The organism is Pimelobacter sp. 30-1 (assembly GCF_018831735.1).
Taxonomy (GTDB): domain Bacteria; phylum Actinomycetota; class Actinomycetes; order Propionibacteriales; family Nocardioidaceae; genus Nocardioides.
Genome location: NZ_NHTS01000013.1, coordinates 1 through 112788 on the forward strand (window position 1 = coordinate 1; position 112788 = coordinate 112788).

Genomic DNA, 112788 nt, shown 5'->3' on the forward strand with positions numbered 1-112788 from the left:
AAGCCCCAGGCCCTCGACCGCGACGAACCCCGCCGCGTCGCCGAATCCGTCCAGACCATGGGACTCAAGTACGCCACCATCACCGGCGTCGCCCGCGACGACCTCCCCGACGGCGGCGCCTGGCTCTACGCCGCGACCGTCCGCGCGATCCACGACCTCAACCCCGACACCGGCGTCGAGAACCTCATCCCGGACTTCAACGGCCGACCCGAGCTGCTGACCGAGGTCTTCGAGTCGCGCCCCGAGGTCCTGGCCCACAACGTGGAGACGGTGCCGCGGATCTTCAAGCGCATCCGGCCCGCGTTCCGCTACGAGCGCTCGCTCGACGTGCTGACCCAGGCCCGGGCCTTCGGACTCGTCACCAAGTCCAACCTGATTCTGGGCATGGGCGAGACCCGCGAGGAGGTCTCCCAGGCGCTGCGCGACCTGCACGAGGCGGGTTGTGAGCTGGTCACGATCACGCAGTACCTGCGGCCCAGCCCGCGTCACCACCCCGTGGAGCGGTGGGTCAAGCCCGAGGAGTTCGTCGAGCTCGCCACCGAGGCCGACGAGATCGGCTTCAGCGGCGTCCTCTCCGGCCCCCTCGTGCGCTCCTCCTACCGCGCCGGACGGTTGTACCGTCGAGCCATGGAACGCAGAAGCCGGTGATCACGTGGCGCTGAGCGTCTTCGACCTCTACTCGATCGGCATCGGGCCGTCGTCGTCGCACACGGTCGGACCGATGCGCGCGGCCCGGATCTTCGCCGAGGGTCTCGCCGACGACGGCGAGATCGGCACCGTCGCCCGGGTCCGGGCCGAGCTCTTCGGCTCGCTCGGCGCGACCGGGCACGGGCACGGCTCGGTCAAGGCCGTCATCCTCGGGCTCGAGGGGGACGATCCCGCGACCACCGACACCACGACGTACGACGCCCGGGTGGCCGCGATCCTCGACCGCCAGGAGCTGCGGCTGGCCGGCAGCCACCCCGTCCGCTTCGAGGCCGACGACGTCGTCATGCACCGGCGCAAGTCGCTGCCCGCGCACCCCAACGGCATGATCTTCACCGCGTACGACGCCGCGGGCGCCGAGCTGCGTGCCCGCACCTACTACTCGGTGGGCGGCGGCTTCGTGGTCGACGAGAACCAGGCCGGTGCCGACCGGGTGGTCGCCGACGAGACCGTGCTGCCGTACCCCTTCAGCACCGGTGCCGAGCTGCTCGCCGTCTGCGCGCGCGAGGACATGAGCATCTCGGACGTCATGCTCGCCAACGAGCTCACCTGGCGCTCCGAGGCCGACGTCCGGGCCGGGCTGCTGGAGATCTGGCGCGTGATGGCGGCGTGCGTCGACGAGGGCTGTCACCGCGAGGGCGTGCTGCCGGGTGGGCTCAAGGTCCCGCGGCGCGCGCCCGAGCTGTACACGAGCCTCTGCGCGCGCGGCGGCACCGATCCGTTCGACGTCATGGACTGGGTCAACCTCTACGCCCTCGCCGTCAACGAGCAGAACGCCTCGGGCGGCCGGGTCGTCACCGCGCCGACCAACGGCGCGGCCGGCATCGTCCCCGCGGTGCTGCACTACTGGGTGCGCTTCGTGGCCGCCGGGCGCCCGCAGGACGAGGTCGACGACGGCATCGCGCGCTTCCTGCTGACCGGCGCGGCGATCGGCATCCTGGCCAAGATGAACGCCTCGATCTCCGGCGCCGAGGTGGGCTGCCAGGGCGAGGTCGGCTCGGCGTGCGCGATGGCGGCCGGGGCGCTGTGCGAGGTGATCGGCGGTACGCCGGCCCAGGTCGAGAACGCCGCCGAGATCGGCATCGAGCACAACCTCGGCCTGACCTGCGACCCCGTCGGCGGACTGGTCCAGATCCCGTGCATCGAGCGCAACGCGATCGCCTCGGTCAAGGCGATCAACGCGGCCCGGATGGCCAGCCACGGCGACGGCTCGCACAAGGTCAGCCTCGACAAGGCGCTCAAGACCATGCGCGAGACCGGCCGGGACATGATGACGAAGTACAAGGAGACCTCGCGCGGCGGCCTCGCCGTCAACGTCATCGAGTGCTGAGCCCCTCAGCCCACGCGCTCAGCCCATGCGCTCGGCCCCGGTCCGGATCGCCTGCCGGATCCGCGGGTAGGTGCCGCACCGGCACACGTTGCGGAGGGCGTCGAGGTCGTCCTCGGTGATCGCCCGCCCCTCCTTGCGGACCCGGTGGACGAGGGCGACCGCGGCCATGATCTGGCCCGGCTGGCAGTAGCCGCACTGGGCGACGTCGTGCTCCAGCCACGCCTCCTGCATCGGGTGCAGGCCGTCGCCGGGCGCGGTGTCGGCCAGCCCCTCGATGGTGGTGATCTCGTCGTCGGGGCCGACGTCCTGGACCCGCACCGAGCACGGGTTGAACGCCTTGCCGTTGAGGTGGGAGGTGCAGGCCTTGCAGACGTTGATCCCGCAGCCGTACTTGGGCCCGGTGACGCCGAGGACGTCGCGCAGGACGCACAGGATCCGGACGTCGTCCTCGACGTCGACGGTGACGGTCTCGCCGTTGAGCTGGAAGGTGTGCTTCGGCATCGCGGGCTCCTCAGGAGAGGTGGTCGAGGCCGTCGACCGGCGACTCGGGGACGGAGGGGACGAAGGGCTTGGGCTCGAAGTGCAGCGGGGCGCGGAAGTTGATCGGGAACTCGGTGGGCATCGTCCCGGTGGCCCGCGCGTAGGCGCAGGCGACGGCGGCCATCGAGGCGGCGACGCCGGCCTCGCCGATGCCGCCGGGCTCGCGCCGGTCGGACTCCATCACCTCGCAGCGGAAGTCGGGGGGCGTGTTCCACTGCCGGGTGTAGGCCGAGTTGTCCCAGCTGGCCTCCAGGAAGTGCCCGTCGACGAGGTGGTTGCCGTAGGTCAGCGCCTGGGCCATGCCGTCGGAGAAGCCGCCCATCATCTGGGCCTCGACCCCCAGCGGGTTGACCACGAGACCGCAGTCGACGACCACGATCGCCTTGGTGACCCGGGGCCCGGTGACGGCGTCGCGGACCGTGCGGTCCACGGTCGCGGGCCGGCAGTCGATCTCGACCAGGACGGCGGTCGCGCCCTTGTACTCCTTGTGGATCGCGATGCCCTGGGCCGTGCCCGCGGGCATCGATCGGCCCCACTCCCCCAGCTCGGCGGCCCGGGCGAGCACCCGCTTGACCACCCGGCTCTTGAGGTGGCGGCGGCGGAACTCGACCGGGTCCTGCCGGAGCCGGGCCGCGAGCTGGTCGACGATGAGCTCGTTGGCCGTGCGGACGTCGGGTGAGTAGATGTTGCGCACCGAGCTGGTGTTGAACCGGTCGACGTCGTTGTTCGACTCGTTGAGCAGCTGGGTGACGACCCCGAAGTTGTAGGGCAGCTCCTGGCTGAGCAGGAAGATCGTCTCGGAGAACCCCAGGTTGGCCAGCCCCGTCGGCAGCGCGGCCACCTCGGCGGTGAGCCGCTCGCCGAGCCCGTGGGTGAAGTCGGTCGAGACCGAGGTGTGCCGCTGCTCGAAGGTGACCACGCTGCCGAGCAGCACCGTGGCCCGGACCCGCGAGGTCGCCATCGGGTGCACCCGACCCTGGCGCGGCTCGTCGGCACGGTGCCACATGAGCTTGACCGGGACGCCGAACGCCCGCGACGCCTGCGCGGCCTCGATCGCGGCGTCGCTGAAGAGCTTGCGGCCGAACGAGCCGCCACCCTGGACCACGTTGACCGTCACCTTGCGCTGCGGCAGCCCGAGCGCTCTGGCGACCTTGGACTGGGCATCGATCGGCGACTTCAGCCCGCCCCAGATCGTGGCGCTGCCGTCGCGGACGTCGGCGATCGCGCAGTTGGGCTCGAGCGCCGAGCCGCTACGGAAGTGGAAGGTGAAGTCACCCTCGACCGTGGTCGCGCCGAGCTTGGGCACCGCGAGCGGCAGCTGGGCGCGGCGCAGCTCCAGAGCGATGTCGTCGGCCGACTTGCCGGGCACCGACCCGGCCTTCCAGGCGACGTCGAGCGCCCGGACGGCGTCGATGCACTGGCCGAACGTCCGAGCCCGTACGGCGACCCCGGTCGGGATCACCGCGACATGGGTGACGCCGGGCAGCGCCAGGACCGCGGCCCGGTTGCGGACCTCCCGGACCGAGCCGTTGAGGCCGGGCGGGCGGCAGACCATGGTCGGCAGCGCACCGGGGACGTCGAGGTCCATCGCGTACTGCTTGCGGCCGGTGACCGCGTCGAGCGCGTCGACGCGCCGCTGCGGCGTACCGACGAGCCGCTGCTCGGCCGCGGCCTTGAGCGAGACCCGGACCCGGCGCGTCGTCGGCGGCGCCGCCAGCGTGGCCGCCTGGCCGTAGGTCAGCGACGAGCCGAGGCTGTCGAAGATCGTGCCGGCCTTGACCACGAGCGTCTCGACCAGCGCACCGAGCTCGATCGCGGCCGCCTCGAGCAGCGCCTTGCGGGCCACGGCGGCCGCCACCCGGATCGGGGTGTACGTCGAGATGGTGGTGTTGGAGCCGCCGGTCAGCTGGTTGAACAGCAGCTCGGGCCGGGCCGGCGCCAGCGTGACGTGGACGCGGTCGAGCGGCAGGTCCAGCTCGTCGGCGATGATCATCGCGGTCGAGGTGGTGATCCCCTGGCCGACCTCCATCCGCGGCAGCGCGAAGTGCGCGTCACCCTGGTCGTCGACGTGGATCGCGACCAGCGCCGAGGTCGGCAGCGCGCAGTGGGTGAGGAAGTCGTTGAGGTCGTAGATCTCGGGCACCTGCGGCACCGACGGGATCGGCAGGGCGTGCGCCGGCGCGGAGCCGAGCGTGAGGTCGGCGGCGACGACGAGGCCGGTGCCGCCGAGGACGTAGCCGACGAAGGAGCGGCGGCTGAGGTGCCCGGGCGACCGGTGCGACGAGCTGGTGGTGCGCGCGGAAGTGCGCGCCGGAAGGTTCCCCATGAACGATCTCCCCGAGTGAGAGTGGCGGTCCGCACAGCAGAGCAAACGGAGATTGGTCGAAGGTTGGTCACGCGAGCCTCCGGCGGCCGCGAAGTCCTCCGATCCGGCCGCAGACGGCCGATCGAAGCGGTGCACCCCCATCCATCCGAACGGAGCAGCACCGTGGCACGACGCCTCGTCCGGGCAGCGTTGCCCGCGCTGGGTTTCGCCGCGGCCGAGGCACTGGCCGTGGTGGCCGGCCGGGCGGTGCGCGTCGACCACGGCGAGGTCGCGCTGGTGTGGCCCGCCGCGGCCATCAGCGTGCTCTGGGCGCTCCACGCCCGCGGACTGGGGCCACGCCGGGCGGTGCCCCACGCGGTGCTGCTGTGCCTGACGAACTTCGCCGCGACCCTCGCGACCGGGGCCACGGTGGGCCTGGCCGCGTGGTTCACCGGCGTCAACGCCGTGCTCGCGGCGGTCACCGCGCTCCTGCTCACCCCCGGGCGTCGTACGGCGGTGCTGCGCGAGCCCGCCGACCTGGCCCGGCTCGTGGTGGCGGTGAGCACCGGGACGGTCTGCTCCGCGGCCCTCGCGGTCGCCTACCTCGCGCACGCCGGGCACGACGGCCTGGTGCAGACGTTCGCGCTCTTCGCGGTGCGCAACGGTGTCACCGCGCTGGCCGGGGTCGCCCTCGTGCTCCGGCTCCAGGACGCCCGCTGGCGCCGCCCGGTGATCACCGGGCCACGGGTCGCCGAGACCGTCGCGTGCGTGGTCGTCACGCTCGCCGTGTTCGGCCGGGTCTTCTGGGTCAACCCGGGCGAGCCGATCGCCTTCGCCATCATGCTGCCGGCGATGTGGGTCTCGCTGCGCTACTCGACCACCACGAGCACGCTGTTCCTGGCCGCCGCCGCGGTGTGCGTGCTGGTCGGGACGCTGCTCGACCTCGGCGCGCTGCAGGGTCTGCCCGCCGAGAACCAGGCGCTGCTCGCGCAGGGCATGATCGGCAGCCTGACGCTGGTGGTGCTGAGCCTCGCGCTGTTCCGCGACTCGCGCAACGCGCTCATCAGCGAGCTGCGCCACCTGGCGCTGCACGACCCGCTGACCGGGCTCGCCAACCGCACCCTGCTCACCGAGCGGCTGGAGGCGGCGCTCGCCCAGGGCGCCCCCGGCACGGTGGGGGTGGTCGGGCTCGACCTCAACGGCTTCAAGTCGGTCAACGACGCCTGGGGGCACCAGGAGGGCGACCTGCTCCTCGTCGAGATCGCCCGCCGGCTCACCGAGACGGCCGGGCCGGAGGACACCGTGGCCCGGGTCGGCGGCGACGAGTTCGTCGTCCTGCGCCCGCGACTCGGCGGGCCCGCCGACCTGGAGCGGTACGCCGACGAGGTGCGGGCCCAGGTGGCGCTCCCCTACGGCCAGGCCTCCGACGCGCCGTACGACCGGATCACGGCGAGCGTCGGCACCGCCGTCTCCGAGCGCAGCGAGAGCCCGCGCAGCCTGCTGGCCCGCGCCGACCAGGCCATGTACGACGTCAAGCGGGCCGCGCCCGGCCGGCCCGGCAGCGCCCGCGCGCTCAGAGTCGTGGGAGCACCGCTCGCACGATGACCAGCAGCGCCTCGCGCAGCAGCAGGTGCGCCTGGTCGCGGGTGAGCGCGCCGTCGCGCGACCACTCCCGGATCGCGCCGCGGGCCAGCTCGCCGTACGCCCGGACCGTGGCCCGGGCCGCGCGATCGGCCGGATCGCCGCCCACCATCTCCAGCACCCGGCGGGCCGCGAGGTCGTGGGCCTCGTCGAGGATGGCGCGCATCTCGGCGTCCTCACCCACGCCCTCCGCCGCCCGCACCGTCAGGTACGTCGCCCGCTCGGGCGTGATCGAGCCGAGGAACCATGTCACCGCGACCTCGACGCGCTCCTCCAGCGAGCCGGTCGGCAGCGGGACGTCCTCGAGCGTCGGCAGCAGCGCGGCCCGGCGGACCACCTCGAGGTAGAGGGCGCGCTTGTCGCCGAAGTAGTGGTTGAGCAGCCCGCGCGCGACCCCCGCCTCGCGGGCGATGCCGGTGGTCGCCACCTCGGCGTACGGACGCTCGGCGAACAGCCGCTCGGCGGCGGCCAGGATCTGCTCGCGCCGCTCGTCGGGCGGGAGCCGGCGCCGGTTCGCTGCTGCGGTCATGACCCGCACCCTACTATTGGCAGCGTGCCAACAACAGGCTAGCGTGGACGGCGTGACCTCCACCGCTCCCTCCGCAGCGTCACCGCCCGCGCGCAAGCCACGCGACCTGCCCGTGCCCGCCGGCTTCGACATGCGCGACCACGTCTCCGGTCTCGGCGCCCACCTCGCCGGTCCCGCCAACGTGATCCTCCAGCTGAGCTGGCCGGGTGTCGGCCACGGCGTGATGAACAGCCGGGTCCACGACGGCTCGGCGATGAAGCGGCCCTTCAAGCGCGGCCGCACGACGTTCACCTACCTCGCCGTCGCACTGCTCGGCGACGACACCGATCGCACCGCCTTCCGCCAGGCGGTCAACAAGCAGCACGCCCAGGTCTACTCGCGCCCCGGCGAGAAGGTCGAGTACCGCGCGATGGACCCGCGGCTCCAGACCTGGGTCGCCGCCTGCCTCTACTACGGCACCGTCGACATGATCGACAAGATGCACGGGCCGCTCCCCGACGCCGAGGCCGACGCGCTCTACCTGCACTGCGCGCGCTTCGGCACCACGCTGCAGATGCCGGCCGAGGCGTGGCCGGCCGACCGCGGGGCCTTCGACCGCTACTGGGAGGAGTCGCTCGCCGAGGTCGACATCGACCCCGCCGTGGCGTCGTACCTGCTGGAGCTGACGACCCTGCGCAACTTCCCCCGGCCCTTCCGGCTGCTCGCGCCGTTCCTCGTCTTCGTGACCACCGGCTTCCTGCCGCCGCCCTTCCGCGAGGCGATGGGGCTGCCCTGGAGCACGCGCCAGCAGGCCCGCTTCGAGCGGCTGATGCGGCTCTTCGGCCGGTTCGAGCGGCTGCTCCCCCGCCCGCTGCGGATCTTCCCGTTCAACCTGTGGCTCGCCGACACCCGGCTGCGCCGCCGGTTCCGCCGTCCCCTCGTCTGAAGGAGCCTGATGGACTTCGACCTGCCCGAGAGCGCGCTCGCCGTCCGCGAGGGCGTCGCCGCCGTGGCCGCCAAGTACGACCACGCCTACTGGTCGCGCTGCGAGGAGCAGCACCGCTTCCCCCAGGAGGTCTTCGACGACCTCGGCAACGGCGGCTGGTTCGGGCTCTGCATCCCCGAGGAGTACGGCGGTGGCGGCCAGGGTCTGCTCGAGCTGGCGGTCGCCAACATGACGCTGTGCGCGTCCGGCGGCGTGGCCGGCACGTTCTTCTACGTCACCACCCCCGGCTTCGGGGCGATGACACTGAGCCGGCACGGCACCGACGAGCAGAAGCAGCGGATCCTGCCCGGCCTGGCCACCGGCGAGCTCCAGTTCTGCCTCGCGCTCACCGAGCCCGACGCCGGCAGCAACGCCATCGAGATCAAGACCGCCGCGCGCCGCGACGGCGACGAGTTCGTCATCAAGGGCCAGAAGGTCTGGATCTCCAACGTCGAGAACGCCGACTGGATGGTCGCGGTCACCCGCACCGTCCCCGCGGCCGAGACGCGCGAGCGCGGCCTGCCGCGCACCGCCGGCTTCACACTGTTCCTGGTCGACGTCAAGGAGGCGCTCGCCGCGGGCACGCTGTCGTACACGCCGATCCCCAAGATGGGCAGCAACATCCTGCAGTCCAGCCAGGTCTTCCTCGACGACGTCCGGGTGCCGGCGGCCAACGTGATCGGCGAGGTCGACGCAGGCTTCGCGGTGCTGTGGGACGTGCTCAACCCCGAGCGCATCCTCGCCGCCTCCGGAGGCATCGGTACGGCGGACGCCGCGCTGCGCATCGCCTGCGACTACGCCCGCGAGCGCGAGGTCTTCGGCCGCCCGATCGGCGCCAACCAGGGCCTGCAGTTCCCGCTCGCCCAGATCAAGGCCAAGACCGAGCTCGGCCGGCTGATGACCTACCAGGCCGCCTGGCTCTTCGACCAGGGCCGCCCGTGCGGCAACGAGGCCAACGTCGCCAAGCTGACCGGGGCCCAGGTCGGCTGGGAGGCCGCCAACCAGGCCTTCCAGACCCTCGGCGGGATGGCGTACTCCAAGGAGTACCCCATCGAGCGGATCTTCCGCGACGCCCGGATCGCCAAGAACATCCCGGTCGCCGAGGAGCTCGTCCTGGCCCACATCGGCACCGCGATGCTGGGGCTGCCGAAGAGCTACTGACGAAGTGCGGCGGTTGCTGCCGCGAAGTGCGGGGGTTGCTGCACCGAGAACGGGACCTCGGTGCAGCAACCCCCGCACTTCGTCGGGCCGGAACCTCAGCCTGACAACGCCCGGGTCACCTGCACGACGTCGTCGACCGCGACGCCGGGGCTGTAGCGGTAGCCCTGCACCTCGTCGCACCCGCGCTCGCGCAGGTAGCGCTCCTGCACCGCGGTCTCGACCCCCTCGGCCACGACGGTCATGCCGAGCGCGTGCGCCATCACGATGATCGCGTCGACGATCGCGGCGTCGGTGTCGGCGCAGGTGATCTCGGAGATGAAGGAGCGGTCGATCTTGATCTTGTCGATGGGGAACTTCGTCAGGTACGCCAGGCTGCTGTAGCCGCGGCCGAAGTCGTCGACCACGATCGAGACGCCCAGCGAGCGCAGTGACTCCAGCATCGCGACGACGTCGCCGTGGTCCTCGATGAGCAGGCCCTCGGTGATCTCGACCTCGAGCTGGGCCGGGGCGATGCCCGCGGTCGCGATCGCGTCGGCGATCTCGTCCAGCCACGCCCGGGCCTGGAGCTGGCGCGGCGAGACGTTGACCGCGAGCCGCAGCGGGTGACCGAGCTCCTCCTGCATCCGCACGAGCGCCTCGCACGCGGTGCGCAGCACCCAGTTGCCGAGGTGGGTGATCATGCCGCCGTCCTCGGCGACCGGGATGAACCGGTCCGGGGGCACCGGGCCCAGCGTGGGGCTCGTCCAGCGGGCGAGCGCCTCGACGCCGACCACCTTGCCGGTCGCGAGGTCGAGCTGCGGCTGGTAGGCCAGCGAGAGCTCGCCCTGCTCCAGCGCCTGGCGCAGCGCGGCCGAGAGCGCGAGCCGGCCGTCGTCGTCCTTGAGCATGCCCGCCTCGAACCAGCGTACGGCGTTGCGCCCGGCCGCCTTGGCCTCGTACATCGCGATGTCGGCGTGCTTGAGCAGGGTCGCCGGGTCCTCGCCGTCCGCGGGATAGCGGATCCCGCCGATGCTGCCCGTCACCGCCAGCTCGTAGCCGTGCACGACGACCGGGGCGAGCACGTCGACCATGAGCTCCTCGAGGCGGCGCTCCAGGTCGGCGTACGGCGGGACGTCGTGGAGCACGATCGCGAACTCGTCGCCGCCGAGGCGCGCGACCAGGTCCCCCGCCCGGGTCCAGGCGAGCAGCCGCTCGGCCACCACCACGAGCAGCTCGTCACCGATGTGGTGGCCCAGTGAGTCGTTGATCCGCTTGAAGTGGTCGAGGTCGAGCAGGACGAGCGCCAGGTGCAGCGAGGTCTGCTGGGCCCGCTCCAGCGCCCCCTCCAGGTGGCGCAGCAGCAGCGAGCGGTTGGGCAGGTTGGTCAGGCTGTCGTGGGTCGCGAGGTGCTCCACGTGGTCGCGGGTCTGCGCCCGGTGCGTGATGTCGTAGGCGACGACCAGGAAGCCCGGCTCCACGCCGTCCTCCCCGTCGAGCGGGACGATCGCCTCCTGCACGGGGACCTTCGTGCCGTCGCGCCGGCGGTAGACCCACTCGATGTCGTGGCCGCCCGCGTCCGCGAGCGCCGGCGCGCCGTCCGGGTACAGCCGGCGACGGGCGCCGTCGACGACGGTGAGCGGAGCTCCGACGAGCTCGTCGTGGTCGTAGCCGAGCAACGCCGCGGTCGCCGGGTTGACCGTCACGATCCGGCCGCGTGCGTCCGTGGCGATGATGCTGAACGGCAGGGTGTCCAGGATCGAGCGCCGCAGCGCAGCCCCCTCCGTGCGGGACTCCATCGCTCCTCCGTCCGGTCCGGGCGGTGGCCCGGCCCACCTGCCTGTGCTCGTCCATCGGCCGGAACGGGAGGGACCGAAGGAGATCGGGACCTTCGTCCCGGCCCGGTCTGCCGAACGGTCGGTTCCGCAGGCTCCGGCTGCGGCCCGGCGCCGGAATTGCCTAGTCTCGAACGTGGAGGGACGTGCCAGGTGGCGACGAGAGGGAGGGAAAACCGTGCGCGGATTGCAGCGAGCCGTCGGCCTGCTGATCTTCGGGACCGCCGCGGCCGGAGCAGGACTGCTCTGGTGGTCGGTCTCGGGGACCCCAGGACGTGAGGAACGACCAGCGGACGGCCTGGTCCTGGGTGCCTGGCACCTGCTCTACGACACCGAGGCACCCAGCGTGCCGACCCTGAGCGCGGCCGCCGGGCTCGCGCTGCTCTTCGCCGCCGGCGTCGCGCTGCTCGAGCGGCGCATCGCCAACCGCGCCCGCCGCAGCGAGGACGGCGAGCGCCTGCCGCTCGCGCCCAAGCACGTCATGACCGAGACCCGCGGGGTCTTCCACGGCCCCGTCACGCTGACCGTGCTGGTCCCGGCCCACAACGAGGCCGCCAGCATCGGCGCCACCCTGGCCTCGCTCTTCGCCCAGTCCCGGCCTCCCGAGCGGGTGGTCGTCGTGGCCGACAACTGCACCGACGACACCGCGGCGATCGCCCGGGCCGGCGGCGCCGAGGTCTTCGCGACCGTCGCCAACGAGCACAAGAAGGCCGGCGGGCTCAACCAGGCGCTGCGCGACCTGCTGCCCGGCCAGGGCGAGAACGACCTGGTCATGGTGATGGACGCCGACACGGTGCTCGACGCCGGCTTCCTCGACTCCGTCGTGCGCCGGATGAGCGAGGACCGCGCGCTCATGGCGATCGGCGGGCTGTTCTACGGCGAGGACGGCAAGGGCCTGATCGGCCAGTTCCAGCGCAACGAGTACACCCGCTACGCCCGCGACCTCCAGCGCCGCCGGGGCCGGGTCTTCGTGCTGACCGGCACCGCGACGGTGTTCCGGCCACGCGCGCTGCGCACCGTCGCCGCCGAGCGGGGCCGGATCCTGCCCGGCGTACCGGGCGATGTCTACGACACCCTCGTGCTGACCGAGGACAACGAGATCACCCTGGCCCTCAAGACCCTCGGGGGCCTGGTCATCTCCCCCAGCGACTGCACCGTGGTCACCGAGGTGATGCCCACCTGGCGCACCCTGTGGGCCCAGCGGCTGCGCTGGCAGCGCGGCGCCCTGGAGAACCTCGGCGAGTACGGCATGCGCCCGGCGACCTTCCGCTACTGGGCCCAGCAGCTCGGCATCGGCTACGGCGTCATCGCGCTCGGCGCCTACCTGCTGCTCATGGCGCTCATGGCGCTGTCGTTCGACACCTGGGTGTGGTTCCCGTTCTGGCTCGGCACGGGCCTGATCTTCACCGTCGAGCGGATCGTCACGGTCTGGAAGGGCGGCTGGCGCGCCCGGCTGCTCGCGGCGACGCTGTTCCCCGAGCTCTTCTACGCGCTCTTCCTCGACATCGTCTACCTGAAGGGCATCATCGACATGTCGCTGGGCCGCACCGCCACGTGGAAGCACGTGGTCGCCACCCCGCACGGCCTCCGGGCGGACTCATGACCAGCCTCGGCATCCTCCTCCCCGAGGCGCTGGTGCGCAGCCACGCGTTCGGCATCCTCGCCGCGTTCGTGGCGATCAACACCGTCATCTACGTGGCGCTGTCGATCGCCAAGGCGCTGCCCAAGGTCTACGTCCGCGACCACCTGCCGCGCACCTACGAACGGGCCGAGACGCGCAGCATCCACCCGGACGGGCCGCGCTGACGCGCAGCGCGGACCCGTCGGCGGGTGGATGCGGGGAGGTGCTGCCTCCGGGCTACTTGGCGACGACGCCGGCGAGCGTGTCGATGAGGGACGGCAGGCCGTCCTTCCAGTTGTAGCTCAGCGCGGTCGGCGGCGAGACCGACGAGACGTTGACCCGGCCGACGACCTGGGCGACCGAGCCGCTCTTGACCGCGGGGATGGCCAGGGCCTTCTGGTCCTTGAGCATGGCCGCGGCCTCGTCGTCGTTGTCGTGGTAGCTGATGATCACGTCGGCGTCGAGCTCGTCGGCCTTCTCGTAGCTCATCTCGAAGAAGAAGCCGCCCTTGGAGCTGTCGAGCTTGGCCACGCTGGGCGCCACCTCGAAGCCGAGCTTGGCCATGATCGCCACGCGCGGGTCGAGGGCGGTGTAGATCGACAGCGCGTTGGGGCTGGCCCAGATGCCGGCGATCGTCTTGCCCGCGAACTCGGGGTGCTTCTTGGCCTCGTCGGCGAAGAAGGTGTCGATGTCGCCGAGGATCTTCTCGCCCTGCGCGCTGCGGCCGAGGGCCTTGGCGGTGATGCTGATGGTCTCGTCCCACGGCGTGGTCCAGGGACCCTCGGGGAAGGCGACGACCGGGGCGATGTCGCTGAGCGTCTTGTACTGCTCCTCGGTCAGGCCCGAGTAGGGCGCGAGGATCAGGTCAGGCTTGGCCGCGATGAACTCGTCGTAGGGCACGGTGGTGCCCGAGCCGTCGTCGGTGAGGAGCGCCGGGTGCTCGACGTCGGCCTTGTCGTAGGCCTCCTCGACCCAGGGCAGGAGGTTGTCCTTGCCGACGGTCCACAGCTGCTCGGCCACGGCGACCGGGTAGACGCCCGAGGCGATGGCGGCCTCGGTCGAGCCCCAGCCCCAGGTGGCGACGCGCTTCGGCTCCTCCTTGATCACGGTCTCGCCGTAGGCGTTCTCGATCGTGATCGGGAAGCTGTCGGTGGCCGCACCGGTGGTCTTGCCCTCGTCGGCCGCCTTGTCGTTCTCGCTGCCGCAGGCCGTCAGGGCCAGGGCCGCCGTCGTGGCCGCCACCAGGGCGGCCGCACGGCGGAAGGCACGTGTCGTACGCACGCGTCTCTCCTCGTTGGTTCGGGGTTAGGTAAGCGTAACCTAACAGTAGTCGGTCAGGACGCCGCGATCGCGGCGGATCGTGGACGCCCCCGCGGGACGACGAGCGGTCCGCCGGTCACCGGGTCGGGGATGATCTCGGCGTCGAGGCCGAAGGCGTCGCGCACCGAGGCCACGGTCAGCACCTCCCCCGGCGCTCCCTCGCCGACGACCCGGCCGCCGGACATGACGACCATGTGGTCGGCGTAGCGCGCGGCGTGGTTGAGCTCGTGGAGCACCATCACGACGGTGGTCCCCCGCTCGGCGTTGAGGTCGGCCAGCAGGTCGAGAAGCTCGAGCTGGTGGGTGACGTCGAGATAGGTGGTCGGCTCGTCGAGCAGCACCGCGCTGGTCTCCTGGGCGAGCACCATCGCGATCCAGACCCGCTGGCGCTGGCCGCCGGAGAGCTCCTCGAGGCGGCGCTCGGCCAGCTCGGCGACCCCGGTGGCCTCGAGCGCACGCATCACGACGACGTCGTCGTCGCTGGAGTGGCGGCCGAACCAGCCCTGGTGCGGGAACCGGCCCCGGCTGACCAGCTCGGCCACCCGGACGCCGTCCGGTGCGACCGACGACTGGGGCAGCACGCCGATCAGCCGGGCGAGCTGCTTGCGCGAGAGCGCGCCGATGTCCTGGCCGTCGACCGTGACGCTGCCCGCGGCGTGGGGGTGCAGCCGGGCCAGGCCGCGCAGCAGCGTGGACTTGCCGCAGGCGTTGGGCCCGACGATCGCGGTGACCTTGCCCGGGGGCAGGACCAGGTCGAGGTTCTCGATCACGTGGTGGTTGCGGTAGCCGAGCGAGAGCCCGGTGGCGGTGATCGCGGTGCTCATGAGGTCGCCTTTCGGTCGCTGCGGGCGAGCAGCCAGAGGAGGTACGGCGCGCCGATCAGGCCGGTGACGACGCCGACGGGCGCGTCGAGCCCGAACGGCGCCGCCTGGCCGACCACGTCGGCGGCGAGGGTGAGGGTGGCGCCGACGACCGCGGAGGGCAGCAGCGCGGCCCCGCCGTCGTCGACCAGCCGGCGGGCGATGGCCGGCGAGACGAGCGCGACGAAGGCGATCGGTCCGGCCACCGCGGTCGCGAGCGCGACGAGGCCGACCCCGACCAGCAGCGCCAGCGCACGGGCCCGGTTGGGGGCGACGCCGAGGCCGCTGGCGTGCTCGTCGCCGAGCGCGAGCGGACGCAGGTCGCGGCCCACGATCAGGCCCAGCACCAGCAGCACACCGACGCCCAGCGCGAGCAGGCCGAGCATGCCGTCGCGGATGTCGGCCACGCTGCCGACGGTCCACAGCAGGACCGTCCCGCCCTCGCGCAGGTCGGCCTCGGAGAGCCGCCAGGCGATGAGCGAGGCGCAGACGTACGACAGGCCGACGCCGACGAGCACGAACCGGATGCCGTGCAGTCCCCCGCGCCAGGCCAGCGCCCAGATCGCGACCGCCGTGGCGAGCCCGCCGAGCAGGGCCGAGCCGGTGATCGCGAGCCCGGTGGCGCCGTACGCGGTGATGGCGGTGATCGCGCCGAGCGAGGCACCGCCGGAGATGCCGAGGATGTCGGGGCTGGCGAGGTTGTTGCGCAGCGTGTACTGGAAGAGCGCACCGGCCAGGCCGAACGCGAGCCCGGCCAGGATCGCGGCGAGCCCGCGCGGGAGCTGGAGCTTCTGCACGACGAGCAGGTCGAAGCGGTCGCCGACCCCGAAGATCGCGGGCAGCGCCCGCTCGGGCGGTACGCCGGCCATGCCCATGTTGAGGCTGACCAGCACCAGCACGAGGCAGGCGAGGAGACCGACGAGCACCACCGCACCCGCCCGGGTACGACGGCGCCGGCGCAGCCGGACCAGCGGCAGGGTGGTCAGCGTGGTCACAGGCCCGCCACCCGTCGTCCGCGGGCGACCGCGACCAGCACCGGGGCACCGATCAGCGCGGCGACGACACCGGCCTCGAGCTCGTCCTGGCGGACCAGCCGGCCGATGATGTCGGCCGCGACGAGGAGGATCGGGCCGAGCAGCGCGCACAGCGGCACCACCCAGCGGTAGTCCTGGCCGATCAGGCGCCGCGCCGCGTGCGGCACGACGAGGCCGACCAGGGCGATCGGTCCGGCCAGCGCGGTGGCGGCACCGGCGAGCGCGACGATCGCGACTCCGGCCAGCAGGCGCGTCGTACCGACGCTCTGGCCGAGGGCGGCCGCGACGTCGTCGCCGAGCGCGAGGCCGTTGAGGCGGTGTGCGACGAAGAGCGCCAGCACCAGGCCGACCAGCAGGAAGGGCCACAGGCCGGCGACCGCGTCGACGTCACGCCCGGTGAGCGCGCCGACCGACCAGAACCGCAGCTGGTTGAAGGCGTCGACGTCGCGGAAGAGCAGCAGCGTCGAGATCGGCACCATGAGCGCCGTGACGGTCGCCCCGGCCAGCGCCAGGTGCACCGGGCGCCCGTGCCCGATCGCGAACACGAGGACGAACGCGAGCGCGGCGCCGAGGAAGCCGAACCACACCGAGACACCGGGGTTGACCACGCCGAACGCCGTCGCCGCGACGACGATGCCGAGCGAGGCACCGGCGTTGAGGCCGAGCAGTCCGGGGTCGGCCAGCGGGTTGCGGGTGATCGCCTGGGCGAGACCGCCGGCCAGGCCGAGCGCGGCTCCCGCCAGGACGCCGATGATCGTGCGCGGCACCCGCTGCCCCCGGATCACGTCGTGGTCGACGTTCCCGGCGACCGGGTCGACGAGGGCCTGCCAGGTCTCGCGGAGGGCGACGCCACGCACGCCGAGGGCGAGGCTGAGCGCGACCGCCACGAGGAGCAGCACGACGGCGGCGACGATCACGGCGACCCTGCGGCCGCGGCCGGTGCAGACCGCCCCGGCCGGGCCCGTCGGACCGGCTGGCGCCTCCGGGGACGGCTCCGGTGACGCCTGCGCCGAGGCCTCCGGGGACGCGGGTGGCTCCACCCCGCCACCCGCACGAAGTGAGGTTTGCATTACCTAAGCATCGCACAGGCGGACCGGTCCCCCGGCCGGGTGCCGGTGTGCCGGGGCTCAGGGGTTGGCGAGGGCGAGCGGCGGCATCGCGGTGTTGGTCCAGTAGCCGCCGACCGCGACCGGGTCGCCCACGACGACGTCGATCGCCACGCAGGGAGCGCCGCCCACCGCGGCCGTGACGCCGAGGCCGGAGGGCCCCGCGACCGGGGTGAACCGCTGGCTGCCGACCGCGAAGGTGCCGTCGACGACCCCGGTGACCTCGATGGCGCACCCGGCGACGTTCCCGCTGATCTTGACCTGGCTCAGCCGTGCGGGCCACAGCCCGCCGCTCGGGTCGCCGGTCATCGCGAGCCGCCAGGTCGGGGCCAGCGCGAAGGTGACCGGACCCCAGAAGGTGTTGGTGCAGCCGGCGCTGGCCAGCGTCGGCAGGTTGACCGCCGGGGTCGGGTAGGCGCGGCTGAGACCGGGGCTGCTCACCCCGCCGGCCATGGTGAACGACGCGCACGTGATCGTCTGGCCGTTCGGGATGTCGGTCAGGCTGATGCCGGTACCGACCAGGTTGACCGCCGGACCGCCCGTCGGCGTGTAGGTCGTGAAGGCCTGGGCCGGGGGCGTCGCCGTCAGCAGCACCGTGGCCACCGAGGCGACCGCGACGAGCCGGCCGCGCAGGCTCCGCGTGATCGTCATGCGGCCACCCTCGGCACCGCCCTCGCGAGGGTCAACGCCGGGCGCGGCGGACCGAGCAGAATCCAGACGCACGTCCGGAAAAAGGGCGTCGGGCCGCGACCTCTGGGGGGGTCGGTCGCGGCCCGACACCGCACATCATGACATATCGATCGCGCCTGCGGGCGAGGCCTGGCAAACCTCACTCCCAGAAGACGCGGTCCACCACGGCATGGGCGCGACGGGTCACCCGGAGGTAGTCGTCGAGCAGCCGGTCGGTCTCGACGAGCTGGTAGCCGAGCATGGCCGCGACGGCCCGGCGCTCCAGCGTCGCCATCGGGAACTGGTCCCCCGGACGGCCCCGCGCGAGGAGCAGCGCGTTGCGGACCCGGGTCGCCATCCGCCACCCGGTGCCGAGGGTCTCGGCCTCCTCGTGGGTGATCAGGTCGGCCTCGGCGGCTGCGGCGAGGGCGGCGAGGGTCTGCGCCGTCCGGAGCCCCGGTACGGCGGCGCCGTGGCGCAGCTGCAGCAGCTGGACCGTCCACTCGATGTCGGCCAGTCCCCCGCGGCCGAGCTTGAGGTGCAGGGCCGGGTCGGCACCGCGCGGCAGCCGCTCCTTGTCGACGCGGCCCTTGATCCGGCGCACCTCGCGCACGGCGTCCTCGTCGAGTCCCTGCTCGGGGTAGCGCAGCGGGTCGATGAGCGCGGTGAACCGCTCGCGCAGGCCCGGGTCGCCCACGACCGCATCGGCACGCAGCAGCGCCTGGGCCTCCCACACGTGCGACCACTTCGCGTAGTAGGCCGCATAGGCGTCGAGGGTGCGCACCAGCGGGCCGTTGCGGCCCTCGGGGCGCAGGTCGGCGTCGACGACGAGCGCCGGGTCGGGGCCCGGGGCGCCGAGCACCCGGCGCAGCTCCTCGGCCACCGCCCGGGCGTACGACGCCGCCTCCTGCGGGTCGGCACCCGCGACCGGTTCGTGCACGAAGAGCACGTCGGCGTCGCTGCCGTAGGACAGCTCGAAGCCGCCGTAGCGCCCCATCGCGATGACCGCGAGCCGGGTCGGCGCCGCGGTGAGCCCGCGCTGGGCGGCCACGGACTGCTCGGCCACCTGCAGGGTCGCCTCGAGCGTGGCGTCGGTGAGCCGGGTGAGCGCGAAGCCGACGTCGGCCACGTCGACGAGGCCGAGCACGTCGCCGGCCGCGATCCGCAGCAGCTCGCGCCGGCGGACGCCGCGCACCGCGCGGACCGCCTTGTCGCCGCCCTCCTGGCGCCGCGCGGTGGCGACCATCTCGTCGACGAGCGCCGCGGAGCCGAGCGGGGTCAGGTCCCCGGCGAGCAGGCGCACCCCGGCGGGCTCGCGCTCCAGCAGGTCGGTGCAGTAGCGCGAGGTGCCGAGCAGGTGGGCCAACCGCTCGGCGGCCTCGCCCTCGTCGCGCAGCGTGGAGAGGTACCAGGGCGTGCGGCCCAACGCCTCGCTGATCCGGCGGAAGCCGAACAGCCCGCCGTCGGGGTCGGGGCACTCGGCGAACCACTGGAGCATCGCGGGCAGCAGCGTGCGCTGGATGGTCGCGGTCCGCGAGACCCCGGCGGTCAGCGCCTCGAGGTTGCGCAGGGCGGCGCCCGGGTCGGCGTACCCGAGGGCGGAGAGACGGGCACCGGCGGCCTCGGAGGAGAGGCGCACCTCGTCGGACCCGATCCGGGCGACGGCGGAGAGCAGCGGGCGGTAGAAGATCTTCTGGTGCAGCCGGCTGACCTCGCGGCGGTGGTGCTGCCAGGTGTCGTCGAGCCGCTTCTCGGACTCCTTGAGGAAGCCGAGGCTGCGGCCGAGCCGGCGCAGCGACGCCTCGTCGGCCGGGACGACGTGCGTGCGCTGGAGGCGGTGGAGCTGGATGCGGTGCTCGAGCTGGCGCAGGAAGGCGTAGGCCCGGTGCAGCGCCTCGCCGTCCTCGCGGCCGACGTACCCGTTCTCGGTGAGGCGGGCCAGCGCGCTCAGCGTGGTCGGGGGGCGGATCCGCTCGTCGGCCCGGCCGTGCACGAGCTGGAGCAGCTGGACGGCGAACTCCACGTCGCGCAGCCCGCCGGCGCCGAGCTTGAGCTGGCGGTCGGCCTCCTTGGCCGGGATGTGGTCGAGCACCCGGCGGCGCATCGCGCGGGCGGCGTCGACGAAGCCCTCGCGGTCGGCGGCCGACCACACCATCGGCGCGACCATCGCGACGAACTCCCGGCCCAGCGCCAGGTCGCCGGCCACCGGCCGGGCCTTGAGCAGCGCCTGGAACTCCCACTGCTCGGCCCACCGCTCGTAGTAGGCCTGGTGGCTGCTGAGCGTGCGGCTCAGCGGACCGGCCTTGCCCTCGGGGCGCAGCGCCGCGTCGACCGGCCAGATCGTGCCCTCGGCGGTGTGGTCGGAGCAGACCTGCATCATCTGGGCCGCGAGCCGCGCGGCGACCCGCTCGTCGCCGTCGTGGACGAAGATCACGTCGACGTCGGAGACGTAGTTGAGCTCGTGCCCGCCGCACTTGCCCATCGCGATCACGGCCAGGCGCGGACCCTCCGTGTCGGCCCCGATCCGGGCCCGGGCCACCGCGAGCGCCGCGTCGAGCGTGCCCGCGGCGAGGTCGGAGAGCTCGGCGGCGGCATCGTCGACCGCGAGGTCGTGGGCCAGGTCGCGCGCGGCGAGCCGGAGCAGCTGGCGGCGGTACTCCACCCGCAGCGCGTCGACCGCCTCGCGGTCGGGCAGCCCCGCGACCGCGTCGAGCAGCGCCGCCCGCATGGCGTACGCCGCCGGCCGGGTCGAGCCCAGGGCCGGGTCGGTCAGCTCGCGCCAGTGCTCCGGGTGGTGACCGAGGTGCTCGGCCAGCGCGGCGCTGGCGCCGAGGACCGACAGCAGCCGCATCGCGGTGCCCTCGTCCTCGCGCACGGCACGCACCAGCGCGGCGCGCTCGTCCTCGCCCTGCTGCTCCCCCGCCGCGTCGGCGAGCCGGACCAGCCCGCGCAGCGCGGCGTCCGGGTCCGCCGTACGGCCGAGGTAGGCGAGCAGGTCCGCCGCCCCCGGGCCGAGCTCGGCCAACCCGGTCTGGGCTCCGTCGAGGTCGACGAAGCCGAGGCGGATGAGCTCGGTGCGCGGGGTGGCGCGGGGCATCGGCGTGGGCGTCGGGCTCAGAGGACGGGAAGCATCCGGTCGCGCTCGAACACCGAGACCTGGCCGCGGTACTCGTCCCACTCCGCGCGCTTGTTGCGCAGGAAGTAGTCGAAGACCTGCTCGCCCAGCGTCTCGGCGAGGAGCTCGGAGCGCTCAGCGACCACGATCGCCTCGTGCAGGCTCTTGGGCAGCGGCTCGATGCCGAGGCTGCGCCGCTCGCGCTCGGTGAGCGCCCAGACGTCGTCCTCGGCCTCGCGCGGGAGCTCGTAGTCGTTCTCGATGCCCTTGAGCCCGGCGGCCAGCACGGCGGCGTAGGCCAGGTAGGGGTTGCACGCGGAGTCGACGCTGCGCAGCTCGATGCGGGTCGACTGACCCTTGAGCGGCTTGTACATCGGGACCCGGATCATCGCGGAGCGGTTGTTGTGCCCCCAGCAGATGTACGACGGCGCCTCGCCCCCGAACATCATCCGCTTGTAGGAGTTGACCCACTGGTTGGTCACCACGCTGATCTCGCTGGCGTGCTTGAGCACCCCGGCGATGAACTGGCGGCCGGTCTTGGAGAGCTGGTACTCCGCGCCCGCCTCGTAGAAGGCGTTCTGGTCGCCCTCGAAGAGCGACACGTGGGTGTGCATGCCGGAACCGGGGTGGTCGGTGAACGGCTTGGGCATGAACGTCGCCCAGATCCCCTGGTTGAGCGCGACCTCACGGATCACCGTGCGGAAGGTCATGATGTTGTCGGCGGTGGTGAGCGCGTCGGCGTACCGCAGGTCGATCTCTTGCTGGCCCGGGCCGCCCTCGTGGTGGCTGAACTCCACCGAGATGCCCATCGCCTCGAGCATCGTGATCGCCTCGCGGCGGAAGTCCGAGCCGTGCGAGTGGGCGGCGTGGTCGAAGTAGCCGCTGCGGTCGATCGGCACCGGCTCGACACCCGGCTGCGGCTCGTCCTTGAACAGGTAGAACTCGATCTCGGGGTGGGTGTAGAAGGTGAACCCCTGCTCGGCGGCCTTGCCCAGCGTCCGCTTCAGCACGTTGCGCGGGTCGGCGTAGGACGCCGAGCCGTCGGGCATCACGATGTCGCAGAACATCCGCGCGGTCGCCGGACCCTCCATGCTGCGCCACGGCAGGATCTGGAAGGTCGTCGGGTCGGGCAGCGCCAGCATGTCGGCCTCGTAGACCCGGGCGAAGCCCTCGATCGCCGAGCCGTCGAAGCCGATCCCCTCGGAGAAGGCGCCCTCGAGCTCGGCCGGAGCGACGGCGACGGACTTGAGGAAGCCCAGCACGTCGGTGAACCAGAGCCGGACGAACCGGACGTCGCGCTCCTCGAGCGCGCGGAGAACGAAGTCCTCTTGCTTACCCATGGGCACACCCTAGGGGGTGTCGGTCTCCTGGGCGCCGTCGCGAGCGGTGTTTGCGGCCGATCTGGCAAGGCGGAGGAGCGAAGGCGGGCCGGAGGCCCGACGAGACTCCGACAACGCTGCCGGATCGAGTCGCAAACGCCGCGCAGCAGGCGACCAGGAGACCGACACCCCCTAGGGCGTGCGTGTTTCGGGCAGGAGTCGGACACAGCAGCCAGGCCCCGGCGGGACCGCCGCGACGGTGCTCCCCGTACCGCCGAGGCGACCTGCCAGACCCGTGACGAAGGCGCGGTTGACGCCGCAGACCAGGTCGCGGTGGCCCGCGGCGAGCAGGTCGAAGGGGCAGTTGGTCAGCTCGACGGCACCGTCCTGGTCCGCCCGCGGCTCGTAGCCGAGCGGCACCAGGGCCTCGGCCAGCGTGGCCTCCCCGGCGTTCCCGGCGACCTGGTCGGCGGCGTGGTCGGCCGCGGCGGTGAGTGCGGCGCTCATCGGCGTCCCGGCCAGCGCGCGCTCGGCCGCGTCGGCGAGCACCTGCCCGGCCAGGTCGTAGCGCCGGCTCGGGACGCTGACCACCAGCTCGCGCCGGGCGCGCCGGTAGAGCTTGGCCGGGCGGCCCGCGCCGGGACCGGTACGGCCGGTGAGCCGGCGGAACTCGGTGACGAGCAGGCCCTCGTCGACCAGGCGCTCGAGGTGGAACTTCGCCGTGTGCCGGGGTACGTCGACCCCGCTCGCCGCCTGGTCCCGGCTCACCGCGCCGGGCTGCTCGGCGACGAACCGGTAGAGCGCCCGTCGTACCGGGTCGGCCAGGCTGCCGACCCGCGCGACCCGTCGTCCGAACGCCTCGTCCATGGCTCGGTCCCCCTCCAGGTTCTCGCTCGAGTTTCTAGCGGACACGAGTCTTGTCGAAAGATCGACCCAGGTCTACCGTCAAAGGTGATGTCCCTTACAAAAGGACCGCTCGAGAAAGGGGCCAGCCATGGCCAGCACCCACGCGTGGGACTCCCTGTCCCACGACATGCGTGAGGAGATGCACGACCTCACGCACTTCGCCACCATCGACGCCGCTCACCAGGGCCGCGTGGCCCTCTGGGCGACCTTCACCGTGCTCCCCCTGCTGTGGGGGCTCGACATGATGACCCACCTCGTGACGGACAGCGCCACGTGGGAGGCCACCATCGCGACCTGGACCAACAACCTGCTGCCGGGCAACGCGGCCGACGCCGTGGTGTGGATCGGTGCGATCACGGTCCTCGCCGGACTGCTCGTCGCCGCCATGCCGCACCTCGGCGGCGACGTGCTCGGCGTCTGGTTCGTGCTCCTCGCCGCCAACCTGTTCAGCGTCGACCAGATGGCCTACCAGGCCGTCGGCATGGTGGCGCTGGCGATCTGCAGCTTCGCGATGGCGCGGATGATGCGCGGCGACCACCGCCGGGAGGCCTAGGCGGAGCGCCGGACCCAGTCGGTCGGGAGGGCGATGCCGTCGAGCCCGATGCCCTGGTAGATCAGCCGGTACGCGTCCGGGTCGGCCTGGCGCTGCCGCTCGAACATCCGGTGCAGGTTCGCCCACAGCGGGGTGCTGGTCGCGGAGCCCAGGTACTCCCCCGTGGAGGTCGCGGGGAGCACCTGGGTCTGCAGCCCCAGCGCCGAGAGCAGGCGCCGCGCGCCCGAGTCCATGATCATCACGACGAACTCGATGCCGTTGGCGAACGCCGCCGTGACGATGCCGTGGTAGAGCGCGGCGGCGCAGAGCCCGCCCCGCCCCGACCCCGGCCGTACGGCGATCGTGGCGATGTCCCAGGTCTTGGCCACGTCGACGCCGGCCGAGCGCGCCGAGCGGAGCCCGTCGACGCCCCACGGCTCGCGTGCGGTGTCGTTGAGCGTCTTGAGGCCGGCCGGCCCGGGCTCGATGATGCGGGCCGTGGCGACGGCCTGGTCGTTCTCGTCGAGCACCGTCATGAATCCGGTGGCGCCGAGGTAGGGGCCGTACTCACGGTCCATCTCGTCGGCGGTGTTGCCGTAGGTGGCGAGGAAGACGTCGGCCTCGCACCGCAGGGCGGCGGCGAGCTCGGCGCCGACGGGATCGAGGACGAAGCGCAGGGGGGCGGCGTTCATCCCTGCATCATCACCGCGGCTTCGCCGGCACGCCAATGCCGGACCCACGCGTCGATCTCGGTGGGCGGCATCGGGCGGGCCACGTGGTAGCCCTGGACCGTGTCGATGCCCATCTCGGCGAGGGCCACGAGGTCCGCGGCGTTCTCGACGCCCTCGGCCACGATCCGCATGTCCAGGGCGTGGGCGAGCTGGATCGTGGAGGCCACGATCTCGCGGCTGCGGGCGTCCTCGGCGACGTTGCGGATCAGCGAGCGGTCGATCTTGAGCTCCTGGACCGGCAGGTTGCGCAGGTAGGTCAGCGACGAGAAGCCGGTGCCGTAGTCGTCGATCGAGACCTGGACGCCGTGCTCGCGCAGGCCGAGCAGCACCTCACGGGTGTGGTGCGGGTCGGCGAGGAAGGAGTCCTCGGTGATCTCCAGGACCAGGCCCTCGGCCGGCACCTGGTGCTCCTCGATCGCGGCGTAGAGCTGGGGCAGGAACGCCTGGCCGAGCAGCTCGGTGGGCGCGCAGTTGATCGCGACCCGCAGGTCGACGCCCGCGTCGAGCCGGCGCCGGTGGTCGTGCACCGCCTGGCGCGCGATGGTCTGGGAGAGGGTGGTCATCAGCCCCGCCCGGCGCGCGGCCGGGAGGAACGAGACCGGGCTGATCACGCCCTGCACGGGGTGCCGCCAGCGCACGAGCGCCTCGACGCCGGAGATCCGCATGGAGGCGACGTCGAGCTGCGGCTGGTACCAGACCTCGATCTGGCCGTCGGCGATCCCCTTGCGCAGCTCCTCGGCGAGCTGGAGGCGGGAGCGGGAGAAGTCGTCGAGCTCGACGTCGTAGAGCGCGGCGCCCATGCTCGTCGCCTTGGCCTGGTACATCGCGACGTCGGCACGGCGCAGCATCTCGCCGCTGCCCTGCTCGTCGGGCCCGGCGACGGTGATGCCGATCGAGCCGGACGGGCAGATCTCGATGCCGTCGACCGAGACCGGCTTGCCCAGCTCGCGCAGGACGTTGTGCGCGGTCTCCATCAGCTCGATCTCGTCGCAGCCGGGCACGATGATCGCGAACTCGTCGCCGCCGAGGCGCGCGACGACGTCGCGCGGCCCGAGGGCCTCGCGCATCCGCAGCGCCACCAGGCGCAGCACGGTGTCGCCGACCTGGTGCCCGAGCGCGTCGTTGATCTCCTTGAAGCCGTCGAGGTCGAGCAGCATCAGCGCGAGCGGTTCGCGGGCGGCGATGCTGTCCTCGAGGCGCACCCGCACCGCCCGCCGGTTGGGCAGCTTGGTCAGGTCGTCGGTGCGGGACAGGGCGAACGCCTCGGTCGCCCGGTTGGCGTCGCGCAGGGCCAGGCCCATCCGCCAGGCCACGGTGACCATGGTGAGCACCGCCGGCGGCACCGTGTAGTAGGCGAGCTCGTCGTCGGGACGCAGCATCAGCACCGCGGTCGCGACGGCGCCCGCGGCGACGAGGACCGTCGTACCGGCGGCCTTGGGGACGGTCCGGATGACCGACGTGGGCGGCCGGCACGCGGCGGTGACGAGCAGCGCGAACGCGCCGCCCCAGAGCGCGATGCTGACGTTGCCGAAGTCGTAGGTGCTCGCCGAGGCCTGGAGCGCGAAGGCCGAGTCCGCGGCGGCGAGCAGCACGAACGCGACGCCGAGCATGACCGACTTGCCCAGGTCGGTGCGCGCGAGCAGGAGCGACTGGCCGAGCACGGCCAGCGCCAGCACCAGGTCGGCCAGCGGGTAGATCAGCGCCAGCAGCAGCGGGACGCCCTCCTGCCCCGAGGCGAGCCGGATGGGCGTGACGAGCAGGAGCGAGGCCACGCAGGAGGTGCCGCCGCAGATGACGGCGATGTCGAGCCAGCCGCGGGTGGGCCGCAGCTGGCGCCGGTCGACGTCGAGCATGAGGTAGCCGGCCATGCCCAGGTAGGACATCAGGAAGAACCACTCACCGGTCGCCGGGAAGTGGTGCTGCGAGGCCACCCCGCCCGAGTTGACCGACATCGAGCCGATCGCCCACGCGGTCACCGCGGCCAGCAGCAGGAGGAGCCCGGCCCGGCGCCCGGCGTACAGGCGGACGGCGAGGGCCAGCCGCAGCACCAGCATCGGGAAGAAGACGGTCAGGGTCGCCAGCAGGATCGTCTGGCTCGTCTGGTGGGTCGCCGACGCGGCGACCTGGTTGGCCAGCAGCCCGAAGATCAGCCAGCCCCACGAGGCGTACGCCACCACCCGCTCGGCGGTGGCGACCCGGGGAGCCCCCGAGGCGGTGGCAGTCCTGCGGCCCACGGCTCGTCGACCTCCCTCGTCCCGTGAACGGGCCCTGGTCAGGCCCTCGTGTGTCCTGTCGGCAGGCGTCTGCCGATTCTTATGCGTCCGGCACGTTCGCCGTCAGCTCGGCCAGCCAGGCGGCCGGGCTCGCGTCGGACGGCATCCGCCAGTCACCCCGTGGTGACATCGTCCCGCCCGGGCTCACCTTGGGCCCGTTGGGCAGCGCCGAGCGCTTGAACTGGCTGCTGAAGAAGCGCCGGACGAAGACCTCGAGCCACTTCCGGATCGTCGCCAGGTCGTACGACGCCTCGCCGCTCCCCCACGCGTGGTGCGCCAGGAACGCGATCTTGCTCGGCCGGTAGCCGCGGCGCAGCACGTGGTAGAGCGTGAAGTCCTGCAGCGCGTAGGGCCCGACCGAGTCCTCGGTGCGCTGCTCGCCGCCGGGGATCAGCTCGGGGGTGATCTCCTGCCCCAGGATGGCCTGGAGCACCTTGTCGGCGTCGTCGTCGTAGTGCCCGTCGTGGAGCTGGTCGGTGTCGATCACCCAGCGGATGAGGTGCTGGATGAGCGTCTTGGGCACGCCCGCGTTGACGTTGTAGTGCGACATCTGGTCGCCGACGCCGTAGGTGCACCACCCGAGCGCAAGCTCGGAGAGGTCGCCCGTGCCGAGCACGATCCCGCCGCGGTGGTTGGCGAGGCGGAACAGGTAGTCGGTGCGCAGCCCCGCCTGGACGTTCTCGAACGTGATGTCGTAGACCGGCTCGCCCTCGGAGAACGGGTGCCCGAGGCCCTCCAGCATGGTCCGCGCCGCGGGCTTGATGTCGAGCTCCTCGAACGTGCACCCGAGCGCCAGCGAGAGCCGCGTGGCGTAGGCCTTGGTGGTCTCGCCCGTCGCGAAGCCCGGCATCGTGAACGCGTGGATGTCGCTGCGCGGGCGGCCGAGCCGGTCCATCGCCTTGGCCGCGACGATCAGCGCGTGGGTGGAGTCGAGGCCGCCGCTGACGCCGATCACGATCTTGGGCTGGCCGATCGCGCTGAGGCGCTGCTCCAGCCCGGAGACCTGGATGTTGTAGGCCTCGTAGCAGTCCTGGGCGAGCCGGGCCGGGTCGTCGGGGACGAACGGGAAGCGGTCGACCCGGCGGCGCAGCCCGATGTCGCCGGCCGGCGGGTCCAGGGTCAGCTCGACCCAGCGGAAGTCGTCGGCCTCGACCCCGGTCCCCCGGCGGTTGTCGTCGAACGTGCCCTGGCGCAGCCGCTCCTGGCGCAGCCGGTCGAGGTCGACGTCGACGACCGTCCGCCGCGGCCCGTCGGGGAAGCGCTCGCCCTCGCCCAGCAGGTCGCCCATCTCGTAGACCATCGTCTGGCCGTCCCACGACAGGTCCGTGGTCGACTCGCCCTGGCCCGCCGCGGCATAGACGTACGCCGCGTTGCAGCGCGCGCTCGCGCTGCGCGCCAGCAGGTGCCGGTCCTCGGCCCGCGCGATCGTGATCGGGCTGCCGGAGAGGTTGGCCAGCACGGTGGCCCCCGCAAGCGCCGCCTGGGCGCTCGGCGGCACGGGCACCCACATGTCCTCGCAGACCTCGACGTGCAGGTGCAGCCCCGGTACGTCGGTCGCGCTGAAGATCAGGTCCGGCCCCAGCGGGACGCGCGTACCGGCGACCACGATGTCCTGCCCGTGCAGGTCGTCGCCCGGCGCGAACCAGCGCCGCTCGTAGAACTCGCGGTAGGTCGGCAGGTAGGACTTCGGCGCCACCCCCAGCACCTCGCCGCGGTGGATCACCACCGCGCAGTTGAGCAGCCGGTTGCCGTGGCGCAGCGGCGCGCCCACGACCAGGATCGACATCAGGTCGCCCGAGGCCGCGACGATCTCGGCGATGCCCGCGTGCACCGCCTCGAGGAGCACGTCCTGGAGGAAGAGGTCGTCCACGGCGTACCCGGTCAGGCCCAGCTCGGGGAAGACCGCGACCGCCACTCCCTCGTCGTGGCAGGCGCGCGCCTGCTCGATCGTGCGGGCGGCGTTGGCTGCCGGGTCAGCGACGGCGACAGGCAGTGTCACCGCGGCGACCCGGGCGAACCCGTGGGCGTAGGCCGAGTAGAAGTCCACAGGGCGAGTCTAGGGATCTAGGGATCGGCCACGGCCCCCACGGCGACAACCAGGCCGCTCAGGATCGCGGGGCCGCTCGCCAACCGCTCGAGCTCGCCGGTCGCGAAGCGCCAGGCGACGAGGTGCCAGGTGACCTCGTCGAGGTCCATCCGGGAGAGGTCGACCGGGCCGACCTGGATCAGCAGGGTGTCGGCATCGAGGAAGCCGAGCGCCCGCACGTGGCGCCCGTCGCTGTAGGCCTGGTCGGGATCGGGCGCGAGCACCGCCCCGAGGAGCCGGCCGTCGTCGGCGTCGAGCACGATCGGGCCGGTCCGGCCGGTGGGCAGCGAGCTGCCGCCGCCGACCAGGGCGATCCGGCCCTGTCCGACGGCCGCGCCGCCCAGCCAGTAGCTGGTCGGCAGCGAGCGCACCTTCGTCAGGCCGCGCCAGAACGAGATCCCCTCGTAGGCCTTCTCCTGGACCGCCACCGTGCCGTCGGGGTCGACGGCGACGCCGGTGCCGCCCAGCGTCCCGTAGGGCGAGCGCTGCCCGGTCCCGTCGGGCCGCACCAGCCACCCACCGCTCCAGTGCGCCACGTACCACCCCTCGTCACCCGGCAGCCAGGTCAGCGCCGGCGGGTTGTCCCAGCGCTCCGCGATGGGCTTCGGCCAGGGCACGGTGCGGTCGGCACCGGTCGTCACGTCGACCACCCGGATGCCGTCGTAGGTGGCGAACGCGACCTGCGTGCCGTCGTACGACAGGGCGGGGGCGAGGGTGCCCCCGAGCGTGTCGGCCAGCAGGTCCGCGGTCCCGGCGATGCAGCGCCAGGTGCCGTCGGTGCCGAGCAGGCGCAGGTCCGCGCCCGGCTCGGGCAGGGCGAGCACCGCGCCCCCGGGCAGCGGCTCGCGCAGCACGCTCGGCACGCTCCGGGCCGGCGGCGGGTCGAGGCGGCGGGGCAGCACCGAGGCCCGGACCGGGGCGTCCACGACCGTGAACGGGTCCCAGCGCTCGATCCGGGGCGCAGCCGCGGCGGTCCCGCTCGGCACCGGCGTCGGCACCGTCGTCGGCGCGATCGGCGGCGGCTCGGCGCCCCGGTCGCCGCGGGTCACCAGGACCCCGGCCAGCACCACCAGGACGACGGCGAGCGCGGCCCCGCCGACCACCCGGCGCTGGGCCCGGCGCCGCCCCGCCTCGCGCACGGCCCGCTCCCCCAGCCCCGCCGGCACCACCAGGTCGAGCAGCTCGGGCGCCCCCGAGCGCAACCGGGCCAGCGCCGCGGAGTTCTGGCTCTTGACCGTGCCCACCGAGACGCCGAGCGCCTCGGCCGTCTCGCGCTCGCTCAGGTCGTCGAAGTGGCGCAGCACGACCACCGCGCGCTGCGACGGGGTCAGCCGGGCGAGCGCCTTCTGCACGACGAGCACCGCCTCGGGGTCCGACGAGACGCTCGCGGCCGCGACCACCGCCACCGCGCCGTCGTGCACGTCGGCGACGGGGACCTCCCGCCCGTGCCGGCGCCACCACGACACGTGGTCGTTCGCGATGATCCGCCGCGCGTACGCCGTCGGGTACCCCGCGCGCAGCCGCCGCCACCGCAGCGCGACCTTGACCAGCGCCTCCTGGACCAGGTCCTCGGCGCGGTGCAGGTCGCCGGTCAGCAGGTACGCCGAGCGCAGCAGCGGCTGCTCCGCACCCGCTGCCCAGGCGGTGAAGTCGTCGTCCATCGCGTGCCGTCCTCCGGTCGGTCCGCCCATCCAACGCGAGCCGCACCCGGATGGTTGGCACGACCTGCCGATGAGTCCCGCGTCCGGCAGCGGTCTGCCCCCGCATGAGCCTCGCGAGCAACCACATCCAGCCGTGCCTGTGGTTCGACGACACGCTGGAGGAGGCCGCGCGCTTCTACACCGGCATCTTCCCGAACTCCTCGATCGACCACCTCAGCCGCTACGGCGACGCGGGCCCGGGCACGCCGGGCAGCGTGATGGCCGGGGCGTTCACGCTCGACGGGCTCACGTTCCGCGGGATCAACGGCGGGCCGGCGTTCCCGTTCACCGAGGCGGTGTCGTTCTCGGTCACCTGCGACGACCAGTCCGAGGTCGACTACTACTGGGACTCCCTCGCCGACGGTGGCGAGGAGTCGGTGTGCGGGTGGGTCAAGGACCGCTTCGGGCTGTCCTGGCAGATCGTCCCGGCGCGGCTCTACGAGCTGGTCGCCGACCCCGTCCCGGAGCGCGCGCTCGCCGCCACCCGGGCGATGCTCGGGATGCGCCGGATCGTCGTCGCCGAGCTCGAGGCGGCCGCCGACGCGGCCGCCGCGGCGACCGCTCCGGGGTGACCGAGCACACAGCGCGCGGAGGGCTCTCCCGCGACTAGCCTCGTCGTGTCCGTCAACGAACGTGGACCCGCTCGCGCGGGCCGCGAGTCACCAGAAACGGAGCTCGATGATGAGCAACGCCCCCGAAGAAGCCGCCCCCTACGGCGGTCCCGCGGCAGCCGCCGCACCCAGCGCGTCCGCGCCGATCAAGCGGATCCGCACGCACCACCTGCGCGAGATGAAGCAGCGCGGTGAGCGCTTCTCCATGCTCACCAGCTATGACCAGTACACCGCGCAGATCTTCGACGAGGCCGGGATCGAGGTCCTCCTCGTCGGCGACAGCGCGTCCAACAACGTCTTCGGCAACACGACCTCACTGCCGGTCACGGTCGACGAGCTGCTCCCGCTCACCCGGGCCGTGAGCCGCTCGGTCTCCCGGGCCCTCGTGGTCGGCGACCTGCCGTTCGGCTCCTACCAGGCCTCGCCCGAGCAGGGCTACCTGACGGCCGTGCGGTTCATGAAGGAGGCCGGCGCCCACTGCGTCAAGCTCGAGGGCGGTGCCGAGATGGCCCCGCAGATCGAGCGGATGACCCAGGGCGGCATCCCGGTGATGGCCCACATCGGCTTCACCCCGCAGTCCGAGCACACCCTCGGCGGCTACCGGGTCCAGGGCCGCGGCGACACCGCGGCCCGGGTCCTGCGCGACGCCGAGGCGGTCCAGGAGGCCGGCGCCTTCGCCGTCGTCATGGAGATGGTGCCCGGCGACGTCGCCGCCGAGGTGACCGCGAAGCTCGAGATCCCGACCATCGGCATCGGCGCGGGCAACCAGTGCGACGGTCAGGTCCTCGTCTGGCAGGACGCCTTCGGCCTGCGCACGGGCCGGCTCCCCCGGTTCGTCAAGCAGTACGCCGACGTCCGCACCACGCTGCTCGACGCCGCCCGCGCGTTCGACAGCGAGGTCAAGGACGGCAGCTTCCCGGCGCCCGAGCACACCTTCTGAGCGGCCCGGGCTGAGCCCACCGACCGGCAGGACGGCGTACGGTCGTCGCATGCGTGCGCGTCGACTCGTCGTCCTGCCGGTCCTGGCCCTGCTCGCCACCACCCTCTCGGCCGCGGGCTGCCGCGCCGACGAGCCGCGGGCCGCGGCGGCCGGCCTGCGCGTCGCGGTCGTCGCCGACGGCCTCGACCACCCGTGGGAGGTCGCCGAGCTGCCGACCGGCGACCTGCTCGTCACCCAGCGGGAGCGGCGGGCGCTGACCCTGGTCGACCCGGCCACCGGCAGCCACCGCGACCTGGCCTTCCCGAGCGCGAGCGTCTGGGCGCGCGGCGAGACCGGCCTGCTCGGGCTCGCGGTCGACCCGCAGTTCACGAGCAACCGCCGCATCTACACGTGCCAGGGCTGGCGGCTGGCCGGCGGCGGCCACGACATCCGGGTGATCGCCTGGACCCTCGACGCCGGGCTCACCCGGGCCACCCCGGCCCGCACCCTGCTGACCGGGCTGCCCTCGAACTCCATCGGCCGCCACGGCGGCTGCCGGCTGCTGATCCTGCGCAACGGCGCCCTCGTCGTCGGCACCGGCGACGCGGCCCAGGGCCGCAACCCCCAGAACCTGCGCTCCCTGGGCGGCAAGGTGCTCCGCCTGGACCGGATGACCGGCCGGGCCTGGCCCGCGAACCCGTGGGCCGACCGCAAGGGCAAGCGCCGCTACGTCCTCAGCTACGGCCACCGCAACGTCCAGGGACTCGCCCAGCGCGCCGACGGCACGCTGTGGTCGGTCGAGCACGGCACCTCGCGCGACGACGAGATCAACCTGATCCGCAAGCGCGGCAACTACGGCTGGAACCCCGTCCCCGGCTACGACGAGACCCGCCCCATGACCGACCAGCGCCTGCCCGGCAAGCAGCTCGCCGCCCGCTGGCGCTCCGGCGACCCGACGATCGCGCCGTCCGGCGCCGCCTTCGTGCGCGGCTCCGCCTGGGGCCGGTACGACGGCGCGCTCGCGGTCGCCGTCCTCAAGGACCAGCGGCTGCTGTTCGTCCGGTTCAGCGCCCGGGGCAAGCTGCGCTGGACCGACGCCCCCGCCGAGCTGCGCGCCTACGGCCGGCTGCGCGACGTCACCGCCGCGAGCGACGGCTCGCTGCTCGTCACCACCGACAACGGCGACGGGCACGACGTCCTGCTGCGGGTGCGTCCACCCGCCTGATCCCGCTGTGACAGCATCGCGGCCATGGCTGACACCCCCGACCAGGTCCGTGGTCGCGCCAAGCTCAAGCACCAGCGGGTCTCGCGCGTGCGCATCGAGGCCCCGGTCTGGTTCATGGGGCTCACCGTGTCCAAGACCGCCCTCGAGATCGGCGCCTTCACCTACCTCGTCGGCGGCGTGATCGACTCCTGCTCCTCGATCGGCCGCTACTGCTCGCTCGCCGCGGGCGTGCGGATCGGCGAGCCGGACCACCCCACCGACTGGCTCTCCACCTCCCCCTTCCAGTACGACGCCGGCCGGTTCGGCTGGCACCCGGCCGCCGCCGAGGGCACTCCCCTGGAGCCGGCCGGCTTCCCGCGCGGGCCCGCGACGATCGGCAACGACGTGTGGATCGGCGCCAACGCCGTCGTGCTCCGTGGCGTCCACGTCGGCGACGGCGCGGTGATCGCGGCCGGGGCCGTCGTGACGCGCGACGTGCCGCCGTACGCGATCGTGGGCGGGGTGCCGGCCAAGGTGATCCGCTCGCGCTTCGCCCCGGACCTGGTCGCCGCGCTCCAGGAGGTCGCCTGGTGGCGGTTCAGCCCGAACCAGCTGGCCGGGCTGCCCTTCGACGACCCGGCCGCGGCGGTCGCCGAGCTGCGCCGGCGCATCGACGAGGACGGGCTGACGCCGTACCCCGGGGAGTGGCGGACCTACCAGGACGAGGACGCCCAGCCCCCGGCCCCCGAGCCGGCGCGCTCGCGCTGGCGCCGCGGCTGAGCCGCCCGGTCCCCGTCAGTCCAGCCCGCGGCGCGCGAGCAGCGGCTCGATCGGCGCCGGCCGGCCGCGCCACTCCTCGTAGGACTCCAGCGGGTCGCGGGTGCCGCCGATGCCGATCACGTGGCGCAGGTACTGGTCGCCGTTGGCGCGGGTGAGCCCGCCGTTGTCCTTGAACCAGGCGACCGTGTCCGCGTCGAGCAGCTCGCTCCAGATGTAGGAGTAGTACGCCGAGGCGTAGCCCGAGCTGAAGCTGTGGGCGAAGTAGGGCGTCGCGTAGCGCGGCGGCACCGCCGGGTTGTCGAGCCCCGCGGCGGCGAGCGCGCGCTGCTCGAACGCGGCGACCTCGTCGACGTCCGCCGGCACCTCGTCGGGGCCGAGCTCGTGCCAGGCCAGGTCGATGAGCGCGGCGGCGAGGTACTCGCTCGTCGCGAACCCCTCGTTGAACGTCTCGGCCGCACGCAGCCGCTCGACCACCTCGGCCGGGATGGGCTCCCCGGTCTCGTGGTGGATCGCGTAGCTGGCGAGCACCTCGGGCCACAGGATCCACATCTCGTTGACCTGCGAGGGGTACTCGACGAAGTCGCGGAAGACCGCCGTCCCGCCGAACTTGGGGTACGTCGCCCGCGCCAGCAGTCCGTGCAGCGCGTGCCCGAACTCGTGGAACAGCGTGCGGGTCTCGTCCCAGGTCAGCAAGGTGGCCTCGCCGTCGGCGGGCAGGGGGACGTTGAGGTTGTTGACCACGACCGCCGTCTCGACCCCGAGCAGCGTCGAGGGCGTGACGAAGCTGCTCATCCAGGCCCCGCCGCGCTTGGAGTCGCGGGTGTAGAGGTCGAGCAGGTAGAGCCCGATCGGCACACCGTCGCGGCTGACCTCGAAGACCCGGACGCCGGGGTGGTAGCCGGGCAGGTCGGGGCGCTCCTCGAAGGTCAGCCCGTAGAGCCGCTCGGCGGCGAAGAAGACGCCGTCGCGCAGCACCCGCTCGGCCTCGAACCACGGACGCAGCGCGGCCAGGTCGACGTCGTAGCGGGCGGTGCGGACCTTCTCGGCGTAGAACGGCCAGTCCCACGGCTCGACCGCGAAGCCGGCCTGCGCCGAGAGCGCCTCCTGCTCGCGGCGGGCGTTGCGGGCGGCCGGCGCGGCGAGCCGCTCGAGGAGCGAGCGGACCGCCTTCGGCGTACCGGCGGTGTTGTCGGCGGTCACCACGGCGGCGTGGTTGTCGAAGCCGAGCAGCCGGGCCCGCTCGGCGCGCAGCCGCAGCACGTCGAGCGCCAGCGCCCGGGTGTCGTGCTCGCCGCCGCGGCTGCCCCGGCTGCGCTGGGCCTCGGAGAGCCGGCGGCGCAGGTCGCGGTCGGTCAGCGCGGCCAGGTGCGGGTGGGCGGTCGGCAGCACGAGCGTGAGCAGGTAGCGCCCGTCGAGCCCGCGGCTCGCGGCCGCGGCGGCGGCCGCGGAGACCTCACCGGGGGTGAGCCCGGCGAGCTCGGCGGCGTCGTCGACGACGACCGCGAGGTCGTTGCTGTCGGCCTGGAGCGCCAGCTCGAAGGCGGTCTCCTTGGTGGAGATCTCCTCGTTGAGCGCGCGCAGCCGCGCCTTGTCGTCCTCGCCGAGCGCGGCGCCGGCGAGCCGGAACTCGGTGACATAGCGGTCGACCAGGTACGCCGCCTCGGCATCGAGCGCGCTGCGGTCGGCGTGGACCGCCTGGAGCCGCGCCCACAGCGCCGGGTCGAGCAGGATCGCGTCGCTGTGCGCGGCCAGCCGCGGCGCGAACTCCGCCCGCACCGCGTCGACCGCCGGGTTGGCGTCGGCGCTGGCCTTGTTGCCGAACACCCGCAGCACCCGTGCCAGCGCGGTCCCGCTGCGCTCGAGCGGCTCCATCGTGTTGGCGAAGGTCGGTGGCGCCGGATCGGCCGTGATCGCGGCGATCGCGGCGATCTGCTCGGCCATCGCGGTCGCGATGGCCGGCGCGTAGTCGTCGTCGGTGATATCCGCGAAGCGCGGCAGCTGGTGGGGGAGGTCGCTGGGCCCGAGAAGTGCGTCCGTCGTCACGGAGCCCACTCTAGGACGTGGGCGCTGCGCCGGGGTCCGGCTCTGGTGAGGGTTCTGGAGAAGGTTCGGGCGACGGCTCGGGGGACGGCTCGTCCTGGGGGTCGGGCGTCGGCGTCGGCGTCGGCTCGGGGGTGGGCGTCGGCTCGGGCTCGGGTTCCGGCTCGGGCTTGGTCTCCGGGTCGGGTGTCGGCTGCGGCGCCGGCTTCGGCGGCGTCACGAAGACCGGCTCCGGAGCCCGGACGAAGCGCTTGCGCGGCGGCCGCGCGATCATCGTGACCACGGTGTCGCCGGTCAGCCGGGCCGGCACCGGCGCGAGCCCGGAGCCGGGCGCCAGCGCGACGTCCGCGGCCAGGTCCTTCTCGTAGCCGGCCACCAGCCGGCGCACGGCCGCCGGGAAGCCGCGGGTCGCGTCGTACCTCGCGAGGGCGGCGCGCAGGTCGGCCGGCTCGGCCAGGTCGTGCCCGTCGGCGCACAGCAGCACCGCCGCGCCGAGCGCGGCGTCGTCGAGGTCCTGCGGGTCGCGGACCCCGTCGCCGTCGGCATCGACCGCGACCGTGCTCCAGGTCGCCGGCAGCAGCCCCATCGGGCCCACCGGCGCGTCCCACAGCGGGCGGGCGTCGAGGCGTCCGCCGTCGGAGTCGGAGACCGCGGACCGGCCCTGGCGACCGTTGAGCGGCCGCCCGACGTACGCCGGCTCGACCTTGCCCTCGGCGCTCACCCGGTACTTGCCCGGCTCCCCCAGACCCAGCCCGTGACCGGACTCGATCCGGCCGAGTGCCGCGAGCACGAGCCAGTCCAGGTGGCACGAGGTCGCCGTGTCGATCACGGTCGCGGCCCGCTGGTAGGCGACGACCGCCTGGGGCGGCGCGGCGGCCAGCCGGTCGGCGGGCGGACGCGCATCCACCTCCGGTACGACGAGCAGCCCGGCCGCCTGCACGGTCGCGGTCCGCTCCGCACCGGCGTCCGGCGCCGGGTCCGCCGCAGCCGGCGGCGGAGGTGCCGGGCTCGCCGGCGGGTCCGCCGCGGCCGACGGGCTCGCCGGTACGGCGTCCGCAGGAACAGCCGGGCCCGCCTCCCGCTGCGGCGCGCCGCCGCGGTGCAGGATCCCGGTGGTGGCGAGGACGACCGCGACGAGCGCGAGCACCACGGCGAGCAGGAGGGCGCGCCGAGCGCCACGTCGTACGAGTGCGGCGACGTCCCCCACGTGCCCCACCTCCCTTGAGTCGGGCTGGATCCTCCAGTGTTCGCCCGGATCGCCCCGGACGCACGCGTTTCACCAGAACTTCACCGACCCGGCGCCGACTCATCCCCAATGTTGGGGCGATGAGAGGATGCGCGGGTGGCCGAGCTGACCTTCCGCACCGGGACGATGGACACGGGGAAGTCGACCCTGGCCCTCCAGACCAACCACAACCACGCCGCCCGCGGCCGCGTCGGCCGCCTCTTCACCTCGCACGACCGCGCCGGCGTCGCGATCGTCTCCTCGCGCCTGGGCCTGAGCGCCCACGCCCAGGAGGTCGACGACGTCTTCGACTTCTGGCGCTTCACCGTCGAGGCCCTCACCCAGGGCGCCCGGATCGACTACATGATCTGCGACGAGGCCCAGTTCTACACACCCGCCCAGATCGACCAGCTCGCCAAGGTCGTCGACGAGCTCCAGATCGACGTCTTCTGCTTCGGCATCCTCACCGACTTCCGCACCCGCCTCTTCCCCGGCGCGGCCCGCCTCGTCGAGCTCGCCGACCGCACCGAGGTCCTCCAGGTCGAGGCCCTGTGCTGGTGCGGCAAGCGCGCCACCCACAACGCCCGCACCGAGAACGGCGTCATGGTCACCGAGGGCGAGGTCATCGTCGTCGGCGACGTCGACGCCGCCGAGCAGCTCCCCGCCGTCGACGACGAGGTCGAGGTCGCCTACGAGGTCCTCTGCCGCCAGCACCACCGCCGCGGGCTGACCGCGGCCCGAGCCCGCGCGGTCAGCCTCTCCCCCGAGCCGCTGCCGTTCTCCTAGGCAGGACGCGGGGGCGGTCGACGGCCAGTCGTCAGCGGCAGGCGCTGTAGGCCCGGACGACCTTCGCCTTGCCGCCGCCCTTGAGCTTCACCACGGCCTTGATCGAGGTCGCCGTGGCGGGGATCTTCTTGAGCTTGATGTTCTGCCCGGGCCGCACGCGCTGGACCGAACCGACCTTCTTGCCGCCGGCCTTGAAGACGATCGACTTCACCTTGCGGGCCTTGCCGGTCGCCTTGACCGTGGCCTGGTGGCTGCTGCAGCTGACCTGCTCCGGCAGCTTCACGTACGACGCGCCCTTGCCCGCGGCAGCGGCGTTCGCCGTACCGGGCTGGAAGATGTCGAGCTTCCACGGAACCGTGGGGACGCCCCCGTTCAGGTAGAAGAACCTGATCAGCACCTTGTCGCCCTTGGCGAAGACCACGTTGTCGAGGTCCACGATGCCCTGGCTGGCCTCGGCAGCATCGTCGGGCTGGTAGTCCGCCGCGACGCAGGTGCCGTTGCGGTAGGCCCAGATGGCGAACGGGGCGTCCGGCATCGCGGCCGTGCTCCGGATCACGATCCGGCGCGGGCCGTTGGTCCGCGAGGTGAACGTGACCGTGTCATAGCGGGCGGCCTGGTTGCCACCGCCCGGCTTGAGGCACTGATCCGTGTCCGGATTCGGCTCGGGGAAGTTCATGCTCGGGTCGCTGAGCTCGATCACGCCCGTGTACGACGAGTCCGCGTGCGCAGCCGGAGCGACCAGGGCGAGCGGCACGATGACGGCAGCGGCGAGCGCTGCGATTTTGTGGGGGGATTTCATGAAGTTCGAACCTAGGCCCCCGTCCCAGTCGGCGGAGGTGATTTGCCGAGATTCGCCGCCACCAACCGGATCAGTCGGGGCGGCGCGGCTCAGCCACAGGCGCTGCAGGCCCGGACGACCTTGGCCTCGCCGCCGCCCTGAGCTTCACGACCGCAGAGCCTTCAGCTTGCCGAGCTTCTGCCGCTGGCCTTGAACGCGATCTTGCGCGCCTTCACTTGCCCGCGGCAACCACGGTCGCCCTAGTGGTCCGGGATGCCTGTCAAGGCGCCAGGCGATCGGCGGCGGCGCAAGGACCGTTGCTGTAGCCCACCACGAGGTAGCCGGTCGGATCAGGCCGAACCAGCGCGGACCGCGAACCGGCACGGACCGTCAGACCTCGAGACGAGGCTGATCATGGGGGCCGGGACCACGACCGGGGCGCCCGCCGTGCCACACCGCTCGTTCAAGCGGTCCGGGAAGTGAACCGGTGAGCGGGGCATGGTGTCGTCATCGCGCCGGCGCTGCCAGGGTCCGTGTCGATCGGTCACGACGCGAGGTGCCGGAAAGGTTCAGTCGAGCAGGACGGGAATCAGCATCTCGTCGGGCGTCAGCGACCCGTGCATGCCGATCAACCGCGACTCGTAGGGGAATCCCTCGGTCGACAGCACCGCGAACTCGCCCTTGCAGGCGACGACGACGTCGCCGATCCGCGGCAGCACCGACGGGTCGACCGGGCCGAACCAGCCGCGGCCGATCGCCTCGGCCCGGGTCAGGACGTCGGCGCGCTCGCCGAGCACCTCGCGCCAGGTCGTCACGACGTCGGGGACCGCGCCGCCGGCGCAGTAGAGGTGCCGGAACCGGGCCTCTCCCCCGACCAGGGCGACGCCGGAGCGCAGGTCGTCGTGACCGGCGACGTCGATCCGGCTGTCGGGGCCGACGTCGACCATGCCGTGGTCGGCGATGACGACGAGCCGGCGGTCGGCCGGCAGGGCCTCGCGCAGCTGCTCGGCCTCGTGGTCGATCATGGCGAGCTGCTGGAGCCACTGGCTGGAGGCGACGCCCCAGCGGTGACCGGTCCAGTCCAGGTCGCCGTCGTAGACGTAGGTGAGTGCCGCCTGGCCCGCGTGGGGCGTCGACGCGCCGATGACGGCGGCGATCCGCTCGCCGACCCGGTCCACGCCGACGTAGTCGGCGCCGCGGTGGGCCGCGACGGTCAGCCCGCTGCCGTTGAACTCACGCTTGTTGACGACCGTGACCCGCACGCCGGCGTTCTGCAGCGACGAGAACGCGGTCTGGTGCGGCTGCCACTGGGTCGGCTCGATGTCGTGGTCCCACAGCAGCGCGTTGAGCAGCTCGCTGGTGCCGGGGATCCGCGTGGTGAACCCGACCAGGCCGTGCGCGCCCGGCGTCAGGCCGGTGCCGAGCGAGGTCAGCGAGGTCGAGGTCGTCGACGGCACGCCCGCGGTCGCGGGGGTCGAGCCCGCCAGCAGCGACGACAGGTACGGCGCCGCGTGGGCGTAGCGCTCCAGCAGCCGGGCACCGAGCCCGTCGATGAGGAAGACGACGTACGACGACGCGTCCGGCAGGCTCAGCCCGCTGGGGGTGGCGCCGACGGGACTGCCGAGTGCCCGGGCGATCGCGGGCACCACGTCGCCGAGCGAGCGGACGCCGTACGCCGGCTCGCAGAAGGCAGCCTGCTCCACCCGGTCAACCCCTCGTCAGCGCGGAGAGCGACGCGGCGAACGAGAGCAGCCCGCCGACCGCGTCGGTGCCGTCGGCGGCCGCGGAGACCCGCAGCGAGAAGTCGTCGGACGACGACGTGCCCGTGTAGCCGTGGTCGGCCTCGCACTGGGGGTCGCTGCACGCGGCCGGCTCCAGGTCGATCCGGCTCACCGCGCCCCACCCGATCGTCAGCACCGCCTCGGCAGGCGGACGCGGTCCGGCGGTCGGGTTGGTGGTCATCCGGGTGACCACGACCGAGGCGACGGCGCGCAGGCTGACCGCCTCGGTGGAGGTCGAGGTGTAGGGCTCGGGCAGCAGGTCGTCGCCCGCGTGCTCGTCGGTGTGCGCGAGGATCAGCCGGGTCGGCGTCAGCACGATCACCGTCTGGTGCCGGCGCACCTCGTCCCGCTCGAAGGTCGGCTCGTGGTGCACGTAGTACGACACCACGGCCTCGCCGCCGAGCGCGTCGGTGACCGCGTCGGAGACGACCTCGGGGTAGTAGCCGGTCCGGTCGATGGCGGCCTGGAGCTCGGTGATCCGGTCCCCTTCGTGAGAGCGGGCACGTGTGGGCATGCGGGAATCCTCGCACGACCAGCGCGGCAGCGCGGCGGGAGGCGCCATCCGGGCAGCTTGCTGCCTCTTCGAGGCGCCGGAGACGCGCTCGCGCCGACGAGGTCAGTCCGGGATGGTCGTGGCGAGGTCGGGCATCCGGCGCACGAGCGAGTCCGGCCGCGGGTCCTTCACCGCCGCGACCCGTCCGGACGCGGTCAGCACGGTCGCCGTGTCGACCCCGGCCAGCACCAGCGAGAGCTCGAGCGAGGCGACCTGGGGCAGGTCGTTCTGGAGCTCGGCGACGCGGGTGATGAGGTCCTCGATCGCACCGACGTCGACCGGGTCGGCGCCGCGGTAGCCGAACAGCAGCGGCGAGCTCTTGACCTCGCGCACCATCGCGGCGACCTCGTGCTGGCCCAGCGGCGGGATCCGGTAGGACCAGTCCCCCAACAGCTCGATGACGGGCCCGGAGATGCCGAACGACACGACCGGCCCGAAGAGCGGGTCCTCGAACGAGCGGACCGAGATCGGCACGCCCGTCGGGGCGTTGCGCTGGACGACGAACCGCCCGATGCCCGGGTCGATCAGGCCGCCGAGGTAGTCCCACGCCTCGCGCATCTCGGGCGCGGTCGGGATGTTGCGCCACACGTGGATCTGGTCGGGGCGCTCGCGCACCGCCGGCAGCGTGGACTTGAGGACGACGTCCCAGTCGAGCCGCTCGCCGGCGGCGATCGCCTCGTCGAGGTCGGAGACCGGGATGGTCGGCCACAGCTGGATGCCGTAGGCGTTGAGCAGCGTCGTGAGCTGGGCCTGGTCGAGCTCGACCTCGCGGTCGTTGGCGACGACCTCGGGGTCGGCGAGGATCCGGTCGACCAGCCGCTTGGCGCTGCGCGCGTCGACCTCGCCCGCGTCGGCGGACGGGCCGTCGGGGGCGTGGAGCCACACGGCGTACTCGACGACGCGGGCCAGGGCGCGCACCGCCGCCTCGACCGCCGGGTACGACGGCACGGAGCCGCGTCCGGCCGAGGAGCCCGCGACGTCGGGGACCCGCAGCAGCTCGGGGATGCCCTCGGCACCGAGGAAGGACGACACGAGCGGCTTGTCGGACTGCTCCCCCACGGCCGCCAGCACGTTGGCGACCTCCTCGCCCGACACGTCGAGCGGCGGGATGTAGACGGCGATGACCGAGTCGACGTCCGGGTCGTCGATGGCGTCGTCGAGCGCGTCCTCGAAGTCCTCGGCGGTCGCGTCGGCACCGAGCGCGACCGAACGGTTGACCACCAGGCCGACCGCGGACGCCGCGTCGGCGGCGAGCAGCCCCAGCGCGTCGGAGTTGCCGACGATCGCGACCCGGCGCCCACGCGGCAGCGGCTGGTGGGCGAGCAGCTGGGCGACGTCGAACATGTCGTCGAGGGTGTCGACCTGGATCACCCCGGCCTGGCGGAACATCGCGTCGACCGCGGCCTGGGGGGCGCCGATGCGCCGTACCGTGTGGCCCATCGGGACACCCTGGGTCGTCCGGCCCGACCGGACCGCGACGATCGGCTTGCGGTGCGAGACCCGGCGCGCGATGCGGGAGAACTTGCGCGGGTTACCGATCGACTCGAGGTACATCATGACGACCTCGGTGGAGTCGTCCTCCTCCCAGTACTGCAGGAGGTCGTTGCCGGAGACGTCGGCGCGGTTGCCCGCGCTGACGAAGGTCGAGATGCCGAGGCCCCGGTTCTTGACCTTCTCGAGGATCGCCGAGCCCAGTGCACCGGACTGGCAGAAGAAGCCCGCACGCCCGCGGGCCGGCATCACCGACGACAGCGAGGCGTTGACCTGGACCGTCGGGTCGGTGTTGAGCACGCCCAGGCAGTTGGGCCCGATCAGCCGCAGCCCGTAGGAGCGGCACAGCCCGGCCAGGTGACGCTGCCGCTTGCGGCCCTCCTCGCCGGTCTCGGCGAAGCCGGACGAGATGACGATCAGCCCGTGCACCCCCTTGTTGGCGCAGTCGAGCACGACGTCGGTCACCGCGTCGGCCGGGACGGCGACGATCGCGACGTCGACCTCGTCGGGGATGTCGTTGACGTTCTTGTACGCCGGCATGCCCGACACCGCGGGCGCGCTCGGGTTGACCACGTAGACCCGGCCGGTGAAGTCGGCCGTCACCAGGTTGCGGACCAGGACCTGGCCGATCGTGTCCTGGCGACGGCTCGCGCCGATGATCGCGACCGAGCGCGGGTTGAAGAAGCGCTGGATCGACGCCGCCTCGGCGGCGTGCTCGCGGTCGCGCATCACGCCGATCGCCGTGTCGGTCGGGTCGATCGAGAACTCCAGCGTGATCACGCCGTCGTGGTAGCCGCTCGCGACCCGGTAGCCCGCGTCGCGGAAGGTCTGGATCATCCGGTTGTTGTCGGGCAGCACCTCGGCGGTGAACCGCTCGACGCCGCGCTCCCGGCCGGCCTGGGCGAGGTGCTCGAGCAGCAGCTGGGCGATCCCGCGGCCCTGGTGCTCGTCCTCGACGAGGAAGGCGACCTCGGCCTCGCGGTCGGCGACGACGTCGTAGCGGCCGACGGCGATCATGCGCTCCTGGAGGATCAGCACGAGCGCGACCCGGTCGCGGTTGTCGACGTGGGTGAACCGGCGTACGTCACGGTCGGAGAGGACCGGCATCGGCGAGAAGAACCGGTAGTACTTGGACTCGTCGGAGACCCGCGCGTAGAACTCCACCATCAGGTCGGCGTCCTCGGGCCGGATCGGCCGGATGTGCGCCGTACGCCCGTCGCGGAGCAGGACGTCGCCCTCCCAGTGCGCGGGCGGCGCCTCGATCTCGTCCGTGGGGGTCGGGTCGCCGGGGCTCACAGGGAGAAATCTATCGGCCCCGGCCACACGCGTCAGCGCCGCACGCGGTACTTCAGGTGTAGGACCCGGTCCCCTTGCACCACGACGTCCGGATCCTCCAGCATCCGCTGCCCCGCGAACGACCCGAAGTAGCGCTTCCCGGACCCGAAGACCACCGGCACGACGTCGATCGCCACGACGTCCACCAGGCCTGCGGCTAGCGCCTGACCGCCGATGTCCCCGGCGCAGATCGCCAGCACCCCGTCGTCCCCCGCCCGGCGCTTGCCCTCCGCCACCGCCGCCGCGATGTCGTCGAAGAAAGGCACATCTGCCTCCGGGTGCCACCCCTCCGGCTTCGGCCGGTGCGAGACCACCAGCAGGTGCTCCCCCGCCGGCGGGCGGGCGTCCCACCCGTTGGTCAGGTCGAAGAGCCGCCTGCCCTGGATGATCGCCCAGATGCTGCGCCACATCGGCCACACGTAGTCGTGCGAGGCCTTCGAGACCGCGAACGGCCCGGGCTCGGCGCCGTCCTCGCTGAGCGGGAGGCTGCCGTTGAAGTACCAGTCGAAGAGCGGGCCCACGTCGTCGTTGTCGTCCGCGATGAAGCCGTCGAGGGAGGCCACCGCGTGCATCATCACCGTCGTCATACCGGGACAGACGGGCGCACCGGGCGAATCTCATCGGCAACTCTTGTACAACTCAACCCCCGACTTGTACCGTTGCTCCATGTCCACCGTGCCCGTCTCCGCTGCTCGTAGCGATCTCGCAGCGGTCATCGCCTCCGCGGCAGACGAAGCCGTGCACCTCCAGCGTCGCGGACAGACGGTCGCGGTGCTGATCAGCCCGGAGCGCTACGACCAGCTCATGGAGGCGTGGGAGGAGATGGAGGACGTCGCGGCGTACGACGAGGCGGCGGCCTCCGACGACCCGCGCATCCCCTGGAACCAGGTCCGGGCCGACCTTGGCTGGGTCTGAGCCGCAGCGCTACCGGATCGAGCTGACGACCGCCGCCGCGCGCCAGCTCCGGCGCCTCGATCGGCCCACCGCACTGCGGATCCGTGGCGCGATCGAGCTCCTCGCCCGCGATCCCCATCCACCGGCGAGTCGCCGGCTCGTGGGACGCCCCGCCTACCGCGTGCGGGTCGGCGACTACCGCATCCTCTACACCGTCGAGGACGACGTGCTGGTCGTCGCCGTCTTCCGCGTGGGCCATCGTCGGGACGTCTACGAACACTGAGCCTCGCCCCTCATCGGCGAGCCCCCGCCCGACCTGTCGGACCCACCCGGAAGAATGCCCCCCATGGCAAGGCGTACCCAGCAGGATCCCCTCCCGGAGGACTTCGAGGAGCACATCCTCGACACCGACATCCGCGACGAGATGCAGTCGTCCTTCCTGGAGTACGCCTACTCGGTGATCTACTCCCGCGCGCTCCCCGACGCGCGCGACGGTCTCAAGCCCGTCCAGCGGCGCATCCTCTACACGATGAACGACATGAGCCTGCGCCCCGACCGCGGCCACGTGAAGTCCGCGCGCGTCGTCGGTGAGGTCATGGGCCGGCTGCACCCGCACGGTGACGGCGCGATCTACGACGCCCTGGTCCGCACCGCGCAGTCGTGGTCGCTGCGGCTGCCGTTCGTCGACGGGCACGGCAACTTCGGCTCGCCCGACGACCCGCCGGCGGCCATGCGATACACCGAGTGCCGGATGGCGCCGGCGGCCATGGCCATGACGGAGTCGATCGACGAGGACACGGTCGACTTCAAGCCCAACTACGACAGCCGCGAGTACGAGCCGACGGTGCTGCCCTCGGCGATCCCCAGCCTCGTCGTCAACGGTACGACGGGCATCGCGGTCGGCATGGCGACCAACATGGCGCCGCACAACCTGGTCGAGGTGGTCCAGGCGCTGCGCCACCTGATCCAGCACCCGAAGACCGACATCGACGGCCTGATGAGGTTCATCCCCGGGCCCGACCTGCCGACCGGCGGCAAGATCGTCGGCCTCGACGGCATCCGCGACGCCTACGAGAGCGGCCGCGGCGTCTTCAAGATGCGCGCGACCGCACGGGTCGAGACGATCGGGCGGCGCAAGGGCATCGTCGTCACCGAGCTCCCCTACGGCACGGGCACCGAGAAGATCGTCGAGCGGATCAAGGTCCTCGTCCAGTCCAAGAAGCTCCAGGGCATCGCCGACATCAAGGACCTCACCGACCGCGAGAACGGCCTGCGCCTGGTCATCGAGGTCAAGAACGGCTTCGTCCCCGAGGCGCTCCTGGAGCAGCTCTACAAGCTCACCCCGCTCGAGGACTCCTTCGGCATCAACAACGTCGCGCTCGTCGACGGCCAGCCGCGCACGATGGGCCTCAAGGAGATGCTGGAGGTCTTCCTCCAGCACCGGTACGACGTCGTCCGCCGCCGTTCGCAGTTCCGCCGCAACAAGAAGGCCGCTCGCCTGCACCTGGTCGACGGCCTGCTGCTGGCCCTCCTCGACATCGACGAGGTCATCCAGGTCATCCGCACCAGCGACAACTCCGCGGCCGCCAAGGAGCGGCTGATGAGCGTCTTCGAGCTCTCCGAGATCCAGGCCGAGTACATCCTCGAGATGCAGCTGCGGCGCCTGACCAAGTTCTCCCGCCTCGAGCTGGAGAAGGAGCAGGAGGAGCTGCGCAAGGAGATCGAGGAGCTCGACGCCATCCTCGGCGACGAGGGCCTGCTCAAGAAGCTCGTCTCCTCCGAGCTGGGCGACGTCGCCAAGACCTTCGGCACGCCGCGGCGTACCGTCCTGCTCGAGTCGGCCGGCACCACGGCGGTCGCCGCGGCCGCCGCACCGCTCGAGGTCGCCGACGACCCGTGCTTCGCGCTGCTGTCCGCGACCGGCCTGCTGGCCCGCACCAGCTCGGCCGACGAGATCGGCACCGGCGGCGGCCGGGCCAACCACGACGTCATCGTCTCCGCGGTGCGCACCTCGGCGCGCGCCGACCTCGGCGTGCTGACCTCGGCCGGCCGGCTGCTGCGCCTCGCGGTGCTCGACCTCCCGGCGATCCCGCCCTCGGCCAACGAGCCCAACCTCCAGGGCGGGCTGCCGCTCAGCGAGGTCCTCGAGCTGGCCAAGGGCGAGCGGGCGCTCGCGCTCACCACGCTGACGACCGAGGGCCCGGGCCTCGCGCTCGGCACCCGCCAGGGCGTCGTCAAGCGGGTCAACCCCGAGGTCCTCAACAAGGACGAGTGGGAGGTCATCTCGCTCAAGGACGGCGACGAGGTGGTCGGCGCGGTCCAGCTGACGACCGGCGCCGAGGAGCTCTGCTTCGTCACCTCCGACGCCCAGCTGCTCCACTACCCCGCCGACGGCGTCCGTCCCCAGGGTCGCTCCGGCGGCGGCATGGCCGGCGTCCGGGTCGCCGACAAGGAGCGCGTCGTCTGGTTCGGCGTGCTCGACATCAACGCACCGGGAGGCGTGGTCCTGGTGACCGCGTCCGGCTCCGCCACGGCGCTGCCCGGCACCGAGCCCGGCTCGGTCAAGGTCACCGACTTCTGGGAGTACCCCGCCAAGGGCCGGGCCACCGGTGGCGTGCGCTGCCACCGCTTCCTCAAGGGCGAGGACACCCTGGTCTTCGCCTGGGCCGGTCCCGCCCCGGCGCGGGCGACCGCGGCCAGCGGCGCGCCGGTCGACCTGCCCGACGCCACCGGCCGGCGCGACGGCTCCGGCCTGCCCGGCAGCCAGCCGATCGTCGCCGCCGCGGGTCCGCTCACCGCGACGCTGTCCGTCGCCCCGTCGGCGGATGCCGCGCCGCCGGCCTCGGGCGATGTGTCAGGGTGAGCGCATGACGACCTCCACCCGTGTGGCCGCCGGCCTGCTCTCCACGCTCGTCGCCGTCGGCGGCCTGACCGCCTGCTCCGGGGACGACGGCGGGGGCAGCGACGCCCCCTCGTGGTCCGACGCGGGCAAGAAGGCCAAGGACCTGCTCGACGGCACCTCCGGCGTCGAGGTCTCGATCTCGACGAACGACGACCCGGGCGTCGACTACCTCTCCGCGGCGACCGGCACGATCGTCGCCGACCCGGCCTCCTTCGAGGGCACCGTCGACGGCAAGGTCTCCGGCTTCGCGGTCTCCGACGTCCCGGTGATCTCTGTCGGCGGCACGCTGTGGATCAACCACCTCGCCCTCGGCGGCTGGAGCGACCGGTTCCAGCCCAAGGAGCTGTGCGCGCCCGACCCGGCGATGCTCCTCGACCCGTCGAGCGGCGTCTCGTCGGTGCTGACCAGCAGCACCGACGTCAAGGCCGGCAAGTCCGAGCGCGGCGGCACCGACAACAAGGAGGTCTTCCACTCCTACGCGGGCACCGCGACCGGCGACGCCATCCGCAAGATCCTCCCCTGCGCCGAGGGCGACGGCTTCGACGCGAAGTACCGCATCGACGACAGCGGCCACCTGCGCACGGCCGAGCTGACGGGCACCTTCTTCCCCGACGCCGACCCGATGACCTACACCATCGACGTGACGAAGTACGACGTCGAGAAGGACATCACGGCCCCCAAGTGAGCCACGAGTGAGCACGGCGAACCGGCTGCTGCTGGTCTTCTGCGCGGTCGCCGTCGCCTTCGCGGCGGTCGACACCTACGTCGTCGTCCTGGCGCTGCCGGACATGATGGCGGGCGCCGGGATCCCGGTCGAGGAGCTCCAGCGCGCCGCGCCCATCGTCTCCGGCTTCCTGCTCGGGTACGTCGCGATGCTGCCCCTCATCGGGCGGATCGCGGACCTGCGCGGCCAGGTCCCCGTGCTCGCGATGTCGCTGGTCGTCTTCTCGGCCGGCTCCCTGGTCACCGCGCTGTCCTACGACCTGCCGAGCATGGTCGCGGGCCGCTTCCTCCAGGGCGTCGGCGGTGGCGGGCTGGTCCCGGCGACCATGTCGCTCGTCGCGGCGCTCTACCCCGTCGAGCGGCGCGGCCTGCCGCTCGGGCTGGTCTCCGCGGTCCAGGAGTTCGGCAGCGTCCTCGGCCCGCTCTTCGGCGCGCTCGTCCTGTCGTTCACCAGCTGGCGCGGGATCTTCGCGATCAACCTCGCCGTCGGCGCCCTGCTCGCCGTCGCGGTCGGCGTGGTGGCGCGGGTGGCGACCACCCCGGCCCCGGACGACCCGCCGCCGCCCCGGCGCCGCCGGCTCCCGGACGTCGTCGGCCTGGCCCTGCTCGCGGTCACGCTGGCCGCGGGCTTCCTGACGTTCGTCGAGCCCGGCAGCCTCCAGCGCGACCTCACCTGGGGACAGCTGTTCATCCCGTACGCCGACGGCGGCAGCCGCTGGATCACCCCCGTCGGCGTCACCACGATCGCCGCCTTCGTCCTGCTGACGCTGTGGTGCTGGTTCGGCCGCTGGCTCGGCGGCCCGCCTCTGGCCGACCTGCGCGGCTGGTTCGGCCACCTGCTCGCCGCGGACCTGCTCGGCGCCGGGCTGCTCGCCCTCGCGCTCGGCGGCGTGGTCCTCGCGTTCGCGACCGCGGACCCCGAGGTCGCGGTGTTCTCGCCGCAGGGCCCGTGGTTCCTCGCCGGCTCCGCGATCGCCGTCGTCCTGCTCCTACTGCACCTGCGCCGCGCCAGCGCGCCGATCGTCCCCCGCGGCGCCCTCCGCCCGACGCCGGCCTGGGGCGCGCTCGTCGTCAGCTTCCTGGTCGGCTGGTCGCTCATCGCGGCGCTGGTCGACATCCCGCTCTTCGCCCGGACCACCACCGAGCGCTCCTCCCAGCTCGGCGCCGCGCTCGTCCTGCTCCGTTTCCTGGCCGCACTGCCGGTCGGCGCGGTGCTCGGCGGCTGGCTGCTGCGCCGGGTCAACGCGGGCGTCCTCACCGCGGCCGGCATGGTCGCCGCCGGCATCGGCTTCCTGATGATGGCCCAGTGGGGCGAGCACAGCCTCGACGGCTTCGCCTCGAACATCCCGCTCGTCCTCGGCGGGCTCGGCTTCGGCGTGGCCCTGGCCCCGGTCAACGCCGCCATCCTCGCCACCACCGACGACGACACCCACGGCCTGGCCAGCGCGCTCGTCGTCGTCGCCCGGATGGTCGGCATGCTCGTCGGCATCTCCGCCCTGACCACGATCGGCCTGCGCCGCCTCTACGCGGCCCAGGAGGCCGACCCCGACCTCAGCATCACCGAGCTCGGCATCCTCCAGGAGCACTCGGTCTTCCTCGGCGCGGCCGGCGCCGCGTTCGCCGCCGCCGCCCTCGCGCTCGTCGTCCTCGCCCGGGCCCGGACTCGCGAAATGGACACCGCCGAGGTGCTCCGCGCCGGTGGCTAACCTGGGAACCATGGGCGATTTCGATGATCTGCTGAAGGCCAACCAGGACTACGCCGCGACGTTCGACCAGGCCGGTTTCGACGGAAAGGCCCACGCCGGGGTCGCCATCGTCACCTGCATGGACTCCCGCATCGACCCGCTGCGGATGCTCGGCCTCGACTACGGCGACGCCAAGATCTTCCGCAACCCGGGCGGCCGGGTGACGGAGGCCGCGCTCGAGGCACTCGTCCTCGGCGCCCACCTGCTCAACGTCGACCGGATCCTGGTGATCCCGCACACCCGCTGCGCGATGGCCTCCAGCACCGAGGCCGAGATCCACGACAAGATCGGCGCCGCCGTGGGCCACGACGTCACCTGGCACGCCTTCCACGTGATCGCGGACCAGAAGCAGTCGCTCGCCGAGGACGTCCGCAAGGTCCGCTCGCACCCGCTCATCCCCGAGTCGGTCAAGGTCGGCGGGTTCATCTACGACGTCGACACCGGGCTGCTCAGCCAGGAGGTCTGAGCCCCGGCCACCCGTCGGGCGACGGGCGACGGGCCGGTACGCGCGGGCTAGAGCAGGTCGCGCAGGGCCTGGTCGACCAGCGCCCCCGGCAGGTCGCCGAGCGCGCCCGCCAGCGTCGCCAGGTCGCCGATCGCGCCGACCTGGGCGACGAGCTCGCCGGTGCGCGCGACCGGGTCGGAGCCCAGCGGGACGTCCATCAGCAGCGGGCAGTCGACCGCGCCGCCGTCGGGCTCGGGCGGCAGCGCCGGCGGCCAGCAGCCGACCTCGAGGCGCAGCGCGGCGCTCGGTCCGGTGCCCTCGACCCGCGGGTCGACGTACCAGAAGAGGTCGCCGACGGCGATCCTCAGATGGCCGCGACGTGCCTTGGCGCCGTGAGACTTGAGCGCTTTGACGACGGCCGCGCGGTCGGCGCTCATCACCACTATCAACGTATAGCGCCCATGGGGGCTTGCCGCAAGGCCCCGTCCGTACCGGAGAATCTCCCGCCGTGACGCCTCGGACCGCTTCTCCCTTCGCCCTGCCCGACCGCCTCTCCGCCAAGACCGACCCGTCCCTGATCACCCACGACGAGGCGCACCTGGGCGCCATCGCCGCCAGCATCGAGCACACCGTCGCCGACCTCACCGCCCGCCTCGACGAGGCCCGCCGCGCCCCCGGCGGCAGCGGGACCGAGGCGCTGGAGCGCGACCAGGAGGTGCACCGGCTCAGCAACCGGCTGCGCGCGCTGCGCCGCTTCGGCTGGGACCTGTGCCTGGGCCGGATGGTCGCCGCCGACTCCCCCGAGCCCGTGTACGTCGGCCGGCTCGGCCTGACCGACCCCGACGGCCGCCGCCTGCTCGTCGACTGGCGCTCGCCCGCGGCCGAGGCCTTCTTCGCCGCCACCCACGCCCACCCCCTCGGCCTGGTCAGCCGGCGCCGCTACCGCTGGACCGGCGGCCGGATCACCGACTACTGGGACGAGGTGTTCACCGCCGAGGGTCTCGACGACCCCGGCAACCGCGCCGCGCTCGACGACCAGTCCGCCTTCATCGCCAGCCTCGGCAGCGCCCGCTCGGAGCGGATGCGCGACGTCCTCGGCACCATCCAGTCCGACCAGGACGCGATCATCCGGGCCGGCTCGCGCGGCACCCTCGTCGTCGACGGCGGGCCCGGCACCGGCAAGACCGTCGTCGCACTGCACCGCTCCGCTTACCTCCTGTACGCCGACCCGCGGCTGGGCCGCGAGGGCCACCACCGCGGCGGGATCCTGTTCGTCGGCCCGCACCGCCCCTACCTGGCCTACGTCGCCGACGTGCTGCCGAGCCTGGGCGAGGAGGGCGTCCAGACCTGCACCCTGGCCGACCTGGTGCCCGAGGGCGCGGCCGCCGTACCGGAGGCGGACACGGAGGTGGCCCGGCTCAAGTCCTCCGCCGCGCTCGTCGGCGCGATCGACAAGGCGGTCGCGATCTACGAGGAGCCGCCGGCCCAGGGGATGCCGGTCGACACCCCGTGGGCCGACTTCTGGGTGAGCACCGCGGACTGGGCCGAGGCGTTCGGCGCGCCCGAGCCCGGCGTCCCCCACAACGAGGCGCGCGACCAGGTCTGGGACGCGCTGCTCGACATCCTCGTGGACAAGCTCGACGCGGAGTCCACGGACGTTCCCGAGGACGCCCTGCGGGCCGCCCTGCGCCGCCACCCCGAGCTCGTCGACACCCTCCACGGCGCCTGGCCGCTCCTGACCCACACCGACGTCGTCGCCGACCTGTGGGCGGTCCCCGCCTACCTGCGCGCCTGCGCGCCCTGGCTCTCCCCCGAGGAGCAGCGGGCGCTGCGCCGCCCGGAGGGATCCCCCTGGACCACCGCCGACCTCCCCCTCCTCGACGCCGCCCGCCTGCGCCTCGGCGACCGCACCGCCTCGGCCCGCCGCCAGCGCCAGGCAGCGCAGCGCGCCGCCGACCGCGAGGAGATGTCCGCCGTCGTCGACCACCTCATCGCCAGTGACGACTCGGACCTGATGATCATGTCGATGCTGCGCGGCGAGGACCTCCGCGGCGCCCTCGACGACCCCGCGGCCGTCCCCGACGCCGACCCGGACCTCCTGGCCGGCCCCTTCGCCCATGTCGTCGTCGACGAGGCCCAGGAGCTCACCGACGCCGAGTGGCAGATGCTCCTGCTGCGCTGCCCCTCCCGCAGCTTCACCGTCGTCGGCGACCGGGCCCAGGCCCGCCACGGCTTCACCGACTCCTGGACCTCGCGGCTGACCGCCGCCGGCCTGGACCGGATCTCCCTCGCCTCGCTGAGCGTGAACTACCGCACCCCCGAGGAGGTCATGGCCGAGGCCGAGCCCGTCATCCGCGCCGCCCTCCCCGACGCCAACGTCCCCACCTCGATCCGCCGCTCGGGCGTCCCCGTCCGCCACGGCTCCCCCGCCGATCTCGACACCGTCGTCGACACCTGGCTCGCCGAGCACCCCGACGGCGAGGGGGTGGCATGCGTGATCGGGGCGCCGTCGTACGTGGTGCGGTCGGGGCGGGTCCGCTCGCTCCCGCCCGAGCTGGTCAAGGGGCTGGAGTTCGACCTCGTCGTGCTCGTGGAGCCGGGCGCCTTCGGGGACGGCATCGAGGGCGCGGTCGACCGCTACGTCGCGATGACCCGGGCGACAGGTGAGCTGGTGATCCTGGCTGGCTGACCGCCGGCGCTCGCCCGGTCAGGCGTCGAGCGCCTCCATGTCGACCTCGTAGGCCCCCTGGATGATGAACTCCTTGCGCGGCGCCACGTCGCTGCCCATGAGCAGCTCGAACACCTCCGAGGCCACCTCGAGCTCGTCGACCGTCAGCCGCCGCAACGTACGACGCCGCGGGTCCATGGTCGTCTCGGCCAGCTGATCTGCGTCCATCTCGCCCAGGCCCTTGTAGCGCTGGACCGGGTCCTTCCACTTGACGTTCTTCTTCTTGAGCTCGGCGAGCTTGCGCTGCAGCTCGTCGTCGGAATAGGTGTAGACGTACTTCTCCTGGCCCTTCTTGGGCGCGGAGATCTCGATCCGGTGCAGCGGCGGGACGGCGGAGTAGACGCGGCCGGCCTTGACCAGGTCGGGCATGTACTTGAAGAAGAGCGTCGCGAGCAGGGTGCGGATGTGGGCGCCGTCGGAGTCGGCGTCGGCCATGAAGATGATCCGGCCGTAGCGGCGGGCGTCGAGCTCGAAGGTACGGCCGGAGCCGGCGCCGACGACCTGGATGATCGAGGCGCACTCGGTGTTCTTGAGCATGTCGCCGACCGAGGCCTTCTGGACGTTGAGGATCTTGCCGCGGATGGGCAGCAGAGCCTGGAACTCGGCGTTGCGGGCGAGCTTGGCGGTGCCGAGCGCGGAGTCACCCTCGACGATGAAGAGCTCGGTGCGCTCGTTGTCGCCGGAGCGGCAGTCGGCGAGCTTGGCGGGCAGGGACGAGGACTCCAGGGCGTTCTTGCGGCGCTGGGTCTCCTTGTGCTGACGCGCGGCGATGCGGGTCTTGGACGCCGAGACGACCTTCTCCATGAGGAGCTTGGCCTGCGCCTTCTCGGCGCGCTTGGTCGAGGTCAGGAACTCCTTGAGCTCCTTGGCCACCACCCGGCGGACGACGGTCCGCGCGGCCGGCGTACCGAGGATCTCCTTGGTCTGCCCCTCGAACTGCGGCTCGGCGAGGCGGACGGTAACCACGGCGGTCATGCCCTCGAGGATGTCGTCCTTGATCACGTCGTCGTCGTTGACCTTGAGCGCCTTGGAGGCGCGCATGGCGTCGTTGAACGTCTTGGTCAGGGCGGTCTCGAAGCCGGAGACGTGGGTGCCGCCCTTGGGGGTGGCGATCACGTTGACGAAGGAGCGCAGCTCGCTCTCGTAGCCCGAGCCCCAGCGCACGGCGACGTCGACGGTGAGCTCGCGCTCGACGTCCTGGGGCGTCATGTGGCCCTTGTCGTCGAGCAGCGGGACGGTCTCGGTGAAGACGTCGCTGCCCTGGAGCCGGAGCACCTCGGTGACCGGGTCCCCGGTGGCGAGGTAGTCGCAGAACTCGCCGATGCCGCCGTCGTGGCGGAACCTCTCCTCGGTCCACTCCGCCTTGTCGGCGGCGCGCTGGTCGCGGATGACCAGCTCGAGCCCGGGCACGATGAACGACGTCTGGCGGGCGCGGCCGATCAGGCCGTCGAGGATGAAGTCGGCGTCCTTGGTGAAGATCTGGCGGTCGGGCCAGAACTGGATGCGGGTGCCCGACTTGCCCTTGGCCACCCGGCCGCCCTTGCGGGTCAGGCCCGAGCGCGGCTCGAAGGACGCCGTCGGGCCCTCGCCGTCGAAGACGCCGGGGACGCCGCGCCGGAAGCTCAGCCCCTGGCGGGCCGGCGAGCGGTCGACGTCGATGTCCATCCGGCTCGAGAGCGCGTTGACGACCGAGAGGCCGACGCCGTGCAGACCACCGGTGGCGACGTACGAGCCGCCGCCGAACTTGCCGCCCGCGTGGAGCTTGGTCGCCACGACCTCGACGCCGGGGAGCCCGGTCTTGGGCTCCTTGTCGGTCGGGATGCCGCGACCGTCGTCGTAGACCTCGACGGAGTCGTCGGGGTGCAGGGTGACCTCGACCGTGCGCGCGAAGCCGCCGAGGGCCTCGTCGACGCCGTTGTCGATGATCTCCCACAGGCAGTGCATCAGCCCCCGGGTGTCGGTGGAGCCGATGTACATCCCGGGACGCTTCCGCACGGCTTCGAGGCCCTCGAGGACCAGCAGGTGGGCGGCGTTGTAGGTGTTGTCGGCGATGACCGGCTCCTTCATCGGGGGCGCTGCGGCGAAACGGTGTTCCAAAGGGATGAATCTACCGGCGACACGCCGGGACGTGGTGCAGGCACACCCGGGTCGCCGGGAGGACCATGACGAGCATCGGCCGGGTGAGTCCGCTCGGGTCAGGGGATCCTGGTCGATCGGATGATCACAGCCTGGTTTCAGGCAGTGGAAAATCAAGCACCGGACGCGATCCGGATGCTTGGATGGAGTTGTGGTGAACGTGGCATGGACCACCCGGAGACGGGAATCTTTGACCTAGTCGCTACGTTGATCCGGACGACATCCGATAAGGATGGCGATCGCTAGAAAGTGAGGCCGAGAGATGACCACTGCTGTTGCTCCCAGCGCTCCGCTGACCGCGGAGGACCGCTGCGACCGTTGTGGCGCACAGTCCTACCTCCGGGTAGAGCTCGCGTCCGGCGGCGAGCTCCTCTTCTGCGCCCACCACGCCCGTGAGCACGGTGACGCGCTCAAGGAGATCGCGGTCAGCTTCCACGACGAGACCCACAAGCTCTCCGACAAGCCGGCGCCCGTCGCCGACTGACCCACGTCGGACCCGAGGCCCCGAGGCACGTCCTCGGGGCCTCGCGCGTTTTTCCGGACGCCTGCCAGGGCGAGGATCGCTTAGGTTAGCCTTTCCTCATGAGATCCCCCCTGTCGCTGGCCGTGGCCGGTGCCCTGGCCCTGGCGCTGACCGCCTGCTCCTCCGACGTCAAGGGCGACGACGACGCCAAGCCCGCCTCCGGCGCGTCCGCCACCCCGGAGGGCCCGTGGTCGTTCACGGACGGCTCCGGCGAGAAGGTCGAGCTCGACGAGGTGCCGACCCGGATCATCGCCCACTCCGCCGAGGCGGCCGCGCTGATGTCGTACGGCATCCGCCCGGTCGGGATCTACGGCGACGAGTCGGTCAAGACCGACCCGAACCTGCAGGGCCTGGACCTGAGCGGCATCGAGATCCTGGGCGAGGAGTGGGGCTCCATCGACGTCGCCAAGGCGTCCACCCTCTCCCCCGACCTGATCGTGGCCGACTGGTGGCCGGCCGAGAAGGCCCACTCCGGCATGGAGGAGGGCGTCAAGGCCAAGAGCAAGAAGATCGCCGAGCTCGCCCCGGTCGTCGGCGTCTCCCAGGGTGACTCGATCCTCGACCTCGCCGAGGGCTACGAGGACCTCGCCGAGAGCCTGGGCGCCGACGTCGAGAACTCCCAGGGCGCCAAGGACAAGGCCGCCTTCGAGAAGGCGCGCGACACCTTCGTCGCCGCGATGGACGAGAAGGACTTCACCGCGCTGGCCGTCTCCCCCGCCAGCGACCTGCTCTACGTCGCCAACCCGGAGTACGCCCCCGAGCTGCTCGACTTCGACCGCTGGGGCCTCGACATCATCGAGCCCGACTCCCCCGACAAGGGCTTCCCCTACTGGGAGAACCTCAGCTGGGAGAACGCCGACAAGTACCAGCCCGACGTGCTGATGTTCGACAACCGCAGCATGGCCGCCGACCGCAAGACCGTGCAGTCGCAGCCGACCTGGAACTCGATCCGCGCCGCCAAGGCCGACCAGATCGTGGAGTGGCCGGGCTTCTGGCTGCACACCTACGGTCACTACGCCACGGCGCTGACCAAGCTGACCGAGCAGCTCTCCGGACTCGACGACTCGATCGGTGACTGACGCTGCTCGCGGCGTCCGCGCACGCGCCCGTCTGAGCCGGCCGGGCGGCCTCGTCGCCCTGCTGCTCCTGCTGCTGGTCGTCTCCTTCCTCAGCATCACCCAGGGCTCCCGTGAGATCGGGCTGCACGATGTCGTCGACGCACTGCGCCACCTGGGCACGGTGACCACCGACGACACCGTGACGGTCCGGCTCCGGGTCCCCCGGACGATCCTCGGCGTGCTCGTCGGCGCCGCGCTCGGCGTGGCCGGGGCGATCCTGCAGGGACTGACCCGCAACGCCCTGGCCGACCCGTCGATCATGGGCATCGAGGCCGGCGCAGCGTTGGCGGTCGTCCTCGGCATCACCGTCGCCGGGCTCACCGCCATCGAGGTGCACGTGGTGCTCGCGTTCGTCGGCGCCCTCGCCGCCACCGCCCTCGTGTACGGCGTCGGCTCGCTCGGGCGCGACGGCGCGACGCCCGTCAAGATGGCCCTGGCCGGCGCCGCGATCACCGCGGGGCTCAGCGCGGTCACCATCGGCCTGCTGCTGACCGACCTCCAGGCCCAGAACGAGTTCCGGTTCTGGCAGGTCGGCTCGCTGGCCGGTCGCTACGCCCCCATCGTCACCGGCGTCGCGCCCGTGCTGCTCGTCGCGCTCGCGATCGGCGTGCTCTGCGGCCGTCCGCTCAACGCCCTCGCCCTCGGCGAGGACGCCGCCCGCGGCCTGGGCATCTCGCTGACCCGGACCCGGATCGGCCTCTTCGCCGTCGTCGCCGTGCTCTGCGGCGCGGCGACCGCCGCCTGCGGACCGATCGTCTTCGTCGGCCTCGTCGTGCCGCACGTGGCGCGCGCGATCTGCGGGCCGGACTACCGCTGGATCCTCCCCTACTGCCTGCTGCTCGGCCCGCTGCTCCTGCTCGGCGCCGACATCCTCGGCCGGATCCTCGGCTCGCCCGGCGAGCTCCAGGTGGGGGTCGTGCTCGGCGTGCTGGGCGCCCCGTTCTTCATCGCGCTCGTGCGCTCGACCCGGCTGGCGGAGCTGTGAGCGCCCCGGCGGCGACCGGCACCCCGGCCGCGACGACCGCGACGACCGCGCTGCGCCGGGTCCGCCGCAGCCGCGCGCGCCGAGCGCTCGTCGTACCGGCGGTGCTGCTGGTGCTCACGGTCGTGCTCGGCCTGGTCACGCTGTGCTTCGGCTCGGTCCGGCTGAGCCTGGACCAGGTGCTCGGCTCGCTGCTGGGCACCCGCGAGAACCCCGCGGTCGACTTCATCGTCCAGGACCTGGTCTTCCCCCAGGTCAAGGCCGCGATCGGCGTCGGGATCGCGCTCGGCGCCGCCGGCACGATCTTCCAGCAGCTGCTGCGCAACCCGCTGGCCTCGCCGGACTTCGTCGGGATCTCGGCGGGCGCGAGCGTGTTCGCCGTCGCCGGCATCGCGGTCCCCGCGCTGGCCGGCCTCAGCATCCCGCTGCTCGCCCTCGTGGGTGCGCTCGTGTTCGCGCTGGCGATGTACCTCCTGGCCTGGCGCGACGGGGTCAGCGGCTACCGGTTCATCCTGATCGGCATCGGCATGTCGGCGTTCGCGACCGGCATCACCGGCTACCTGCTGACCCGGACCTCCCTGACCGAGGCGCGCGAGGCGCTGCACTGGCTGACCGGCTCGATCGGCCAGGCCGGGGACGCCGAGAACGAGGTCCTGCTCTGGTGCCTGCTCGCGCTGGCCCCGACCGTCCCGCTGCTCCAGCGGATGCTGCGCTCGCTCGAGCTCGGCGACGACACCGCCCGCGGCCTGGGCACCCGCCTGGAGCCGAGCCGGCTCGCCCTCATCGGCGTCGCCGTGCTGCTGACCGCGCTGGCCACCGCGGTCGCCGGACCCATCACGTTCGTCGCGCTGGTCGCCGGCCCGGTCGCCGACCGGCTGCTCGGGCCCGCACGCGGCAGCATCGTCGCGGCCGGCGCCACCGGCGCGATCCTGTGCCTGGTCGCGGACTACATCGCGGTCAACGTCCTGCCCGTCGAGATGCCGACCGGCGTCGTCACCGGCGCCGTCGGGGCGCCGTACCTGCTGTGGCTGATCGCCACCACCAACCGGAGAGGGATGGGCGGATGACCGCGACCCCACGACTGGCAGCGCGCTCGCTGTCCCTCGGGTACGACGACCGGACCGTCGTCGACGCCCTCGACCTCGACGTCCTCGACGGCCGGGTCACCGCGATCGTCGGCGCCAACGCGTGCGGCAAGTCGACCCTGCTGCGCGGCCTGGCCCGGCTGCTGCGCCCCTCGAGCGGCGAGGTGCTGCTCGACGGCACCCCGATCCTCGACCGCGCCTCGCGCGAGGTCGCCCGGATCCTGGGCCTGCTCCCCCAGACCCCCGTCGCCCCCGACGGGATCACCGTCGCCGACCTCGTCGCCCGCGGCCGGCACCCGCACCAGGGCTGGTTCCGCAGCTGGTCCACCGGCGACGAGGCCGCGGTCGCCGCCGCCCTCGACGCGACCGACACCGTCGACCTCGTCGACCGCCCCCTCCACGCGCTGTCCGGGGGCCAGCGGCAGCGGGTCTGGATCGCCATGGCACTCGCCCAGGAGACCGACCTGCTCCTCCTCGACGAGCCCACCACCTATCTCGACATCAGCCACCAGGTCGACCTGCTCCGGCTGCTGCGCAGCCTCAACCGGGCCACCGGGCGCACGATCGTCACCGTGCTGCACGACCTCAACCTGGCGTGCCGCTACAGCGACCACCTCGTCGTCATGGCCGGCGGGCGGATCCTCGCGGAGGGGCCGCCCGCCGAGGTGGTGACCGCCGCGGTGGTCGAGGAGGCGTTCGGGCTGCCGTGCGTCGTCGTACCGGATCCGGTGGCAGGGACGCCGATGATCGTCCCGGCCGGCGACTGAGGCTGGACCCGGCCCGACCGGTCGGCGACGATGACGGGCGTGACCCGGCGCCACCGTGCTCTCGGGCTCGGCATCCTCGGCGCCGGGCTCGCGCTGGTGCTCGGCTGCACGGCCCCGGCCGAGCCGCCGCCGGACCCACCCACGCCCGCCGGCACTCCGGCGGTCACCTCCCGCGACCCCCTCGTCGTCGCCGTGCACGCCTCACGGCCCGCGCCGCGGATCACGCTCGCCACGGCGGAGGCACTCGTCGCCGGCGAGGTCACCAGGTGGCGCCCGCTCGACGGGTCCGACCGGCCGCTGCGGGTGGTCCCCGGCCTCCGCGAGGTACGCCGCGACCGCGACGCCGTCGCCCTCGTCCCCGCGTCCGAGATCGACGCGACGGTACGGCCGGCCCGGGTCGCCGGCGTGGACCCGCTGCGCCGCCCGGCAGACTACCCGCTCCGGGTCGCCGGCCCGCCACCGCCGGAGGTGACGACGCTGAGCGTGGTCGGCGACGTCATGCTCGGCCGCCGGGTCGGCGCGCGTGCGGCCGCCGCCGGCGACCCGAGCCTGCCGCTGCGCCCGCTCCAGCGCCGGCTGCGCTCCGCCGACCTGACCCTCGGCACGCTGGAGAGCACGCTCTCCGACGACGGGACGCCCCAGCAGGGCGACGACTCGTTCGCCGCGCCACCCACGGTCCTCGACGGGCTCGCCGACGCCGGCTTCGACGCGCTGTCCCTCGCCGACAACCACACCGGCGACTTCGGCGAGCGTGCCCTCCTGCGCACGCTCGACCTGCTCGCCGACGGACCGGTGCGCTCCTTCGGCGCCGGGCGCGACCGGGCCGAGGCGAGCGCGGCGTACGTCGCCGAGCGCCACGGCGTGCGCTTCGCGGTGATCGGCTTCAACGCGATCGGCGAGACCCCGCGGGCGACGTCCCGTCGTCCCGGCGCGCTGTCGGTCCGGATGCCCCCGCGCACCGGCCCGCTCGTCGAGAGCGACCTCGCCCACGTCGAGCGCCTCGTCCGCCGGCTCGACCAGGAGGCCGACGTGGTCATCGTCCTCCCGCACTGGGGCACCCAGTACACCCACGTCGCCGAGCCGATCCAGCACCGCGTCGCGCGCCGGCTCACCGGTGCGGGCGCCGACCTGGTCGTCGGCGGGCACCCGCACTGGGTCCAGGGCGTCGAGTGGTACGACGGCGCGCTGGTCGCGCACTCGCTCGGCAACTTCGTGTTCGACATGGACTTCATGACCCAGACCCAGCAGGGCGTGGTCCTGGAGGCCGTGTTCTGGGGCACCGAGCTCAAGGGCTTCGACCTGGTCCCCTACGCGATGGACGGCGACTTCGCGCCACGCCCGGTCCGGGGCCCGCTGGCCGCCGACATCCTGGGCGACGTCTGGGGCCACAGCACTGGACCGTTCCGCGCCTCAGCCCCGTAGCCAGGCCAGCACCAGCCGGCCCACCCGGTCGAGCTGGCCGGCGTCCACGAGGCCGGGCAGGTCGCGGGCGTTGTGGTAGCCCGCATAGGGCGTGCTGCCCACGCGCAGCCCCGGCAGCCCCGCGCGCACGAACGACCAGTGGTCGCTGGAGCGCTGCCCCGTCTCGGCCGCGTGCGGCACCCCGGCGCGACGCGCCGCCCGGACCAGCGCCGCCGGCGGGTCCGCGGTCGCGCTGCCCACCGGGACGACGGCGCCCACCCCGACCCGGTCGAGCGCCAGCATGCCGCGCACCGCGCGGCGCTCGGGCGCGGTCAGCCCGGCGACGTAGTGCCGCGAGCCGTAGTGGTGGTCGTCGTCCCCGGTGCCCCGCGGCTCCTCGGCCCCGAAGAGCACCAGCACCACCGGCAGCCGCGCCCGCAGGTCCGTGCGCGCGAGCGCGAGCAGCACCCCCACGCCCGAGGCGTTGTCCTCAGCGCCGGGCGAGACCGCCACGGTGTCGAGGTGCGCGCCGAGCACGAGGTGCGGTCGCCCGGGGTCGAAGCCGCGCGGCACGGCGACCACGTTCTGGCTGCGCCCGGCCCGTACCGGCACGCCCCAGGAGTCACCGGCCGGGACGGCGTACCGCTGTCGCGACACCTGGTAGCCCGCGTCCTCCAGCTCGCCCGCCGCCCAGTCGGCGGCGCGGCGGAAGCCGGGCCCGGTGGCCAGCCGTGGGCCGATCCGGACGGCCAGGTGGCGCACGGCGGCGTACGCCGTCGCGGGGTCGAAGGTGGCCGGCCGCTCAGCCTGCGTCGTCGGGGCCGGCGCGGCGGTCGCGGACACCTTCGGCGGCGTCCGGTCCCGGGTCGGTTCGGCGCTGCAGCCCGCCAAAAACACGGCGAGGACGACCACGCTGGTGGTCGTCCTCGCCGGCACGGCTGGTTCTCGTCAGTCGAGGTAGTCGCGCAGGACCTGCGAGCGCGACGGGTGCCGCAGCTTCGACATCGTCTTGGACTCGATCTGGCGGATCCGCTCGCGGGTCACGCCGTAGACCTTGCCGATCTCGTCGAGCGTCTTGGGCTGGCCGTCGGTGAGGCCGAACCGCATCGACACCACGCCCGCCTCGCGCTCGGAGAGCGTGTCGAGGACGGCGTGCAGCTGCTCCTGCAGGAGCGTGAAGCTGACCGCGTCGGCCGGGACGATCGCCTCGGAGTCCTCGATCAGGTCACCGAACTCCGAGTCGCCGTCCTCACCCAGGGGGGTGTGCAGCGAGATCGGCTCACGACCGTACTTCTGGACCTCCACGACCTTCTCGGGGGTCATGTCGAGCTCCTTGGCGAGCTCTTCGGGCGTGGGCTCGCGGCCGAGGTCCTGCAGCATCTGGCGCTGGACGCGGGCGAGCTTGTTGATGACCTCGACCATGTGGACCGGGATCCGGATGGTGCGGGCCTGGTCGGCCATGGCGCGGGTGATCGCCTGCCGGATCCACCAGGTCGCGTAGGTCGAGAACTTGTAGCCCTTGGTGTAGTCGAACTTCTCGACCGCACGGATCAGACCGAGGTTGCCCTCCTGGATCAGGTCCAGGAAGAGCATGCCGCGGCCGGTGTAGCGCTTGGCCAGCGAGACGACGAGACGCAGGTTGGCCTCGAGCAGGTGGTTCTTGGCGCGGCGGCCGTCCTCGGCGATCCACTCCAGCTCCTCGAGGAGCTTGGGCGCGATCTTGCCGCCACGGGCGAGCTTCTCGTCGGAGAAGAGGCCGGCCTCGATCCGCTTGGCGAGGGAGACCTCCATCTCGGCGTTGAGGAGCGGCACCTTGCCGATCTGCTTGAGGTAGTCCTTGACCGGGTCGGCCGTCGCACCGGCGACCATGACCTGCTGGGCAGGCTCGTCGGTGTCGTCGGCGGCCGAGACCACGAACGAGGACGTGGCGCTGGCCTCCTCCTCGTCCTCCTTGATGGTGGGGTCGGCGGCGACGTCCTTCTCGAACTGCTCGTCGGAGATGTCCGGGAGCACCTTCTTGCCGTCGGGGCCCACCGCGGGGGCGGCCTCGGCCGGCGCCGCGGCGTCGGCGGCGGGCGCGTCGGCCTTCTTGGCCGGCGCGGCCTTCTTCGCCGCGGCCGGGGCCGCAGCCGCCGGTGCCGCCGGAGCCGCCGCCTTGGGCGGAGCGGGCTTCGGGGCCGGCTTGGCGGCCTCGGGCTTCTTCGCCGGCGCCTTCTTGGCGGTCGTCGCCGTGCTCGCCGCCGTCTTGCGCGCGGCCGCAGCCACGGCGCGCTGCTCGACGGGCGAGCCAAGCGCGACGGAGATGCCCAGGCCGGCGAGGTGCGCCATCAGGGCCTTGAGCTGGGCGGGCGCGACTTCAGCGGCGGCGAAAGCCTGCCGGACGTCCTCGGCCGTGACGCTGCCCACCGGAGTTCCGCGCTCGATCAGCGCGACGATGGACGGGTGGCCGAGCAGGGCGGGCGGGACCGAACGATGGTTCGAGGACACGAACACCTCTCGATGCTGACGGTTCTAGGGCGCGGCAAAGACCGGAGGTGTCAAGACCGCTGAAGTTATTCTGCCACGGGCACTGAAGGACTCGTGCCACCGGGCCCTCAGGATGCTCTCAGGCCAGTCTCACCCGGCGTTCAACCAGGCGGGCCTCATCCGGCCTTGGCCGCCGCCTTGGCGGCCTTCTTGTAGTCGCGCACCTTCTGCAGCGAGACCGGGTCGACGACGTCGGCGACCGAGCGGAACCCGTCGAGCGCGTAGTCGCCCGCCGCCTTCTCCCACCCCGCCGGCCGGACCTCGAGCTGCTTGGCCACCAGCGCCACGAAGATCTTCGCCTTCTGCGCGCCGAAGCCCGGCAGCGCCTGGAGCCGCTTCATCAGGTCCTTGCCGTCGGCCGCCTCGGTCCAGATCCGCTCGGCGCGACCGTCGTACTGGTCGACGACGATGCGGGCCAGCTCCTGCAGCCGGGCCGACATCGACCCCGGGAAGCGGTGGATCGCCGGCGTCGTCGCGCACAGCGCCGCGAACTCCTCGGGGTCGGCCACGGCGATCGCCGCCGGGTCGAAGCTGCCGAACCGGCCGAACACCTTCTGGGGGCCCATGAAGGCGTGCTCCATCGGGTACTGCTGGTCCAGCATCATCCCGACCAGGAGCGCGAAGGAGTTGGTCGTCAGCAGCTCGTCGGCGGCGGCGTCGTCGGTGATGTGGATGGCCATGGCGCCATTGTGCCGGGTGGGTTCGCTCGGGTCACCCGCGCGCCCGCCGGCCGGTCTGGGGTATCGCGAAGGTGCGACGCCGCTCGATCACCCGCACCCCGCCACCCCCGGAGCGCACCAGCGCCGTGTCGTTGCCCCTGGCCAGGCTCAGCTCCACGCCGGGCCCCGGCACTGGGAGCCCGAGCGCCGGCCCCGAGGGGGCATCGACCGGGCGACTCGACGAAGGCCGGGACCGGCTCAGGTCGCTGCTCGCTCACGATGCCTCCTCGGCGTGCACGGTGCCGGACATCCTGCCCCACGCGACCGCTACCCCGGCCGCACCGGCCGACAGGCCCGCGGCCAGGGCGAACGGCAGCGCCGCTCCTCCGCCCGCGACCAGCCCGGCGAGCGCCGTACCGAGGGCGCTGCCGCCGTTGACGCCGACGTTGACCCACGTCGACATCTCGGTACGACGAGCGGTCGGCACCCGCTCGTCCACGGCGGCGTAGGCGACCACGAAGACGGGCGACGTCGCCAGCCCGCCGACCGCCAGGACGAGCGCCGCGACGAGGAGCCCGCCCGCGAGCGCGACGACGCCCTGGGCGAGGGCGAGCACGACGAGGAGCAGGGCGAGCACCGCACCGGCGGGACGGTTCCGGCCGTGCCGGGCCCACAGCAGGCCGCCGGTGACGGCGCCGACCGCGAGCGCGGCCTCGACCAGGCCGGCCAGGCCGGGGCGTCCGGCGCGGTCGGCCAGGGCCGCGATGCCGACGAAGACCGCCGCGCTGCCGGCGCCGAACAGGGCCAGGGCGGCGACGAGTCCGCCGAGCGCCGCCGCGGGACCGCCCCGGGATCGCTCGCGGCCGGCGCCGGTGACCCCCACCGCCGGCCGGTACGGCGACCCGACCAGCCCGAGCGTGCCGCACCACACCAGCGTGGCCGCGACGAGCAGCCCGGCCCAGGCGGGTCCGGTGGCGAGCACCAGGCCCGCCACGATCGGGCCGACGAGGTAGAGCGACTCCTCGCCGATCGCGTCGAGCGCGTAGGCCCGCCGCCGCTGGGGTCCCTCAGGTGCGATCTCGCGCCACTGCGCGCGCATCGAGGGGCCGAGCACCGGGCCGCTGAGCCCGGTCAGGAAGGCCAGCGCGAGCCAGGCCGCGGGCGGGTGCTCGCCCTGGGCGAGGACCACGCCGGCGACGAGGCAGGCGGACCAGCAGGCGGCCGCGACCGGCAGCACGCGCTGCTGGCCGAGCCGGTCGATGAGCCGTGCGTGGACGGGCATCGCCAGCGTGGCGAGCCCGAGCAGGGCCGAGGCGGACGCCGCGAGTGCCAGGGAGCCGGTGGCGTCGCGGACGGTGAACAGGAAGCAGAGCGGGAGCACGCCGTAGGCGAGCCGGCCGAGCAGGGCGCACGCGAAGGTGCGCGCGACCGCGGGGCCGGCGAGAAGCAGGCGGGTGCTCCCGGCGTCGGTGACGCCGGACATGGGTGTTCCTCCGGAACGGGAAGGGTGAGCAGGGACGCGGGAACGAGCCGCGGCGTCCTAGTGCTTCCGGAGGGTCATGCGGGTGAGCCTAGCCGCTCCAGGCTCCCCAGGAGGTGCGCCTTGAGCGCCGGCCACGACGGGTGCGCTGCGGTGGCGCCGGGGATCGCGGCGACGACGACGGTCCCGCGGACCGTGGCCATCGCGATCTGGATGAAGTCCCCGAACCCCTCCCGCCCCGCGTACGACGGCAGCGCGGCCGCCGCGAGCGCCTCGATCTCGCCCATGCCTGCGCAGATGATCTCGGCGACCCGCTGGGCCAGGACCGGCTCGGTGCGGGCCACGTTGAACAGCTCGAGCACCGCCGGGGTGATCGGCAGGTGGTGGATCTCCCAGATCAGCTCGAGCAGCGCCTCGGCGCGCCCCCGCTCGGTGGCGGCCTCGACCCCTCGGGCGGCGGCGTCGGCGAGGAGCTGCTCGACCAGCCGGGTCATCGCGGCGTCGACGAGCGCGGCCTTGGTCGGGAAGTAGTGCTGCTGGGCGCCCTGGCTGACGCCCGCGCGCTCGGCGACGCGGCGGGTCGTCGTGGCGACGTACCCCTCGGCGGCGAGGCACTCGATGGTCGCGTCGAGCAGCCGCTCGGTCGTCGCGGCGCGACGATCGACCTGGCGGCGGCCCCTGGTGCTCATGGCGCGATCGTGGCGCAGGTCTCGCGAAGTTTGCAAGTCGGATGACTTGTCAAGTCACTCGACTGGGAACTAGGTTCGGCGCCCATGAAGGACTTCCAGGACAAGGTCGCCGTCGTCACCGGAGCCGGGTCGGGCATCGGCCGCGCCCTCGCGCTCCAGCTCGCCGCCGAGGGCGCCCGGGTCGCGCTCAGCGACTGGGACGCCGCCGGTCTCGCCGAGACGGCCGCCCTCCTCGAGTCCCGCGGGACCACGGCGCACACCACCGTGCTCGACGTGCGCGACCGGGCGGCCGTCCACGCCTGGGCGGACGCCGTCGCCGCGCACTTCGGCACCGTCAACCTCGTCGTCAACAACGCCGGCATCACGATCTTCGGCACCGTCGAGGAGAGCCCCTACGAGGACATCGAGAAGGTCCTCGACGTCGACTTCTGGGGCGTCGTCCACGGCACCAAGGCGTTCCTCCCCCACTTGGTCGCCTCGGGCGAGGGTCACGTCGTCAACATCTCCAGCATCTTCGGGCTGTTCGGCGTACCGACCCAGAGCTCCTACAACGCCGCCAAGTTCGCGGTCCGCGGGTTCACCGAGGCGCTGCGCCAGGAGATGCTCCTGGCCGGGCACCCGGTCGGCGTCACCTGCGTGCACCCCGGCGGCATCAAGACCAACATCGTCAACAACGCGACCGCCAGCAACGCGGCCGACACCTCCGGCATCGCGCGGACCTTCAACGACAAGCTCACCCGAACCTCGCCCGAGACCGCCGCGCGGACCATCCTGCGCGGGGTCCGGCGGCGCCGACCCAAGGTCCTCATCGGCGCGGACGCCGTCGGGGTCGACCTCGTCGTCCGGGTGCTCGGCGCGGCCTACCAGCGACCGTTCGCAGCCGTCTCGCGTCGGCTCACCGTCTCCCTCGCCGCGCCCACGAAGAAGAAGGTCGACGCATGACCACCCACCTCTCCTCCCCGCTCACCCTCCCCAGCGGCCAGCAGCTGGCCAACCGGTTCATGAAGTCGGCCCTGAGCGAGTCCCTCGGCGAGCGCGACTGCGGTCCGTCCGAGCGGCTCCAGCGCCTCTACGCACGCTGGGCGCGCGGCGGCTACGGCCTGGTCGTGACCGGCAACGTCATGGTCGACCGCCGCCACCGCGGCGAGCCGGGCAATGTCGTCATCGAGGACGAGCGCCACCTCGACGGCCTGCGCGCGTGGGCGCGCGACTTCCAGGACGGCGGCACGCCGCTGTGGATGCAGGTCAACCACCCCGGCCGCCAGGCCAACGCCCTCGTCGGCCGGACCCGGCCCGTCGCACCGAGCGCCGTCACCGCGCGCGTGCCCGGCGCGGTCAAGCCCCGCCCGCTCGAGGACGCCGAGATCCGCGAGATCGTCGAGCGCTACGCGACCGCCTCCTCGGTCGCCGAGAGCGCCGGCTTCGCGGGCGTCCAGATCCACGGCGCGCACGGCTACCTCGTCACCCAGTTCCTCTCCCCGCTCACCAACCAGCGCGACGACGACTGGGGCGGGGACGCCGAGCGCCGCCGCCGGTTCGTGATCGAGGTGCTGCGCGCGATCCGCGCCGCCACCTCCCCCGGCTTCGCGGTCGGCATCAAGCTCAACTCCGCCGACTTCCAGCGCGGCGGGTTCACCGAGGACGAGTCGCGCGAGGTCGTCGCCGCTCTCGTCGCCGAGGGCATCGACCTCATCGAGATCAGCGGCGGCTCCTACGAGGCGCCCGCGATGATGGGCACGATGCGCGCCTCGACGGCTGCGCGCGAGGCCTACTTCCTCGAGTACGCCGCCTCGGTGCGCGACCTCGCGGCCGGCGTACCGATCGCGGTGACGGGCGGCTTCCGCTCCAGCACCGCCATGGAGGCGGCCGTCGCCTCGGGCGACTGCGACCTCGTCGGCCTCGGCCGACCGACCTGCCTGCTCCCCGACGCCCCGCGCGCCATCCTCGAGGACGGCCGCACCACCCTGCCCAGCGCGCAGGTCAAGGCCGGGCTGCGTCCCGTGCTCGGCAAGGTCGCCAACCTCAAGCAGCTCGACGGCGCGCTCGACCTGTCCTGGCACACCGACCAGCTGCACCGGATGGGCGCCGGCAAGGAGCCCGACCCGCGTCGTACCTGGGGCGAGGCGGCGCTGTGGCTCGGCCTGCGCAACGGGCCCGGAGCGTTCCGGGCCAAGCGCGGCTAGGCCTCGTCGGCGATCGCCCGGAGGCCGGTCCAGAGCGCGTCCATCATCCGCTCGACGAGGACGTCGACCGCGACCTCCGGGTGCCGGCGCCACCACTTGGCGAGCTGCTCGGCGGCACCCGAGATCGCGTGGGCGTACGCCGACGCGGACTCGTCGTCGACGTGCGGCGCCGCGGCCCGCACCAGCACGGCGATCGCCTCGGCGGTCGCGTAGCGCAGCTCGGCCGCCGCCTCCACCACACCGCCGGCGACCGCAGCCCCGCCCCCGAAGAGCACGTCCCAGGTCGAGCCACGGTCGCGGACGAACCGGAAGTAGGCCCGCAGCCCCGCCCGCAGCTGGTCCTCCGGCGTCGCCGCTCCCCCGGCGGCTGTCACGAGCGCGGTGTCGAGCTCGTCGCGCGCGGCCCGCAGGCACTCCAGGTAGATGGCGTCCTTGTCGGCGAAGTACTTGTAGATCAGCGTCCGGGTCACCCCGGCCGCGGCCGCGATGTCCTCGACCGCCGTGCCCTGGTAGCCGTGCTCGGCGAACACCCGCTCGGCGACCGCGAGCAGCTGGGCCCGTCGTACCTCGGGGGCGAGGCGGCGGCGCGGCGCCCCGGCGGTGACCACCTCAGGCGGTCCAGTCGAGGAACACCCCGCCGGCGGTGATCGCCGCGAACCACCACACGAACGAGAACAGCCCCAGCGTCACCGTCCAGCGCGGGTGCGAGGTCCACCAGGCGAAGCAGAGGGCGAGCATCACCAGCCAGGTGAGCATCAGCACCGCGACGCCCCACCAGGGCGCGAGCAGGCCCGAGGCGGCGTACAGGAAGAAGGACGAGACGAGCAGCACGAGTCCCGCGAACGGCCACGGCGAGATGCGCCGTCCTGTCGCAGGATCGATCGCCACCGGACGGATCCGGCGGCGGCGCGAGAGCACCAACGGACTACTTGTCCTCGACGTCGTCGTTCCAGGCCGGGTCCTCGTCCCAGGCCTCGGTCCGCTCGGCGGCCTTCTCCAGCGCCCGGGCGGCCTCCGCCTCGGTCGGGTAGGGACCGAGGCGGTCCTTGTTGGGGCATCCCTCGACGCCCTCGACCGTGTGGTGCTTGAGGCAGAACCAGTACTCAGCGTCCGTGGACATGCCCCGAACCTACTCCAGACGACCCGCCAGGCGCTCGACCCGCAGCACGTCGTACTCGTGCTCGGGGTCGCCGCTCATCGCCGCCGCCAGCCGCAGGTGCGGGAGCGCGTCGTCGTACTTGGCCTGGCGCTCGAGCGCCCGCCCCAGCGCATGCCGGCTCCACACGTCGGCCGGGTCGTCCGACACCAGCGCCGCCAGCTCGTCCGACGCCTTCACCAGCTGCGCCCGCATCAGGTAGGCCCACGCCCGCAACGACCGCAGCCCCCGGTTGTCCGGCTCCTGCTCCAACGCCGGCTCCAAGACCTGGAGCGCCTCGCGCGGCGCCCTCCGGGAGAGGAAGTCGTGGGCAGTCCGGTACGCCGTCTCGTGACGTGCCGTCGTACCCGGGAACACGATCGGCGGAAGGATCCGGATCTCGGGCGTCTCGTTCATGTGCCCCTCAACTGTCGGACCCACCCCGTTGTTCCCTAGAGTGAGCGCGGACGGGCTGGCCGGGCGACCGCGTGACCCCCGCCGCGAGGCGACGGGTCCCGAGGAAAGTCCGGGCTCCACAGAGCAGGGTGGTGGGTAACACCCACCCGGGGTGACCCGCGGGACAGTGCCACAGAGAACAGACCGCCTCCGGCTTGCCGGAGGTAAGGGTGAAACGGTGGGGCAAGAGCCCACCAGTGCGCCGGGAGACCGGCGCAGCTAGGCAAACCCCACCCGGAGCAAGACCAGACAGCACACGACGGCCTCGGCCGAGAGGGCGGCTCGCCCGAGTGTGCGGGTAGGTCGCTGGAGGCTGCCGGTAACGGCAGTCCTAGATGGATGGTCGCCACGACAGAACCCGGCTTACAGGCCAGCCCGTCCCCAAAGTGGCCACTCACCTGCGCAGACTCCGAGACGAGGCTCCGCAGCCGCCGCGCCCGAGTCGCTCGCCTAGACCCCACCAGCCCCTAGCCGGGGCTCCTGGTTCCCGCGCCGGAAGCCGCCCGCCTCCCACGATGGGGGAGGCGGGCGGCTTCCGGCATGGGGGTCGCGCTTCGTGCGGTCGCTGGTGCCCGCGCCACTAGGGGCCAGTTGTCTGGCTCAGTAGTTGGCCGTGCCGTAGGTGCACGTGATGCCCACGTAGCACGTCCACGACTTTCCGTTGTCCCACACGACCGTGACGGGGACGTCCCCAGGGACGACGCCGCCCCAGTACTTGTGCGTCTTGGTCTTGCTCACGGCGTGCGTGACCGTGGCGGAGCACGCACTCTTGTTCTTGCACTCGACAACGCCGCTGTAGTTGGAACCCTCGCCGCGGCTGATGAACGCCTGGACACGGATCCGGTCGACGACACGGTTGCAGCTGACCTGCGCACGAAGCTGGACGTAGTTCGGCGAAGGCTTGGTGAAGCTGATGACCTTCCCCTTGCACCCTGGGGACGCCACGGCAGCCTTGGACACCGTCGCCGGCGCGCGGTGGGGCTGAGTGATGGCCGAGGCGGAGGAGACCGGCAACATCAGCATGGACATCGCAGCAATCAGAATCACTGCCTTGAGAGATTTCAACTTCCTTACTCCTGTTCGTGTTGCAAAGGAAAGGTGAGCATGTCTCTTTTTGTCTTACGGTGCAAGGAGGCGGCCGGCTCTCGGCGCTTCGGGTGCGCGGCCGTCTGAGGACCCCAGCGGAGGTGGTTCTCCCCTGTCGACGGGCCGGTGATCCCGTTCGCGCCGCCGACGGAAGAGGGACCCAGAGTCGACCGACCAGGGGATGCACGTCCCCCGGATGGGTACTGCGGTCAGCGAGTCGGCAGGGTCCTCTGGCCACGTCGACAAGGCTCCGACCGGGCCGAGAGGCGGACTCCTGACACGGCCGGGGCCGACCCTGCTTGCAACAGGCCCAAGCCGCCCACCCCGTACGCCGGAGGTGGGCGGCTTTCGTCGGGCGCTCAGCAGGTCGTCAGCCGTCCGGCCCGCTCCACCTCTACGCTCGCCGGCCTGAGCCGTTCGATCGGCACCCCGTCGGTCTGGACATGGCCGTCTGTATCCGCCTGGTCGTCATCGACATCAGCTCGCTCGAGGCAACGAGGGTCCTCGTCCTAGTCGCCCAAGCCCACGTATCGCTCGAGGACGGTCTCGGCCAGGTCGCTGATCTGGTCGGCGTCCGGGAACGCCATGCCACCGACGGCGGCCGTCGTCTGGATCATGGCGGTGCCCTGCAGCCAGTAGAACTGGTGCATCACCAGGTCCACATCGTCGATCGTGCCGGTGATCTCGACCGCCGCCGAGTCGTCACCGAGGCTCGGCCCCGACATCATCTTGTACTCGAACTCGTTGCCCGCGTCGTCCTCGTCCTTCGTGCAGGTCTCGAGCACCTCGACCATCTTGTCGAAGTTGGCCCTCGCATCGTCCGGCGTCGCGTACCGGTCGATCGCGGACTTCACCAGGAACAGCGAGATCCCCTCGACCTTCTGGAACTGGCTGCCCACCATGTCGGTCGGCTTCCTGGGCGGCGCGTAGTCGCAGTAGTAGTTGCGATCCTTCGGGTCGTCCTCGAACGACGTGAACCCGGCCTCGGGCATGTCCCTGAGCGTCAGCAGAACGCTCTCGAGCTCGGCGGGGCGATAGGTATCCGTTGCCGGGCCTGCACTCTCGCTCGGCCCCGACGGCTCGCGAGTGGTGGCGGCCGGGGCCTGCGGCTCAGCCGCCTCCTGATCGCCGTCGGAGCACGCGGTCAGGCCGAGGACAGGCACGAGGGCGAGCGAGGTCAGGAGGAGACGCATGGGACCGGACCCTAGTGCGCCCCACGACCACGCCGCCGGGTTCCGGTGAGATCCGCCCGCTCTGAGCGGCGTTGCTCAGTTGATGATCTCGCCGCGCTCGTCCGCGGCCAGCTCGGCCAGCCGGTCCCGCCACCCCTGCAGCGCCTCGGGCGTCAGCCGCGTCCAGTCGGTGACCTCGCCGACGACGCGGAGCGGCTCCCGGCTGCGGTAGGACCGGGTCGGGTTGCCGGGGAACTTCTTGTCGGTGACGTTGGGGTCGTTCTCGAACGCGCCGGTGGGCTCGACGGCGTACACCCGGGGTGGGTGGTCGCCGGGGGCGAGCTCGGCGGCGAGGCCGGCGCCGTCGACGAGGGCGGTGAAGTAGACGTGGTTCATCACGACCTCGGGCCGGTAGTTGGACCGAAAGCCCGCGGTGAGCAGGTCTCCGGTGCGCAGGTCGGCCTTCGTGCCGTGGAAGAACGGTCCGTCGTCGAGCGCGTCGGTCACCGCCTCAGCCTAGGCGGCAGTACGGCGGGACGACGGCGCGCGGGCCTCAGCGCTCGCAGGCGGTTCCGTCGCGGTCGCGGTCGAGGCGGGACTTGTTCCGGGCGTAGACGTCCCGGGCCTTCTTCGAGTACGCCGGCGACCCGTACCCCTCGCGCACCTGCTTGAGCGCGGCCGCGCGGCCCTTCGCGACACCGTGGGGGAAGTCGCGGGTGAGCTTGGCGCAGCTGCTGTAGTACTTGCCGGCGGCGGCCGTGGCCGGGGCGGTGGTGAGGGTGGTCGCGATCGGGGCGGCGAGGGCCAGGACGGCGACGGCAGAGGCGATACGACGGGGGGTCATGCGCGGAACGGTAGGGCAGGACAGGGCCGGGCAAGGGGCGATTGCCCCGATTGCCGAAAAGTCAGACGCCCGTCCGCCCGTACGCCGCCACCGCGCGCCGCAGGTCGTCCGAGTCCACGATCTCCCGCCCCAGCGGCAGCAGGCTCACCGGGATCAGCTTGAAGCTCGCCAGCCCCAGCGGGATCCCGATGATGGTGATGCAGCACAGGACGCCGGTGATGGCGTGCCCGATGGCGAGCCAGATCCCCGAGAACACGAACCAGAGCACGTTGCCGATCCCGCTGCCGACGCCGGCGCCGGGCTTCTTGACGACCTCGCGGCCGAAGGGCCACAGCGCATACATCCCGATCCGGTACGACGCGACGCCGAACGGGATGCCGATGATGGTGATGCACCACAGGGCGGCGGCGAGGAGGTAGCCGAGGCACATCCAGAAGCCGGCCAGGACGAGCCAGATGATGTTGAGCACGAGCCGCATGGCCGAAGGCTACGCGGGCCACTATCCTGGGCCCACGGCCTGTGACGGCCGCCGGACGAGGGAGCCGTACCCGGAGCGCGACAAGACGGCCACGAAGGAGTGGTCATGGCTTGGATCGTGCTGGTGGTGTCGGGTGTCCTGGAGGCGGTGTGGGCCACCGCGCTCGGCCGTTCGGAGGGGTTCACCCGGTTCGTGCCGTCGGCGGTGTTCGTCGTGGCGATCATCGCGAGCATGGGCGGGTTGGCCTACGCGATGCGCAGCCTCCCGGTCGGCACGGCGTACGCCGTGTGGGTCGGGATCGGTGCGGCGCTCACGGTCGCCTATGCGATGGCGTCCGGTGACGAGTCGGTGAGCGTGCTCAAGATCGCGCTCATCCTCGGGCTGATCGGCTGTGTGGTCGGGCTCAAGCTCGCGCACTGAGGACGACAGCGAGCCCCCGGCGCCGCAGTGCGGCGCTGGGGGCTCGTCCGTTCGGCGGGCCGAGCGTCAGCGCCGGCGCCGGGGCGCGCGGACCCGGACGGTGACGGCGTCGCTGCGCGAGCCGGTGGTGGTCGCGGTGCCGGACCACTCGGCGGTGAAGCGGTGGGCGCCGCGCCGGGTGAGGCGGACCGTGAAGACGACGCGGCCGTCGCGGCCGAGGGACTTCTTGGCGACCACGCGACCGCGTGAGCGCAGCCGCACCACTCCCCCGGACCCGCGCGGGACGCGGACGACGAAGCGAACCGTCTGGCCGCGCCGGACCTCGCTGCGGGTCGCGCGCAGGCGGGTGGTGCTCGGCGTCTTGACCGGCGGCTTGACGGGGGGCTTGACCGGCGGGGTGGTGCCGGGCTGGGGCACGACCTCGACCTCGGCGCCGTTGACGACGACGCGGACGGGGCGGCGGTCGGGGGCGCGGTCGGCGACGATCGCGTAGTCGGTGACCCGGCCGTCCTGCCACGCGACGTCCACGCGGTAGCCGCCCCGGGCCCGCAGGCCGTGGAACGAGCCCTTCGCCGCCCAGGCCTGGGGCAGCGCGGGGAGCAGCCGGATGGTGCCGTCGTGGCTCTGGAGGAGCAGCTCGGCGAGGGCACCCGTCATGCCGAAGTTGCCGTCCATCTGGAACGGCGGGTGGGTCGCCCACAGGTTCGTCAGGGTGTTGTGGCGGAACAGCCCGCGGACCATCGTGTACGCCTTCTCGGGCTCCTGGAGCCGGGCGAAGAGCGCCGTGCGCCACGGCCAGGTCCACGACCGGCGGCTGTCACCGCTGACCGAGTCGACCGTGATCTCGCCACCGTCGGGTACGCCGCACCGGGCGTTGAGCGAGACCAGCGCGGCCGCCGCGAGCTCGGGCGTCTCCTCGACGCTGATCTGGCGGCCCGGGTAGACCGCGAACAGGTGCGAGGTGTGCCGGTGCAGGGCGTTGATGCCGCCGGCCGAGCCGGTGCGGACGTCGCGGTCGGTCTGCCACTCCTGGAGCTGGCCCCAGCTGCCGATCTTGTTGCCGGCGAGCTTCTCGCGCATCGCCGCGACGCTCGCCCGGTAGCCCGCGTCCGTGCCGAGCGCGTCGGCCATCTCGAGGTAGTTGGTGAAGAGGTCCCAGACGATCTGCTGGTCGTGCATCACCCCGTCCTCGCGCGGTCCCTGCTCCGGCGACCAGCCGTTCGGCGCGTAGAGCCGGCCGTCCTCCTTCTCGACGAGCTCGTGCTCCCAGAACTGGCAGATCTCCTTGACCAGCGGGTAGAAGCGGCGCAGGAAGGCCTGGTCCTGGGTGAAGCGCCAGTGCTCGTAGAGGTGCTGCGCGTACCAGGCGCTCGACACCGTGTTCCACTCCCAGCCGTTGCCGCCGAAGATGCTCTGGCTGGTGCGCGCCGTCCAGCCGGGGACGTCGTCCCCGAACGCCTTGCGGGTGGCGACCCGGCTCGGTACGGCGACCTGCTCGATGAAGTGCGCGAGTGCCTCGTGGCTGTCCCCGAGGTCGGTGGTCTCGGCCGCCCAGTAGTTCATCTGGATGTTGATGTTGGTGTGGTAGTCCGAGGCCCACGGCGGGTTGTTCTCGTTGCACCACAGGCCCTGCAGGTTGGCCGGCAGGCCGTCCGGCCGCGAGGACGAGGCGAGCAGGTAGCGCCCGTACTGGAAGTGGAGCTGCTCCAGCTCGGGGTCGGCGGCGTCCGCGGAGTCTGCGTAGCGGCGCAGCCGCTCGGTGAGTGGCAGGGCGACGATGTCGTCGGCGCTGGCGCCCCAGTCGACCGAGACCCGGTTCATGATCGCGCCGAGCGCCTTGGCGTGGGCCTCGAAGAGCGCCTCGAACGCCCGGTTCTCCACCGCGTCGAGGGTCTGCTGCGCCACCGTCGCCGGGTCCCGGCCCGTGCGCCAGCCCGCCGCGGCGTCGAGGCGGTAGTCGGTGCGCAGGTCGATCCGCAGCTCGAGCTCGGCGACGCCGGTGAAGGCGACCGCGGCCCCCTGGGGCGCGACGGTCCCGCCCTCGTGCCGGACCCGGACCTCGGCCGCGTGGCGCAGCTCGTTGGCCATCTCGCCGGCGAAGAGGATCCGGTCGCCGGCGGTGGAGACGACGGTCGGTGCCGGGCGGCGCGGGCTGTCCCCGTTCTGGGCCGACCTCAGGTCGATCGTCCCGCTCATCCCGCCGGGCGCGTCGGTGCGGTAGCGCAGCACCAGCAGGTCGGCGGTCCGGCTGGCGAACGCCTCGCGGACGTGCGTGCCCCCGTCGCGCTCGTACGACGTCGAGTGCAGGCCGGTCATCGGGTCGAGGAAGCGCCGGTAGCCCTCGGGGACCTGCTCGGCCGGCCCCGCGAAGGTGACCCCGTCGAGCGCGATCTCGGCGACCTGGAAGTGCGAGGTGCCCACCTTGGGCCGGAACTCGAAGCGGTAGAAGCGGTAGGCGGTGGTGTTCGTGGCGGTGAACGAGCGCGCCTGGCCGCGCGCCGTGAAGGGCGTCGCCGCGTGCTGCCGGGCGTCGAGCTCGGTCCAGTCCTGGCCGTCGGCCGAGCCGAGCAGGCGCCAGTCCTGGGGGTCGCGCGCCGGGACGTCGTTCGCGCTGGTGAAGGTGTACTGCGCGACCGCGACCGGCGTCGGCAGGTCGACCGTCCAGGTCGCGGTCCAGGCCTGGGTCCCCTCGTCGGGCGCGATGATGCACCACTTGGAGGAGACGCTGCCGTCGATCGTGCGGGCGGCGGTCTCGCTCGCCGAGGTCGTGCCGCCGCCGAGGTCGGAGGTCAGCGTGGGTGCCGCGGGCAGCGCGCCCAGGGTGACGACGAGCTCGCCGAAGTCGCGGTAGGAGCCGAAGCCGGTCACCCCGGTGTCGTAGTCGCCGTCGTAGTCGTTGAGCCCGCCCCACAGGCTCTGCTCGTTGAGCTGGACCCGGTCGACGGTGGCGCCGGCGTGGAGCATCGCGCCGACGCGGCCGTTGCCGAGGGGCAGCGCGGCCGGCTCGGCCGTACGGCGGTCGCGGTCGGCGCCCTCCCAGGAGACGCCCGCCGGCCAGCTCCACACCGTGGCCGGCCGGTCGAACCAGAGCGCGCGGCGCGGGACGGGCGGGACGACGAGCGGGCCGGCCAGGGCCTGGTCGGGCACGAGGGCGGCCGCCGCGGACGGCGCCGCACCGCGCGCGGCGAGCAGGGCGCCCGCGGCGCCGCCGGCGAGCAGCAGGCCACGACGCGGCAGGGTCGGGTTCGGTCCCATGCGGACCTCGCTTTCGAAGCTGGTGTGATCGGGGTCACCCAGCAAACATCCCATCTATCGCCGCCGTCAACCCCCTTGTTACGCTCAGACTCTGGTCGAGAAGCCGCCTTTCACCCGATGTTTGGCGGAACAAGCGCGGAAAGGCACCGAAAAAGAGCCGAACCCCCGGCGCCGCTGAGCGGCGCCGGGGGTTCGGTCAGGTTGAGTCGTCAGACTCGATCAGACGAGCTGATCAGAGCGGGCGAACGTTCTCCGCCTGCAGGCCCTTGGGGCCCTGGGTGACGTCGAACTCGACCTGCTGGTTCTCGTCCAGCGACTTGTAGCCGTTGCCCTGGATGGCCGAGAAGTGGACGAAGACGTCCGGGGTGCCGTCGGCCGGGGCGATGAAGCCGAAGCCCTTCTCGCTGTTGAACCACTTGACGGTGCCCTGAGCCATGATTTTCTCCTTGGTGTTCGTGTTTCGTGGTGTCGACGGGCGCCGACACCGAGTGCTGAAACATCTGTACCGCCCTGATGCCCAGCTGAACCGAAGACCAAGTACCACGAGATGTTCCGGGCCCGTTGAGGCCCGGGGGGACCTTGCGATCCCTTTCAACGCCCCCAACGCTAGCACCGTGCGGGCTCATCCGCTGCATGACCAGCCGAGGAGAAATCGACAGTTCATCTCCTCGTAGCCGTGCAGCTCGACCCGATCGGCGCGCAGCGTGACCGGGAGCACCCCGGCGAGGTCCCTCTCGACCGTCGCCACGGACACCCCGGGACCGACCCGGTCGAGGGTCAGGTGCGGCACCACGGCGCCGTACTCCCCCGCGTAGGGAGGGCACTGGGGGAAGGCGCGCCACAGCCGGTCGGTGAGCTCGGCGAAGGGGCCCGCGGGCTCGGGGACGAGGTGCACCAGGCCGTCGGGGAAGGTCGCGACCTCGGCGAGGCGGAAGTCGAAGGCCGCAGTGGTCTGGACGACCTCGGCGACCCGGTCGAGATCGGCGCCGGTGGGCTCGGGCAGGAAGGGCGCCAGGACGGTGATGTGGGCGTGGGTGAAGGCGGGGTCGCGGGAGACCCAGGCCGGGTCGTAGTGCTCCCAGCGGCTGCGGACGTAGGGCTCGAGCGCCGGGACGGGAACCGCCAGCACGGAGTGGGCCACGTCGGGAGGATAGGCGGATCCAGGCTAAGTTGCGGGTCATGACTGCCGCTGTCGTGCCGCCGCCCGCTCCCGAGGTCCGCGCCCGCGCCGCCGAGCGCCTGGCCGGCCTCGCGACCCCGGCCGGCGCGCTCGGCCGGCTCGGCGAGCTGGGCGTGTGGGTCAGCGCCACCCAGGGCGTGTGCCCGCCGGAGCCGCTGACCGAGGTCCGGCTGGTGATCTTCGCGGGCGACCACGGGGTCGCCCAGCACGGCGTGTCGGCCTATCCCCCGGCGATCACCCCGGCGATGGTGCGCACGTTCGTGCTCGGCAAGGCCGGCGTGTCGGCGCTGGCGGCCGCCCACGGCGTCCACGTGCGGGTCCTCGACCTCGGGGTGGACGACGACCTCGAGGGCGTGCCGGCCGACGTCCAGGCCCACAAGGTACGACGCAGCAGCGGCGCGATCCACGTCGAGGACGCGCTCAGCGCCGACGAGACCGCCCGCGCCTTCGAGGTCGGCCGCACCGTGGCCCGCGAGGAGATCGCCGCGGGCGCCCAGCTGCTGCTCTCCGGCGACATGGGCATCGGCAACACGACCCCCGCCTCGGCCATGGTCGCCGCCGCGCTCGGCCTCCCGGCCGACGAGGTGACCGGGCGCGGCACCGGCGTCGACGACGCCGCGCTGCGCCACAAGCAGGCGCTGGTCCAGCAGGCGCTCGACCGGGCCGGCGACCGGGTCGCGGACCCGATGGACGCGCTGGCCGCGCTCAGCAGCGCCGACCTCGTGGCGACGACGGGCTACCTGGTCCAGGCCGCCGAGAGCGGCGTCCCGGTGCTGCTCGACGGGCTGATGTCGGTCGCCTGCGCGCTCTACGCCGAGCAGATCGCGCCCGGCGCGACCGCCTGGTTCGCCGCCGGGCACCGCTCGACCGAGCCCGCACAGGCGCTGGCGCTCGACAAGCTGGGCCTGTCCCCCGTGCTCGACCTCGGGCTGCGGCTCGGCGAGGGCTCCGGGGCGGTCGCCGCCGTACCGGTGCTGCGCTCGGCGGTCGCCCTGCTGCGCGACGTCGCGCTGCTGGCCGACCTGATGCCGCCCGAGTGAGCGGCGCCGTGGACGTCGCCGTCCTCGGCCGCAGCCTGCGGCTCTCGATCGGCATGCTGACCGCGCTGCGCGTGCCCGTCGTGCTGCGGGTCACCCCGGGGGTCGCGACCGGCGCGCTGCTGCTGGCCCCGCTCGCCGTGCTGCCGCTCGGCGTCCTGGTCGGCGCGGTGGTGTGGGCCGGCGGACGACTCGACCTGCCGGCGCTCGGCGTCGCGTTCGCCGCGCTCGCCGTCCTCGCGGTCGGCAGCCGGGCCCTGCACCTCGACGGGCTCTCCGACGTCGCCGACGGGCTCACCTCGTCCTACGACCGCGAGCGCTCGCTCGCCGTCATGAAGAGCGGTACGGCGGGCCCGGCCGGCGTCGCCGCGCTCGTGCTCGTGCTGGGCGCGCAGGCCGCGGGCCTGATGTGGTTCGTCGGCCTCGACGGCGAGCTCCGCTCCGCGGTCGTCGCCGGCGCCGCGGTGTGCGCCTCGCGCGCGGCCCTGTGGATCACCGCCTGCTCGGTCGTGCCCCCGGCCCGTCCCGACGGGCTGGGCGTGACGTTCACCCGGCGGGTCCCGGTCGTCGTCGCGGTGCTCGGCTGGGCCGGGCTCGCCGCGCTCGCCGTCCTCGTCGACCCGGTCCGCGGACCGGTCACCGTCGCGGTCGCGGCCCTGGTCGTCGCCGCGCTCACCGCCCACACCGTCCGGCGCTTCGGCGGTGTCACGGGGGACGTCTTCGGCGCCGGGATCGAGATCGCCCTCGCCGTCCTGCTCGTCGGACTGGCCGGTGCCTGAGCTCGAGGACCGGGCCCCCACCGCGCACGAGCGGCTGCTCGTCGTCCGCACCCTGGCCGACGCCCGCACCCGCGGCGACCTGGACGAGGACGACCAGCTCGAGCGCACCGACATGGCGGTACGGGTGCCGACGCTGGTCGAGCTCGCCGCGCTGGTCGAGGGACTCCCCGGCGCGCCGGCCCTGCCCGCCGTACCGCCGCCGGACCCGAACCGGCGCCGGTTCGTGCTGGGCGCGCTGGGGCTGCTCGCCGTCGGTGCCACCGGCGGGATGCTGTGGGCCCGCCGGGACGACCCGCCGCCCACGAGCGCGCCCGGACCCGCACCCGCTCCTGCTCCCCGGCCGACCCGGACCCCGCCGTCCACCACGCCCCCGACGACCCCTGCGACGCCGGAGCCGGCCCCCGACCTCTACACCGTCGCCGGGCTCACGCTGCTGCTCCGCGAGTACCGCGAGCTGACCGGCACCTGGCGGGCCTACGTCCTGGCCGTCTCCGAGCCGCACCAGGCGAGCGCCACCGCGCCCCACGGCCCGCTGGGCAAGCGCCGCGAGCGCTGGTGGAACTGGAACGCCCAGGACCGCTGGAACACGATCTTCGACCCGCACGCCGTCACCGACCCCACCGACCGGGCGGTCGACCTGCGGCGCTTCGACCTCGCCGCCGCCGTGGCCCACGTGGCGCGGGCGCGCCGGACGCTGCAGGTGGAGAAGCCGACCAGCGTCTACCTGGCGCTCGGGCACGAGCCGGACGTCGGAGCGATCGTCGAGATCGTCGTCGGCAACGCGTACGGCGAGCGCGGCCGTCTCGTCACCGACGCGGCCGGGCGGGTCCTGGCACGCGAGCCGTTCGTGCGCTCCTAGCGTCCAGGGTCAGAGCCGCAGGACCCGGCCCGCGACGACCAGGTGCACCTCGCCGCAGACCTCCGCGACACGCTGGTTGACGGTGCCGAGCAGGTCGCGGAACAGCCGTGCCGACCGGTGCTCCGGTACGACGCCGAGGCCGACCTCGTTGGTGACGAGCACGACGTGCCCGGTCTCCGGCCCGCGCTCGCCGAGCGCGGCGACGAGGTCGTCGAGCAGGCCGAGGACGTGCGCCTCGACGTCCTCGACGCGCGCGTCCCAGAGGCCGGCGTCGTCGATCACGCCGGTGAGCCAGGTGCCGAGGCAGTCGACGAGGACCGGGGCCGCGCCGGAGGCGCGCAGCACCCCGGCGACGTCGCGGGTCTCGGCCGTGGTCCAGGACGCCGGGCGGCGGCCGCGGTGCGCGGCGATCCGGGCGGCCCAGTCGGCGTCGTCGTAGACCGGTCCGGCCGCGACGTAGGTGACGTCGCCGGACCCGGCGACGAGGGTCTCGGCGTGGCGGGACTTGCCGGAGCGGACGCCGCCGGTGACGAGGATCTTCACTGGAGCGTGAACGCGACCTTGCGGGCCGCGAGGTCGGCAGTGGTGAGCGTGACCCGGACGTCCTCGCCCAGCGGCAGCGGGGATCCGCCGGCCGAGGTGACCGGTGCCTCCACACCGATCTCGGCGAGCACCACGACGCCGGTGTCGGGGTCGTCCTCGCGCACGCTGGTCACGACGGCGTCGAAGCTCTCGCCGACCCGGTCGGCGAGCACGGCGGCCTCGACCAGGTCGAGCACCGCGCGCTCGTAGGAGCCCGCCCGGCGGGCGGAGTCCTGGAGCGTCTTGGGCAGGCCGGGCAGGGCCTCGAGCACCCAGGCGGGCACCGCGGTGCCGGCGCAGATCGCGAGGCAGACCTCGCCGGCGTACCGGTCGCCGAGGCGGCGCAGGGGCGCGGTGACGTGGGCGTACTCGGCGGCGATCGCGGAGTGGCGGGTCTGCTCGGGGAGCTCGCCGTCGAAGACGGCGTACCCGCTGCCGCGCAGGAGGCGGGTGCACGCCACGACCATCGCCTGGTGCTGGGAGACCGCCGGGTCGAGCGAGCGCACGAAGCCCGGGTAGTCGAGGTCCTGGGGCCAGGTGATCCGCAGACCCTTGGCGACCCGGCGCAGGCGGGCGACGTCGCGCGGGTCGGGCGGCGGGAGCGTGCGCAGGATGCCGACCTTGGCGCCGATCATCAGGCCGGCCGCGGCCATCCCGGTGAGCAGCGAGATCTGGGCGTTCCACTGCTCGACCGGGAGCTGCTCGCGGAACACCAGCCGCAGGGCTCCGTCGGCCTCGTCGATCTCCTGCTCGGGCAGCGGCAGCGAGATGCCGCCGCGCTCGGTCTCCTGCTTCAGGCGCAGCTCGCCGACCTCGCGGAGCAGGGTGAGCACCTCGCCCGCGGTGCCGTCGGCGAGGGCCCGGTCCGCGTCGACGTAGGACCAGCGCGCCGTCGAGCGCACCCGGGCCCGCTCGACGCGGACCTCGCCCAGCGTGCCCGCGGCGTCGAGGTCGAGCGACCACAGCAGCGCCGGGCGGACCTGGTCGGGCAGCAGCGACGCCGCGCCCTCGGAGAGCTCGGCGGGGTGGAGCGGGATGCGGGTGCCGGCGCCGTAGAGCGTCTCGCCGCGGCGGTGGGCCTCGACGTCGACCGGGTCGCCCGCGTGGACGAACGCGGCGACGTCGGCGATCGCGTAGTGCACCCGGAAGCCGCCGCCGTCCGCGGCGCGCTCGATGTGCAGCGCCTGGTCGAGGTCCATCGAGCCCGCCGGGTCGATGGTGATGAACGGCAGGTCGGTGCGGTCGAGCTCGGGCGGGACGGCGCTCGCGGCGGCCCGCTCGGCCGCGGCGGTGACCTCGGCCGGGAACTCCCCGGGCAGGTCCAGCTCCTTGGCGATCGCCTCGAGCCCCTGCTGGAGCTCCGGCGAGCCTGCCTTGACCCGGACCACGACGTTGCTCGGCATGCTGGTGACCCTATCCTTGCGGCCGTGCTGATCCTGCTGCCGCCGAGTGAGGGCAAGTCCGTTCCGAAGCGTGGGGCGGCGCTCGACCTGGCCGGTCTCTCCCTCCCCGAGCTGACCGATGCCCGCCGCCGGGTGCTCGACGCGCTGGTGACGCTGTGCCGCGACGACGCCACCAAGGCGGCCGAGGTGCTCGGCCTGTCCGCGGGCCAGCTCGACCTCGTCGACCGCAACGCCGACCTGCCGGACGCACCGACCGCGCGGGCCGACCGGATCTACACCGGCGTCCTGTACGACGCCCTCGACGTCGCGACGCTGTCGGCCGCGGCCAAGCGCCGTACGGCGACGCGGGTAGCGGTGGCCTCCAGCCTGTTCGGGATGGTGCGCTTCGGCGACCGGATCCCGTCGTACCGGCTCTCGGGGGACGCCTCGCTCCCCCACCTCGGCCCGGTCGCCGCGACCTGGCGCGAGGCACTGCCGCCGGTGATGACCGCGGCCCTCGGCCGCGGGCTGCTGGTCGACCTGCGCTCGGGGATGTACGCCAACTTCTGGAAGCCCGGCCCCGAGCTCGCCCCGCGGGTGGCGACGGTGCGCGTGCTGCACGAGCACCAGGGCACCCGCAAGGTGGTCAGCCACTTCAACAAGGCGACCAAGGGCCGGATCGTCCGTGCCCTGCTCGAGGACGGCGCCGACCCGCGCACGCCTGCGGCGCTCGCCGAGGTGCTGGAGCGGCTGGGGTGGGTCGTCGAGGTGGGCGCGCCGGGCAAGAACGGCACGCAGCTCGACGTCGTCGTCAGCGAGCTCTGAGCCCGGGCCTCACCAGCGGCCGGTGTCGCGCAGCGTCCGGCGTCCGGGCGCGAGCGCGTTGAAGAACCGCATCGAGCCCTTCTGCTCGCCCGTGCGCGGGTCCGGGTAGAACGCCAGCACCGACACGGCGGCCGGGGCGAGCTCCATCCGGAAGAGCGTCTCGAGCGGGGCGTCGAGGGCGTGCGCGACGAGGGTCTTGATGGGCGTCACGTGGCTGACCAGGACGACGGTGCGCCCGGCGTGCTCGGTGAGCACCCGGTCGAGCCCGGCCAGGACGCGCTCGCGGACGGCGACGAACGACTCGCCGCCCGGCGGCGGGGAGGCCATGTCGGCGAACCACGCCTCGAGGCGGTCCTTGTCGCGCTCGGCGACCTCGGTGAAGGTGAGGCCGTCCCACTCGCCGAACTCCATCTCGGCGAAGCCGGGCTCCTCGGCGACGGGCAGGCCGAGGACGGCGCCGATGATGTCGGCCGTCTCGCGGGTACGGCGTACGGGCGAGGCCACGACGACGTCGATGCTGTCGCGCAGCTCGGTGAGCCAGGCCGCGACCTCGGCGGCCTGGGCGCGGCCCTCGTCGGACAGCGACGGGTTGTCGCCGCCGAGGCCGCCGGAGAAGCGGCGGCCGGTGGTGTGCGGGGTGACGCCGTGGCGGACCAGGACGATGGTGGTCGGCTGGCCGGGGCCGGTCGCCGGGGAGGACGCCTCCTCGGCGGCGGACTCGGGCTCGTCGGGGATGCCGTCGCCGGGGACGCTGGCGCCGCCGGCCACGGTGACGCCCTCGCGGACGCCGTCGAGCGCCTCGTTGGCGAGCCGGTCGGCGTGGGCGTTGTCGGCCCGCGGCACCCAGGTGTACGTCGTCCCGGCGGGCGCGATCGCCGCCGCCTCGGCCGCGAGCGCGCGCATGTCGGCGTGCTTGATCTTCCAGCGCCCGGACATCTGCTCGACGACGAGCTTGGAGTCCATCCGCACCTCGACGCGCGCACCCGGCGCGTGGTCCACGGCGAGGTGCAGCCCGGCGACGAGGCCGGAGTACTCGGCGACGTTGTTGGTCGCGACGCCGAGCGTGCGGGCGTCCTCGGCGATGACCGCTCCGGTGGCGGCGTCGCGGAGCACCGCGCCGTAGGCGGCGGGACCGGGGTTGCCGCGCGACCCGCCGTCGGCCTCGACGACGACCGCGGCGGGGCTCGGCACTAGATGCCGCTCTCGGGGGTGCGGACCAGGATCCGCTGGCACTCCTCGTGGCGCAGCACGACGTCGGCCGGGGTCGCCCGGATCTCGGCGATCTCGCCGGCGTCGAGGGTGAGCTGGCAGCCGCCGCACTGGCGGGCCTGGAGCGCGCCGACGCCGACGCCGCCCTTGCTGGCGCGGAGCTTCTCGTAGAGGGCGACGAGGTCGGCCGGGATCTCGGCCACGATCGCGGCCCGGCCGGCGGCGACGGAGGCGCTCTCGGCGTCGATCGTCGCGCCCTTCTCGTCGCGGGAGGTGGTGAGCACGCCGAGGCGGCTGTCGAGGTCCTCGATCGCGGAGGTCAGCTCGGCGAGCCCGGACTGGGCCTCCTCGAGCTGCTCCATGACCTCGAGCTCCTCGTCCTCGAGCGTGGAGATCCGCCGCTCCAGGGACGCGAGCTCGTGCTGCATGCGCTCGAGGTCCTTGGGGTTGGTGATGGCGCCGGAGTCCATCCGGTCGCGGTCACGCGTGCGCCGCGCCTTGACCTGCTCGACGTCCGCGTCGGCCTTGGCCTGCGCCGAGGCGAGGTCGTCGACGACGATCCGCTGGTCGCGCAGCCGCCCGTCGACGTCGGCGCGCTTGCCGAGGAGGTCCTTGATCTCCGCGGCCTCCACGGGGTTGCTGCGCTGGTGGCGCAGCTGGTCGACCTGGGAGTCGAGCGCCTGCAGGTCGAGCAGGCGGAGCTGGGCTGCGGGATCGGCGTTCACAGGTGCATTGTCCAGGGATCCGTGACGGCCGCGCTCACCCGGGTCTCCACAGCGTCACCGAGGGCCTCGCGGAGGCGTTCGGCGAGCACCGGGAGCCAGGTCCACTCCGCGGCCCAGTGGGCCACGTCGACCAGCGCCGGGCCGCCCTTCTCGACGAACTCGGCGGCCGGGTGGTGGCGCAGGTCGCTGGTGACGTAGACGTCGACACCGAGGCCCGCCACGCGGTCGAGCAGGAAGTCGCCCGCGCCCCCGCACACCGCGACCCGCTTGACCGGGCGGTCCGGGTCGCCGGCGACGCGGACGCCGCCGTGGGTCTCGGGCAGCGCCTTCTTGACCACCTCGGCGAACTCGCCCAGCGTGGTCGGCGGCACCACGCCGACGCGACCGGTGCCGGTCTCGGCCAGGGCCGGGTCGGCGAGCTCGACGACGTCGTACGCCGGCTCCTCGTAGGGGTGTGCGGCGAGCATCGCGCGGACCACGGCCGGGCGCAGGTCGCGGGCCAGGACCACCTCGATGCGGACCTCGGCGACGGTCTCGAGCTCGCCGACGGTGCCGATCATCGGGTTGGCGCCGTCGAGCGGGCGGAAGCGGCCCTCGCCGGGAGCGCTGGTGAAGGAGGCGAAGTCGTAGTCGCCGATGCGCCCCGCGCCGGCCTCGGCGATCGCGGCCCGGACCGGCGCCGCGGCGTCGGCGGGGACGAAGACGGTGAGCTTGTCGAGCGGCTGCTCGCGCGCGGGGAGGATCGGGCGCAGGTCGGTCAGCCCCAGCGCCACGGCGAGCGCCTCGGAGACCCCGCCGAGCGCCTGGTCGGCGTTGGTGTGGGCGGTCAGCAGCGCGCAGTCGGCCTTGACCAGGGTGTGCAGGGTGCGCCCCTTGGGCGTGGTGGCGGCGACGCCGTGCACGCCCTTGAGGAACAGCGGGTGGTGCACGATCACGAGGTCGGCCTTCCACTCCGCGGCCTCGGCGGCGACGGCGGGCGCCGGGTCGACCGCCAGCAGGATCTTCTTGACCGGCTGGGCAGGGTCGCCGGTGACGAGCCCGACGGCGTCCCAGCTGTCGGCCGTGGCGGGTGGGTACCAGCCGTGGACCAGGGCGACGACGTCCTCGAGGGAAGGCATGCCGGTCAGGCTACCGAGGACGGGCGACAGAACCGGATTGCTAGAGTGACCGCTGCCAGTCGACGGGAACCCGGTGAGAGTCCGGGACTGACGCGCAGCGGTGTGGGTGACGGACGGAGCACGACGTCACTGGATCTCCTCGGGGATCTGGGAAGACGCTCCGGGCCGGGTGATCCCGAGTCCGAAGACCTGCTGGCCCTTGCGGCACAACCGCCGTGAGGTCGATGGGGGCGATCGCGAGGAGCCCCGGCCTCGAAGGACTCCACCCATGGCGCGCAGCCGTCCGGACCGGTGCCCCGGCATCGTGCACCCGTGGCCGGCCGACGACGGCGGCCTGGTCCGGATCCGGGTGCCCGGCGGTCAGGTCCGGCTCAGCGCGCTGCGCGCGCTCGCCGCCGTCGCCGACCAGTACGGCGACGGGCGGGTCCGGCTCACCGGCCGGGCCAACCTGCAGGTGCGCGCCATGCCCCTCGGCGCCGACGGCACGCTGGCCGAGCCGGCGCTCGCCGCGCTGGAGGCGACCGGCCTGCTGCCCTCGCGCGCGCACGACCGGGTCCGCAACGTCCTGGTCTCCCCCCAGACCGGGCTCACCGGGGGCCGCGCCGACCTGCGCCCGGTGCTCGCCGCGCTCGACGCGCTCCTGCTCGGCGACCCCGCGCTGGCCGCCCTGCCCGGACGCTTCCTGCTCACCCTGGACGACGGCCGCGGCGACCTCGCCGACCGGCACAAGGACCTCGGCCTGGTCGCGCTCGACGCCGAGCGGGCCCAGCTCCGCATCGGCGAGGCGTACGGCGACGTGGTCGCCCTGGCCGACGCCCCCGCGGCCCTCGCCGCGCTCGCGCACCGCTTCCTGGCCGCGCGCGGCACCGGACCCGACGCGGCCTGGCACGTCGACGAGCTGGCCGGGCCGCTCGTCGTACCGGCGGGGGTGGCGGCGGGCGCCGACGTCGCGACCGGCCCTCTCCGCTTCGGCCCGGTCCCCGGCGGCGAGCACGTCGCCGTCGGCGACGACGGGCTGACCCTCTCGACCATCGCCGGCTGGACCGCCGGCACCGTCGTCGTCACCCCGTGGCACGGCGTGCTGATCCCCGAGGAGAACTCATGACCGACCTGACCGCTCCGCCTCGTCGGTACGACTACATCGCCGACGGTCCGGCGATCTACGTCGACTCCTTCGCGACCATCCGCCGCGAGTCCGCGCTCGACCGGGTGCCCGCCGAGGCCGAGAAGGTCGCCGTGCGGATGATCCACGGCAGCGGCCAGACCGACCTGGTCGACGACCTCGTCATCCACCCGGGCCTGGTCGCCGCGGCGCGCGGCGCCCTGTCCGCCGGCGCACCGATCCTGTGCGACGCGCGGATGGTCGCCATGGGCATCACCGCCGGCCGCCTGCCGGCCGACAACCCGGTGCACTGCTTCCTCACCGACGAGCGGGTGCCCGAGCTGGCCCGGCGCTGGTCCACGACCCGCACCGCGGCCGCCGTGTCGCTGTGGGAGCCCCTGCTCGACGGCGCGGTCGTCGCGATCGGCAACGCCCCCACCGCGCTCTTCCACCTGCTGGAGATGATCCTCGACGGCGGACCGCGTCCGGCCGCGATCGTCGGCTGCCCGGTCGGCTTCATCGGCGCCGCGGAGTCCAAGGACGCGCTCGCGGCCTTCGCCGGCGAGCACGGCATCGACATCCCCTTCGTCACCGTGCGCGGGCGCCGCGGCGGCTCGGCGATGGCCTCGTCGGCGGTCAACGCGCTGGCCCAGGAGGAGGAGTGAGCACCGTGCCCGGCCGCTTCCTCGTCGTCGGGATCGGCCCCGGCGACCCCGAGCTCATCACCCGCAAGGCCGAGCGGCTGATCGGCGCCGCGCCCGTCATCGCGTTCCACGCGGGCGTCCGCAAGGAGTCCCACGCCCGCCGGATCGCGGCCGAGCTCATCCCCGCCACGGCGGTCGAGGAGGAGCTGCGCTACCCGGTCACCACCGGCGCGACCGACCACCCCGGCGGGTACGTCGGCGCGCTCGCCGACTTCTACGACGAGTGCGAGGCCCGGCTGGCCGCGCACCTCGACGCGGGCCGCGACGTCGTCCTGCTGGCCGAGGGCGACCCGCTGTTCTACGGCTCGTCGATGTACCTGGTCGACCGCTTCCGCGACCGCTTCGACGTCGAGGTGGTGCCGGGCGTCCCGGCGTTCGCCGCCGCGACCGCGACCGTCCCGGCGCCGCTGGTGCGCCAGAACGACGTCCTCACCGTGCTGCCCGGCACCCTCCCCGAGGCCGAGCTGGCCCGCCGCCTCGCGGACACCGACGGCGCGGTGATCATGAAGCTCGGGCGGACCTTCCCTGCCGTCCGATCGGCCCTCGCCCAGGCCGGCCGCCTGGAGGGCGCGCTCTACGTCGAGCGCGCCTCGCAGCCCGAGGAGCGCTGGCTGCCGGTCGCCGACGTCGACGCCGACGCGGTGCCGTACTTCTCGCTGATCGTCGTGCCCGGCGACTCGGCGGGCCCCGCATCCGCTGAGCGGATGCGCGAGCATGCGGTTTGGTCCCAAACCGCAGGTTCTGACCCCGAAAACATGCGGTTTGGGACCAAACCGCAGAGCGCGGAACTGCTGGTGGTCGGGCTCGGCCCCGGCCCGGACGGGTGGCTGACCCCCGAGGCGAGCGCCGCGCTGGCCGAGGTCGACCACGTGGTCGGCTACGCGCCGTACGTCCACCGGGTGCCGCAGCGCGAGGGACTCCAGCGCCACGCCTCGGGCAACACCGTCGAGGTGGACCGGGCCCGGTTCGCGCTCGACCTGGCCCTGCGCGGGGAGCGTGTCGCGGTCGTGTCCGGCGGCGACGCGGGCGTCTTCGGCATGGCGGCCGCCGTCTTCGAGGCCGCCGCCGATCCCGAGCACCCCGAGCACGCGGGCGTCCCGGTGCGGGTGCTGCCGGGCGTGAGCGCGGTCCAGGCCGTCGCCGCGCGGGCCGGTGCACCGATCGGCGCGGACTTCGCGGTGGTGAGCCTGTCCGACCGGCTCAAGCCGTGGCCCGTCGTCGAGCGCCGGCTGCGCGCGATCGCCGAGGCCGACCTGGTGCTCGGCATCTACAACCCGGCCTCGCGCTCGCGGCGCGAGCAGGTCGTCGAGACCCAGAAGATCCTGCTGGAGCACCGCTCCTCCGACACCGTGGTCGTCGTCGGCCGGGACGTCGGCCGGGCCGAGGAGTCGCTGACCGTGACCACGCTCGGGGCGCTCGACACCGACAGCATCGACATGAAGTGCCTGCTCATCATCGGCGCCTCCAGCACGCGCGTGGAGCCGAACGGCACGGTCTGGACGCCGCGATGGGTGGACTGACGCCCACGATCACCGTCGTCGGCATCGGCGCCGACGGTCACCTGAACCCCGAGGCCCGCGCCCTCGTGGGCAGTGCCGAGGTGCTGCTCGGCGGCGAGCGGCACCTGGCGCTCGTGCCCGCCGTCCCCGGTCAGGTACGCCGCCCGTGGCCCCGGCCGCTGGCCGCCCTGCCGGACGTCCTGCGCGAGCACGCCGGGCGCACCGTCGTCGCCCTCGCCTCGGGCGACCCGCTCGTGTCGGGGATCGGGACCACACTGATCCGGATGCTCGGCGCGGAGGCCGTCGCCGTCGTCCCCGCCGTCTCGTCGGTCTCGCTCGCCCGCGCCCGGATGGGCTGGTCGGCCGAGGAGTCCGCCGTCGTCACGCTGGTCGGCCGCGACACCGACGCGCTGCGCCGCGAGCTCGCGCCCGGACGCCGGCTGCTGGTGCTGTCGTCCGACGAGAGCACCCCCGCGGCGGTCGCCGCGATCCTGGACGAGACGGGCTTCGCCGCCACCGCGATCCACGTCCTCGGTGACCTCGGCAGCGCCGACGAGACGCACACCCGGTACCCCGGTCCCGGCACGGTGGTCCCGCGGCTGCACGTCCTGGCGCTGGAGGTGGCGGGCGCCGGACCCGCGTCCTGGACGCCGGGCCTGCCCGACGACGCCTTCGAGCACGACGGCCAGCTCACCAAGCGCGACGTGCGCGCGAGCGCGCTGTCCCGGCTGGCCCCGGTTCCCGGGGCGCTCCTGTGGGACGTCGGCGCGGGCGCCGGGTCGGTCGGCATCGAGTGGCTGCGCGCGCACCCGCTCACCGCGGCCGTCGCGGTCGAGGCCGACCCCGAGCGCGCGGCCCGGGTCGGCCGCAACGCCGCCACGCTGGGCGTCCCGCGCCTGGAGGTCGTCACCGGTCGCGCCCCCGACGCACTGGCCGGTCTCCCCCGGCCCGACGCGGTCTTCGTCGGCGGCGGCGCCACGGCCCCCGGCCTGCTCGACCTGTGCCGCGACGCCCTCGCCCCCGGCGGACGGCTCGTCGCGCACGGCGTGACGCTGGAGACCGAGCGCCTCCTCGTCGACGCCTTCCACACCCACGGCGGCGAGCTGACCCGGCTCGCGGTCGAGCACGTCACCCCCCTGGGCGGACGGTTCACCGGCTGGACGCCGGCCCGCGCCGTCGTCCAGTGGACCTGGACCAAGGAGCCGCAGCCGTGACCGTGCACTTCGTGGGCGCCGGACCCGGCGCCGCGGACCTCATCACGCTGCGGGCCGCGGCGCTGCTGGGCGCCGCCGACGTCGTCCTCTACCCCGGCACCTACCTCGACGCCGAGGTGCTCGCGCACTGCCGCCCCGACGCGCGGCGCGTGGACACCCAGGAGCTCGACCTGGACCGGATCACCGCCACGATGGTCGAGGCGCACGCGGCCGGGCTCGACGTCGTACGGCTGACGTCGGGCGACCCGTCGCTCTACTCCGCGCTGCACGAGCAGACCCGGCGGCTCGACGCCGCGGGCGTCGCGTGGGACGTCACGCCCGGCGTCCCGGCGTACGCCGCGGCGGCGGCGACGGTCGGCCGCGAGCTGACCGTCCCCCTGCTCGCACAGTCGGTCGTGCTCACCCGCACCCAGGCCCGCTCGACGGCCATGCCCGAGCGCGAGTCGCTGGCGGCGTACGCCGCGACGGGGGCGACGCTCGTGCTGCACCTGGCGATCACCCGCACCCGCACGCTGATGGCCGAGCTCGACCCGTTCTACGGCGCCGACTGCCCCGTCGCGGTGGTCGCGCGCGCCTCGCAGCCCGACGAGCTCGTCCTGCGCGGCACCGTCGGCACGATCGCAGCGCTCGTCGAGGAGGCCGGCCTGCGCCAGGCCGCGGTGATCCTCGTCGGCCCGGCCCTGGCGTCCGCCTCGGACGCCGAGTCGTACCTCTACTCCACCGAACGCGTCACCCGAAAGGAGCGTCTGCGATGAGCCAGCAGTTCCCCTTCAGCGCGGTCGTCGGAGCCGATGGGCCCGACGGGCCCGACCCGATGGCCCTCGCGCTGATCCTCACGACGATCGCGCCGGAGGTCGGCGGCGTCCTCGTCCGCGGCGAGAAGGGCACCGCGAAGTCGACCATCGTGCGCGCCCTCGCCGCCGTCCTGCCGCCGATCGAGGTCGTCGCGGGCGACCGGTTCTCGTCCGACCCGCGCGACTCCGGGCTCTCCCCCGACGGTCCCTTCGGCCCCGACGCGGCGACCGAGACCCGCCCGGTGCGCCTGGTCGAGCTGCCCGTCGGCGCCACCGAGGACCGCGTGCTCGGCTCGCTGCACCTCGAGCGCGCACTGTCCGAGGGCAAGGCCGAGTACGAGCCGGGCCTGCTCGCGCGCGCCCACCGCGGCCTCCTCTACGTAGACGAGGTCAACCTGCTCCACGACCACCTCGTCGACCTGCTCCTCGACGCCGCCGCCATGGGCCGCGCGACCGTCGAGCGCGACGGTGTCTCCGTCGAGCACGCGGCGCGCTTCGTGCTCGTCGGCACCATGAACCCCGAGGAGGGCGAGCTCCGGCCCCAGCTCCTCGACCGGTTCGGCCTCACCGTCGAGGTCGCCGCCCCGCGCGAGCCCGCCCTGCGGGCCGAGGTGGTCCGCCGCCGGATGGCCTACGACGCCGACCCCGCCGGCTTCTGCGCGCGCTACGCCGAGGCCGAGGCCGCGCTGCGCTCGCGGATCGCGGACGCCCAGGCCCTCGTCGGCTCCGTGCAGCTCACCGACGCCGGGCTGCTCAAGATCGCCGAGGTCTGCGCGGCCTTCGACGTGGACGGCCTGCGCGCCGACATCGTCACCGCCCGGACCGCCGTCGCCCACGCCGCCTGGTCCGGCCGTACCCAGGTCACCCTGGAGGACATCCGGGTCGCGGCCCGGCTCGCGCTGCCGCACCGGCGCCGGCGCAAGCCGTTCGACGCACCGGGGCTGGACGACGAGCTGCTGGAGCAGGCGCTCGGGGGCGAGGACGACCTGCCGCCCGAGCCCGATCCCGAGCCCGACCCGGAGCCCGACGGTCCCGGTGGCCCCGACGGCCCGGCGCCCGACGGCGACGGCGAGGGCGACCCGGTGGACGGGCCCGCCGCCGAGGCGCCGGAGGCCCCGGAGGCGCCCGCTCCTCCGCCGTCCGCCGCCGACCACGGCGGCGACACCCCGGCTCCGGCCCCCAGCAGCGTCGCGGGCACCGGAGCGACGTACCGCACCCGGCTGCTGACCGTCCGCGGCGTCGGCACCGGCACGGCCGGACGCCGCAGCCGTGCCCGCACCACCAACGGCCGGCGGATCGGCGCGACCACGCCGCTGCCTGGCCAGGGCGGCGCGATCCACCTGACCGAGACGATCCGTGCCTCGGCAGGCCACCAGCGGGCGCGCGGGCGCGACGGCAGCGGACCGCTCGTGCTGCGCCCGGCCGACCTGCGGGTCGCGGTCCGGGAGGGGCGCGAGGCCAACCTGGTGCTGTTCTGCGTGGACGCCTCGGGCTCGATGGCCGCACGGCGGCGGATGGAGCAGGTCAAGACCGCCGTCCTCAGCCTGCTGCTCGACGCCTACCAGCGCCGGGACAAGGTCGGTCTGGTGACCTTCCGCGGCGCCGAGGCCGAGGTGGCGCTGCCGCCGACCCACTCGGTCGACGCGGCCGCGCAGCGGCTGGAGGAGCTGCCCGCAGGGGGACGAACCCCCCTTGCCGAGGGACTTCTCGAGGCCGCGCACCTGCTCACCGTCGAGCGCACCCGTGACCCTCAGCGCCGCGCGCTGCTCGTCGTCGTCACCGACGGCCGGGCGACTTCGGGGGCCGACGCGGTCGCGCGATCCCGCAGGGCGGCGGGGATCCTGGCCGAGACCGGCGTGACCAGCGTCGTCGTCGACTGCGAGAGCGGTCCGATGCGGATGGGGCTGGCCGTCACGCTCGCCGAGCACCTGGGCGCGGAGCACGTCCCCGTCGGCGAGGTCAGCGCCGAGGCCTTGGTGGACGCCGCGCGGAGAGCCGCATGACCGCCGCCCTGTACGACGTCATCGCGCGCCGCCGCGACGTCCGCGCCGAGTTCACCGGGTCCCCCGTGGCCGAGGACGTGCTGCTGCGCGTCCTCGACGCCGCGCACCGCGCTCCCAGCGTCGGGATGACCCAGCCGTGGGACTTCGTCGTGGTGCGGGATCCCGCACTGCGCCGTACGTTCCGCGACCACGTGGCGTCCGAGCGCGACGTCTTCGCGGCCTCGCTCCCGCCCGAGCGGCGCGACACGTTCGACAAGATCAAGGTCGAGGGGATCTGCGAGTCCTCGCTGGGTGTCGTCGTCACGCACAGCCAGGCGCGCGGCGGGACGCACGTCCTGGGCCGGCACGCGATCGCCGACGCGGGGCTCTACTCCACCATCCTCGCCATCCAGAACCTCTGGCTCGCCGCGACCGCCGAGGGGCTGGGTGTGGGCTGGGTGTCGTTCTACCGCGAGGAGTTCCTCCAGTCCCTGCTGGGGATCCCGGACGACGTACGCCCGGTCGCCTGGCTCTGCCTGGGCACCGTGAGCCACCTGGAGACCGTCCCCGACCTCGAACGGCTCGGCTGGCGCTCGCGCCGGCCGCTGGCCGAGGCGATCCACCACGACACCTGGAGGAACCATGCCTGAGGGCAAGCCGCTCGTCGTACCGCAGGACGGGCTGACCACGCGCCAGCGCCGCAACCGACCGCTCGTGATGGTCCACACCGGCGACGGCAAGGGGAAGTCCACGGCCGCCTTCGGCCTGGCCCTGCGCGGGTGGAACCAGGGCTGGAACATCGGGGTGTTCCAGTTCGTGAAGTCCGCGAAGTGGCGCCTGGGCGAGCAGACGGCGTTCGAGAAGCTCGGCATCGAGTGGCACAAGATGGGCTCGGGCTGGTCGTGGTCGCGCAAGGCCGGGTCCGAGGAGGACCACGCCGCCGACGCCGCCGAGGGCTGGGCCGAGATCAAGCGCCGGATGGCCGCGGAGACCCACGACCTGTACCTGCTCGACGAGTTCACCTACCCGATCAACTGGGGGTGGGTCTCGATCGACGACGTCGTCGAGACGCTGGCCAACCGGCCTGGTCACCAGCACGTCGTGATCACCGGCCGCCGGGCCGACCCCCGGCTCATCGAGCTCGCCGACCTCGTCACCGAGATGACCAAGGTCAAGCACCCCATGGACGCCGGCCAGAAGGGCCAGAAGGGCATCGAGTGGTGACTCCGCTGCCCCGCGTCGTCGTCGCCGCCCCGGCCACGGGCCAGGGCAAGACGACCGTCGCCACCGGCCTCATGGCCGCGCTGGCGGCGGCGGGGCACGCCGTGAGCGGGCACAAGGTCGGTCCGGACTACATCGACCCGGGCTACCACGCGCTCGCCTGCGGCCGTCCGGGGCGCAACCTCGACCCGCACCTCGTCGGGGAGTCCCTGGTCTCCCCCCTGCTGCTGCACGGCGCGGCCGGCGCCGACGTGGCCGTGGTCGAGGGCGTGATGGGCCTGTACGACGGGCGGATCGGCGGCGACGGCTTCTCCTCGACCGCGCACGTCGCGGCCCTGACCCGCACGCCCGTCGTGCTCGTCGTCGACATCTCCCGCTCCTCGCGCTCGATCGGCGCGGTCGTGCACGGCATGGCGACCTGGGACCCGACCGTCTCCGTTGCGGGGGTGATCCTCAACCAGGCCGGGTCCGTGCGGCACGCGGACGAGGTCCGCTCCTCGATCTCGCTGCCGGTCCTCGGCGTGATCCCCCGCGACGCCACGATCGCCACGCCCTCGCGGCACCTGGGCCTGGTCACCGCCGCCGAGCGCGGCGAGTCCGCGGAGGTCGTCGCCCGGCTCGCGTCGGTCGTCGCCGACACCGTGGACCTGGACGCGGTCCTCGCGATCGCCCGGTCCGCACCCGCGCTCGACGCCACCCCCTGGGCGCCGCCCCCGTCCGCCGCCTGGTCCGGGCCGCGGCGCACGGTGGCCGTGGCGGCCGGTCGCGCCTTCACCTTCCAGTACGCCGAGACCGCCGAGCTGCTCACCGGGCTCGGCTGCGACGTCGTCCCGTTCGACCCGGCGCTCGATCCCGCGCTGCCGAGCGGGACGTCCGGGCTCTACCTGGGGGGCGGCTTCCCCGAGGTGCACGCCGCGGACCTGTCGACGAACACCCCGCTCCTGGCGGAGATCCGGGCCGCGGTGCTCGACGGGCTACCCACCGTCGCCGAGTGCGCGGGCCTGCTCTACCTGTGCCGCACGCTCGACGGCGTACCGATGACGGGGGTGCTCGACGCCGACGCCGCGATGGCCGCGCGCCTGACGCTGCGCTACCCCACCGCGACGGGTGCCGCGGACACGCTGCTCACGCGCGCCGGCGAGACGGTGACCGGGCACGAGTTCCACCGCACGACGGTGACGCCGGGCGTCGGCGCGACCCCGGCCTGGACGGTCGAGGGCGCGGGGGTCGGGTTCGCGTCGGCGAGCCTCCACGCGTCGTACCTGCACACGCACTGGGCGGGACACCCCCAGCTGGCCGAGCGCTTCGCGGCTGCGGTGCACGGTGGCTGACCCCCTGCGGCACCACGGCGACGTCGAGGCGCGCGGCGCCACGCTGGACTTCGCCGTCAACGTGTACGACGGCCCGCGCCCCCCGTGGCTCGACGCGGCCCTGCTCGCCTCGTTGGCCGAGGTCGGGACGTACCCCTCGGCCGACCGCGCCCGGGCCGCCGTCGCCGCCCACCACCGCCGTCCCCTCGACGAGGCCCTCGTCACCGCGGGCGCCGCGGAGGCCTTCACGCTCGTCGCCCGGCTGCGCCCGTGGCGGCGTCCCGTCGTCGTGCACCCCCAGTTCACCGAGCCCCACGCCGCGCTGGAGCAGGCCGGCCGCACGGTGACCCCGGTCGTGCTGGCCCCGCCGTTCGTCCTGCCGGAGTCCGCCGTGCCCGACGACGCCGACCTCGTCGTCGTCGGCAACCCGACCAACCCCACCGGCGTCCTGCACCCCGCGGCCTCGCTGCTCGCCCTCGTTCGCCCGGGCCGCCTCGTCGTCGTCGACGAGGCCTTCATGGACTGCGTCCCCGGAGAACCCGCCTCCGTGGCCGCCGAACGCGTGCCGGGCCTGCTCGTGATCCGCTCCCTGACCAAGCACTGGGGCATCCCCGGCATCCGCGCCGGCTATGTCGTCGGCGACCCCGCCGTCGTCGCCGGCCTCGCCCGCGCCCAGACCCCCTGGTCGGTCGGCACGACCGCCGCAGCCGCCGTCGAGGCCTGCCTCACCCCCGCCGCCCTCGACGAGGCCCACCGCCGCGCCTGCGAGATCGAGGAGTGGCGCAAGCACCTCGAGCACGGCCTGTCCGAGCTCGGCATCCACCACCTGCCGTCGTCGGCGTCGTTCGTGCTCGCGCGCGTCGGAGCCGGCGTCCACGAGCGGCTCCGGTCCTCGGGGATCGCGCTGCGACGGGCCGACACCTTCCCGGGGCTGGACGGGACGTGGGTGCGGATCGCCGTGCGGGGGGCGGAGCAGACGGACCGCCTGCTCGCCGCGCTGGGAGACGCGGGCTAGGCGCTCCCGCCACCCCCGTCACCGGCCGCCGACGCCGCGACGATCGCCGCCGTGGCGGCCGCCGTCGCCGCCGCACTCGCCGCAGCCACCGCCGCCGCAGCCGCCGTCCCGGCCCAGTCCCCCTTGGCGATCGTCTTGGCCCGCCGGGTCGCCGCCTTGCGCTGCTCGCCCGGCACCAGGTGCTTCACCAGGTCCCCCGCCGACGCCAGGCCCACCAGCGGCCCGGTGCGCTCGTCGGGCTCGGTCTCGCCGACGAGCACGCGTCGTACCTCGGCGACGAGGGCGTCGCGGCGGGCGGGGTCGGGGATGTCGTACCGGGTGACGGTGAGGAAGCCCAGCCGCTTGTGCCGCGTGGCCACCATCTCGCCCTTCGCCACCAGCCCGGCCAGCACCCCCGCGTGGGCGCCCTTGCCCAGGCGCGGAACCAACCGCGACGCCGCCTGCCGCTGCCCGACCTTGAGCCGGCTCAGCGCCCGGTCGTGCACCGGGGAGCCCACGGGCGTCGTACTGGTGGTGTGGACGCGAGCCTTCTTGGCCGGCCCCTCCACCTCGCACCGCTCCGCCACCACCAGGTCCACCAGCACCGCCCCACCCACCACCGCATCCGCCGCCCCCGACCCGAGCAGGCTGCGGCGCTTGATCGGATCGACCGCGATCAGGACGAGGTCCTCGGCAATCGCCATGCCCGGACCCTAGGCGAGTTATCGACGGTCTGCGAACAGGTGTGTCGCGCGGCGGGGGCGCGGTGGGGGCGCGCGGTTAGCGTCCTCGGGTGCCTGGTCCGGGCACGGTCTCTCGGGAGGACCTTTGATGGCTCTGATTTCGGGTTGGTCTGCGGCGGTGCGTGCGAAGCGCCGGCGTTTTGTGGTGGCGTTGGCGCTCGTCGTACTGGGGGCGGGGGTGGGAGGCTGCAACGCCGACCCGCCTGATCCTGGGCCCACTAGGTCGGAGTCCGCTTCGGCGGACGGGACTGCCAGCGGGTCGCCGACCGCGGCCCCTGGCCCCGCGGTGCCAGTGCTGCCCGAGGCGGCGCGAGAAGCCAGTGAGGCCGGTGCTCGGGCGTTCGTCGAGTACTACTGGGAGCTGGTGAACTACGCGCAGGCGACCGGGGATGTGAAGGCGCTGCGTCAACTGTCTGCGTCAACCTGTGATGTATGCCTGGCCTTCGTCAAAGAGATCCGGAGCCTGTACTCGCAGGGAGGACGCATCCTCGGTGGCATCAACACGAGTCGCATCACCGAGGTCGTCGACCTCGACCTCAAGTCCGGCGACTATGGCCTCCGAATAGAGCAGGACGTCTCGTACAACGCCCAAACCATCATCGACTCCACAGGCAAGAGAGACGTGCGTGGCGAAGGGACCGACCGATTCACGGCATACCTACTGTGGACTGAACAGCGGTGGCGCCTGGATGTCATGGAGCTGCGATGAAGACCTTGGCGGCGCTGCTGATGCTGGTCTCCACGATCCTCGGCAGCACCCCGGCCGTAGCCGACCCCGGTCCGACGCCTGACACGAGCGGCGGAGCTGGCCAGGGCAACTTCTACGTCACTGTCGCCGAGGAAACGCGAGATGGTCGCAACAACGGCCCCAGCGACGTTGGTCATGCCGCTCCTGGGGGACCAGTGATTCTCCTCGGGAGCCAGGTATGTGGCGCGGCCGACACGATTGCGCAGAGCACCAGCGAGTCGTCGAGCATCACCTTCTGCCCCGGCACCACCCCCACCCCCGACCAACCCACCCTCACCCTCACCGACATCCGCCACGCCTTCGCCGAGCTCCCCCTCCCCCGCCCCACCCTCGTCATCCAACCCCCCGACGGCCTCACCCTCGTCAACCTCGACACCAACTTCTACACACCCGACCCCCGCCCCCTCACCCACACGGTCACCCTCCTCGGCCACCAGGTCACGATCCGCGCCACCCCCGCCACCTTCACCTGGCACTACGGCGACCAGACGACAAGGACCACGACCGACCCCGGCGCCCCCTACCCCCAGCTCCGGATCACCCACCGCTACGAGCGCAAGGGCCGCTACCACCCGAGCCTCGCGACGACCTTCACCGGCGCCTTCCGCCTCGACGGTGCGGGGCCGTGGCGGACGATTCCGGGCACCGTCACGCTCACCAGTACGCCGCAGGCGGTGCGCGCGATCGAGGCGACGCCGACGTTGGTGGGCTACTGAGGGCGTCCACCCACCAACCCGCCCCTGCCGGGCGGGGCGGAATTGCCCTAGAGTCCGTACTTGCAGGCTCGAGGAAGCCGGTGAGATTCCGGCACAGTCGCGCTACTGTGACACCGCCTCCGACGTGAGGACGAGAGCGGTGGAGTCAGACCCGAAGGCCTGCCACCTCATCACTACGTCACAGGGACGCAGAATCCCTCAGGAGGATCCATGTCGCAGTCGTCTGCTGCTCCGGTCGCGCCGGTCATCCAGCTCCCCACCGTGCCGCTGCTCCAGCTGGGTACGTGGGTCGTCTTCTTCGGTCTGCTGGCGATGCTGGCGATCTTCTTCGTGAGCGCTGACCAGGGTGCCATCTCGATCCCGGCGGGCAACGCCGTGCACGAGTGGGTCCACGACGCCCGGCACCTGCTGGGCTACCCCTGCCACTGAGCGGCGGGGATCATGACGAGCACCGTTCCTGGGGAGAAGTCTGCCCTGACGCCGGCGGCGTTCCTGCTGCGCGGCCTCATCGCCGGTCTGGTGGCCGGCCTGTTCACGTTCGCGGTGGCGTTCGCCCTCGGTGAGCCGCACGTGGACGACGCGATCGCGCTCGAGGAGGCTCAGGCCGCGGCGGAGCCCGCGCCGGCGCCGGCTGCCGAGGAGGCCGAGCACGAGGAGTCTGGGATGGTCGAGATCTCCCGGGAGAACCAGAAGAGCTGGGGGCTGCTGACCGGCACCCTCGCCATCGGTACGGCGCTGGGCGGGCTCACCGCGCTGGCCGCGGCCGCGGTCGTGGGTCGTCTCGGCGGCCTCCGCGCGCGGGGGTCGACGGCTCTGGTGGCGCTGATCGGGTTCGTCTCGATCGCGCTGGTCCCGTTCCTCAAGTACCCGGCGACGCCGCCGGCCGTCGGCGACCCCGACACGATCAACAGCCGGACCACCGAGTACTTCGGGATGCTCCTGGTCTCGGTCCTCGCCGCGATCGCGGCGGTCGTCATCGCGCGCCGGCTCAGCCAGCGCCTCGATGCCTTCACCGCCATCGTGGTGGCGGGCGCGGGCTACCTCGTGGTGGTCGGCGTGACCGCGGCGCTGCTGCCGACGGTCGACGAGCTGGGCACCTTCCCGGCCGACACCCTCTGGTACTTCCGCCGCTCCTCGCTGCTCACCCTCGCCACCTTGTGGGGCGTGATCGGGGTCGTGCTGACCGGTCTGGTCGGCAAGCTCTACGACCGCGCCACCGCGGACGCCGAGCGCCGCGCCCTCGCCGCCAGCCTGTGAGCCGGCGGCGCGGACGACGCCGCGGTACCGCGACCGGACTGCTCCTCGGCCTCGCCGCGGACCGCCTCCTCGGCGATCCGCGGCGGGGCCATCCCGTCGCCGGCTTCGGCCGGGTCGCGGCAGGGCTGGAGCAGCGGACCTGGCGCGACGACCGGGTCGCGGGCGTCGTCCACGTCGGGGTTCTCGTCGGCGGCACCGTGGCGCTCGCCCTCGCCCCCGAGCAGGTACGACGCCCCGTCCCCCGCGCCCTCCTGACCGCCGCCGCCACCTGGGCCGTCGTCGGCGGTACGTCGCTCGACCGCGAGGCGGCCGAGGTCGGCCGGCTGCTGGCCGCCGGCGACCTGCCCGCGGCCCGGGTCCAGCTCACCCACCTCGTCGGCCGCGACACCTCGCAGCTCGACGAGGCGGAGATCGTCCGGGCGACCCTGGAGTCGCTGGCCGAGAACACCTCCGACGCCGTCGTCGCCCCGCTGGTCTGGGGCGCGATCGCCGGGATCCCCGGCCTGCTGGGCCACCGCGCCGCCAACACCCTCGACGCGATGGTGGGCCACCGCAGTCCGCGCTACGAGCGCTTCGGGTGGGCGGCGGCCCGCTTCGACGACCTGCTCAACCTGCCGGGCGCGCGGCTCACGGCGGCCCTCGCCGTCGTCCTCGGCGACGACCCCGCGAACGCCTGGCGCACCTGGCGCCGGGACGCCTCGGGTCACCCGAGCCCCAACGCCGGACCCGTCGAGGCGGCGTTCGCCGGGGCCCTCGGCATCCACCTCGGCGGGACCAACGACTACGCCGGCCGGGTCGAGCACCGGGCCGTGATGGGCGACGGTCCGGCCCCGACCCGGGCCGACCTGGAGCGGGCCCGGGTGCTCGCCCGGCGGATCGGTCTCGCGGCGGGTCTCACCGCCTGGTTGACGCGATCGTCCATCATGGGCGCGTGAGGCTGACCGTCGGCGTCTGCGAGGACGACCCCGCGCTGCGGCGCGTCGTGCGCCACGCGCTCGAGCTCGACGGGCACGAGGTGGTCCTGGCCCACAACGGTGCCGAGGCGATGAGCCGGTTCGGCGCGACCGCCGGGCTCGACGTCGTCGTGATGGACATCGGGCTCCCCGACGCCGACGGCCGCGACGTCTGCCAGGCGCTCCAGGCCGCCGGGCAGGAGGCGCCCGTGCTGTTCCTGACCGCGCTCGACGCCGTCCACCAGCGGCTCTCGGGCTTCAGCGCCGGGGGCGACGACTACGTGACCAAGCCGTTCGAGGTCAAGGAGCTGCTCGCCCGGGTCGCCGTCCTCGGCCGTCGCGGCCGGCACCACCGCCAGGTCGCGCCGCGCCCGGACGGTACCGGGATCGAGCTCGACGCCGCCGCCCACACGCTGCGGGTGGCCGGGCGCGAGGTGCTGCTGTCCCCCACCGAGTTCCGGATGCTCGCCGCGATCGCGGCCCGCCCCGGCGAGGTCGTACGACGGCGCGCGGTCGTCGGCGCCGCCTGGCCCGACGGCGCCGCGGTCAGTGAGAACACCGTCGACTCGCTGATGCGCCGGGTGCGCGCCAAGCTCGCGGAGGTCGGCTCGCCGGCGACGATCGAGACGGTGCGCGGCGTGGGCTACCGCATCCAGCACCCGGGCAGCGCACCCGCATGAGCCGGTGGCGGGGCGCCGGGGACTCCTTCCGCACCCAGCTCGTCGCACTCACCGCCTCGATCACCACGCTCGCCGTGATCGCGCTGACGGTCCTCGTCCAGCTCGTCCTCGCCCAGTCCACCAACCGCGGGATCGACCGGGTGCTCGCCGACCGCAGCGCCGCCGTCGTCTCGGCGCTGACCGTCGACGACCAGGGGCGTCCGGACGCGCCGGCCGACCAGCTCGCCGCCGGCGTCGCCGTGTACGACGGCACCGGGACGCTCACCGCCGGCAGCGTCCCCGACGCCGACCGCGACACGTACGCCGACCTGGCGACCGCCGGACGCCCCCGCAACCTGACCCCGGCCGGGACCGACGACATCCGGCTGCGCGCCGAGCCCTTCACCGTCGCGGGCCCCGGCGGGACGCGGGTCACCGGCGTCGTCGTGCTCACCGAGCGGCTGGCGCCGTACGAGCGAAGCGAACGCCTGGCGCTGCTCGTCTGCATCGGTGCGGGCATCCTCATGGTGCTGCTGGCGTCGGGGCTCACGTGGTGGGTCACCCGCCGGGCGCTCGCGCCCGTCGCGGAGATGACCCGCACCGCCGACGACTGGAGCGAGCGCGACCTCGGCCAGCGCTTCGACCTCGGCTCGGGCAACGGCGAGATCGCGGGCCTGGGCCGGACCCTGGACCGCCTCCTCGACCGGGTCTCCGCGGCGATCCGCTCCGAGCAACGACTCACTGCCGAGGTCGCCCACGAGCTGCGCACGCCGCTCACCGCCGTCCAGGCCAATGCCGACCTCGCGCTGCTGGAGGACGACCTCCCGCCCCGCCTGGAGGAGAGCCTCCGGGAGATCGCCCAGGCCGCCCGGCGGATGGGCGCCGCGATCCAGGACCTGCTGGACCTGGCCCGCGCCGCAGGCGGCACCGGCGCGGCGGAGCGCTGCGCCCTCGGCGAGGCCGTCGAGGAGGCGCTCGCCGCCACCGGCGCCGAGACCGATCGCGATGTCGGGCTCGTGGTCGACGTCGATCCCACGATCCAGGTGCTCGTCCCGGCCCCGCTCGTGGTCCGCGCGCTCGCGCCGGTCCTCGACAACGCCCGGCGCCACGCGGCCGGCCGGATCGAGGTCTCGGCCCGGGTCGTGCGCCCCGGCCTGGTCGCGGTGAGCGTCGACGACGACGGCCCGGGCGTACGGCCGGACGAGCGCGAGACGATCTTCGAGCCCGGCCGCACCGGCAGCAGCAGCGGCGGCGACAGCGGCCCGAGCGGCACCGGTCTCGGCCTGTCCCTCGCCCGCCGGATCGCACGGAGCCTCGGTGGCGACGTCGCGGTCGCCGACGGTCCGCTGCGCACCCGGTTCGTGCTCACCCTCCCGGCCGCACCCCGGTGATCGCGGTGACCTCGGTGACCTCGGTGATCGCGGTGGTCAGGTCGCTGTCAGGTTCGCCCACCGATGCTCGGCGGCATGGCAACTCATCTCTCTGCGGCGACACCCCTGATGTCGCGTCGGCTGCTGAACAAGGTCCCCGAGGTCACCGTCTGGTTCTGGATCATCAAGATCCTGTGCACCACCGTCGGTGAGAGCTTCGCGGACTACATCAACGGGACGCTCGGCGTCGGCCTGGTCAACACCGCGCTCCTCTTCACCGTCCTCCTGGGCGCCGTGCTCTACGCGCAGATGCGGCTCCCGGCGTACAAGGCACCGGTCTACTGGCTCGCGGTCGTGGTGGTCAGCATCACCGGGACGCTCTACACCGACATCCTCACCGACCAGCTCGGCGTCCCGCTCTGGATCAGCTCCACGGCGTTCGCGGTGCTCCTCGCCGGCGTCTTCGCGCTCTGGTACCGCAAGGAGCGGACCCTCTCGATCCATCACATCGACACCACCGCGCGCGAGACCTTCTACTGGCTGGCGGTCCTGGTCACCTTCGCCCTCGGTACGGCGGTCGGCGACTGGACGCTCGACCTGACCGGCTGGGGTCCCGGCCAGGCGGTGCTCCTGCCGCTCGGCCTGATCGCGGCGATCGCCGCCGCGTGGCGCTTCGGAGCGGGGCCGGTGCTCACCTTCTGGCTGGCCTACGTCCTGACCCGGCCGCTGGGGGCCAACATCGGCGACTGGCTCGCGACCCCGGCCCGCGAGCAGGGGCTGGGCCTGGGCACCGCGGGGACGAGCGTGCTGTTCCTCGGCGCGATCCTGGCCACGGTGACCTACCTGAGCGTCTCGCGGGTCGACGTGGTCAGGAACAGATGATCAGCCGATGATCTCGTCGGCGTTGCGCCCCACCCACCGCAGCAGCGGCACGAGCACCTCGGCGAGCTCCTCGCCCAGCGGGGTCAGGCTGTAGTCGACCCGGGGCGGCATCACCGGCTGCTGCTCGCGGTGGACCAGGCCGTCGGCCTCCAGGGTCTTCAGCGTCTGGGCCAGCATCTTCTCGCTGATCCCCTGGGCCCGGCGGCGCAGGTCGCTCCAGCGCTGGGTGCCGTCGGTGAGGGACACGAGGACGAGGACGCCCCACTTGCTCATCACGTGGTCGAGCAGGACCCGGCTGGAGCAGGCGGCCGGGAAGACCCCGCCGGGGAACTGCTCGAAGATCGGCTGCTCGGCCGTAGCACTCTCTCCCACGGAAGTACCTTACCTCAAAGTGCGTACTAACCAATGGGAAGTAACTCCCCCAAGCGCCCGTTGACACCGACGAACCCCACCGAAGACCTCCGAAAGGAACCACCTCATGTCTCTCGTCGTCACCGGAGCCACCGGCCAGCTCGGCCGCCTCGCCGTCACCGCGCTGCTCGCCAAGGGCGTCCCCGCCGACCAGATCCTCGCCCTGGGCCGCGACGAGGAGCGCCTCGCCGGTCTCGCCGCCCTGGGCGTGCGCACCCAGCGCGTCGACTACGCCGACCGCGCCTCCCTCGACGCCGCGTTCGCCGGCGCGGAGCGGGTCCTCTTCGTCTCCGGCAGCGAGGTCGGCAGCCGGCTGCCGCAGCACCGCAACGTCATCGAGGCCGCCAAGGACGGCGGGGTGCGCCTCCTCGCCTACACGAGCATCTCCAACGCGGACACGGCCGGCCTCGGCCTCGCCGCCGAGCACAAGGCCACCGAGGAGGCGATCGTCGCCTCGGGCGTCCCGCACACCTTCCTGCGCAACAGCTGGTACCTGGAGAACTACACCGACCACCTCGCGACGTACCTGGAGCACGGGGCGGTCCTCGGCGCCGCCGGCGACGGCAAGGTGAGCGCGGCGACCCGCGCGGACTACGCCGAGGCCGCCGCGAGCGCGCTGCTGGCCGAGCAGCCGGCCGCGGTCTACGAGCTGGGCGGCGCCGCGTTCGGGCTCGCCGAGCTGGCCGCCACGGTCGCCGAGGCCACCGGCCAGGACGTGACGTACGTCGACGTCCCGGCGCCCGAGCTCGTCTCGGCCCTCGTGGGTGGCGGCGTCCCGCAGCCGTTCGCCGAGGTCCTCGCCGACGCCGACCTCGGCCTGGGCCGCGGCGAGCTGTACGTCGACCCGGCCGACCTCGCGGGCCTCCTCGGCCGCCCGGCGACCACCCTCGCCGACGCCGTCCGCGCGGCGGCCTGACCGGTCTGAGCCGCCTGACCGGCTAGGACCCGGGCGCGAGCCCGTCCAGCCAGGCGACCACGGCGTCGACACCGGTCACGGTGTCGACGCCGTCGGGCGCCGGGGCCCGGCGCACGACGACGACCGGGATGCCGCGCTCGGCGGCGGCCTCCATCTTGGGCCAGGTGAGGGCGCCGCCGGAGTCCTTGGTGACGAGCACGTCCCGATCGGCGAGCAGCACCCGCTCCCCCTCCAGCGTGTAGGGCCCGCGCGAGGTGAGCAGCTCCCAGGCCGGCGGCACGTCGAGGTCCGGCGGGTCCACGACCCGGGCGAGCACCTCGTGGTCGTGCAGCACCGGCACGAAGCGGGCGAGCTCCTGGCGCCCGACGGTCAGGAACGGCCGGCTGCCGAGCTCGCCGGCCACGACCGCGGCCTCCTCGTGGTTGCGTACCCAGATCCACGAGGGCGTCGCGCGATCGGCCCAGCCGGGTCGTTCGAGCCGCAGCAGCGGCACTCCGGCGGCAGCGCAGGCCGCGGCCGCATTGCGCGAGATGCCCGCCGCGAAGGGGTGCGTCGCGTCGACCACGACGTCGAACTGCGCCAGCGCCGTCTGCAGCCCCGGCACGCCGCCGAAGCCGCCGATCCGCACCTCGCCCACCGGCAGCCGCGGACGGGCGACCCGGCCGGCGAGCGACGAGACGACGGGGACGCCGTCCTCGACGAGACGGGCCGCGAGGGCGCGGGCCTCGCCGGTACCGCCGAGCAGCAGCACCCGCGGCCCGGTCACCGGGTCAGCTCCAGCAGTGCGTCGAGGTCGAGGTGCTCCTCGACCAGGTCGCCGAGCAGGTCGAGCCGGGCGGCCCGGGCGGCCGGGAACGACGCTCCCGAGGCCACGCCGAGCGCGGACTCCAGGTAGGCGCCCCGCGTGGCGTCGTCCTCCAGGCTGCCGTGCACCATCGTGCCGGTCACCGACCCCGCGGTCGTCGCGCCGGTGATCCGGCCGTGGTGGATCTCGTAGCCGGCCGGCTCGTGCAGCGCGAGGCGTTTCTCCGGCGCGAACCGGGTGGTCAGGTCGAGCAGGCCGAGGCCGTCGACGGCCGCGCCGGCCGTGCCCTCGGTGCCGTCGGGGTCCTCGATCCGGCGGCCCAGCATCTGGCAGCCGCCGCAGATCCCGAGCACCGGGCGGCCGGCCGCGGCGTGCCGCTGCACGGCGACGTCGAGCCCGCGCTCGCGCAGCCAGGCCAGGTCGGCCAGCGTCGCCCGGGTGCCGGGCAGCACGACCAGGTCGGCATCGGCCAGCCGGGCCGGGTCGGAGACGAACTCCACGTCGAGGGCGGGCTCCAGCCCGAGCGCGTCGACGTCGGTGAAGTTGCTGATCCGCGGCAGCCGGACGACGGACACCTTGCGCACGCCCGCACCGACCTTGGCCCGGCGCCCGGCGAGGTCGAGGGCGTCCTCGGAGTCGAGCCACAGGTCGGGGTGCCACGGCAGCACGCCGTACGTCGGCCGGCCGGTGCGGCGCTCCAGATCGGCCAGCCCCGGCCGCAGCAGGTCGACGTCACCGCGGAAGCGGTTGACGACGTACCCCTTGACGAGCGCCTGGTCGGCCTCGTCGAGCAGCATCAGCGTCCCGTACGCCGACGCGAACCACCCGCCGCGGTCGATGTCGCCGACCACGATCGTCGGCACCTCACCGTGCTGGGCCAGCCCCATGTTGACGTAGTCGCTGGAGCGCAGGTTGATCTCGGCCGGGCTGCCCGCGCCCTCGGCGACGACGAGGTCGAAGCGCGAGCGCAGGCCGTCGAACGCGGCGAACGCGGTCTCGGCCAGGTGGGCGCGACCGTCCTGCCAGTTGCGCGAGGACACCTCGCCCGCGGGCTGACCCATCAGCACGACGTGGCTGCGCCGGTCGCTGCCGGGCTTGAGCAGCACCGGGTTCATCGCGACCTCGGGCGTCACGCCCGCGGCGACCGCCTGCACCCACTGGGCGCGGCCGATCTCGCCGGGCACGCCGTCGGGTCCGGTGACGACCATCGAGTTGTTGGACATGTTCTGCGCCTTGTACGGCGCCACCCGGATCCCGCGCCGCGCGAACGCCCGGCACAGCCCCGTCGTCACCACGCTCTTGCCGGCGTCCGAGGTCATCCCGGCGACGAGCAGCGCGGCGCCGCGGGTCATCCGCGCTTCCCGCGGAACAGGTGGCGCTGCAGCGAGGCGGGCACCGGACCACCCTCGCGCACCCAGTCGACGACCGCCTCGGTCGCCGCGCCGGACAGCACGCCGCCGAGCCAGAAGTCCTTGGGCCGCCGTCCGCCGGGGAACCAGGTGAAGTCGCGCACCAGCACGACGTTCGAGCGGTCGCACTCGTCGAGGCAGTCGACGACGCGCACCCGGACCCGCGGCCCGCGCCGGCCCGCCGGGTCGTCGAGCGCCTCGATCTCGTCGCGCTGACCGGCGTGGTCGGCGTCGGGGTGCTTCTTGGTGGTGCCGCAGCAGCAGTCGCGGCAGAGCAGGACGTCGCGCTCGGGCAGGGCCACCTCAGGCCTCCGGACCGCGGAGCAGGAACAGGTCCATCACCCAGCCGGCCTCGGCCTTGGCAGCGACCCGCGCGGCCTCGATGTCGGCGACGACGTCACCGACCCGGCCGGCCACGAGCCGCTCCCCCGCACCGCCGAGGTTGGCGCCCCACCAGATGTCCCAGTCGGCGAAGCCGTCGAGGTCGATCCCGGCGGTGAGCATCACGACGAGGTTGCGCTGGCCCGCGGCGACGTCGCCGCGCAGCCGGCGAGCGGTGGTCACGTGGACCGGCTGGCCGACCTCGTGCAGCACGACCGCGTGCCGGGCGGCCAGCACCTGCGGGGCGCTCACCCCGGGCAGCACGTCGAAGGGGACGCCGAGCTCGCCGACCACGCGGATCGTGCCGTCGTAGAGCGACGGGTCGCCCCAGACCAGGAAGGCGCAGGTGCCGCCGCGCTCCTCCAGCACCGCACGGTAGGCGGCCAGCCGGGCGGCGTACCAGTCGGCGACGGCGCCCTCGTAGCCCGCGCGGTCGAGGCCGGGCGAGCGATCGCGCTCCGGGTCCCGGACGACGACCAGCTCGACGCCGTGGGCCGCGCACACCGCGCGCCGGGCCTCCAGCAGCGCGTCCTCGTCGCCCTTCTGGACCGCGAGCGCGTAGTCGCAGCCGCGCAGCGCCTCGGCGACCTCCGGCGTGACGTGCTGCGGCCCCATCCCGAAGCCGAGGATCCTGACCCGCGCGCTCATCGGTCCTCGAGGTCCCCTTCGACCTCGAGGTAGGCCGCCTGGAGCGCCGCGAGCACCTCGGGGTCGGGCTCGGCCCACAGGCCGCGGTCCTTGGCCTCGTGCAGCCGCTCGACGATGCTGCGCAGCGCCCAGGGGTTGGACTTGCGCAGGAACTCCTGGTTGGTCTCGTCGAGGACGTACTCCTTGGCCAGCGACTCGTACATCCAGTCGTGGACCACACCGGCGGTCGCGTCGAAGCCGAAGAGGTAGTCGACGGTCGCGGCCAGCTCGAAGGCGCCCTTGTAGCCGTGGCGCTGCATCGCGCCGATCCAGCGCGGGTTGACCACGCGGGCCCGGAAGACCCGGTTGGTCTCCTCCTGCAGGGTGCGGGTGCGGACGGCGTCGGGCGAGGTCGAGTCGCCGACGTACGCCTTGGGGTCGGCGCCGGTCAGCGCACGGATCGTGGCGACCATGCCGCCGTGGTACTGGAAGTAGTCGTCGCTGTCGGCGATGTCGTGCTCGCGGGTGTCGATGTTCTTGGCCGCGACCTTGATCCGCTTGTAGTTGGCGCGCATGTCGTCCGCGGCCGGTACGCCGTCGAGGTCGCGGCCGTAGGCGAAGCCGCCCCAGGCGGTGTAGACCTCGGCGAGGTCGGCGTCGTCGCGCCACGAGCCCGACTCGACGGCCTGGAGCATGCCGGCGCCGTAGGAGCCCGGCTTGGAGCCGAAGATCCGCGTGGTGGCCCGGCGTGCGTCGCCGTGCTCGGCGACGTCGGCCTGCGCGTGGGCGCGCACGAAGTTGACGTCGAGCGGCTCGTCGAGGTCGGCGACCATCCGGACGGCGTCGTCGAGCATCGCGACCACGTGCGGGAAGGCGTCGCGGAAGAAGCCGGAGATCCGCACGGTGACGTCGATGCGCGGCCGGCCGAGCTCCTCGAGCGACATGATCGTCAGGGAGTGGACGCGCTTGGACGCCTCGTCCCACTCGGGACGCACGCCCATGAGCGCGAGGACCTCGGCGATGTCGTCGCCGGAGGTGCGCATCGCCGACGTGCCCCAGACCGACAGGCCCACCGACTCCGGGTAGGAGCCCTCCTCGTCCAGGTAGCGCTGGACGAGCGACTCGGCCATCGCCTGGCCGGTCTGCCAGGCGAGGCGCGAGGGCACCGCGCGCGGGTCGACGGTGTAGAAGTTGCGGCCGGTCGGCAGCACGTTGACCAGGCCGCGCAGCGGCGAGCCGGACGGGCCGGCGGGCACGTAGCCACCGGAGAGCGCGTGCAGGGTGTGGTCGAGCTCGTCGGTCGTCCGGGCCAGGCGCGGGACCACCTGGGTGGCGGCGAACGCCAGCACCTGGCGCACGCTCGGGTCGGCGTGGAGGTCGTCGACGCGGGCCGGGTCCCAGCCGGACTTCTCCATCGCCTCGACCAGCTCGCGGGCCTCGGCCTCGACCCGGTCGACCTCGGTCGTGGGCGCCTCGGGAGCGAGGCCGAGCGCGGCCCGCAGCCCCGGGACGGCGTGCGACTGGCCGCCCCAGACCTGGGCGGCGCGCAGGATGGCGAGGACCAGGTTGACCCGGGCCTCCCCCTCGGGTGCCTGGCCCAGGACGTGCAGCCCGTCGCGGATCTGGACGTCCTTGATCTCGCACAGCCAGCCGTCGACGTGGAGCAGGAAGTCGTCGAAGTCGTCGTCCTCGGGCTTCTCGTCGAGGCCGAGGTCGCGGTGCAGCTCGGCGGCGTGCATGAGCTGCCAGATCTCACCGCGGATGGCGGCCAGCTTGGCCGGGTCCATCGCGGAGATCTTGTCGTACTCCTCCAGCAGGCCCTCGAGCCGCGCGATGTCGCCGTACGCCTCAGCGCGCGCCATCGGGGGGATGAGGTGGTCGATGATCGTGGCGTGGGCGCGGCGCTTGGCCTGCGCGCCCTCGCCGGGGTCGTTGACGAGGAACGGGTAGATCAGCGGCATGCTGCCGATCGCCGCGTCGGTGCCGCAGGACGCCGACAGTGCGGCGTTCTTGCCCGGCAGCCACTCCATCGAGCCGTGCTTGCCGAGGTGGACGACGGCATGGGCACCGAAGCCGTGCTCGACCCAGCGGTAGGCCGCCAGGTAGTGGTGGGACGGCGCGAGGTCGGGGTCGTGGTAGATCGCGACCGGGTTCTCGCCGAAGCCGCGGGGCGGCTGGATCATGAGCACGACATTGCCGGCCTGGAGCGTGGCGAGCACGATCTCGCCGCTGTCGTTGACGAACAGCGTGCCGGGCGACTCGCCCCACGCCTCGACCATGTCACCGCGCAGGTCGGCCGGGAGGTCGGCGGTCCACGCGTCGTAGTCGGCCTTGCTGATCCGCACGTGCGCGTCGGTGAGCTGGACCTGGGTCAGCCACTCCTCGTCCTGGCCGCCGGCCGCGATGAGGGCGTGGATCAGGGTGTCGCCGGCGACCGTGTCGTCGTCCAGGTCGAGGACGCCGAAGCCGTCGCCCACGTCGTACCCGGCGTCGCGCAGCCGGCGCAGCATCCGCACCGCGGAGACCGGGGTGTCGAGACCGACGGCGTTGCCGATCCGGGAGTGCTTGGTCGGGTAGGCGCTGAGCATCAGCGCGATCCGCTTCTCGGCGTTGGGGACCCGGCGCAGCCGGGCGTAGCCGACCGCGAGACCCGCCACCCGCGCCGCGCGCTCGGGGTCGGCGACATAGGACGGCAGCCCGGCGTCGTCCAGCTCCTTGAACGAGAACGGCGCGGTGCTGATCCGGCCGTCGAACTCGGGGATCGCGACCTGGTTGGCGTAGTCGAGCGGCGAGACACCGTCG

At 73.4% G+C, this 112788-nt stretch carries 106 protein-coding genes, 1 other RNA gene and 3 riboswitches (1 of these 110 only partly in view); of the genes, 53 read left to right on the forward strand and 54 right to left on the reverse strand.

Annotation, left to right across the window (positions count from 1 at the left end; all coding sequences use genetic code 11):
• Positions 1 to 648, forward strand: a 648-nt coding sequence (locus CCO04_RS25210) for a lipoyl synthase (protein ID WP_215816944.1), incomplete at its 5' end; no start/stop codon positions are given.
• Positions 649 to 652: 4 nt separating this feature from the next.
• On the forward strand, positions 653 to 2035 hold the full coding sequence (locus CCO04_RS25215; protein WP_215816945.1) for an L-serine ammonia-lyase: 1383 nt from the start codon (positions 653 to 655) through the stop codon (positions 2033 to 2035).
• Between the two features lie 18 nt (positions 2036 to 2053).
• Here CCO04_RS25215 and CCO04_RS25220 read toward each other — a convergent pair whose 3' ends face one another.
• Both CCO04_RS25220 and CCO04_RS25225 read right to left on the reverse strand, forming a co-directional pair.
• On the reverse strand, positions 2054 to 2536 hold the full coding sequence (locus tag CCO04_RS25220) for a (2Fe-2S)-binding protein (protein ID WP_215816946.1): 483 nt from the start codon (positions 2534 to 2536) through the stop codon (positions 2054 to 2056).
• A gap of 10 nt (positions 2537 to 2546) precedes the next feature.
• Positions 2547 to 4901: a molybdopterin cofactor-binding domain-containing protein gene (locus CCO04_RS25225; protein WP_215816947.1), complete on the reverse strand. Its 2355-nt coding sequence runs from the start codon at positions 4899 to 4901 to the stop codon at positions 2547 to 2549.
• A 162-nt stretch (positions 4902 to 5063) separates the two neighbouring features.
• Here CCO04_RS25225 and CCO04_RS30000 point away from each other — a divergent pair, with 162 nt between their 5' ends.
• Positions 5064 to 6485 carry a GGDEF domain-containing protein gene (locus tag CCO04_RS30000; RefSeq protein ID WP_215816948.1) on the forward strand — a complete coding sequence of 474 codons (1422 nt, stop codon included), beginning with the start codon at positions 5064 to 5066 and terminating at the stop codon, positions 6483 to 6485.
• Here the strand turns inward: CCO04_RS30000 and CCO04_RS25235 are convergent.
• A complete protein-coding gene (locus tag CCO04_RS25235; RefSeq protein ID WP_215816949.1) occupies positions 6454 to 7050 on the reverse strand; it encodes a TetR/AcrR family transcriptional regulator in 597 nt (198 codons plus the stop codon). The two genes, CCO04_RS30000 and CCO04_RS25235, sit on opposite strands and share 32 nt — an antisense overlap.
• Positions 7051 to 7102: 52 nt before the next feature.
• Between CCO04_RS25235 and CCO04_RS25240 the strand changes: the two genes are divergently transcribed.
• A complete protein-coding gene (locus CCO04_RS25240; RefSeq protein ID WP_215816950.1) occupies positions 7103 to 7975 on the forward strand; it encodes an oxygenase MpaB family protein in 873 nt (290 codons plus the stop codon).
• 9 nt (positions 7976 to 7984) lie between these two features.
• Positions 7985 to 9175, forward strand: a complete 1191-nt coding sequence (locus CCO04_RS25245; RefSeq protein WP_215816951.1) for an acyl-CoA dehydrogenase family protein — start codon at positions 7985 to 7987, stop codon at positions 9173 to 9175.
• A gap of 95 nt (positions 9176 to 9270) precedes the next feature.
• Here the strand turns inward: CCO04_RS25245 and CCO04_RS25250 are convergent, their stop codons facing one another.
• Positions 9271 to 10950, reverse strand: a complete 1680-nt coding sequence (locus CCO04_RS25250; RefSeq protein ID WP_215816952.1) for a bifunctional diguanylate cyclase/phosphodiesterase — start codon at positions 10948 to 10950, stop codon at positions 9271 to 9273.
• A gap of 223 nt (positions 10951 to 11173) precedes the next feature.
• Between CCO04_RS25250 and CCO04_RS25255 the strand changes: the two genes are divergently transcribed.
• Both CCO04_RS25255 and CCO04_RS25260 read left to right on the forward strand, forming a co-directional pair.
• Entirely contained in the window at positions 11174 to 12589 is a 1416-nt protein-coding gene (locus CCO04_RS25255) for a glycosyltransferase family 2 protein (RefSeq protein WP_215816953.1), read from the forward strand.
• Complete coding sequence (locus CCO04_RS25260; protein WP_215816954.1) at positions 12586 to 12792, forward strand: hypothetical protein; 207 nt, start codon at positions 12586 to 12588, stop codon at positions 12790 to 12792. The genes CCO04_RS25255 and CCO04_RS25260 overlap by 4 nt, the downstream gene beginning before the upstream one ends.
• A 52-nt stretch (positions 12793 to 12844) precedes the next feature.
• On the opposite strand, the gene CCO04_RS25265 is transcribed toward CCO04_RS25260, so the two are convergent.
• The 8 genes from CCO04_RS25265 to CCO04_RS25300 form a co-directional block, all read right to left on the reverse strand.
• Entirely contained in the window at positions 12845 to 13888 is a 1044-nt protein-coding gene (locus tag CCO04_RS25265) for an iron-siderophore ABC transporter substrate-binding protein (protein ID WP_215816955.1), read from the reverse strand.
• Between the two features lie 53 nt (positions 13889 to 13941).
• Positions 13942 to 14751, reverse strand: coding sequence for an ABC transporter ATP-binding protein (locus CCO04_RS25270; RefSeq protein WP_215816956.1), 810 nt, complete (start codon positions 14749 to 14751; stop codon positions 13942 to 13944).
• Positions 14748 to 15782, reverse strand: coding sequence for an iron chelate uptake ABC transporter family permease subunit (locus CCO04_RS25275; protein ID WP_215816957.1), 1035 nt, complete (start codon positions 15780 to 15782; stop codon positions 14748 to 14750). Before CCO04_RS25275 ends, CCO04_RS25270 begins: the two co-directional genes overlap by 4 nt.
• Positions 15779 to 16738 (reverse strand): iron ABC transporter permease, encoded by a 960-nt coding sequence (locus CCO04_RS25280; protein WP_215816958.1) that lies wholly within the window; start codon positions 16736 to 16738, stop codon positions 15779 to 15781. The genes CCO04_RS25275 and CCO04_RS25280 overlap by 4 nt, the downstream gene beginning before the upstream one ends.
• Before the next feature lie 210 nt (positions 16739 to 16948).
• Positions 16949 to 17578 (reverse strand): hypothetical protein, encoded by a 630-nt coding sequence (locus CCO04_RS25285; RefSeq protein WP_215816959.1) that lies wholly within the window; start codon positions 17576 to 17578, stop codon positions 16949 to 16951.
• Between the two features lie 178 nt (positions 17579 to 17756).
• On the reverse strand, positions 17757 to 20693 hold the full coding sequence (locus CCO04_RS25290) for a bifunctional [glutamine synthetase] adenylyltransferase/[glutamine synthetase]-adenylyl-L-tyrosine phosphorylase (protein WP_215816960.1): 2937 nt from the start codon (positions 20691 to 20693) through the stop codon (positions 17757 to 17759).
• A gap of 17 nt (positions 20694 to 20710) precedes the next feature.
• Positions 20711 to 22051, reverse strand: coding sequence for a type I glutamate--ammonia ligase (gene glnA / locus CCO04_RS25295; protein ID WP_215816961.1), 1341 nt, complete (start codon positions 22049 to 22051; stop codon positions 20711 to 20713).
• Between the two features lie 171 nt (positions 22052 to 22222).
• The gene (locus CCO04_RS25300) at positions 22223 to 22897 is read right to left on the reverse strand and encodes a metalloregulator ArsR/SmtB family transcription factor (protein ID WP_215816962.1); all 675 of its coding nucleotides are present in this window, start codon (positions 22895 to 22897) and stop codon (positions 22223 to 22225) included.
• Positions 22898 to 23024: 127 nt separating this feature from the next.
• Between CCO04_RS25300 and CCO04_RS25305 the strand changes: the two genes are divergently transcribed.
• A complete protein-coding gene (locus CCO04_RS25305) occupies positions 23025 to 23489 on the forward strand; it encodes a hypothetical protein (protein WP_215816963.1) in 465 nt (154 codons plus the stop codon).
• On the opposite strand, the gene CCO04_RS25310 is transcribed toward CCO04_RS25305, so the two are convergent.
• The 4 genes from CCO04_RS25310 to CCO04_RS25325 all read right to left on the reverse strand — a co-directional run bounded on the left by CCO04_RS25310 (position 23486) and on the right by CCO04_RS25325 (position 30219).
• Positions 23486 to 24160, reverse strand: a complete 675-nt coding sequence (locus tag CCO04_RS25310; RefSeq protein ID WP_215816964.1) for a hypothetical protein — start codon at positions 24158 to 24160, stop codon at positions 23486 to 23488. The genes CCO04_RS25305 and CCO04_RS25310 overlap by 4 nt on opposite strands.
• Positions 24157 to 26433 carry a bifunctional diguanylate cyclase/phosphodiesterase gene (locus CCO04_RS30005; protein WP_215816965.1) on the reverse strand — a complete coding sequence of 759 codons (2277 nt, stop codon included), beginning with the start codon at positions 26431 to 26433 and terminating at the stop codon, positions 24157 to 24159. Before CCO04_RS30005 ends, CCO04_RS25310 begins: the two co-directional genes overlap by 4 nt.
• A 79-nt stretch (positions 26434 to 26512) precedes the next feature.
• Positions 26513 to 28519, reverse strand: coding sequence for an NAD(+) synthase (locus CCO04_RS25320; RefSeq protein ID WP_215816966.1), 2007 nt, complete (start codon positions 28517 to 28519; stop codon positions 26513 to 26515).
• A gap of 17 nt (positions 28520 to 28536) precedes the next feature.
• On the reverse strand, positions 28537 to 30219 hold the full coding sequence (locus CCO04_RS25325; RefSeq protein ID WP_215816967.1) for a SigE family RNA polymerase sigma factor: 1683 nt from the start codon (positions 30217 to 30219) through the stop codon (positions 28537 to 28539).
• Between the two features lie 104 nt (positions 30220 to 30323).
• On the opposite strand from CCO04_RS25325, the gene CCO04_RS25330 reads away from it, so the two are divergent.
• The 4 genes from CCO04_RS25330 to CCO04_RS29535 all read left to right on the forward strand — a co-directional run bounded on the left by CCO04_RS25330 (position 30324) and on the right by CCO04_RS29535 (position 33772).
• Positions 30324 to 30830, forward strand: coding sequence for a VOC family protein (locus tag CCO04_RS25330; RefSeq protein ID WP_215816968.1), 507 nt, complete (start codon positions 30324 to 30326; stop codon positions 30828 to 30830).
• A 106-nt stretch (positions 30831 to 30936) separates the two neighbouring features.
• Complete coding sequence (gene panB, locus CCO04_RS25335) at positions 30937 to 31809, forward strand: 3-methyl-2-oxobutanoate hydroxymethyltransferase (RefSeq protein WP_215816969.1); 873 nt, start codon at positions 30937 to 30939, stop codon at positions 31807 to 31809.
• A gap of 49 nt (positions 31810 to 31858) precedes the next feature.
• Positions 31859 to 33013, forward strand: a complete 1155-nt coding sequence (locus tag CCO04_RS25340; RefSeq protein WP_215816970.1) for a sorbosone dehydrogenase family protein — start codon at positions 31859 to 31861, stop codon at positions 33011 to 33013.
• Between the two features lie 24 nt (positions 33014 to 33037).
• Positions 33038 to 33772, forward strand: a complete 735-nt coding sequence (locus CCO04_RS29535) for a CatB-related O-acetyltransferase (protein ID WP_215816971.1) — start codon at positions 33038 to 33040, stop codon at positions 33770 to 33772.
• A 15-nt stretch (positions 33773 to 33787) separates the two neighbouring features.
• Here the strand turns inward: CCO04_RS29535 and CCO04_RS25350 are convergent, their stop codons facing one another.
• Together CCO04_RS25350 and CCO04_RS25355 are read right to left on the reverse strand one after the other, a co-directional pair.
• Positions 33788 to 35815: a M3 family metallopeptidase gene (locus tag CCO04_RS25350; protein WP_215816972.1), complete on the reverse strand. Its 2028-nt coding sequence runs from the start codon at positions 35813 to 35815 to the stop codon at positions 33788 to 33790.
• Between the two features lie 10 nt (positions 35816 to 35825).
• Positions 35826 to 37019, reverse strand: a complete 1194-nt coding sequence (locus CCO04_RS25355; protein WP_215816973.1) for a hypothetical protein — start codon at positions 37017 to 37019, stop codon at positions 35826 to 35828.
• A gap of 135 nt (positions 37020 to 37154) precedes the next feature.
• Here CCO04_RS25355 and CCO04_RS25360 point away from each other — a divergent pair, with 135 nt between their 5' ends.
• A complete protein-coding gene (locus CCO04_RS25360) occupies positions 37155 to 37823 on the forward strand; it encodes a thymidine kinase (RefSeq protein ID WP_215816974.1) in 669 nt (222 codons plus the stop codon).
• A 31-nt stretch (positions 37824 to 37854) separates the two neighbouring features.
• Here CCO04_RS25360 and CCO04_RS25365 read toward each other — a convergent pair whose 3' ends face one another.
• The 5 genes from CCO04_RS25365 to CCO04_RS25385 form a co-directional block, all read right to left on the reverse strand.
• Positions 37855 to 38622 (reverse strand): hypothetical protein, encoded by a 768-nt coding sequence (locus tag CCO04_RS25365; RefSeq protein ID WP_215816975.1) that lies wholly within the window; start codon positions 38620 to 38622, stop codon positions 37855 to 37857.
• Between the two features lie 548 nt (positions 38623 to 39170).
• A complete protein-coding gene (locus CCO04_RS25370) occupies positions 39171 to 40304 on the reverse strand; it encodes an alkaline phosphatase family protein (protein ID WP_215816976.1) in 1134 nt (377 codons plus the stop codon).
• Between the two features lie 4 nt (positions 40305 to 40308).
• Positions 40309 to 40896 carry a DUF5998 family protein gene (locus CCO04_RS25375; protein ID WP_215816977.1) on the reverse strand — a complete coding sequence of 196 codons (588 nt, stop codon included), beginning with the start codon at positions 40894 to 40896 and terminating at the stop codon, positions 40309 to 40311.
• Between the two features lie 102 nt (positions 40897 to 40998).
• Positions 40999 to 43722 (reverse strand): GNAT family N-acetyltransferase, encoded by a 2724-nt coding sequence (locus tag CCO04_RS25380; protein WP_308281530.1) that lies wholly within the window; start codon positions 43720 to 43722, stop codon positions 40999 to 41001.
• A 32-nt stretch (positions 43723 to 43754) separates the two neighbouring features.
• Positions 43755 to 44348 (reverse strand): dihydrofolate reductase family protein, encoded by a 594-nt coding sequence (locus CCO04_RS25385; RefSeq protein ID WP_215816978.1) that lies wholly within the window; start codon positions 44346 to 44348, stop codon positions 43755 to 43757.
• Positions 44349 to 44427: 79 nt separating this feature from the next.
• Between CCO04_RS25385 and CCO04_RS25390 the strand changes: the two genes are divergently transcribed.
• The 6 genes from CCO04_RS25390 (at position 44428) to CCO04_RS25415 (ending at position 50491) form a co-directional block, all read left to right on the forward strand.
• Entirely contained in the window at positions 44428 to 44676 is a 249-nt protein-coding gene (locus CCO04_RS25390) for a type II toxin-antitoxin system Phd/YefM family antitoxin (RefSeq protein ID WP_215816979.1), read from the forward strand.
• On the forward strand, positions 44663 to 44938 hold the full coding sequence (locus CCO04_RS25395) for a type II toxin-antitoxin system RelE/ParE family toxin (protein WP_215816980.1): 276 nt from the start codon (positions 44663 to 44665) through the stop codon (positions 44936 to 44938). Before CCO04_RS25390 ends, CCO04_RS25395 begins: the two co-directional genes overlap by 14 nt.
• A gap of 63 nt (positions 44939 to 45001) precedes the next feature.
• Positions 45002 to 47518, forward strand: coding sequence for a DNA topoisomerase (ATP-hydrolyzing) subunit A (locus tag CCO04_RS25400; RefSeq protein WP_215816981.1), 2517 nt, complete (start codon positions 45002 to 45004; stop codon positions 47516 to 47518).
• 4 nt (positions 47519 to 47522) lie between these two features.
• Positions 47523 to 48242, forward strand: coding sequence for an LppX_LprAFG lipoprotein (locus CCO04_RS25405; protein WP_215816982.1), 720 nt, complete (start codon positions 47523 to 47525; stop codon positions 48240 to 48242).
• Positions 48243 to 48249: 7 nt separating this feature from the next.
• Complete coding sequence (locus tag CCO04_RS25410) at positions 48250 to 49986, forward strand: MFS transporter (RefSeq protein ID WP_215816983.1); 1737 nt, start codon at positions 48250 to 48252, stop codon at positions 49984 to 49986.
• Positions 49987 to 49996: 10 nt separating this feature from the next.
• On the forward strand, positions 49997 to 50491 hold the full coding sequence (locus CCO04_RS25415; RefSeq protein ID WP_215816984.1) for a carbonic anhydrase: 495 nt from the start codon (positions 49997 to 49999) through the stop codon (positions 50489 to 50491).
• Positions 50492 to 50538: 47 nt separating this feature from the next.
• On the opposite strand, the gene CCO04_RS25420 is transcribed toward CCO04_RS25415, so the two are convergent.
• On the reverse strand, positions 50539 to 50907 hold the full coding sequence (locus CCO04_RS25420; protein WP_215816985.1) for a hypothetical protein: 369 nt from the start codon (positions 50905 to 50907) through the stop codon (positions 50539 to 50541).
• A gap of 71 nt (positions 50908 to 50978) precedes the next feature.
• Between CCO04_RS25420 and helR the strand changes: the two genes are divergently transcribed.
• Positions 50979 to 53159 (forward strand): RNA polymerase recycling motor ATPase HelR, encoded by a 2181-nt coding sequence (helR, locus tag CCO04_RS25425; RefSeq protein WP_215816986.1) that lies wholly within the window; start codon positions 50979 to 50981, stop codon positions 53157 to 53159.
• Between the two features lie 18 nt (positions 53160 to 53177).
• On the opposite strand, the gene CCO04_RS25430 is transcribed toward helR, so the two are convergent.
• Positions 53178 to 55265 carry a type IIA DNA topoisomerase subunit B gene (locus tag CCO04_RS25430; RefSeq protein ID WP_215816987.1) on the reverse strand — a complete coding sequence of 696 codons (2088 nt, stop codon included), beginning with the start codon at positions 55263 to 55265 and terminating at the stop codon, positions 53178 to 53180.
• A gap of 331 nt (positions 55266 to 55596) precedes the next feature.
• Between CCO04_RS25430 and CCO04_RS25435 the strand changes: the two genes are divergently transcribed.
• From CCO04_RS25435 to CCO04_RS25460, 6 genes are all read left to right on the forward strand, one after another.
• Entirely contained in the window at positions 55597 to 55818 is a 222-nt protein-coding gene (locus CCO04_RS25435) for a hypothetical protein (RefSeq protein WP_215816988.1), read from the forward strand.
• Between the two features lie 98 nt (positions 55819 to 55916).
• Positions 55917 to 56936 (forward strand): ABC transporter substrate-binding protein, encoded by a 1020-nt coding sequence (locus tag CCO04_RS25440; protein ID WP_215816989.1) that lies wholly within the window; start codon positions 55917 to 55919, stop codon positions 56934 to 56936.
• The gene (locus tag CCO04_RS25445; RefSeq protein WP_257751566.1) at positions 56929 to 57960 is read left to right on the forward strand and encodes an iron ABC transporter permease; all 1032 of its coding nucleotides are present in this window, start codon (positions 56929 to 56931) and stop codon (positions 57958 to 57960) included. Before CCO04_RS25440 ends, CCO04_RS25445 begins: the two co-directional genes overlap by 8 nt.
• Positions 57957 to 59024 (forward strand): iron chelate uptake ABC transporter family permease subunit, encoded by a 1068-nt coding sequence (locus CCO04_RS25450; RefSeq protein ID WP_308281531.1) that lies wholly within the window; start codon positions 57957 to 57959, stop codon positions 59022 to 59024. The genes CCO04_RS25445 and CCO04_RS25450 overlap by 4 nt, the downstream gene beginning before the upstream one ends.
• The gene (locus CCO04_RS25455; RefSeq protein ID WP_215816990.1) at positions 59021 to 59809 is read left to right on the forward strand and encodes an ABC transporter ATP-binding protein; all 789 of its coding nucleotides are present in this window, start codon (positions 59021 to 59023) and stop codon (positions 59807 to 59809) included. Before CCO04_RS25450 ends, CCO04_RS25455 begins: the two co-directional genes overlap by 4 nt.
• Before the next feature lie 39 nt (positions 59810 to 59848).
• Positions 59849 to 61231: a CapA family protein gene (locus CCO04_RS25460; protein ID WP_215816991.1), complete on the forward strand. Its 1383-nt coding sequence runs from the start codon at positions 59849 to 59851 to the stop codon at positions 61229 to 61231.
• On the opposite strand, the gene CCO04_RS25465 is transcribed toward CCO04_RS25460, so the two are convergent.
• From CCO04_RS25465 to CCO04_RS25485, 5 genes are all read right to left on the reverse strand, one after another.
• Positions 61220 to 62053, reverse strand: a complete 834-nt coding sequence (locus CCO04_RS25465) for a M28 family peptidase (protein WP_308281532.1) — start codon at positions 62051 to 62053, stop codon at positions 61220 to 61222. The genes CCO04_RS25460 and CCO04_RS25465 overlap by 12 nt on opposite strands.
• A gap of 105 nt (positions 62054 to 62158) precedes the next feature.
• On the reverse strand, positions 62159 to 63703 hold the full coding sequence (locus CCO04_RS25470) for an RNA polymerase sigma factor (RefSeq protein ID WP_215816992.1): 1545 nt from the start codon (positions 63701 to 63703) through the stop codon (positions 62159 to 62161).
• Between the two features lie 149 nt (positions 63704 to 63852).
• Positions 63853 to 64416 (reverse strand): HhH-GPD-type base excision DNA repair protein, encoded by a 564-nt coding sequence (locus tag CCO04_RS25475; protein WP_215816993.1) that lies wholly within the window; start codon positions 64414 to 64416, stop codon positions 63853 to 63855.
• Between the two features lie 253 nt (positions 64417 to 64669).
• Complete coding sequence (locus CCO04_RS25480; protein ID WP_215816994.1) at positions 64670 to 65878, reverse strand: MFS transporter; 1209 nt, start codon at positions 65876 to 65878, stop codon at positions 64670 to 64672.
• Between the two features lie 74 nt (positions 65879 to 65952).
• Positions 65953 to 66564 (reverse strand): TetR/AcrR family transcriptional regulator, encoded by a 612-nt coding sequence (locus tag CCO04_RS25485; RefSeq protein ID WP_215816995.1) that lies wholly within the window; start codon positions 66562 to 66564, stop codon positions 65953 to 65955.
• 84 nt (positions 66565 to 66648) lie between these two features.
• On the opposite strand from CCO04_RS25485, the gene CCO04_RS25490 reads away from it, so the two are divergent.
• Positions 66649 to 67506, forward strand: a complete 858-nt coding sequence (locus tag CCO04_RS25490; protein ID WP_215816996.1) for an SDR family oxidoreductase — start codon at positions 66649 to 66651, stop codon at positions 67504 to 67506.
• Positions 67503 to 68747 (forward strand): NADH:flavin oxidoreductase/NADH oxidase family protein, encoded by a 1245-nt coding sequence (locus tag CCO04_RS25495; RefSeq protein WP_215816997.1) that lies wholly within the window; start codon positions 67503 to 67505, stop codon positions 68745 to 68747. The genes CCO04_RS25490 and CCO04_RS25495 overlap by 4 nt, the downstream gene beginning before the upstream one ends.
• Here the strand turns inward: CCO04_RS25495 and CCO04_RS25500 are convergent.
• Genes CCO04_RS25500 through CCO04_RS25515 form a run of 4 tightly spaced genes read right to left on the reverse strand, consistent with a single transcriptional unit; the run spans position 68744 to position 70299 of the window.
• Positions 68744 to 69355, reverse strand: coding sequence for a TetR/AcrR family transcriptional regulator (locus tag CCO04_RS25500; protein ID WP_215816998.1), 612 nt, complete (start codon positions 69353 to 69355; stop codon positions 68744 to 68746). The genes CCO04_RS25495 and CCO04_RS25500 overlap by 4 nt on opposite strands.
• A gap of 1 nt (position 69356) precedes the next feature.
• Positions 69357 to 69635 carry a hypothetical protein gene (locus tag CCO04_RS25505; RefSeq protein WP_215816999.1) on the reverse strand — a complete coding sequence of 93 codons (279 nt, stop codon included), beginning with the start codon at positions 69633 to 69635 and terminating at the stop codon, positions 69357 to 69359.
• Between the two features lie 37 nt (positions 69636 to 69672).
• Complete coding sequence (locus CCO04_RS25510; protein ID WP_215817000.1) at positions 69673 to 69867, reverse strand: hypothetical protein; 195 nt, start codon at positions 69865 to 69867, stop codon at positions 69673 to 69675.
• A 9-nt stretch (positions 69868 to 69876) separates the two neighbouring features.
• Positions 69877 to 70299 (reverse strand): M48 family metallopeptidase, encoded by a 423-nt coding sequence (locus tag CCO04_RS25515; protein ID WP_215817001.1) that lies wholly within the window; start codon positions 70297 to 70299, stop codon positions 69877 to 69879.
• A 51-nt stretch (positions 70300 to 70350) separates the two neighbouring features.
• Between CCO04_RS25515 and rnpB the strand changes: the two genes are divergently transcribed.
• An RNA gene (rnpB, locus tag CCO04_RS25520) (RNase P RNA component class A) lies at positions 70351 to 70720 on the forward strand.
• A gap of 218 nt (positions 70721 to 70938) precedes the next feature.
• Here rnpB and CCO04_RS25525 read toward each other — a convergent pair.
• From CCO04_RS25525 to CCO04_RS25545, 5 genes are all read right to left on the reverse strand, one after another.
• Positions 70939 to 71367 (reverse strand): hypothetical protein, encoded by a 429-nt coding sequence (locus tag CCO04_RS25525; protein WP_215817002.1) that lies wholly within the window; start codon positions 71365 to 71367, stop codon positions 70939 to 70941.
• A gap of 566 nt (positions 71368 to 71933) precedes the next feature.
• Positions 71934 to 72617: a hypothetical protein gene (locus CCO04_RS25530; RefSeq protein WP_215817003.1), complete on the reverse strand. Its 684-nt coding sequence runs from the start codon at positions 72615 to 72617 to the stop codon at positions 71934 to 71936.
• A 75-nt stretch (positions 72618 to 72692) separates the two neighbouring features.
• The gene (gene arr, locus CCO04_RS25535; protein WP_215817004.1) at positions 72693 to 73103 is read right to left on the reverse strand and encodes an NAD(+)--rifampin ADP-ribosyltransferase; all 411 of its coding nucleotides are present in this window, start codon (positions 73101 to 73103) and stop codon (positions 72693 to 72695) included.
• Positions 73104 to 73149: 46 nt separating this feature from the next.
• Complete coding sequence (locus CCO04_RS25540) at positions 73150 to 73440, reverse strand: excalibur calcium-binding domain-containing protein (protein WP_215817005.1); 291 nt, start codon at positions 73438 to 73440, stop codon at positions 73150 to 73152.
• A gap of 61 nt (positions 73441 to 73501) precedes the next feature.
• Entirely contained in the window at positions 73502 to 73918 is a 417-nt protein-coding gene (locus CCO04_RS25545; protein WP_215817006.1) for a YccF domain-containing protein, read from the reverse strand.
• 30 nt (positions 73919 to 73948) lie between these two features.
• Positions 73949 to 74014: riboswitch (guanidine-III (ykkC-III) riboswitch) on the forward strand.
• Positions 74015 to 74023: 9 nt separating this feature from the next.
• Here CCO04_RS25545 and CCO04_RS25550 point away from each other — a divergent pair.
• Entirely contained in the window at positions 74024 to 74338 is a 315-nt protein-coding gene (locus tag CCO04_RS25550) for a multidrug efflux SMR transporter (protein WP_215817007.1), read from the forward strand.
• A 66-nt stretch (positions 74339 to 74404) separates the two neighbouring features.
• Here the strand turns inward: CCO04_RS25550 and CCO04_RS25555 are convergent, their stop codons facing one another.
• From CCO04_RS25555 to CCO04_RS25565, 3 genes are all read right to left on the reverse strand, one after another.
• Positions 74405 to 77593 carry a glycoside hydrolase N-terminal domain-containing protein gene (locus tag CCO04_RS25555; RefSeq protein ID WP_215817008.1) on the reverse strand — a complete coding sequence of 1063 codons (3189 nt, stop codon included), beginning with the start codon at positions 77591 to 77593 and terminating at the stop codon, positions 74405 to 74407.
• A 232-nt stretch (positions 77594 to 77825) separates the two neighbouring features.
• The gene (locus CCO04_RS25560; RefSeq protein ID WP_038679896.1) at positions 77826 to 78029 is read right to left on the reverse strand and encodes a cold-shock protein; all 204 of its coding nucleotides are present in this window, start codon (positions 78027 to 78029) and stop codon (positions 77826 to 77828) included.
• 186 nt (positions 78030 to 78215) lie between these two features.
• Complete coding sequence (locus tag CCO04_RS25565; RefSeq protein WP_215817009.1) at positions 78216 to 78734, reverse strand: 2'-5' RNA ligase family protein; 519 nt, start codon at positions 78732 to 78734, stop codon at positions 78216 to 78218.
• Positions 78735 to 78772: 38 nt separating this feature from the next.
• Here CCO04_RS25565 and cobT point away from each other — a divergent pair, with 38 nt between their 5' ends.
• Genes cobT through CCO04_RS25580 form a run of 3 tightly spaced genes read left to right on the forward strand, consistent with a single transcriptional unit; the run spans position 78773 to position 81448 of the window.
• Complete coding sequence (gene cobT, locus CCO04_RS25570) at positions 78773 to 79813, forward strand: nicotinate-nucleotide--dimethylbenzimidazole phosphoribosyltransferase (protein WP_215817010.1); 1041 nt, start codon at positions 78773 to 78775, stop codon at positions 79811 to 79813.
• A complete protein-coding gene (locus tag CCO04_RS25575; RefSeq protein ID WP_308281534.1) occupies positions 79810 to 80589 on the forward strand; it encodes an adenosylcobinamide-GDP ribazoletransferase in 780 nt (259 codons plus the stop codon). The genes cobT and CCO04_RS25575 overlap by 4 nt, the downstream gene beginning before the upstream one ends.
• Positions 80582 to 81448 carry a hypothetical protein gene (locus tag CCO04_RS25580; RefSeq protein WP_215817011.1) on the forward strand — a complete coding sequence of 289 codons (867 nt, stop codon included), beginning with the start codon at positions 80582 to 80584 and terminating at the stop codon, positions 81446 to 81448. Before CCO04_RS25575 ends, CCO04_RS25580 begins: the two co-directional genes overlap by 8 nt.
• Positions 81449 to 81457: 9 nt before the next feature.
• Here CCO04_RS25580 and CCO04_RS25585 read toward each other — a convergent pair whose 3' ends face one another.
• The gene (locus tag CCO04_RS25585; protein ID WP_215817012.1) at positions 81458 to 81991 is read right to left on the reverse strand and encodes a bifunctional adenosylcobinamide kinase/adenosylcobinamide-phosphate guanylyltransferase; all 534 of its coding nucleotides are present in this window, start codon (positions 81989 to 81991) and stop codon (positions 81458 to 81460) included.
• Positions 81988 to 83433: an RNB domain-containing ribonuclease gene (locus CCO04_RS25590; RefSeq protein WP_215817013.1), complete on the reverse strand. Its 1446-nt coding sequence runs from the start codon at positions 83431 to 83433 to the stop codon at positions 81988 to 81990. The genes CCO04_RS25585 and CCO04_RS25590 overlap by 4 nt, the downstream gene beginning before the upstream one ends.
• A 24-nt stretch (positions 83434 to 83457) precedes the next feature.
• Here CCO04_RS25590 and yaaA point away from each other — a divergent pair, with 24 nt between their 5' ends.
• Positions 83458 to 84237: a peroxide stress protein YaaA gene (yaaA, locus tag CCO04_RS25595; protein ID WP_215817014.1), complete on the forward strand. Its 780-nt coding sequence runs from the start codon at positions 83458 to 83460 to the stop codon at positions 84235 to 84237.
• Positions 84238 to 84246: 9 nt separating this feature from the next.
• On the opposite strand, the gene CCO04_RS25600 is transcribed toward yaaA, so the two are convergent.
• Genes CCO04_RS25600 through CCO04_RS25610 form a run of 3 tightly spaced genes read right to left on the reverse strand, consistent with a single transcriptional unit; the run spans position 84247 to position 87289 of the window.
• Positions 84247 to 85428: a bifunctional RNase H/acid phosphatase gene (locus tag CCO04_RS25600; RefSeq protein ID WP_215817015.1), complete on the reverse strand. Its 1182-nt coding sequence runs from the start codon at positions 85426 to 85428 to the stop codon at positions 84247 to 84249.
• Positions 85428 to 86171, reverse strand: coding sequence for a zinc ribbon domain-containing protein (locus CCO04_RS25605; protein WP_257751587.1), 744 nt, complete (start codon positions 86169 to 86171; stop codon positions 85428 to 85430). The genes CCO04_RS25600 and CCO04_RS25605 overlap by 1 nt, the downstream gene beginning before the upstream one ends.
• Entirely contained in the window at positions 86168 to 87289 is a 1122-nt protein-coding gene (locus tag CCO04_RS25610; RefSeq protein WP_215817016.1) for a Nif3-like dinuclear metal center hexameric protein, read from the reverse strand. Before CCO04_RS25610 ends, CCO04_RS25605 begins: the two co-directional genes overlap by 4 nt.
• Before the next feature lie 39 nt (positions 87290 to 87328).
• A riboswitch (cobalamin riboswitch) is annotated at positions 87329 to 87501 on the forward strand.
• A gap of 56 nt (positions 87502 to 87557) precedes the next feature.
• On the opposite strand from CCO04_RS25610, the gene CCO04_RS25615 reads away from it, so the two are divergent.
• From CCO04_RS25615 to cobC, 10 genes are read left to right on the forward strand one after another with little or no spacing between them, the layout of a single operon-like run.
• Entirely contained in the window at positions 87558 to 88394 is an 837-nt protein-coding gene (locus CCO04_RS25615) for a nitrite reductase (RefSeq protein WP_215817017.1), read from the forward strand.
• Positions 88391 to 89056 carry a precorrin-8X methylmutase gene (locus CCO04_RS25620; protein ID WP_215817018.1) on the forward strand — a complete coding sequence of 222 codons (666 nt, stop codon included), beginning with the start codon at positions 88391 to 88393 and terminating at the stop codon, positions 89054 to 89056. The genes CCO04_RS25615 and CCO04_RS25620 overlap by 4 nt, the downstream gene beginning before the upstream one ends.
• Before the next feature lie 5 nt (positions 89057 to 89061).
• On the forward strand, positions 89062 to 90615 hold the full coding sequence (cobJ, locus tag CCO04_RS25625) for a precorrin-3B C(17)-methyltransferase (protein ID WP_374197029.1): 1554 nt from the start codon (positions 89062 to 89064) through the stop codon (positions 90613 to 90615).
• A complete protein-coding gene (cbiE, locus tag CCO04_RS25630; RefSeq protein ID WP_215817020.1) occupies positions 90603 to 91808 on the forward strand; it encodes a precorrin-6y C5,15-methyltransferase (decarboxylating) subunit CbiE in 1206 nt (401 codons plus the stop codon). Before cobJ ends, cbiE begins: the two co-directional genes overlap by 13 nt.
• Positions 91805 to 92563: a cobalt-precorrin-4/precorrin-4 C(11)-methyltransferase gene (locus CCO04_RS25635; RefSeq protein ID WP_215817021.1), complete on the forward strand. Its 759-nt coding sequence runs from the start codon at positions 91805 to 91807 to the stop codon at positions 92561 to 92563. The genes cbiE and CCO04_RS25635 overlap by 4 nt, the downstream gene beginning before the upstream one ends.
• The gene (locus CCO04_RS25640) at positions 92560 to 94605 is read left to right on the forward strand and encodes a VWA domain-containing protein (protein WP_252373890.1); all 2046 of its coding nucleotides are present in this window, start codon (positions 92560 to 92562) and stop codon (positions 94603 to 94605) included. The genes CCO04_RS25635 and CCO04_RS25640 overlap by 4 nt, the downstream gene beginning before the upstream one ends.
• Positions 94602 to 95234, forward strand: coding sequence for a 5,6-dimethylbenzimidazole synthase (gene bluB / locus CCO04_RS25645; RefSeq protein WP_215817022.1), 633 nt, complete (start codon positions 94602 to 94604; stop codon positions 95232 to 95234). Before CCO04_RS25640 ends, bluB begins: the two co-directional genes overlap by 4 nt.
• The gene (gene cobO, locus CCO04_RS25650) at positions 95227 to 95808 is read left to right on the forward strand and encodes a cob(I)yrinic acid a,c-diamide adenosyltransferase (RefSeq protein ID WP_215817023.1); all 582 of its coding nucleotides are present in this window, start codon (positions 95227 to 95229) and stop codon (positions 95806 to 95808) included. The genes bluB and cobO overlap by 8 nt, the downstream gene beginning before the upstream one ends.
• On the forward strand, positions 95805 to 97136 hold the full coding sequence (locus CCO04_RS28940) for a cobyrinate a,c-diamide synthase (protein WP_308281535.1): 1332 nt from the start codon (positions 95805 to 95807) through the stop codon (positions 97134 to 97136). The genes cobO and CCO04_RS28940 overlap by 4 nt, the downstream gene beginning before the upstream one ends.
• On the forward strand, positions 97129 to 98130 hold the full coding sequence (gene cobC / locus CCO04_RS28945; protein WP_308281536.1) for an Rv2231c family pyridoxal phosphate-dependent protein CobC: 1002 nt from the start codon (positions 97129 to 97131) through the stop codon (positions 98128 to 98130). The genes CCO04_RS28940 and cobC overlap by 8 nt, the downstream gene beginning before the upstream one ends.
• Here the strand turns inward: cobC and CCO04_RS25660 are convergent.
• The gene (locus CCO04_RS25660) at positions 98127 to 98813 is read right to left on the reverse strand and encodes a GPP34 family phosphoprotein (protein ID WP_215817024.1); all 687 of its coding nucleotides are present in this window, start codon (positions 98811 to 98813) and stop codon (positions 98127 to 98129) included. The two genes, cobC and CCO04_RS25660, sit on opposite strands and share 4 nt — an antisense overlap.
• A gap of 127 nt (positions 98814 to 98940) precedes the next feature.
• Between CCO04_RS25660 and CCO04_RS25665 the strand changes: the two genes are divergently transcribed.
• The 8 genes from CCO04_RS25665 to CCO04_RS25700 all read left to right on the forward strand — a co-directional run bounded on the left by CCO04_RS25665 (position 98941) and on the right by CCO04_RS25700 (position 105437).
• Entirely contained in the window at positions 98941 to 99561 is a 621-nt protein-coding gene (locus tag CCO04_RS25665; protein ID WP_215817025.1) for a DUF6318 family protein, read from the forward strand.
• The gene (locus CCO04_RS25670) at positions 99558 to 100316 is read left to right on the forward strand and encodes a hypothetical protein (protein ID WP_215817026.1); all 759 of its coding nucleotides are present in this window, start codon (positions 99558 to 99560) and stop codon (positions 100314 to 100316) included. Before CCO04_RS25665 ends, CCO04_RS25670 begins: the two co-directional genes overlap by 4 nt.
• 72 nt (positions 100317 to 100388) lie before the next feature.
• A riboswitch (cobalamin riboswitch) is annotated at positions 100389 to 100467 on the forward strand.
• A gap of 59 nt (positions 100468 to 100526) precedes the next feature.
• Positions 100527 to 100745, forward strand: a complete 219-nt coding sequence (locus tag CCO04_RS25675; RefSeq protein WP_215817027.1) for a CbtB-domain containing protein — start codon at positions 100527 to 100529, stop codon at positions 100743 to 100745.
• Between the two features lie 12 nt (positions 100746 to 100757).
• Positions 100758 to 101573: a CbtA family protein gene (locus CCO04_RS25680; RefSeq protein ID WP_215817028.1), complete on the forward strand. Its 816-nt coding sequence runs from the start codon at positions 100758 to 100760 to the stop codon at positions 101571 to 101573.
• The gene (locus CCO04_RS25685; protein WP_215817029.1) at positions 101570 to 102508 is read left to right on the forward strand and encodes a cobalamin biosynthesis protein; all 939 of its coding nucleotides are present in this window, start codon (positions 101570 to 101572) and stop codon (positions 102506 to 102508) included. The genes CCO04_RS25680 and CCO04_RS25685 overlap by 4 nt, the downstream gene beginning before the upstream one ends.
• The gene (locus tag CCO04_RS25690; RefSeq protein WP_257751600.1) at positions 102505 to 103206 is read left to right on the forward strand and encodes a response regulator transcription factor; all 702 of its coding nucleotides are present in this window, start codon (positions 102505 to 102507) and stop codon (positions 103204 to 103206) included. The genes CCO04_RS25685 and CCO04_RS25690 overlap by 4 nt, the downstream gene beginning before the upstream one ends.
• Positions 103203 to 104576 (forward strand): HAMP domain-containing sensor histidine kinase, encoded by a 1374-nt coding sequence (locus CCO04_RS25695; protein WP_215817030.1) that lies wholly within the window; start codon positions 103203 to 103205, stop codon positions 104574 to 104576. The genes CCO04_RS25690 and CCO04_RS25695 overlap by 4 nt, the downstream gene beginning before the upstream one ends.
• 108 nt (positions 104577 to 104684) lie before the next feature.
• Entirely contained in the window at positions 104685 to 105437 is a 753-nt protein-coding gene (locus CCO04_RS25700) for a hypothetical protein (protein WP_252373891.1), read from the forward strand.
• Here CCO04_RS25700 and CCO04_RS25705 read toward each other — a convergent pair whose 3' ends face one another.
• A complete protein-coding gene (locus tag CCO04_RS25705) occupies positions 105438 to 105809 on the reverse strand; it encodes a helix-turn-helix domain-containing protein (protein WP_257751603.1) in 372 nt (123 codons plus the stop codon). It lies immediately after the preceding gene.
• Positions 105810 to 105915: 106 nt separating this feature from the next.
• Here CCO04_RS25705 and CCO04_RS25710 point away from each other — a divergent pair, with 106 nt between their 5' ends.
• Positions 105916 to 106764, forward strand: a complete 849-nt coding sequence (locus CCO04_RS25710) for an NAD(P)H-binding protein (protein ID WP_215817032.1) — start codon at positions 105916 to 105918, stop codon at positions 106762 to 106764.
• Positions 106765 to 106786: 22 nt separating this feature from the next.
• Here the strand turns inward: CCO04_RS25710 and CCO04_RS25715 are convergent, their stop codons facing one another.
• The 5 genes in view from CCO04_RS25715 to cobN are tightly spaced (at most 1 nt apart) and all read right to left on the reverse strand, a layout consistent with a single transcriptional unit that may run on beyond the window.
• Positions 106787 to 107530, reverse strand: a complete 744-nt coding sequence (locus CCO04_RS25715) for a cobalt-precorrin-6A reductase (RefSeq protein WP_215817033.1) — start codon at positions 107528 to 107530, stop codon at positions 106787 to 106789.
• The gene (locus CCO04_RS25720) at positions 107527 to 108921 is read right to left on the reverse strand and encodes a cobyric acid synthase (protein ID WP_215817034.1); all 1395 of its coding nucleotides are present in this window, start codon (positions 108919 to 108921) and stop codon (positions 107527 to 107529) included. Before CCO04_RS25720 ends, CCO04_RS25715 begins: the two co-directional genes overlap by 4 nt.
• Complete coding sequence (locus CCO04_RS25725; protein ID WP_215817035.1) at positions 108918 to 109280, reverse strand: hypothetical protein; 363 nt, start codon at positions 109278 to 109280, stop codon at positions 108918 to 108920. Before CCO04_RS25725 ends, CCO04_RS25720 begins: the two co-directional genes overlap by 4 nt.
• Before the next feature lies 1 nt (position 109281).
• A complete protein-coding gene (locus tag CCO04_RS25730) occupies positions 109282 to 110007 on the reverse strand; it encodes an SAM-dependent methyltransferase (protein ID WP_215817036.1) in 726 nt (241 codons plus the stop codon).
• Positions 110004 to 112788 carry the 3' portion of a cobaltochelatase subunit CobN gene (gene cobN / locus CCO04_RS25735; protein WP_252373892.1) on the reverse strand. 794 nt of this gene lie beyond the right edge of the window, so 2785 of the gene's 3579 nt are visible here — the last part of the coding sequence; its start codon lies off the right edge, out of view; its stop codon occupies positions 110004 to 110006. Before cobN ends, CCO04_RS25730 begins: the two co-directional genes overlap by 4 nt.

What these genes read in the sequence shown, in the direction of transcription:
- CCO04_RS25220 (WP_215816946.1), bottom strand. Translation starts at nt 2,536, where the DNA reads ATGCCGAAGCACACCTTCCAGCTCAACGGCGAGACCGTCACCGTCGAC.
- CCO04_RS25225 (WP_215816947.1), bottom strand. Translation starts at nt 4,901, where the DNA reads ATGGGGAACCTTCCGGCGCGCACTTCCGCGCGCACCACCAGCTCGTCG.
- CCO04_RS25235 (WP_215816949.1), bottom strand. Translation starts at nt 7,050, where the DNA reads ATGACCGCAGCAGCGAACCGGCGCCGGCTCCCGCCCGACGAGCGGCGC.
- CCO04_RS25245 (WP_215816951.1), top strand. Translation starts at nt 7,985, where the DNA reads ATGGACTTCGACCTGCCCGAGAGCGCGCTCGCCGTCCGCGAGGGCGTC.
- CCO04_RS25250 (WP_215816952.1), bottom strand. Translation starts at nt 10,950, where the DNA reads ATGGAGTCCCGCACGGAGGGGGCTGCGCTGCGGCGCTCGATCCTGGAC.
- CCO04_RS25260 (WP_215816954.1), top strand. Translation starts at nt 12,586, where the DNA reads ATGACCAGCCTCGGCATCCTCCTCCCCGAGGCGCTGGTGCGCAGCCAC.
- CCO04_RS25270 (WP_215816956.1), bottom strand. Translation starts at nt 14,751, where the DNA reads ATGAGCACCGCGATCACCGCCACCGGGCTCTCGCTCGGCTACCGCAAC.
- CCO04_RS25285 (WP_215816959.1), bottom strand. Translation starts at nt 17,578, where the DNA reads ATGACGATCACGCGGAGCCTGCGCGGCCGGCTCGTCGCGGTCGCCTCG.
- CCO04_RS25290 (WP_215816960.1), bottom strand. Translation starts at nt 20,693, where the DNA reads ATGCCCCGCGCCACCCCGCGCACCGAGCTCATCCGCCTCGGCTTCGTC.
- glnA (WP_215816961.1), bottom strand. Translation starts at nt 22,051, where the DNA reads ATGGGTAAGCAAGAGGACTTCGTTCTCCGCGCGCTCGAGGAGCGCGAC.
- CCO04_RS25300 (WP_215816962.1), bottom strand. Translation starts at nt 22,897, where the DNA reads ATGGACGAGGCGTTCGGACGACGGGTCGCGCGGGTCGGCAGCCTGGCC.
- CCO04_RS25305 (WP_215816963.1), top strand. Translation starts at nt 23,025, where the DNA reads ATGGCCAGCACCCACGCGTGGGACTCCCTGTCCCACGACATGCGTGAG.
- CCO04_RS25310 (WP_215816964.1), bottom strand. Translation starts at nt 24,160, where the DNA reads ATGAACGCCGCCCCCCTGCGCTTCGTCCTCGATCCCGTCGGCGCCGAG.
- CCO04_RS25325 (WP_215816967.1), bottom strand. Translation starts at nt 30,219, where the DNA reads ATGGACGACGACTTCACCGCCTGGGCAGCGGGTGCGGAGCAGCCGCTG.
- CCO04_RS25330 (WP_215816968.1), top strand. Translation starts at nt 30,324, where the DNA reads ATGAGCCTCGCGAGCAACCACATCCAGCCGTGCCTGTGGTTCGACGAC.
- panB (WP_215816969.1), top strand. Translation starts at nt 30,937, where the DNA reads ATGATGAGCAACGCCCCCGAAGAAGCCGCCCCCTACGGCGGTCCCGCG.
- CCO04_RS25340 (WP_215816970.1), top strand. Translation starts at nt 31,859, where the DNA reads ATGCGTGCGCGTCGACTCGTCGTCCTGCCGGTCCTGGCCCTGCTCGCC.
- CCO04_RS29535 (WP_215816971.1), top strand. Translation starts at nt 33,038, where the DNA reads ATGGCTGACACCCCCGACCAGGTCCGTGGTCGCGCCAAGCTCAAGCAC.
- CCO04_RS25365 (WP_215816975.1), bottom strand. Translation starts at nt 38,622, where the DNA reads ATGAAATCCCCCCACAAAATCGCAGCGCTCGCCGCTGCCGTCATCGTG.
- CCO04_RS25375 (WP_215816977.1), bottom strand. Translation starts at nt 40,896, where the DNA reads ATGCCCACACGTGCCCGCTCTCACGAAGGGGACCGGATCACCGAGCTC.
- CCO04_RS25385 (WP_215816978.1), bottom strand. Translation starts at nt 44,348, where the DNA reads ATGACGACGGTGATGATGCACGCGGTGGCCTCCCTCGACGGCTTCATC.
- CCO04_RS25390 (WP_215816979.1), top strand. Translation starts at nt 44,428, where the DNA reads ATGTCCACCGTGCCCGTCTCCGCTGCTCGTAGCGATCTCGCAGCGGTC.
- CCO04_RS25400 (WP_215816981.1), top strand. Translation starts at nt 45,002, where the DNA reads ATGGCAAGGCGTACCCAGCAGGATCCCCTCCCGGAGGACTTCGAGGAG.
- CCO04_RS25405 (WP_215816982.1), top strand. Translation starts at nt 47,523, where the DNA reads ATGACGACCTCCACCCGTGTGGCCGCCGGCCTGCTCTCCACGCTCGTC.
- CCO04_RS25415 (WP_215816984.1), top strand. Translation starts at nt 49,997, where the DNA reads ATGGGCGATTTCGATGATCTGCTGAAGGCCAACCAGGACTACGCCGCG.
- CCO04_RS25420 (WP_215816985.1), bottom strand. Translation starts at nt 50,907, where the DNA reads ATGAGCGCCGACCGCGCGGCCGTCGTCAAAGCGCTCAAGTCTCACGGC.
- CCO04_RS25430 (WP_215816987.1), bottom strand. Translation starts at nt 55,265, where the DNA reads ATGAAGGAGCCGGTCATCGCCGACAACACCTACAACGCCGCCCACCTG.
- CCO04_RS25435 (WP_215816988.1), top strand. Translation starts at nt 55,597, where the DNA reads ATGACCACTGCTGTTGCTCCCAGCGCTCCGCTGACCGCGGAGGACCGC.
- CCO04_RS25440 (WP_215816989.1), top strand. Translation starts at nt 55,917, where the DNA reads ATGAGATCCCCCCTGTCGCTGGCCGTGGCCGGTGCCCTGGCCCTGGCG.
- CCO04_RS25455 (WP_215816990.1), top strand. Translation starts at nt 59,021, where the DNA reads ATGACCGCGACCCCACGACTGGCAGCGCGCTCGCTGTCCCTCGGGTAC.
- CCO04_RS25475 (WP_215816993.1), bottom strand. Translation starts at nt 64,416, where the DNA reads ATGGCCATCCACATCACCGACGACGCCGCCGCCGACGAGCTGCTGACG.
- CCO04_RS25480 (WP_215816994.1), bottom strand. Translation starts at nt 65,878, where the DNA reads ATGTCCGGCGTCACCGACGCCGGGAGCACCCGCCTGCTTCTCGCCGGC.
- CCO04_RS25485 (WP_215816995.1), bottom strand. Translation starts at nt 66,564, where the DNA reads ATGAGCACCAGGGGCCGCCGCCAGGTCGATCGTCGCGCCGCGACGACC.
- CCO04_RS25490 (WP_215816996.1), top strand. Translation starts at nt 66,649, where the DNA reads ATGAAGGACTTCCAGGACAAGGTCGCCGTCGTCACCGGAGCCGGGTCG.
- CCO04_RS25495 (WP_215816997.1), top strand. Translation starts at nt 67,503, where the DNA reads ATGACCACCCACCTCTCCTCCCCGCTCACCCTCCCCAGCGGCCAGCAG.
- CCO04_RS25510 (WP_215817000.1), bottom strand. Translation starts at nt 69,867, where the DNA reads ATGTCCACGGACGCTGAGTACTGGTTCTGCCTCAAGCACCACACGGTC.
- CCO04_RS25515 (WP_215817001.1), bottom strand. Translation starts at nt 70,299, where the DNA reads ATGAACGAGACGCCCGAGATCCGGATCCTTCCGCCGATCGTGTTCCCG.
- CCO04_RS25525 (WP_215817002.1), bottom strand. Translation starts at nt 71,367, where the DNA reads ATGTCCATGCTGATGTTGCCGGTCTCCTCCGCCTCGGCCATCACTCAG.
- CCO04_RS25530 (WP_215817003.1), bottom strand. Translation starts at nt 72,617, where the DNA reads ATGCGTCTCCTCCTGACCTCGCTCGCCCTCGTGCCTGTCCTCGGCCTG.
- CCO04_RS25540 (WP_215817005.1), bottom strand. Translation starts at nt 73,440, where the DNA reads ATGACCCCCCGTCGTATCGCCTCTGCCGTCGCCGTCCTGGCCCTCGCC.
- CCO04_RS25545 (WP_215817006.1), bottom strand. Translation starts at nt 73,918, where the DNA reads ATGCGGCTCGTGCTCAACATCATCTGGCTCGTCCTGGCCGGCTTCTGG.
- CCO04_RS25550 (WP_215817007.1), top strand. Translation starts at nt 74,024, where the DNA reads ATGGCTTGGATCGTGCTGGTGGTGTCGGGTGTCCTGGAGGCGGTGTGG.
- CCO04_RS25555 (WP_215817008.1), bottom strand. Translation starts at nt 77,593, where the DNA reads ATGGGACCGAACCCGACCCTGCCGCGTCGTGGCCTGCTGCTCGCCGGC.
- CCO04_RS25560 (WP_038679896.1), bottom strand. Translation starts at nt 78,029, where the DNA reads ATGGCTCAGGGCACCGTCAAGTGGTTCAACAGCGAGAAGGGCTTCGGC.
- cobT (WP_215817010.1), top strand. Translation starts at nt 78,773, where the DNA reads ATGACTGCCGCTGTCGTGCCGCCGCCCGCTCCCGAGGTCCGCGCCCGC.
- CCO04_RS25590 (WP_215817013.1), bottom strand. Translation starts at nt 83,433, where the DNA reads ATGCCGAGCAACGTCGTGGTCCGGGTCAAGGCAGGCTCGCCGGAGCTC.
- CCO04_RS25610 (WP_215817016.1), bottom strand. Translation starts at nt 87,289, where the DNA reads ATGCCTTCCCTCGAGGACGTCGTCGCCCTGGTCCACGGCTGGTACCCA.
- CCO04_RS25615 (WP_215817017.1), top strand. Translation starts at nt 87,558, where the DNA reads ATGGCGCGCAGCCGTCCGGACCGGTGCCCCGGCATCGTGCACCCGTGG.
- CCO04_RS25620 (WP_215817018.1), top strand. Translation starts at nt 88,391, where the DNA reads ATGACCGACCTGACCGCTCCGCCTCGTCGGTACGACTACATCGCCGAC.
- cbiE (WP_215817020.1), top strand. Translation starts at nt 90,603, where the DNA reads ATGGGTGGACTGACGCCCACGATCACCGTCGTCGGCATCGGCGCCGAC.
- CCO04_RS25640 (WP_252373890.1), top strand. Translation starts at nt 92,560, where the DNA reads ATGAGCCAGCAGTTCCCCTTCAGCGCGGTCGTCGGAGCCGATGGGCCC.
- bluB (WP_215817022.1), top strand. Translation starts at nt 94,602, where the DNA reads ATGACCGCCGCCCTGTACGACGTCATCGCGCGCCGCCGCGACGTCCGC.
- cobO (WP_215817023.1), top strand. Translation starts at nt 95,227, where the DNA reads ATGCCTGAGGGCAAGCCGCTCGTCGTACCGCAGGACGGGCTGACCACG.
- CCO04_RS25660 (WP_215817024.1), bottom strand. Translation starts at nt 98,813, where the DNA reads ATGGCGATTGCCGAGGACCTCGTCCTGATCGCGGTCGATCCGATCAAG.
- CCO04_RS25665 (WP_215817025.1), top strand. Translation starts at nt 98,941, where the DNA reads ATGGCTCTGATTTCGGGTTGGTCTGCGGCGGTGCGTGCGAAGCGCCGG.
- CCO04_RS25670 (WP_215817026.1), top strand. Translation starts at nt 99,558, where the DNA reads ATGAAGACCTTGGCGGCGCTGCTGATGCTGGTCTCCACGATCCTCGGC.
- CCO04_RS25675 (WP_215817027.1), top strand. Translation starts at nt 100,527, where the DNA reads ATGTCGCAGTCGTCTGCTGCTCCGGTCGCGCCGGTCATCCAGCTCCCC.
- CCO04_RS25680 (WP_215817028.1), top strand. Translation starts at nt 100,758, where the DNA reads ATGACGAGCACCGTTCCTGGGGAGAAGTCTGCCCTGACGCCGGCGGCG.
- CCO04_RS25695 (WP_215817030.1), top strand. Translation starts at nt 103,203, where the DNA reads ATGAGCCGGTGGCGGGGCGCCGGGGACTCCTTCCGCACCCAGCTCGTC.
- CCO04_RS25700 (WP_252373891.1), top strand. Translation starts at nt 104,685, where the DNA reads ATGTCGCGTCGGCTGCTGAACAAGGTCCCCGAGGTCACCGTCTGGTTC.
- CCO04_RS25710 (WP_215817032.1), top strand. Translation starts at nt 105,916, where the DNA reads ATGTCTCTCGTCGTCACCGGAGCCACCGGCCAGCTCGGCCGCCTCGCC.
- CCO04_RS25720 (WP_215817034.1), bottom strand. Translation starts at nt 108,921, where the DNA reads ATGACCCGCGGCGCCGCGCTGCTCGTCGCCGGGATGACCTCGGACGCC.
- CCO04_RS25730 (WP_215817036.1), bottom strand. Translation starts at nt 110,007, where the DNA reads ATGAGCGCGCGGGTCAGGATCCTCGGCTTCGGGATGGGGCCGCAGCAC.